This is a genomic window from Pseudovibrio sp. FO-BEG1, assembly GCF_000236645.1.
Classification (GTDB): Bacteria; Pseudomonadota; Alphaproteobacteria; order Rhizobiales; family Stappiaceae; genus Pseudovibrio.
In genome coordinates this window covers 2,587,144-2,702,486 of record NC_016642.1, presented here as the reverse complement: position 1 = coordinate 2,702,486, position 115,343 = coordinate 2,587,144, and the positions used below count along the sequence as shown (strand labels likewise).

Genomic DNA, 115,343 nt, shown 5'->3' with positions numbered 1-115,343 from the left:
GAGGAGGAGGGAATTTATGTCTGATCAAGTCTTGACGCCAGAAGGTGCTTTGCAGGGTGTGACGCTTGTGGGGGAAGGCATTAATGACAACACCAGCTGGAATGTTGTTGGCCATACATACACACCTAAAGTGCTGACTGAAAACGTGTTTATCTGGCATGCGGCCATACCGGACGGGACATTTGTGCCGCCGCATATTCATCCGACACAGGATGAATGGATCACGGTGCTGACGGGTGAGCTTGAGGTGGAGTTTGGAGAGGCCTGCCATAAAGCCAGCCCGGGAGATACGATCAGAATGCCGCGTGGAATTGCGCATGGGATCTTCAACCGTTCCGGCGACGAAGCGACCTGCGTGTTCGGTGTGGCCCCTTCCCGCAAGCTCTATGATCTGTTTGAGGCTTTGGACGGCGTGACAGATCCGGAAGAGCTTGTGCGCATCTCTGCCCTTCATGAAGTCGACTTCCTTCCGCCACCTGCTGAATAAGGGTGGCTGACATGGTGAAGAAGAAGAAAGTTGCTGTCATTGGCGGCGGCGTGAGCGGTCTTGCGGCTGCGAAAGCCTTTGACGAGCGTGGGCACCGGGTGTTCGGGTATGAGCGCACGCATGATTTCGGTGGGGTCTGGGAGCTTTCCAGATCCTATCCGGGGGTGCAGACGCAGTCTCCAAAAGATCTGTATTGCTATACGGATCTGCCCATGCCCGATGAGTATCCGGAATGGCCTAAAGGGCCGCAGGTGCATGCCTACCTGCATTCCTACGCCCTCAAACATAAGCTGCATCGGCTGTTTCAGCTGAACACCTCGGTGCTTTCCATGGACCGGCGGGAGGACGGACAGCCGGGATGGACACTGACACTGGATGCAGCGGGCAAGGTTCGCAAGGAAGACTTTGACTTTGTTGTTATTTCAACGGGCCAGTTTTCTGAGAAGAACATCATTAGTCATCCCGGACAGGAGGCGTTTGAGGCGCAGGGCGGTGCTGTTATGCACTCCTCCGACTACACTGATCCTTCCCGTGCCCAAGGCAAACGGGTGGTGGTGCTGGGCGGTTCTAAATCAGCGACTGATGTGGCGGTGAACGCGGCGCAAAATGGAGCGTCACAAGTAACATTGGTGTATCGTGAGCCCGTGTGGCGGGTGCCTTACTTTGTGGGCGGCATCAACTTCAAGCGGTTGCTTTACATGCGGGCACAGGAGCTGCAGTTCAACAGCTGGGGCCGAAACCCATTGCAAAAGGCGATGGCTACGCTGGCCAAGCCGTTCATCTGGGCGAACTTCCGCGGGCTTGAGACGCTGTTGAAGCTTCAGTTGGGGCTGAAGAAGTGGGATATGGTGCCGAAGGTGCCTATTGAGAAGGACATCTCCTGCTCTATTCCCATCGTTACACCCGGTCTGTTTGAGGGGTTCAAGAGCGGCAAGATCAAGCCGGTTCAGGGCACCATTGATCATTATGAAGGTGATCAGGCCGTGTTGACGACGGGTGATAAGGTTGGCTGCGACGTGTCCGTGTTGGCCGTTGGCTGGAAGCTGGGCATTCCATACTTGGCAGAGGAGTATCGTAACAAGCTGATTGAAGATGACGGGCAATATCGCACTTACCGTCTTTCTGTGAACCCTGACCTGCCAGAGATGGGATTTGTGGGCTTCAACTCCAGCTTCTGTACGGTGCTTTCAGCCGAGATGATCGCCAACTGGCTGGTGCGGTATGCAGATGGGCAGTTGGCCAACCAGCCATCCGACACGCAGATGCGTCAGAACATTGACGAGATGCTGGATTGGCGACGGGATGACCGGCCTGCGGCGCAGGTTTATGGCGGGCTGTGTTCTGCTCCGTTCCACTTCAAGCACTTTGATGAGTTGCTGCAGGACATTGGAGCTGCCAAGCGCAAGCGCAGTAATCCGCTGGCTGAGCAGTTCTCCTACCCCAATGCGCAGGCCTATGGGTCTTACCTAAAGTCAGCTCCGCAGTATTTTGCGCAATAACAAGATCGTGAGAGACCGTCATCCGTTAAGCCTGCAGCGGCAAATGGCTGTTTCTCACGGCTAAAGCCTAAATGGTTCTCTTGCGCCTTGTGCTTCGCGGAAGGTGCTGGAGAACCTCTTATAAACGGTGGTGGGCCGAGTTTTAATCAAACCGGTGTCAACATGACAATGCTGGCATAACCATCGTGAACTTTGTGAACACGCCACGAGACATTTTATCGATTATTTTAAAGCCCATGCAATGCGCCCCCGACATTGTTCAGAGATGAAGTCGTATGGTCATCTTTCTGAGGAGTGTGTCTATGCTGGGTGGAGCACAACAACAACCTGAGGGATCAGGAAATCAAGACGAGCTGAGCTGGGCGAAACGCGTTTTTCAGGAGCTGAGCATCAAATTTCCTGATGATGTGCAGCAGGCTGCGCAGATTCTAGCCAGCGTCCCCAAAGACGACAAGCTCACCGTTGCCGACAACAAGGCCGTTGAAGCGTCGATCGCACAGATCGCCTCTGAAAGTAAGGCCGCTCACAAGACAGCTGACAGCCTGATCAAGAGCATCGTGACCGTGTTCACGCGCCTTGAGGGAGATGACGAGCTGAAAGGCACGTTGGATGCCATGAACGCTTATACGGGTGATAACCCGAAATATGGTGTTGTGGGACAGCTGGGTGCCGGTGGTTTCACCAAGATTGTCGACAGTGCCAAGAAGGGCAAGGAAGACAACGATATTACGATCCGTGAAAAAGGCACCGCTTACTTCGATCTGTCCAACTCCCCTGCTTTCCGGCAGGCCATGGAGAAAATCTACAACTCTCCTGAACTTCAGGAGAAGATGAAGGACATCATCGATATTGAGTACTTGAAGAGCTTCAAGTTCGGTCGCCCGCGCAATGCGAGATCCGACGCTGATCCAGATGAGCTGAAGCTTTACACTTACCGAAACGAGAACAAGCAGAACGCTTCTGAGCATCCAGAGCTTTACGGCGAAGTGCCCGGTTCCGAGCAAGTTGATGGACCGGTTCCGCAAAACGACGCGCTTGCCGGACAAAGCCTGACGGCCAACCAGCGAAAGTATCGTGAACGCAGTAAAAAAGGCGGTGACGGTGCCTGGGCATCAGCTGCTGATTTGAAGGCGAACAAGCGCCTGACAGAGCGCGAGGAGAACTTCGCAAGAACCAATCCGCGCAACCGTCATGACCGTGAGGATTATCAGTTCAAGGAAGGCAAGCCTGTCAAAGGCGGCGATATGCCTGACGACAAGGTGATTGTTGAGCATCAGCCCGGCTTCTCTGTCTGGGATGTGAAAGACGGCACTGGCTTTGCCAAGGATGCCGAGATGCACAACAAGCCAACGGTGGCAGGTCCGTCCGGTACAACAGACCGCTTCCTCACCGGCATTCGCCTACTTGGCAAAGGTGTGATGAAAGAGCTGGGTCTGGAAGGTCCGAATGCTGATAACCAGGTGAAGGAACTTGGGCGCTGGCTGGCCACCGGATATCTGGTTGGCGATGAGCACCACTCTGCCGTTGAGGTTAATCTGGGTGCTGCCAACCACGGCCTGAAGCCGCAGTGGGGTTCTGATCTTTATACAGAACCATTCTCTGAGCCTATCAAAGGTAAAGGCTTTGAGATTTCCAGCGAAACGGTTGTCGACCAGCTTGAGACCAAGCTGGAAACTGCGGAAGACGATGCGGTGAACAGAGACGCTTATCGCTTCGATCTGGAAGGTGGCTCGAAGGGTAAAGTGATGCCGGATGGCAAGGTGCAAGCACCGAAGCCTTCCAGATAGAGGCATCTGCATCCAGAGGCTTTGTTCTATAAAACAGGCCGTTTGAGAACAGAAAAATTCATGAAAATTGGGCAGCCCAAACCGCGTGTTTGGGCTGTTTCTGCGTGGTTGTAGGGCCAATCCTTAACATCCGTTAGGAGAATTTTAATGGAATCATTTCACAATGAGAACATAGGAAGAACATCGGGTGCTAAATTACTATGTCCAAGAAGTTTCAGTGGCGTCAGCTTTGGAGAAATGTCCCTGATCACAGCGTGGGTACGGGCGTTCTTAGTACTGAAATGAGCATGCGCGTGCATCGCGAAGACGGCGATACGCACCGCAAGCCATGGCGGTGGGAACTGCACCACAACGGTGTTGTGTGCAAAGGTGACGTCAATGACAAGGTTGAGGCCATGCAAAAAGCGCAGGACGCTTACATCGCTTACCTGCGCTAATCCTTTCTTCTTTACGTTGATACGTCTTCTTTCCCGAAAACCGAATCCGAATTTCGGGAAAACGCTTTAGAGCATGTTGCGCTCATTTGCATTCACGCCTCATACTCTAACTTCTTTATTTTGAGCGAATTCTTGTCGTTTGATTGAATTCAATCAAACGGAACGCACTCTAGCTGGTTGCCGCCGCATCTTTCGTTTGTGTTGCAACTTTCGCCGCGCTTGGAGTCTTCAGGGCGTAGACGATACTTCCCAGCACGATGACAATGCCAGTCCACTGGCGCCAGCCAAACTCCTCGCCTACCAACAACTGACCGCAAAGCACTGCTGAGACAGGGTTGACCAGTGACAGGAAGCCGATGGTTGTGGGATTGAGTTGGACGATGCCGTTAAGCCAGTTCACAGAAGCCCAGCCCATTCCCAAAATACCGATCCAGAAGAATGCCAGCGCCATGTTCAGGTCTGGTACTGGGGCAGCCCCTTCCAGCATAAGGGCGATTGGTACGGCGTAGAGACCGCCGAGGGTCACGTGCCAGCCGGTGTACGTCACCATGCTGACATCCGGTCTGCCCCACTTCCCGCTCAAATACACGCCGGTGAAGGTGCTCAAACAGGCCGCGAGTGCAGCGCCGATGCCGATCCAGTCCAGTTCCACTGCTCCCAGCAGCAACATGCCGACGCCAAACAGGCCAATGAGCGAGGCAAACATCTGGCGTGCGACCGGCGTTTTGCCGTCCAGTATCCAGATGTAGAAGATGATCTGTAGCGGCAGCGTTGCCATGAGTGTTCCGGCCATGCCACTTGGGAGGCGGAAGGCGGCGATGAATACGAAGAAGATCATGGAAAGGTTGGTCAAACCAATGATCATGGCCCGCTTCACCCATTGGCCTTTCAGCACTCCGGGTGCAAAGGCAAGAAGCAGCAGGCCGGCGGGTAGCAAGCGGTAGACGACCATCCAGACCGGATCTTCTGATGGCAGAAGCAGCGTGGTGACAGCGTAGGTGGTGCCCCAGATGGCGGGGGTGAGCGCTGTGCGCAGCTGAACGAGCATAATATCTCGACCTCAATTATTTTGATTTCAAACTAATTTACATGATGCTTAGGATATATACGCAGAACCGTCAAGTATCTTGATATCAAGTAATTCCTCTGCAATATACCTTTGTATTGCTGCAAGCCAGATTATTGAGAGTGACCATGAGTGATCACGTTGCACGCGTCGTGCGCCAGTGGAAGAGCGAGTATCCTGAGGTTGATGCCAGCCCGATGTATGTGCTGGCGCGGATGATGCGGATCAACATGCAGACCAACAAGGATCTTTCGGCCAACTTTGCCAAGTTTGGTCTGGCGACGGGTGACTTTGATGTTTTGGCAACCTTGCGCCGGAGCGGCGAGCCCTACGCGCTGCGCCCGACCGAACTCACCAAATCCAGCATGCTGACATCAGGCACCATGACCAGCCGGTTAGACAAGCTGGAGAAGCTGGGGCTGGTGTGCCGCAATCCTAATCCAGAAGACCGCCGTGCGCTGATGATCCACCTGACAGATAAGGGCCGCGCGCTGGTGGAAGAAGCTGCCGCCAAGCATTTTGCGTTAGAAGCGGAGATGCTGAAGGTGCTGAACCCGCAAGACCGAGAGGCGCTGGAAGGCATTTTGGAAAGATGGAGCCACAGGCTGGAAGAAGAAGGTGCGATGTAATCCCCCACAGGGAGATCACACCCGTCTATGCACCTGATCTTCTCGCAGGCCCTTCATGAAAACTGGTAGAAGATTTTCAGGAGTGCGTTTGCAGCCCATGGCCCCAGTTTGGGGGTGAGCGAAACAGGCAGCCCATATTGTTTTGGAGCCGCCTGTCTGCCTGTTGTTCTTGTTATTTCAAAACCTATGAGTTGCCAGAGAGGCAGGTGTTGAACGCGGAGCCCATCTGCTTCAGCAGCTCTGTGTAAAGCTGCGGACCGGAGTCCAGAGTGGATCCCAGAGGATCAAGCTCAGCAGAGCTTACGCCAGTTCCCTCTTTCAGTACTGCAACCATTCTTGGGTTGAACTGAGCTTCAGAGAAGACGCAGCTCACGCCCAGATTTTCCAGCTTTGCGCGCACTTCAGTCAGGCGCTTTGCACCTGGCAGCACTTCCGGGCTGACAGTCACGGAGCCAACTGCGTTGAGGTTGTATTCCTCTTCGAAGTAACGGTACGCGTCGTGGAACACCACGAACGGTTTGCTCTGATAACCTTTGAGATCCGCTTTCAGAGCATCAGAAACCTTGGAAATCTCTTCAGCTTCCGCCTTTGCATTGGCTGCATACTTGGCAGCGTTTGCAGGGTCGGCCTTGGAGAGAGTTTCTTCAATCTCATGCAGCATGGCGATTGCATTGGTTGGAGACAGCCAGATATGCATGTCGAAAGCTTCTGCGCCGTGGTCATGACCTGCATGTTCAGCATGTTCCTCATGCTTTTCATGATCAGCATGTTCTTCGTGCTTCTCGTGGTCATGCTCAGCATGCTCTTCGTGCTTCTCATGGTCATGATCGGCATGGTCCTCATGCTTCTCATGATCGTGATCAGCGTGCTCTTCATGCGCTTCGTCGGCGTGTTCTGCATGCTCTTCAGCAGTTTCGCCCGCATGGTCATCGTGATCGTGACCTTCGAAGTTGCCACCTTCACGGAAGTTCAGAAGCGTCAGACCGTGGGAATCTTTCAGCGTTACGATGGTTGCATCGTTTGCAAGGTTCTCAAGCGGGGTTTCAAGGAAACTTTCCATCTGCGGGCCGACCCAGAACACGACGTCGGCATTTGCAATCTTGCGTGCTGTTGACGGACGCAAGCTGTACGTGTGCGGAGACCCTGCCCCTTCGACGACCAGATCAGGCGTGCCCACGCCTTTCATCACGCTTGCCACAAGAGAGTGGATCGGCTTGATGGACGCCACCACTTTGACCTCGGCCTGTGCCAACGCCGGGAAGGATACGCTTCCAGCAAGAAGGCCGAGAATGCTCATTGAACTCAGGAGATGCTTCATACGTGCCACAACCATCCGTTATAGTATTACACTCAAATTTGTTACTTTATAACGTCACATATTTTCGAGCGCAACGGGCTTTTTGGGATTTCTGCAGCCTTGGGAAAACCTGAAGATCGGATATGAGTTTATCCTTTGATCTCAAAGGTTTTGTCGGCAGATCGCATTGTTAGCTGTTAGTTTTACCTGATCACACTGCCAAATTGACGATATTACTGTTATATTGCCGCAAAAATTTGAAGGACATTGTATGGCCGAGATTAAGGATGAGCTGGACCGCAAGCTGATTGCCATTTTACAGGGTAATGCCCGGGAACCGGTTTCTTCAATTGCGCGGCGTCTGGACGTTGCCCGCTCCACCGTTCAGGAGCGTATTGCCCGCCTTGAGCGCAAAGGGATCATTATCGGCTACACAGCCATCCTTGGAGATGAGCAGGATCAGAAGCGCGTTCAGGCCCTTGTGATGCTTTCTGTGGCTCAGCAGCGCTCCCGCGAGTTGATTGCCCAGCTGGAGTCCTATCCTGAAATTCGCAGCTGCCTGACCATCTCCGGCGAGTTTGATCTCTGCCTGATTGTGGAACCGGATCGTCTGGAAGAGCTGGATGCGGTGCTGGATGAGATTGCTGCTATCCCGGGTGTGGAACGCACACGTTCTTCTATCGTGCTGACGAAAAAGTTTGAACGACAGCGCCCTTTCATGCCTCAAAACACCTATAGCATTGAGAAGTAAGAGCTCTTGCGCATTCGTATATTTTGCCCAGGTGATTTAAATGGCCTCAGCTGCGTATTTTCACCGAGGCGAATCGTGTGCGCCTTACACGCCTGGATCGTCATTTTTACTTTTTTAATGTCAATATGACATAATCACCGTCACTTCAACGAGATAAAGCGTCATTTCGGCAAGTTGCCCCGTAAACTCCGGCAGTGTTTTCACGTAGACTTATCGTCAATCGAAACAAGCTTGGAGGGGTTTATGAGCCGACATCATGTTGCTGTTGTGGGTGCAGGTAAGATCGGTGGGATGATCGCTGCACTGTTGCAAGGTTCAGGTGACTATCAGGTCAAAATGCTGGACCAGAGTGTGGAAGCGCTGGGAGCGTTGGACGTGCCGCATGTGACAACAGAAGCACTGGACGTGAGTGATCTGGGAAAACTCACGGAAGCTCTTAAAGGATGCAAGGCAGTCATTTCCGCTGCACCGTTTTTCCTGACACCGGTGATCGCGCAGGCCGCGAAAGATGCAGACTGTCATTATCTTGACCTGACCGAAGATGTGGCCAGCACTGCAGAAGTGGAGAAAATTGCGGAAGGCGTCAATAAGGCGTTTGCTCCGCAATGCGGCCTCGCACCCGGTTTCGTTTCCATTGCCGGTTATGATCTGGCAAAGCAGTTTGACAGTCTTGAAGACCTGCATCTGCGCGTGGGCGCCCTGCCCCGTTATCCAACCAACAAGCTGAAGTATAATCTGACTTGGTCCACCGATGGTCTGATCAATGAGTACTGCAACCCATGTCTTGCTATTGAAAATGGCGAACTGACCAAGGTGCCAGCTCTGGCTGGATTGCAGCACTTCTCGCTGGACGGCGTTGATTATGAGGCGTTCAACACGTCCGGCGGCCTGGGCTCATTGTCTGAGACGCTGAAGGGCAAAGTGCAGAGCCTGCGTTACCTTTCCATCCGCTACCCAGGTCATCGTGACATCATGGAGTTGCTGCTGAAGGATCTGGGCTTCATCAACAAGCGCGAGCTGCTGAAAGAAGTGATGGAAGATTCCATTCCGGTGACCATGCAGGATCGCGTTCTCATCTTCATCACTGCCACCGGTATGAAGGATGGCCGTTTCCAGCAGAAGTCCTACTCTCACGTGGTCAACGACCGTGAGATCATGGGCAAGCACTGGAGCGGTATTCAGATCACGACCGCTGCCAGCATCTGCGCTACGCTGGATCTGATGATGGAAGGCAAGCTGAACGCGAAGGGCTTCGTGAAACAGGAAAGCATCAATCTGCATGACTTCCTCTCCAACCGCTTCGGTAGTCTGTACAACAACGGTGACACCGATCATGAAACACCGGGCAATCAGATGGCCGCCTAAGGCTGATTGATCCTCGTGATCCATAAGAGAACTCAAGCGCGGCCTCAGATCTGGGGCTGCGCTTTTTTACAGGTATCGATGCAAGGCGTGACGCGCCCTGTATTATGCATAGATTTTAAAAGGCACGTTTCAACTTCCGTCGCCCTTCTTAGTTTCACCATGGGCGATCTTCATACTCAGCTCACTTCAGATGGCCCCGGGGACCAGACGTCATGCGTGATCTTGCAATTCTGACCTTCCAAAGCGTTGATGGTGTCATGCAGGCGCCGAGCCATCCTGATGAGGATCGCTCTGACGGCTTTGATCTTGGTGGGTGGGCTCAGCCCTATTGGTTGGAGGTGATGGAGCTCGTAAAAGCTGAAGCCATGTCCCTGCCCTACGACTTTCTTTATGGGCGCAAAACTTACGATCTGTTTGCAGCCTTCTGGCAAACGGCAGACCCTGATGATCCCGCCACACAAGCGATCAACTCAGCCCAGAAGTATGTGGTGACGTCTCAGCAGGATGATCTGGGGTGGGTCAACACACAGCGTGTCCATGGAGATCTGCCTGAGGTGATTGGCACATTGAAAGCGATGGATGGGCCACTTTTGCAAGTGCATGGGAGCTGGAGGCTTATTCAGCAGCTGCTGGAGCATGATCTGATTGATGAGTTCCGGCTTCTGACCTTCCCGGTGATCCTGGGCAAGGGCAAGAAGTTGTTTGAGGATGGCGCACCGGTACGCGCGCTCAAGCACATCAAGTCAGGGCATACGGCAGGTGGTGTGAAGATGGATTTTTATCGGCGCACTGCTTCGTGAATGCGGCGGCAAAGCACTGGCAACGTCAGGCGTCACCAGTGCGTTTGTTTTAATCGTCGCGGAGGCGACCTTTGATTTCGTCAGAGAGAGGCAACTCAACTTCCATCAGTTTGCCTTCATCCAGCATCAGCACGCGATCTGCGCCTTCCAGCTCACTGGCGCGGTGGGAGACCATAAGAACGGTCTTGCCACGTGTCATGGCGCGGAAGGAAGCCAGCACTTTATCAGCTGTCGCATGGTCGAGGCCTTCAGTGAGCTCGTCTGCAATCCAGATCTCAGGATTGCGCAGGTAGGCACGGGCGAGCGCCAGACGGCGCCCTTCACCACCAGACAGGCCAAGACCACCTTCACCCAGGCGGGTTTCCAGTTTTTCCTGACGGCCTTCTACCAGCTCTTTCAAACCAGCGTGGGCCAGAGCTTCCCAGAGCTCGGCATCTGATGCGTCTTCGCGAGCCACACGCAGGTTTTCTGCGATGGTGCTGTGGAAGATCTGCGTGCGCTGGCCGACGACAGTAAGGGTTGCGCGGAGTTTATCTTCAGCAAGACAGCTCAGTTCAACACCGCCAATCTGGATGGAGCCATTCTGCGGAGTTTGCAGGCGCGCCACGATGGCTGCCAGAGTGGATTTGCCAGCACCACTTGGGCCAATGACCACGGTACGGCTGCCGGTTGACAGAGCCAGGTCAACATTGTCCAGAATAGCAGCAGCCTTTGAGGTGTAGGCAAACTGGATATCCTTGAGGCTCAGTGCATCTTTACCCGCTTCAAACACAGGTGTCTCAGAGTTGCTGCGTGCCGTTTGCAGAACTTCGCTGTCCTGCCCCACTGTGAGCAGAGAACGGACGCGGTCAGCTGCACCGGACATCTTACTCCAGCTGCCAGCGCTGTTGGCGATGGAGATAAGCAGTTCCGGCAGAGCGAGTGCCACGAAGGCAAACAGAGCGATGTGTTTCAGCTCCATCTGGCCTTGCTGGTAGGAGTAGGCCGCGAACAGGAAGGTCACAGCCACCATTACCTGGCTCATAGTGCTGACAACGGCCTGATTGCGCATGTCGGTCAGTTCGGTCTGCTCTTGCGCATCATCCAGCTGGTTGACGGCTTTCAGAGCTGCCTGACGCTGTTGTTCCAGACCACCGAAAACAGAAAGATCACGGCGACCACGCACCAGATCAGAGACACGAACCCGAAGGGCATCTCGGGCTGCATTGAGCCGGCGTGCATGGGCTTTCTGGCGATGTCCACCGGACTTTGCAAGAACTGTCAGCCCGGCTGCCTGTACCGCACCCAGAGCGATGGACGCCATTGGGGAATACTGCCAGAGGATGACGAGGGTCAGGCCAGTGATAATGGTTGCAGAAGCAAGCGGAACCACAAGACGCAGGAACAGGCCATCGAGCTGGTCCACATCACTCACCACGCGGGAGAGCGCGGTTGCAGAACGTTGGCTTAAAGTGCCGTTGCTTTCGCGGGCAACAAGACCACGGAACACGCCGGAGCGTAGGTTTGCCAAAAAGCGGAAGGTCGCATCGTGGGTAATCACCCGTTCCAGATAGCGGCCGAAGATACGAATGGCGGCATACCAGCGAATATGACTTGCAGCAGCGCTGTTAAACGCAATAGCACCAGCAGACAGGCCTGCGATGGCGGTTGCTGTGATGAAGTAGCCGGAAACAGCGAGCAGTGCGATACCAGCAGCAGCTGGAAGGAAGGCCAGAAACAGGCCACCCCAGAATGCTAAAGGCTCTTCCTTTTGCAGGAGCCAGATGATGCGAAGGGACGATCTCATTGCTCTTCTCCTTCACGCTCATTCACTTCAACCAGCACGCCTTCTTTCAAGGTCAGCACACGGTCAGCAGACCCGAAGACACGTGGGTCATGGGTTGCGACCAGAACAGGCTTGTTGTGTGCCAGCTTCTTCAGCGCTGCGACAACTTTCTGTGCGGTTGCACCGTCTAGATCAGCGGTTGGCTCATCTGCGATGATCAGTCTTGCGTCTTTACGTAGAGCTGCGCGGGCCAGTGCGAAACGGCGGCGCTCGCCCAGAGACAGGCCTTTGCCGTCTTCACCGATCTGACCGGACAGACCATCCGGGATCTTGGTGAGCAGCTCATCAACGGCTGCCAGCTTCAGAGCTTCGGTCAGCGTTGCATCATCGGCGGACTTATCCGCGCGACGCAGGTTAGCCCGCAGGGAGCCATGGAACAGCTCAGGATTTTGGGAAAGGACAGAGATGGCTTGTTGCCAGTTGGTCAGGCCGTATGAGGTCAGTGGCAGGCCGCCATATGCGATCTGGCCCTGATCTGCTGGCAGGAAGCCAAGGATGCAGTCCATCAGAGTGGATTTGCCGGTACCGCTTGGGCCTTTGACAACGACCAGTTCCGGCTCTCCCAAAGACAGGTTTACGTCCTCAAGGATCGTACGGTGGCCGCGGGAGACACTGAGGCTTCTGACTGTCAGCGCGCCGGTTTCCGGCAGCGGCACGACATCGATACCTGTTCCGATGATATCTTCCAGACCGTCCTTCTCCAGCTGCTTTTGCAGTTCAACAATATGATCCGCTGCTGCGAGGCCAGCCGCGCGGTCATGATAGGCTGCAGCAAATGCGCGGAGCGGTGCAAAGTACTCAGGGACGATCATCAGCACGAACAGGCCACCCGCCAGTGTCAGCGGAGAACCATAGGTGCCGAAGCTCCAGTCGCCCAGCAGAGAGTAACCAACGTAGATCGCAGTGATCGCGATGGCTGCAGCGCTGAACAGCTCCAGCGCCGTGCTGGAGAGAAAGGCGATGCGCAGAACGCGCATGGTGGACGTGCGGAAGTCGCCACCCAGTTTACGGATGTCGTCTTCGGAGCGCTTAACAGCACCGAACAGGCGCAGGGTTTCCATGCCTCTGAGGCGGTCAAGAAGGAGGCCGCCCATATCGGCGAGAACGCCAAGTTGCTGATCGCTGGCTTTCTTCGCGCGGATACCAACAATTGCCATGAAGACCGGGACCAGAGGCCCAAACACCAACAGGCAAAGCGCTGCAAACCAGCTGACATAGGCAACTGAGGCGACCAAAAGTAGCGGAACAAGTGATAAGCGTGCCTGAATAGGGAGGAACCGACCAAGGTAAGGCCCAATGGCCTGAATATGGTCGACAGCAATGGAAGCCACCTTCCCGCTTGCTGGAAGTTCTGTCGCCGGGGACAGGTTGGTCAGATTGCTCAGCAGACTGGTTTCTAGTCTGTGGCGCGCCTTGGAGGCTGCGCGAACAGCAATCTCGCCGCCCTTCACCTTCAGCACATGGCGGATGGCGGACAGAATAAGAATGGAGGCTGTTGCATAAAATGGATCGAGGCCTGGTCCGTGTGGATCAATCAGGCCAGCAATTGCCAGAGCCAGAAGTGCAGCCTGCGGAATCCAAAGGAGTTCCGAGAGGCCTTGCAACAACGCGCCGCGCTTCACCAGTTTCATTTCCGGGCGAACCGCTTCCTGAAGCCAGATCTGACCCGCGGACTTTTTGCGTCCACGTTTCTTGGCGGTGGCGTTAACCTCCGCAACTTCAGCATCGGATAGCTCTGTTACATCTGCTAGGTTTTCAGTCATTCCGCTTGTCCGGTTCCCTCTTAGCCGGGGCATCTGCCTGTAACTCTAATCAGCAATTTCCGAAAAAACTCTTCAATTGCCTAGACTTGCTTGTGCAAAGGAATCGACCCGTCCGGTGTTCCACTGCAACATGCTCGTTAGAATTACTCCAGTTTTTTAATAAATCGCAATAAACTCAGAGGTGAAGACCCCCCATTTAGTATGGGACATAAGCGCACAGGTGCGCGCATGGAGAGATCTACGGTGCCTCAGAGCGCCTTGCTTTTGCCGAGGTTTACGGGGTTTTACCGAAGAGCTGCCACGATAAAAATCAAAATGGCTCATGGATTCCCGAATTTTCGGGAATATTAACTGCTTTCCGCTAGGGTCCCCGGGTTCTCTTGTACATCTCAGCCTACATCGAACTAACGAATTGATATTGCTGAATAACAACAAAAAGGAGAGAACCTGCCATGTTTCGCTCTTTTAGCCGTCTTTTCCTGACGGCAATTTGGGGCCTGGGCCTTACCTCCGCATCCATTGCCTCCGAGAAGCAAGGTTTTACCGCCGAGCGCAGTGATGTGATTCCGCCGCTGGAGATTTTCCAGACAATGGCGGAGGACCTGCAACCACAGGGCTGGATCACGTTTCAGACGCTGGATGGCAAGCAGATTGTCAACTTCGCACCGATCATGTCGCTGCGCTGCAGGCTGAAGGAAATTAAGTATTCCATCGATTCCAAAGATCTCAATGAGAGCTTCCCTATTCCTGATTGCGATCCGGAGTATCCCTTCCGTGTGGAAGCTCAGAGCATTCATCAGCCTTACATCATCGAGTTTCCAGGTGGGACTGTGCAAGCCCTTGCAGTTCAGTTGACCTGGGATGATGGCAGTACAAGCAAGATTGCTTATTACGAGCCCTGCCGGGCTGTGGGAGCTGCGCCCTGCGCTTATCCTCTTGGCAGTCATGAATGAAAAAAGGCGCTCCGAAGAGCGCCTTTTCCAAATCTATGTCCCGAAGGCTTAACCCATTGTTGGGATAGAGAATTCTGCACCTTCTTTAACACCTGAAGGCCAGCGGGATGTCACTGTCTTGGTGCGGGTGTAGAACTTGAAGCCGTCTGGGCCGTGCTGGTTCAGATCACCGAAGCCAGAACGCTTCCAACCGCCGAAGGTGTGGTAAGCGAGCGGCACAGGGATTGGCACGTTGATGCCGACCATGCCGATATTGATGCGGCTTGCGAAGTCACGTGCAGTGTCACCGTCACGGGTGAAGATCGCAGTGCCGTTGCCGTACTCGTGATCCATTGGCAGGCTCAGAGCTTCTTCGTAGTTTTCTGCGCGCACAACAGTCAGAACAGGACCAAAGATTTCTTCTTTGTAGATGTCCATGTCTTTGGTTGCGTTATCGAACAGGCAAGGACCAACGAAGTTACCGTTTTCATAGCCCTGCAGTTTGAAGTCACGTCCGTCTACAACAAGCTTTGCGCCCTGCTCTACGCCGGAGTTTACCAGACCGAGGATGCGGTCACGTGCCTGTGGGGTGATGACTGGACCGAAGTCTACGTCGTCGCCAGCGGTATAAGGGCCAACCTTGAGTGCTTCAACGCGTGGGATGAGCTTCTCGATGAGACGGTCTGCAGTTTCCTGACCAACAGGAACAGCAACGGAGATCGCCATGCAGCGTTCGCCAGCAGCACCGAAGCCTGCACCAACCAGAGCGTCAGCAGCCTGATCCAGATCAGCATCCGGCATGATGAGCATGTGGTTTTTCGCGCCGCCGAAGCACTGTACGCGCTTACCAGAAGCTGTACCGCGGGTGTAAACGTACTCAGCAATCGCGGTGGAACCAACGAAGCCAACAGCCTGGATGATTGGATCATCAAGGATTGCGTCTACAGCTTCTTTGTCGCCGTTTACAACGTTCAGAACGCCGTCTGGCAGACCAGCTTCCTGCATCAGCTCAGCGAGCATCATAGGCACGGAAGGGTTACGCTCGGATGGCTTGAGGATGAAGGAGTTACCAGCTGCGATCGCAACACAGAACTTCCACATCGGGATCATTGCAGGGAAGTTGAATGGAGTGATGCCCGCAACAACGCCTAGTGGCTGACGCATGGAGTACATGTCGATGCCAGGACCAGCGCCTTCGGTGAACTCACCCTTCATCATGTGCGGTGCGCCGATGCAGAACTCTGCAACTTCGAGACCACGGATCACGTCGCCCTTCGCATCTGGGAAGGTTTTGCCGTGTTCTGCGGACAGCTTGGATGCCAGCTTGTCCATGTCGCGATGAAGCAGAGATACGAACTTCATCATTACGCGAGCGCGGCGCTGTGGGTTGGTTTTTGCCCAGCCTACCTGCGCTTTTTCAGCGATCGCTACTGCTTCCTGCAGTTCAGCTGTGGTTGCCAGAGCAACTTTTGCTGTAACTTCACCGGTTGCTGGGTTGAAAACGTCAGCTGCGCGGCCAGACTTGCCTGCAACGCGCTGTCCATTGATGAAATGACCGATCTCTTCCATGAGGTCCTCCCTCTCCAGGTCTATTCTAGCGGCCCGCAAACGCATGCGTTTTACAGGTCTGCGAGCGAATTTCTTTATGCCCCTAGCATGAACTATATTTTTCGCATATCAATGAGATAATATTCGAAACCGTTGTGCGAAAATTAAAGAACAAACTGCACAGCACTTGGAATGGGAGCAATCAAAAATCATGAACTGGGATGATGCAAGAGTGTTTCTTGCCGTGGCACGCTCCGGGCAGATTTTGGGAGCTGCTCAAAGGCTGGGCCTCAACCATGCAACTGTTGCCCGCCGCCTCTCCGCGCTTGAGGCTGCATTGCAGGCTAAGTTGATTGATCGCCGAACCACAGGCTGCGCTCTGACCAGCGAAGGCGAGCGGTTCTTTGAGTTTGCTGAGAGCATGGAAACGGAGATGCTTTCCGCTCGCGCTGAAATCGGCGGGACGGATGTGGAGCTATCCGGTGCCGTTCGCATTGGTGCTCCTGATGGCTTTGGCGTTGCATTTCTGGCGCCACGCCTTGGGGCTCTCAATGAACGTTATCCCGATCTGACACTGCAGTTGGTTCCACTCCACCGCGCTTTCTCCCTTTCAAAGCGCGAGGCTGATCTGGCAGTGACAGTGGGCCAACCGGAACATGGGCGGTTGGTGAGCCGTAAACTGACAGACTATTCGCTGGGTCTTTATGCCTCCCGAACCTATGCTGATCGCTATGGCCTGCCGCAGACCGAAGAAGAGCTGAAGCAGCATCGCCTGATTGGATATGTGGACGACCTGATCTTTGCCTCCTCCCTCAACTACTCAGCTGAGTTCTCCAAGGAGTGGCAGTCGCGTCTGGAGTGCGCCAGTGCTCTTGGGCAGACGGAAGCCGTACGTGCAGGCAGTGGGATTGGCATCCTTCACGGGTTTATCGCGGACGGTAATGATGACTTCGTGCCTGTGTTGCCTGAACGACGTATCTCGCGCAGTTACTATCTTGTGACCCATGAAAGCGCACGACACCTGCGCCGTATCAAAGCTGTCTCGGATTTCATCAGTGATCTGGTAAAGCAAGAGAAAGATCTCTTTAGAAACCACCTGTAACACACTGATTTAGAATCGGTTTCAAGCCTTTAAAATTATAAATTGTCATTTTTGATAATTTATAATATACAGTCGGCATACCCTCCGGACTGTAACTTGAAGGCAAAATGAGATGATTGGTAAGCTTGCGGAATACGTTGGCGTTCCTTTGGTTGTTGTCACTATCGTGGCAACCTTGCTTTATTTTGATTTTGGCGGATATCTGACGCGGGAAAGCCAGGCTGCCGATGGTAAGGACCAGCCCAAAGTGCTGGATACGCTTATCGCGGACATTCCCTCTCTGCCCGTGATCAAGGGAGATTTTCCGAGTCTTTACAAAGACCTGCAGAGTCAAATTGAGAAAGAGATTCAATCAGGCTCTGATGAGCGGGTGTTGGCCAAGAGTTTGCATGACTTGCTCTATCGTGCCCTGCAGGTGTATCGGCCACTTCTGAAGTATGCTGATGACGATAAAATCATCGAGGTCCTGAAAGCCAAGCGTGCCCTCACCTTGAAGCTGAACAAAAGCAAGGGTGAGCTGATTTGTGCGCAGGTCTTTTCCGGGTCGACTGGCGCGTTTCTGGACAGCTACACAGAGGTGGAAAGCGAAAGCACCAAAGAAGGGCTGGTTCTCTTCCGCCTACTTGCAGATGCGCAAGTGAAAGCCAAGGATGACGGGCTTGTCATTCATTACCCGGCAGAGCCATTGAAGAAGAAAATCCGTGTGATTGGGCAGGCAACAGATAAGCCCACCGATACGGACTTGTATCTTCCGGTGAACGCAGCTTTTGACGCGCTTGTGAAAGTGTATCCGATGGAGTCACTGAGCCGTATTTTTGCTGCGGACCCAACAGATAAGCAACTCTGTGACAGTGAGATCCGCCTTTATGATGCGATCATTGGATTGCCGAAACCGCATGGCCCAGCGGTGCGCAAGTACATTGTCGATCTGCTTTACTTTGCAGGCTACTAGCCATCTCCCACCCCTTGTGCAAGTAGTCCCATAACAAAAACGCCGGCCCCATAAGGCCGGCGTTTTTAGCGTCTTTATTCTGTTTAGGCGTTAGGCCAGTTCAGCAAGTGTCTGGTTGTAGTCACCAACCTCTGGATTTTCGCGCAGGACTGAATCCATTGCTTTGAACATCTCGTGCAGGCGCTCTTCAGAAACTGGGCTTTCCACCACAACAACCAGTTCAGGTTTGTTGGAGGATGCGCGAACAAGGCCCCAGGTGCCGTCATCACAAACAACACGAACGCCGTTTACGGTGATGAGGTCATCAATGTCATGACCGGATACTTTCGCGCCTTCCGCCTTCATAGACTTGAAGCGCTCAACAACACGATCAACCACATCGTACTTGATCTCATCTGCGCATTTTGCTGCCATGGTTGGGGAGCCCCAGGTCTTTGGCAGGTCACGGCGCAGATCAGCCATGGTCTTATCCGGGTTGCGGTCCATCATGTCCAGAACAGCAACTGCAGAGACAACACCATCATCATACCCACGGCCAATTGGTGGGTTGAAGAAATAGTGGCCGGACTTTTCGAAGCCAGCGATCGCACCAAGCTCAGTCACGCGGCGTTTGATGTAAGAGTGACCGGTTTTGAAGTAGTCAGTCTTCGCACCATTGGCCTTGAGGACCGGGTCCGTGTGGTAGAGACCGGTTGACTTCACATCCACAACGAACTGAGTTTCCGGATGTAACGCGGAGATATCGCGGGCGAGCATGACGCCGACTTTATCTGCGAAGATCTCTTCACCTTCGTTATCAACCACACCGCAGCGGTCACCATCACCGTCAAAGCCCAGACCAACTTCAGCGCCGGTTTCCAGCACCTTGTCGCGGATCGCATGAAGCATCTTCATATCTTCCGGATTCGGGTTGTAGTTCGGGAAGGTATGATCCAGCTCGCAGTCCAGTGGAATAACATCCACACCCAGCGCTTCAAGAATACGAGGTGCGAATGCACCTGCTGTGCCGTTACCACATGCCACGACCGCTTTGATCGGGCGTTTCAGCTTCTCGCGTTCCGTCAGATCCGCAATGTAGCGGTCTGCCAGATCCGGGTGATACTCATAGGAACCACCACCACGCAGATCACTTTTGCCTTCCAGAACGATCTCCTTCAGGCGACCCATTTCTTCCGGACCAAAGGTCAGCGGACGGTTTGCGCCCATTTTTACGCCGGTCCAGCCGTTGTCGTTGTGGGAGGCTGTGACCATCGCCACGCATGGGACATCCAGATCAAACTGAGCGTAGTAAGCCATTGGAGACATGGCGAGGCCAATGTCATGCACCTTGATGCCAGCTGACATGAGACCAGTGATCAAGGCCATTTTGATTGAGGCAGAGTAACCGCGAAAGTCATGACCGGTTACGATCTCAGGGCGAACACCAAGTTCATGAATGAGAGTTCCGAGCCCCTCGCCCAGCGCCTGAATGCCCTTCAGGTTGATCTCTTCTTCAAAGAGCCAGCGCGCATCGTACTCGCGAAAACCGGTTGGCTTGACCAACGGTGTCGTTTCATAGGCCAAGGTGTTCGGCGTTAGCTTTGAAACCGGTTTAACTGACATATTTTCTCCTAGGTAAGCATCAGATCACTGGTAGTGCAGAGACGTGACGCTTTTATCAAACTCCGTTTGAATGTGTTTCGTTACCCACCAAACGGTTTTCAAATTCACGTTATACTCGCAGGATATCATCCTCGGCGATGTATGCGCCGGACTGGACTTCGATCATGCGAACCGGGATTTTTCCCGGATTTTGTAGTTTGTGCCTTGCTCCAAGCGGGACAAAGACAGACTGATTTTCTGAAATCAGCTCATCTTTCCCATCAATGGTCACTTCCAGCGTTCCACTCACAACAACCCAGTGCTCTGCACGGTGGATGTGGCGCTGCAGTGTCAGGCCTTTGCCAGGTTCGATCATCATGGACTGCACACGAAAGCGCTCGCCTTCTGAGATACGCTCGCTCCATCCCCATGGGCGATAAACGCGGCGGTGTTGAACAGTTTCAGGCCGGTTTGCCTTGTCCAATTGTTCCACCACCTTCTTCACGTCCTGCGCCTTATCTTTTGCGGCGACGAGGAGTGCGTCCTTGGTGTTGACGACCATGACATCTTCCAAGCCGACAACGCTGACGAGGGCATCTTCAGAATAAACGAGGCAATTTTTGGACTGTTCGAAGATCGCGTCGCCCAAAGCGGAGTTACCCTCATCATTCTTTGCCATGGACTCCCAGATTGCAGGCCATGAGCCCAGATCGCTCCACCCCGGATCAGTGGGAACGCAGGCAACATTCTCTTCATTTTCCATGATCGCATAGTCAAAGGAGATATTGCGTACTTGCGCGAAGGCTTCTTCTTCCAGTCTCAGGAAGTCTAGATCGTGCCTTGCATTCTCAGAGGCCTTGGCCACCTGCTCCCAGATATCGGGTGCATGCTTTTGGAAAGCATCGCGCATGGCAGCAGCTGAGTACATGAAGATGCCGGCGTTCCAAAGGTAGTTGCCGTCATTGAGGAACTCCTCTGCGGTTGCCAGGTCCGGCTTTTCGACAAAGGCATCGACCTTGCGGACAGACTCACTGCCCTCGCATAGCTTGATGTAGCCGTAGCCGGTGTTGGGTTCGCTTGGTTCAATACCAAAGGTCACGATCTGCCCGGCATCAGCGGCAGTATGCGCAGCTCCTACAGCGCATAGAAACTCTTTATCATCTGCGACCAGATGGTCTGACGGCAGCAACAATACGATAGCGTTTTCATCTGTCTGTAGCGCCATAAGAGCTGCAAGAGCCGCTGGTGCTGCGGTGTTGCGGCCGCATGGCTCCAGCACGATGGCCTGAGGCTCAATGCCAAGTTCGGCCATTTGCTCACCGATCAGAAAGCGATGATCTTGATTGGAAATAACCAAAGGGGCGCGGAACTGCTCGAAACTGACGCGTTCACAAGTCTTTTGAAAGAGGCTTTGACCTGAAAAGATTGGCAAGAATTGTTTTGGCCTTTCTCTACGGGACAGAGGCCAGAGGCGAGATCCAAACCCACCCGACAGAATCACAGGTGTGATTTTGCTCATGCTATTGCCAGTCATATTTTCAGGATCACTTTCAAACAAACGAGTAGACTATTCGTAAACTCAGAAGGTGCAGGCAAAAACCCTCAAAACACGTGGAGTTTCAGTGTTCCACACATTCTCTCGAAAATAATTAAGGCATTTTACCAGTCTCTTTATCGTCAACTTACCTAGTACTTTTCAGGGGTATTCAGTCGATTTGGGACGGGTCACGATATTCGTTAATTCATTTAAGCATTTGATTGGGGGGACAATGCGGGATGAACTCAGGCAATCTGTCGAGAGCAAAGTAGAGGAGCTTGTGGCTCTGACACGAGATCTGATTGCGTTTCCAACTATCAATCCTCCCGGAGAGGCTTATCGGCCTTGCGCCGAGTTCATTGGGGAACGCTTGAGGCGCAAAGGCTTCCAGGTTGAGTATGTCAGAGGTGAAAGCACCCCTGGCGACTCTGATCGTTATCCACGCATCAATGTCATCTGTCGGTATGAGGGACGAGGCCCTGGGCCTTGCGTTCATTTCAACTCACACATTGATGTGGTTGAAGTTGGATATGGCTGGACGGTTGATCCGTTTGCCGGGGTTGTCAAAGACGGTAAGGTCTTTGGGCGCGGGGCCTGCGATATGAAGGGCGGTTTGGCTTCTTCCATTATCGCAGCAGAAACCCTGATTGAGTGTTTTCCTGAGTTTTGCGGTGCTATTGAGATCTCAGGCACCGTTGATGAAGAGTCAGGTGGGCTTGGCGGCGTGGCTTACCTTGCCAGACATGGATATTTCTCCAAGCCTCGCGTTGATCATGTGATCATCCCTGAACCGCTGCATAAAGATCAGGTTTGCCTCGGGCACAGAGGTGTGTGGTGGAGTGAGATCGAGACTCGCGGCTCCATTGCCCACGGCTCAATGCCGTTCTTGGGAGACAGCGCAATTCGTCACATGGGGGCATTTTTGAATGTGCTTGAAGACGAGCTTTACCCTGCGCTCAGCAAAAAACAAACACAAATGCCGGTTATTCCTCCCGGCGCCCGATCATCTACTTTAAATATCAACTCGTTACATGGCGGGCAGGATGAAGGACATGACGGTCTTCCCTCCCCTTGCGTTGCGGATAGCTGCCGCATCGTACTGGATCGTCGCTTTCTGATTGAAGAGCCTTTGGAGGACGTGAAACAAGAGATAGTTGAAATATTAGAAAATCTGCGTAAAACACGTAGAAATTTCGAATATGAACTTAAGGATCTCCTTGAAGTTCTGCCTGTGATGGCCGACAAAGACTCCCCAGTCGCGCGCGCGGTCGCAGACGGAATTAAAGACGTGCTTCAAAAGGATGCGTCATATGTGGTCTCTCCGGGGACATATGATCAGAAGCACATAACACGGCTTGGCCACTTGCACGATTGTATTGCGTATGGTCCAGGCAAACTTGAGATGGCGCACAGGCCGGACGAATTTGTTGGAATTGAGGATCTCGTAGACAGCGCAAAAGTAATGGCACTGGCGGCGTACTCTCTTCTTACAGAGCCTGATGCAAGCCCAATAACAAGAACACAGTCTGATCACGTGCACTCTTAAAGTATAAGGGACGGAATGGAATGCATGCAAAGTCATTAAAAAGTCGGCTGCTTTGCCTTGCTGGAGGCGCAGCCCTCGTCCTTGCAGCACTTACAGGTGCGCACGGTTCTGCTGAAGCCAAATCATCCCTGTCTTTGGGAATGGTACTTGAACCTCCTCATCTTGATGCGACTGCAGGCGCAGCTGCTGCAATTGATGAAGTGGTTTATCAAAACATCTTTCAGGGTCTGACACGTATCGGCCCTGATGGAAGCGTTCAGCCTTCTCTCGCCAAATCCTGGGATGTGAGCGAAGATGGAATGACCTATCGCTTCCACCTAGAAAAGGATGTTGTCTTCCACGACGGAACACCGTTTTCAGCTGAGGACGTCAAATTTTCCATTGATCGCGCACGGGCGGAAGGCAGTGTGAATGCCCAGAAGCCTTTGTTTGCAGCGATTGATGAAGTGGTGGTGATTGATCCGGAAACCGTTGATGTCAAACTCACCACGCCAAGTGGCAATCTTGCTTATAATCTGGCTTGGGGTGACGCCGTTATTGTTTCTCCTAAATCAGCTGAGAGCAACAAAACGAAACCGATTGGCACCGGACCATTCAAGTTCGATCGCTGGATGAAGGGGCAGGAAATCCGCATTTCCCGCTTTGATGGCTATTGGGGTGATCAGCCTCAGCTGGATAAGGCGTCGTTCCGCTTTATCTCTGATCCAAATGCTGCTTTTGCAGCCATGATCTCCGGCGATCTGGATGCGTTCCCAACTTTCTCTGCTCCAGAAACTATTGCTCAGTTTGAAGCTGATCCACGCTTTGAAGTTGCGATTGGGACCACAGAGGGTGAAACCATTCTTGCGATGAACAACACTCGTGGCCCGCTTAAGAACAAGCTGGTCCGTCAGGCTATTTCTCATGCGATTAACAAGCAGGCGCTGATTGATGGAGCGATGTTTGGTCTGGGTACTCCGATCGGCACGCACTTTGCGCCGCACCATCCTGCCTATAACGATCTGACAGGGTTGTATCCTTACGATCCAGCAAAAGCGAAAGAGCTGCTTGCCAAGGCCGGTTACGCTGATGGCTTCAGGGCGACACTGAAACTGCCTCCGCCAACTTATGCGCGCCGTGGCGGTGAACTGATTGCTTCAGATCTGAAGAAAGTTGGCATTGACCTGAAGATCATTCCGGTTGAATGGGCACAATGGCTTTCTGAGGTGTTTAAAGAGACGAACTACGACTTCACCATCGTCTCTCATGTTGAGCCAATGGATATTGGTATCTATGCACGGGAGAAGTACTACTTCAACTACAACAGTGACGCCTTCAAGAACGTGATTGAAGAGCTGAATGTGATAGTTGATGAAGAGAAGCGTTATGAGCTTTTGAAACAGGCTCAGCAGATCATCTCTGACGACGCGGTGAATGTGTATCTGTTCCAGCTGGCCAAGTCAGGTGTTTGGAATGCCAATGTGAAGGGGCTTTGGCGCAACTCTCCGACACCGGGCAATGACCTGTCGCAGGTTCACTGGGCAAATAACTAAAATCACCTAGCAAATACACGTAGATATTTGCACAGGGCTGCGGTTGCAACCGTAATCGCAGCCCTTCTCAATTGCTATTCCAGACCAATTGGTTTAAGCGATTTCAAACCGATAGTTACTCTAGGGGTAACCCTTTTCTCTCATTGTACAATTTGCTTGTGCGACGCAAGTTTGATTGGTTTTGCGGATTTGTCGAATGCTCTGGTTCGCGTTCCTTCGCCTCATAGGCTTACTGACAACTCTATTGGCCGCAAGCCTCGTAATCTTCGTTGTGCTTGAGGTTATTCCCGGTGATCCGGCAGAAGTGATGCTTGGGCTGAACGCACAGCCCGACACGCTGGCAGCGCTGCGTGCCGAACTGGGTCTGAACGCACCTGTCACCACCCGCTATATCAATTGGGTGCTTGGCATGCTGCAGGGAGATTTCGGGATCAGCTATACATACTCCGTTCCAGTTGCAGAACTCATCGGTGAGCGCATTCAGATTAGCCTTCCGCTGGCCACCGGTGCTCTGATCCTCTCTACCATCATCGCAATCCCAATCGGCGTTTATTCAGCCCGGTATCATGGCAAGGTCATTGATACGGGCATCATGTCTGTAGCGCAGATTGGTATTGCGATCCCGAACTTCTGGATCGCTATTCTTTTAGTTTACGTATTCGCGATTGTGCTTCGTGTGTTGCCATCGGGCGGCTTCCCCGGTTGGGAGGTGAGCTTCTTTGGCTCATTACAAGCGCTGATCCTGCCTGTTGTGGCTTTGGCCTTGCCGCAGGCCAGCATTCTGGCTCGTGTGATGCGTTCTGCTTTGCTGGATGTGCTCCATGAGGATTATATCCGCACCGCACGCGCTAAAGGCCTTTCCAACAAAGCAACGCTTTGGCGCCATGGTGTGCGAAATGCTCTTATTCCGGTACTGACCATTCTCGGCCTTCAATTCTCTTTCCTGATTGCAGGTACTGTCATCATTGAGAACTTGTTCTATCTACCGGGACTTGGACGTCTGATTTTCCAAGGCATCACTCAGCGTGATCTCATTGTTGTGAAAAGCAGTGTGATGCTGCTTGTTGCTCTTACCATTTTTGTGACGTTTCTCGTCGACATCGCCTATGCAGCCATTGATCCAAGATTGAGGCGACGAGTATGAATCAGGAACTTCCAAGCTACCCGTCGCTTGCTACCTATGATGAAACCTCCATCTGGAGGAAGGCCCTGCATAGCCGCTCCTTCCTGATTGGTGCCTTCCTTGCCATCGTTATATTGATAGCTGGCGTGCTCTCCATCTTCTGGACGCCTTATGCGATCGATGTTCTGAACATCGCCAATCGCTTGAAGCCAATGAGCTCTGAGTTCTGGTTCGGAACGGATCAATATGGCCGCGATATCTTTTCGATGCTGATGGTGGGCGCGCGTACCTCCATCATTGTGGCGTTGATTGCCGTTGGTATTGGCATGCTGATTGGGGTGCCGTTAGGACTGCTTGCAGCCGCACGCAAAGGTTTGTTGGAAGAACTGGTTATGCGCACCAATGACCTGATCTTTGCGTTCCCTTCCCTGCTTTCCGCCGTACTAATCACCTCCATTTTTGGACCAGGTACAATCAACGCTGTGATCGCAATTGGCATCTTCAATATTCCGGTGTTTGCACGTGTGGCCAGAGGTGGTGCTCTATCCCTTTCAGGCCGTGAGTTTTTGCTTGCCGCCCGGCTTTCCGGCAAGAACTCCTTTTTGATCACGCTGGAGCACGTTATTCCGAATATCGCTAATCTGCTGATTGTGCAGGCGACCATTCAGCTGTCGCTCGCGATTTTGTCGGAAGCTGGACTTTCTTATCTTGGTCTGGGCACACAGCCGCCGATGGCGAGTTGGGGTCGTATGCTCTATGAGGCGCAGACCATGGTCGCGTTTGCACCACAACTGGCACTTTATCCGGGCTTTGCAATTATCTTTTCTGTACTTGGCTTCAACCTGTTGGGTGACGGCCTGCGTGATCTACTTGATCCCAAAATGCGGAGGAGAGTGGCATGACCTCTGTCTTTTCCGCGACGGACCTTTGTGTTTCCATTGGTGATAAGGCGATCCTGCGCAATGTGAGCTTCTCACTTGAGCAGGGTAAAATTCTTGGCCTTGTGGGAGAAAGCGGTTCTGGCAAATCCATGAGTGCGCTGTCGGCTATGCAGTTACTGCCAGAAGGTGCCAATCAGATCGGTGAGCTGATGTTTGAGGGTAAGAACCTCACGCGCGCGACCGATACTGAGATGACCCACATTCGTGGCAAAGACATCTCAATGGTGTTTCAGGAGCCGCTGACAGCCCTCAATCCAACACGCACTATTGGTGAACAGGTGTCAGAAGGGTTGCGCTGGCACCTTGGTCTTTCCCGCAAAGAAGCGATGGAACAGACCATTGACGTTCTGGAACGTGTTGGTCTTGGCCTCGAGTACGGATTGATTGATCGCTTCCCGCATCAGCTCTCCGGTGGTCAGCGCCAGCGTGTGGTCATTGCAATCGCGATTGCTTGTAAGCCAAAAGTTCTTATCGCCGATGAGCCGACAACTGCACTGGACGTGACCGTTCAGGCACAGATCCTGACATTGCTGAAGGACATCGTGAAGAAAGAGCAGATGGCAATGCTGCTCATCTCACATGATCTGGCTGTTGTTGCGGATATGGCGGACAATGTAGCGATCATGAAGGATGGTGTGATTGTTGAACGTGGCCCAACCTGCGAGCTGTTCGACAATCTCTCCCATCCGTACTCCAAGAAGCTGTTTGAGGCCTCTAACCACGTGCCGGTTCCAAGACAAGAGCCGGTTGATGAAGTAACACAGCCGCTCTTAAAGGTGAGCAATGTGCTGCGCGAGTATCCGCTTCCGCGCGCGAGCTTCTTCACTCGTCGGCAATGGCACCGTGCTGTCCAACATGTGTCCTTCCATGTGGCTCCGCGTCAGAGCATGGGGCTGGTGGGCGAGAGTGGCTGCGGCAAGTCCACATTAGCTCGTACCATCTTGGGCCTGACGCCACCTGATGGCGGACACATTCAGTTTCTGGGACAAGACCCCTACTCTGTTTCTCGCAAGGACCGACAAGATCTTCAGCTTGGTATTCAAGCAGTCTTTCAGGATCCATATGGCAGCTTTGATCCACGCCATACCGTTGAACGTACGGTGGGCGAGCCATTGCACTTGATGCGTAAGGAGCTGTCTCGAACGCAGCGCCGGAAACGGGTCCACGAAGTGTTGGAGAGCGTTGGGCTTACATCCGCTGATGCAAACAAGTATCCACATGAGTTTTCAGGCGGACAGCGCCAGCGTATTGCTATCGCGCGGGCGTTGGTGACCAATCCAAGCCTTATTGTGGCTGATGAGCCAGTCTCTGCGTTGGATGTTTCAATCCGCGCACAGATCCTCGATCTGTTTGCTGATCTTCGTGACCGTCTCGGGATGGCGTATCTGTTCATCTCGCACGATCTTTCCGTCGTGCAGGCGATTACGGACCGCGTAATTGTGATGAATGCCGGCCGGATCGTTGAGGAAGGACCAACTGGAGAGGTCTTCTCCAACCCAAAGCATCCGTATACACGTATCCTTGTTTCTGCTGCCCCTGACCTCAATGAGGCTTTGCGCAGGCGTAGAGAAGAAGAGAGCAAAGATACGCATTGAGCGCTATTGCCTGAGATGAACCGTTGCCACTAGCCTTGCTCACGTTTTGGCCGCAGCACACTGGAGAGGTGTTATGACAACAGCTGAAAACCAGCTTCGCCGAGAAATCATTGAGACGGCGCGTGCTTTACAAAGCACTGGTCTGACACATGGCACCTCTGGCAATGTCAGTGCACGCTGCAACAATGGCATGCTGATTACCCCTTCAGGTGTTCCCTATGAGGATCTGGAGATAGAGAAGATCGTCTTTATGGATCTGGAAGGCGGTTATTACGGAGACTTTCTGCCTTCTTCCGAATGGCGCATGCATTTGGATATCTACCGTACTTATGAAGCTGCGGAGGCGGTGGTGCATAGCCATTCACCGCGTGCGACTGCACTTTCAACCCACAACCGAGGCATCCCGGCGTTTCATTATATGGTCGCTGTGGCGGGTGGAGATGAAATCAAGTGCGCGGACTACGCTACCTTTGGCACGAAAGCACTCTCAGACGCTATGATTGTAGCTTTGGAAGATCGCCGAGCCTGTTTGCTGGCCCATCACGGACAGATCGCTTATGGCCCATCACTGAACAAGGCATTTGGGCTTGCAGGTGAAGTGGAAGCATTGGCTGATCAATATCTTTCTGCGCTGGTTCTAGGAGAACCTGCGCCTCTTTCTCCAACCGAGATGAAAGAGATACTGCGAAAATTTAAGAGCTACGGCAAACAACTGGATGCTCTGGATGGGGATGACGCGGGCGCATTTGAAATGCCCCAGCGACGCGACTAAATCAGAGAACAACAATAAATGCAGAGGCCATGGCCTCATATGCATGTAACGGGGGAATGATTGGAACATGCGAATTGGACTTGACTGGGGTGGCACCAAAATTGAAGCGCTGGCACTTTCTAACGAAGGTGAAGAACTGTTTCGCAAGCGTGTTCCAACACCCAAGAATGATTACCAAGGCTGTGTAGAGGCTGTTGTCGGACTTGTTGCAGATGTCGAAGCAGCTACCGGAGAGACCGGCACTGTCGGCATCGGCATTCCAGGCTCCATCTCTCCAAGCACAGGGCTGGTCAAAAACGCCAACTCCACATGGATGAATGGAAAGCCGCTCGACAAAGATCTGTGTGAAGCTCTTGGTCGTGAAGTCCGCATTCAGAACGATGCCAACTGCATGGCTGTTTCCGAAGCCATTGATGGTGCTGGTGCTGGTTGCGGTGTTGTCCATGGCGTGATCATCGGCACCGGCTGCGGATCTGGCATTGCCATCAATGGCCGCCCACATAAAGGGGCCAACGGTATTGGCGGCGAATGGGGCAACGTGACTGTTCCATGGATGCAGGAAGGGGAGTTTCCGGGACCGCTGAACTGGACCGGACACCACGGTACGATCGACCTGCTTTGCTCTGGCACAGGCTTTCAATGGGATTATGAAAACGCGACAGGCAAGGCTTTAAAAGGTCTCGAGATCATTGAGCTCATGCGCTCTGGTGATGAAGCTGCCATGGGTACTTATCAGCGTTATGTGAGCCGTTTGGGCCGCGCCCTGGCGATGGCTGCTAACATACTGGATCCAGATTGCTTTGTGCTGGCTGGCGGTATGTCCAATGTAGATGAGATCTACAAGGATCTTCCAGCTGCAATGCGTCCTTACATTTTCTCCGACGGGTATGATTTCGATATCCGCAAGGCCAAACACGGTGACAGTTCTGGTGTTCGCGGAGCCGCTTGGCTGTGGGGTAAAGGCGAAACAACGCAAGGGCAGATCAACGAAAGCTCGTAAACGTACTTTTCCTAATGGATTTCTCTTTCTATAGTCGGTTTTCACGATTCTGATTTCCCGAAAGAAATTTCCATGACAATGACAAGCCAAGAAGTCCTTGCAAAGCTGGTTAGCTTTGACACGGTCAGCGCAAAAACAAATCTCCCCCTGATTAAGTGGATCGAAGAGTATCTGACTGATCTGGGGGTCTCTTCCTTCACTCTGCCAGACGAGACTGGTGAGAAGGCGAGCTTGTTTGCGACGATTGGTGGTGATGGGCCAGATGGTTATGTTCTTTCAGGCCATACAGACGTTGTGCCGGTCGCAGGTCAGGACTGGACTACCGACCCATTCACCCTTCGTGAGCAGGACGGTTTGCTTTATGGCCGTGGCTCCTGTGACATGAAGGGCTTTGTTGCCTGCTCTCTGGCTAAAGTGCCGGAAATGCTAAAAGCACCTCTGAAGAAGCCATTCCATCTGATGTTCTCTTATGATGAAGAAGTTGGATGTATTGGTGTTCAGCCTATTTTGCATAAACTGGCCGGTGATGACTTCAAGGCTGAGGCTTGCTTTGTTGGTGAGCCAACTGAAATGCAGGTGGTTGTCGCGCACAAATCCAAATCTTCATATCGCGCAGTATTTACTGGTCTGTCCTGTCACTCTTCCCTCGCCCCGCACGGCGTGAATGCAGTGCACTACGGTGCCCGTCTGGTGACAAAACTGGAAGAGATGGCTCGCAAGTTGGCTGCTGGTCCAAGCGATGCGCTTTATGACCTGCCCTTCTCTACCGCCCACACTGGTGTGATCAAAGGCGGCACTGCTCTCAACATTGTGCCTGAGCATTGTGAAGTGATCTTTGAGTTCCGCATGCTGCCTTCTGAAAGCACCAAGACCTGTATGGACGAAGTTGAGCGCTATGCATTTGAAGAGCTTCTGCCTGAAATGCGCAAAGTTTATCCTGAGGCCAACATCGAGTTCGTTCCATTTTCTGAGATTCCAGGATTGGACACTGAAGTGGAAGCAGACGTTACCGTTCTAGCGAAGAAACTGGCAGGCCGTAACGACCATGCCAAAGTTGCTTATGGAACCGAAGCTGGTCTGATCCAGAACATTCTTGATATTCCTACCGTCGTTTGCGGCCCAGGCAACATCGAACAGGCGCATAAACCAGACGAGTTCATCAAAAAATCCGAACTCGACAAGTGCGACGCCTTCCTCGATCGCCTAATCAAACACGCTTGTGCGTAGCGATTAAACGAGGCTACTTCACGAAGGGGTGAAGTAGTCTTTCGCTTATTGGTGGGTGCAATTTTGTTTCAGGAGTTGCACCTATTCGCTCCTTAGGTTATGAAAATCGCATGATGACTATGCAAGCTCAAAACATGCTGTGGTGGTGGCGCCGGTGACGGTGGCTGATCACGCATGTCTTGAAGACCTGTAATTTCCAAGCCGCCGCATTCCCTGCAGGCGGCTTTGTTGTATCTACCGCCTCGCAAACATCGGAAACTGGTGTGCACGACCCGGAGGATTGACCATGCCGATCACGGCAGAACGGACTTATAAGAGCAAAGGCGGCGTTATCATCCGCCGCAAAAGCCGCAATGCTGATTATTCCGCTGGTACAAGCGAATGGATGGACAGACTGGATCGGCAGCGCGGTGCTGTTCTCTCCTCTTCCTACGAATATCCGGGCCGCTACACGCGCTGGGATATGGCTCTGGCCAATCCACCGCTGCTGATCGAATCCAATGACCGCAAGATCACCATTCAGGCCCTGAACGAGCGTGGCTGTGTGCTTATGCCAGCTGTTACAGGTGCTCTGGAAGGCCATGAAGATATCGCAGAGTTTTCTGCCGATGATTACCGTATCGATCTGACTGTGAAGACACCGGACCGCGCATTTTCTGAGGAAGAGCGTTCCCGTCAGCCGTCGACCTTTTCAGTTGTTCGTACGCTGGTTGATCTGTTTTCTTGTGATGATGATCAGCTCGGCCTTTATGGTGCGTTCGGCTATGATCTGACGTTCCAGTTTGAGCCGATAAACCAGAAACTGCAGCGTCCTGATGACCAGCGGGATATGGTGCTGTTTCTCCCGGATGAAATCCTGATCGTTGACCACTATGGCCGCAAAGCTCACGTGCTGGAATACGATTTTGAGTTCAACGCCAAGACCACAGATGGTCTGCCGCGTGATGGCGAAGAAACTCCGTATAAGCCAGCGACTGAAACACCGGGCCGTGGTGATCATGAGCCGGGTGAGTACGCTGATCTGGTGCGTTCTGCCGTTGATTACTTCAAGCGCGGAGATTTGTTCGAAACGGTTCCGGGTCAGGTTTTCTACGAGCCGTGTACCAATCCGCCATCGGCTGTTTCCCGACGTTTGCAGCAGATCAATCCATCTCCGTACTCGTTCTTCATCAACTTAGGTAGTGCTGAATACCTCGTTGGTGCATCACCCGAGATGTATGTGCGTGTAACTGGTGGTCGCCGTGTTGAGACCTGTCCGATTTCCGGCACCATCCGCCGTGGCAAGAACGCGATTGAGGATGAAGCGCAGATCCGTAAACTGCTGAACTCCACCAAGGATGAAGCAGAGCTGACCATGTGCTCAGACGTGGATCGCAACGATAAGAGCCGTATCTGTGTGCCTGAGTCCGTTCGTGTCATCGGGCGTCGTCAGATTGAGATGTACTCCCGTCTGATCCATACGGTGGACCACATTGAAGGTACTCTGCTTGACGGCAAGGATGCGCTGGATGCCTTCCTTTCCCACACATGGGCTGTGACTGTGACTGGTGCGCCCAAGCGATGGGCTATGCAGTTTATCGAAGATCATGAGAAGAGCCCGCGCGCATGGTATGGCGGCGCCATTGGTGCTGTGCTGTTTAACGGTGATATGAACACCGGCCTGACCTTGCGCACTGTTCGCATTAAAGAGGGTGTCGCTCAGATCCGCGCAGGTGCAACACTTCTCTATGATAGCATTCCTGAGGATGAAGAGGCCGAGACCGAGCTGAAGGCATCCGCAATGATTGCTGCGGTTCGTGAAGCTGGTCTCGCCTTGAAATCTGAAGAGGAAGTGGTCAAAGCCAAGCCTGGTAAGGGCAAGAAGGTCCTGCTCGTGGATCATGAAGACAGCTTCGTTCATACGCTTGCGAACTACTTCCGTCAGACTGGCGCTGAGGTTGTGACCTATCGTAGCCCGGTGCTGGATGAGGTGTTTGATCGGGTTAATCCAGATCTGGTGGTTCTCTCCCCTGGTCCGGGCTCACCAAAGGACTTTGATTGCACGGCAACCATTGAACGGGCACGTGCTCGTAAGCTGCCAATCTTTGGTGTTTGTCTTGGCCTGCAAGCGCTGACAGAAGCATTTGGTGGTGAGCTTGATCAACTTGATGTGCCGGTCCATGGAAAGCCATCTCTTATCTCCTTCACGCACAACTCCGTGCTGTTTGATGGCCTAAGTTCTCCTGTGACGGTTGGCCGTTACCACTCACTGTTTGCTAAGCGTGATGAGCTGCCGGAGTGTTTTGAGGTGACCTCAGAGACCAAAGACGGTGTGATTATGGCGATAGAGCATAAGAGCGAGCCAATTGGTGCCGTTCAGTTCCACCCGGAATCCATTATGTCGCTGGATCAGGATGGCGGCCATCAGATCATCGAGAATGTGATGACCAAGCTTCTTACAAAGGGCTGAAGCTGATTACAGATCAAACTGAGTTCATCAATTGGACTCGTTATGAGGCCGGAGATGAGCAATCACTTCCGGCCTTTTTTCTAGAGTTTTGTGCAGATGATTTATCGGAAAGAAACCTAGAAGCATCTTTGGCTAAGTCTTCTCGAATTTGCGGCATATAAATGCGCAGACTAGCGAGAGCGAACCTATTCAGATTGAGAATATTGCAAGTCTCAGGTGTGCCGGGTTGCGTTATATGATTAATCTATGCACGATTGAACTAGTTGACGCGGTTGTCTTTTGTAAAGATCGGGCAACTGCATTTGATTTATTCCTGCGTGTTACTTCCCGAAAACAGATTGCCACTTTTCGGGAAACGCTTTGATTGACGAGAGTTTGCTCTCACCGTTCACTTAAGAGGATAGAGATGAAAGTACGCGGTATTTTAAGCGGCGTTTTGATGGGCGCAGCAGTTCTGACCGGAACGTTTGCGACCACAGCATCAGCAGAAGAGAAAATCACCGTTGGCGCCCTGCGCTTTACTTCTCATGCCGCAAATTTTGTTGCGTTTGAAAGAGGTTACTTCAAAGACGCTGGTCTAGACGTAGAATTCAAGTTCTTCCAGGCCGCGCAGCCAATGGCGCTTGCGATTGCATCTGGCGACGTTGATTTTGGTCTTACCGCGATTTCCGGTGGTCTTATCAGCCTTGCAGACAAGGGTGCTGTGAAGGTGATTGGTGGGGCGCTGCAGGAAGAAGATGGCATTGATGGCCAGATGATCCTTGCTTCCAAAGCTGCGTATGATGCTGGCCTGAAAACACCTGCAGGCCTGAAGGGCAAAAGCTTTGGTGTGACCACTGCCGGTTCTTCCTTCCACTACATGGCGCACAAGATTGCTGACAAGGAAGGATTTGACCGCAAAGACATCAAAATCCGCCCTCTACAGAAGGTTGGGGCTGTGATTGGTGCGCTAAAGAGCGGTCAGATCGATGCATGGTCCATCGTTCCGCACATTGCCAAAGGCTTGGCAAAGTCTCCTCAGGTGGAAGTGATCGGTAAGGTGTCTGACTATGTGCCGAACTACCAGGTGACCACAGTTTTCACCTCCACGAAAAACACCAGTAACAATCCTGAGCTGGTTAAAACCTTCCTTGGCGCTTACTCCAAGGGCGCGGCAGATTTCAATGCGGCTCTGGTTGATAAATCCGCAGGTGATGCTGCTGCAGAGGACATGGTGAAACTTATTCACAAGTACGTTTATGCAGATCGCCCCTATGAGAAAGCTGCACCTTCCATTCGCAACGGCGCAATGCGTCTGAATGAAGGTGCTGCCCTGAACATGGCGAGTGTTGAAGATCAGCTCAACTGGTTCAAGAGTGAAAAGCTCGTGCCAGCTGGCGTAACACTCGACAAGCTGGTTGACGCAAAGTTCGTCGAAACCTTCTAATCCAACACGGGTATTGGCCGTTATCGGGCAATACCCCTTCCCCATAATCCGGTTGGATTACATGCAAATTTCCATCGAAAATCTTAGGCACTCCTACGGTTCTGTTGAGGTGCTCCAAGACATCAATCTGACTTTTGAGCCCGGTGAGATTGCCGTGATCATTGGTCCTTCGGGCTGTGGTAAATCGACCTTACTGCGTTTGATGGGTGGGCTTGAAGAACCGAGCCAAGGCGCTGCCTACATTGCCGGGCAAGTGCCTGAGGGTTCCCTCAATCCTCTCACCTACATATTCCAGGACTTCGCATTACTGCCCTGGCGTTCCGTTGCTGGGAACATCTCTCTTGTGCTTGAGGATCACAAGCTACCTAAGAAAGAGCGTGAAGCTATCATCGCAGATGTGCTTGCACGCACCAACCTTTCTGAGTTTCATGATGCCCTTCCTCGTCAACTCTCTGGCGGGATGAAGCAGCGTGTGGCCATTGCACGAGCCCTTGCCGTACGCCCGGCATTTTTGCTGATGGACGAGCCACTGTCAGCTCTGGATAGTCAGACACGAGAGTTGCTGATGGATGATCTGGTAGATTTGTGGGCACGGGAGAAGTTCTCAGCTTGTTATGTGACACACAATCTAGCTGAAGCTGTGCGTCTCGGACACAAGGTGATCATACTCTCGCGCCGCCCCGGAAAGGTGCGGGAGGTGGTTCAGATTGACATGCCACTAGAACAACGGCGAGAACGGGCAGCAGAGCTGGAAGATGTTCAGCAGCAACTCTGGCACATGATGCGCGAAGAAGCTCTGGCAGCAGACAGGGAGCTTGCTGATGTCTGATCAGATCAATCGCAGAAAAGTTCCGTTTCGCGGAGGTGGTTTCAAGCCACGTCCCATCCGCTTTGTTGCGCCCTTCGTGTTTCTTGCACTGGTGCTGTTCTGGGAGTTTGGTTCCCGCACTGGTTTGATCAGTAATCTTGTGTTGCCAGCACCTTCTGAAGCCTTTCAGGCGTTTATGGACCTCTATAACTCGGGCCTGCTTTGGAAGCATGTGAGCACCAGCCTTTACCGTCTGGTCTTTGGGTGGAGCATCGGAACAGCGCTCGGCATTCTGGTCGGCTTGCTGATTGGGTTGTTTTCACTGGCACGAGCCAGCTTACTGCCTCTTACATCAGCTTTCTTTCCTATTCCGAAGATCGCCTTACTGCCGCTCTTCATCATCTGGTTCGGCATTGGCGAGGGCTCTAAGGTCGCAACGATCTTGTTTGGCACCTTCTTCCCCACTGTTATCGCGACCTATGGCGGCGTTGATAATGTGGAGCGTGGGTTGATCCGTATGGGGCAGTCTTTCGGGATGAGCTGGCTTTCTATTGTCAGAAAGATCATCTTGCCGGGAGCCTTGCCCGCGATCCTTTCGGGCGCGCGCATTTCAGCCAGCATCGCCATCATCCTGTTGGTAGCAGCAGAAATGATCGGTGCCGAGTACGGCATTGGTGCCTATGTGCTGATGGCAGGATCTTTGTTTGCGACCGACCAGCTGATCGTCGGTGTGGCTATGCTTTCCGTTCTGGGGCTCTGCGTGAGCTGGTTGATCGGGAAAGCTGAAAAAGCATTGTTGAGCTGGCGGGGATAGTCACTAGTAAGAAACCTCGCTGGAGCTGACAGCGAGGTTTTACATGCTACTCAGCGCTTGCATCGCACGCGTCTTTGAAGTGATGCTCGAACACACTTACCCAGCCGTTGTTGTAGCTCTCACGCATTGTCGAGCCGATTTCGCCGAGCTTCTCCCAGTCATGGTGGCTCAAGACCACTTTTGTCCCTTCACCATCCTTCTCAAAAGTTATGTCAACACAGGTCGCCATACTCTCAGGATTGTTGATGTGCCATAGGATTGAGAGTGCTTTAGATGGTTGAAAGAGCTTGATGGTGCCCCAGTCATGACGTGTACCATCTCGGGCAATTTCATAGAGCTTACCGCCTTCTTTCTGCTCGCAGAAAACATCCGGCAGTTCTCCACCGCTCATTGCTGTGACTGAATGGGTTTGTGTCGGCCACCATTTGCTAAAGTCACCAGTGAAAACCTCAAATGCCTTTTCCGGGCTGCAGTTTACTTTGATCATTTTCACCACTGGCGTGATCATTCTCATCTCCTGTTAAGCGGCGATTTCATTGGTTTAGCCGATCCAATGCCTTTGCAAGCCATAGACTGCCTTAGATTTTCATCCGCAAGTTGTCAAATCAGTTGGTCTTCTGCCAAAACTCAATGATGGCCTGTCCTTGTAGTTTGCCTCTATTGTTTCGCGGAAAACTAATCTGAAGGAAGATAATGGCGGGCCGAAAAAAGGCATATTGCAGTCTTATCTCAGTCCTGATGCCATATCAGAAGAGGACAAGTCATGGTTTTGCGCATAAACGATACGATCCCTAATTTGACCGTTCCTACTGATCATGGAGAGATCAATCTGCACGATTGGGTCGGTGACAGCTGGGCAATCATTTTCTCTCATCCCAAGGATTTCACTCCGGTTTGTACCACTGAGTTTGGTGCAGTAGCTCAATTGGGTGACGAATGGGCCAAACGTAACACCAAGGTTCTCGGGGTTTCTGTTGACGGTGTTGAGGACCACAAGAAGTGGAAAGTCGACATTGAGGCCGTTGGTGGCAGCAAGCCTGATTTTGCGATCGTGGCGGATGCAGGGCTTGAGATGGCAAAGGCCTTCGACATGCTGCCTGCAGAATACGTTCTACCCGATGGCCGTACACCTGCAGATTCAGCCACTGTACGCTCTGTTTTCATCATCGGGCCAGACAAACAGGTCAAGCTGATGATGACCTATCCGATGACCGTTGGTCGCAACTTCGCAGAAATCCTTCGCGCTTTGGATGGGCTTCAGATGTCCACCAAAGGCGTTGCAACACCTGCTGACTGGACCGTTGGTGAAGATGTCATCGTACCACCAGCCGTCACCACAGAAGATGCTCAGAGCAAGTTTGGCACCGTCAAAACCGTTCTACCTTACCTGCGGTATGTGAACGCACCGAACTAAGCGCTCGAATTTTGAGCTTAAAGAAAAAGCCCCGTGGAGCAGAACTCCACAGGGCTTTGATAATTCAGATCTGCTTTACACTTAGTCGACCTTGCGGACCGCGCCTTTTGCTGCGCTGGTTGTCATAGCAGCGTATGCTTTCAGCGCGGTAGAGACCTTACGGGTACGCTTTTCAGCTGGCTTCCAAGCGTCTTTGCCTTTGGCTTCCATTGCTGTACGGCGAGATGCAAGTTCTTCATCAGAAACACGCATTTCGATCTTGCGGTTTGGAATGTCGATATCGATCATATCGCCTTCTTCCAGCAGACCGATGTTGCCGCCTTCTGCCGCTTCCGGAGATACGTGGCCGATGGACAGGCCTGAAGAACCACCAGAGAAGCGACCGTCAGTGACCAGCGCACACGCTTTGCCGAGGCCTTTGGACTTGAGGTAACTGGTTGGGTACAGCATTTCCTGCATACCCGGACCACCGCGTGGACCTTCGTAGCGAATGAGAACGATGTCGCCCTCTTTCACCTTGCCGGTCAGGATTGCGCTTACGGCTGTATCCTGAGATTCAAAGATGCGAGCCGGACCGGAAAATTTGAGAATGCTCTCGTCAACGCCTGCGGTTTTAACGATACAGCCGTCTTCAGCGAGGTTACCGAAGAGAACAGCTAGGCCGCCGTCCTGAGAATAAGCGTGTTCTTTGGAGCGGATGACGCCGTTTTCGCGATCATCATCAACGCCTTCTTCATAGCGAGAGCTTTGAGAGAATGCGACCTGAGTTGGAACCCCGCCCGGCGCTGCGGAGAAGAACTCGCGAACACTTGCGCTGTCCGTGCGCTTGATGTCCCAGCGTTCCAGTGCTTCTGCCATATCTTTCGCGTGAACGGATTTCACGGAGGTATCGATCAGGCCTGCGCGGTCGAGTTCGCCCAGAATGCCAAGGATACCACCGGCGCGGTGGACGTCTTCCATATGAACGTTTTCAACGGAAGGAGCGACTTTACAGAGGACTGGCACCTGACGGGAGAGGCGATCGATGTCGTCCATGGTGAAGTCAATTTCACCTTCCTGGGCAGCAGCAAGCAGGTGCAGAACCGTGTTGGTGGAGCCGCCCATGGCAATGTCCATTGTCATTGCGTTTTCAAAGGCTTTGAAGTTTGCAATGTTGCGCGGCAGAGCGTTCTCGTCGTTCTGTTCGTAATAGCGCTTGGCCAGATCCACGATCAGATGACCTGCTTCGATGAACAAGCGCTTACGGTCTGCGTGTGTTGCAAGCGTGGACCCATTGCCCGGCAGCGACAAGCCTAGAGCTTCAGTCAGACAGTTCATGGAGTTCGCGGTGAACATGCCAGAACAGGAGCCACAGGTCGGGCATGCGCTGCGCTCGATGCTCTGAACATCGCTGTCAGAAACACTGTCATCGGCTGCGGCGATCATTGCGTCGACAAGGTCAACTTTGCGTTTTTCACCGTTTGCGAGCGTTACTTTGCCCGCTTCCATAGGTCCACCGGACACAAACACGGTTGGGATGTTAAGGCGCAAAGACGCCATCAGCATGCCCGGAGTGATCTTGTCACAGTTGGAGATACAGACCATGGCATCAGCGCAGTGTGCGTTGACCATGTACTCCACGGAGTCGGCGATCAGTTCACGAGATGGCAGCGAGTAGAGCATACCATCGTGGCCCATTGCAATGCCATCATCGACTGCAATGGTGTTGAACTCTTTTGCGATGCCGCCGGCCTGTTCGATTTCACGAGCGACAAGCTGACCGAGGTCTTTCAAATGCACGTGGCCAGGCACGAACTGCGTGAAGGAGTTTACGACAGCAATAATCGGCTTGCCGAAGTCACCTTCCTTAACACCGGTTGCACGCCACAGACCTCTGGCGCCTGCCATGTTGCGGCCGTGTGTGGATGTGCGTGAACGATAGTTTGGCATTGAAAACCCCAATCTGGCGAAATGTTATCTACGCGTTGCGGTATAGTTAGTTTTATCGGACTAATTTGGCAACTTTTCTTCAGCTTACACCACTAAAGAGAAAAAGAGTACCCGCCGGTACGCCTCTCCCCTTCTGTTCGCTTGAGCATTTCTCGGGTGTCGTCTGCCGGCGCCTCAAGTCTTCCTGGTTTTAGAAGCGGTTAAAGGCAAAACTGGAGAGATCGTGCCCCGCCAGTTTTCCTGTGAGCACATCTGCCATAAGCCGCCCTATGGATGGACCGATTCCAAATCCGTGACCAGAAAAGCCCGTTACAATGTGCAGGTTTTCCTGAGCAGGTGCCTGATCAATCACAGGCAGGAAGTCGGGCATTGCATCAATGAGGCCGCCCCAAGCTGATTGGAGCTTGGTTCCTTTGAGCTGCGGGAACCGGTCTGCGAGGGCATGTGTCAGCGCCGCGAGTTCCTTTTGATCCGGCATGGAGTTCAGGACACGCATGGCTTCAAATGGTGTTGTATCAGCTCCGTTCCAACGGCGCTTTTGCATCCAGTGGTCCGGATAGTTTTTCGGTGACCATGGTTTGATGCTGGTGCCCTTCAAGTTCTCCGCCATGTTTGGCAGCCACTGTTTCAGAAAGCGGAAGGAATCCAAGCCGATGTGGTGGGTCTGGTTGTTCTTGAGAGCCAGCGTGTAACCGCCATCCTGACGGCGGCGCATGGCGAAGGTGTTGTCAGAAGCATTGGCAGGGAAGACATCCGGCACCGCTTCGGTTGCAGCCACTGTCAGCTCTACAGAGAGCTGTGGCAGCTTAATGCCTGCGTTGGCTGCAAACAGAGAGGACCACGCCCCACCGGCCAATATCACCTGTCCTGCTTTGATCTCGCCTTGCTCTGTTACAGCACCAACAACGTTGCCCCCGGACTTCACCAGCGTGCGGACCGCTGTGTTTTCGCAGATGACAGCTCCGAGGCGTTGCGCGGCTTTGGCGATGCCCAGTGTCGCTTGTCCGGGTTCAGCCCGGCCATCAGTGGCGGTGTGCATTCCACCAATCCAGCGACCTTCTTTGCCTTTGATGTCTTCGTGGACCTGTGCTCTTGAAATCATGCAGGTGTCGAGATCGTACTTCCTGCCTAGCTGGACGAACTTCTCGAAGTTCTCCAGGTCCTCATGCTTTTCAGCAAGGTAGTAGACGCCCGTTGCGCTGTAGCCAAGATCTTCGCCAGTTTCTTTGCTCAGCTCTGCCCAGAGGCGGCGCGCTTCGATGGAAAGAGGAATTTCTGGCTCATCCCGGCCTTGCTGGCGGATCCAGCCCCAGTTGCGGCTGGACTGCTCACCCGCTACGCGGCCCTTTTCGCAGAGGGTAACACTGACGCCTTTCTTTGCGAGATAGTAGGCAGTGCAGACACCAATGATGCCTCCACCGATGATAAGCACGTCTGTTTCCTGCGGCTGCTCATCATGGAACTGCTGCGGTGTCTTTTCTGAATAAATCACGTCACTAACTCAAGAAACTTAGATAAACGGTCCGAGCTCAATCTTGGAGCCATCGGAGAAACGGGAGTAACGGAAGCGGGTCAGGTCATACCCTGCTGGTTTACCCATCAACATATCCGCCATGACGCGGCCTGCTGCAGGTCCGATACCAAAGCCATGGCCGGAGAATCCGGTTGCGATAAAGACACCTTGTTGCGTAGGCACTTCATCCATGATTGGGACAAAGTCTGGCATAGCATCAATCATTCCAGCCCAACTTTCTTCCAGCTGCAGATCTTTAAGCTGCGGGAAGCGATCGACCAGACGCTCCTGAATACGCTTCAAAGCTCTTGGACTAGGATCGGGATTCAGGACACGGCAGGTTTCGAACGGAGTGATTTCATCTCCTGTCCAACGGCGTTTGTGGCTCCAGGCATCCGGATAGTTCTTCGGCGCGTTCATGCCAAAGGTGATGCCTTTGAAAGATGCTTTGATTGCCGGAAGCCATTTGAAGAGGTGGCGGAAGGAATCCTTGCCGATATAGTGATCATGGATGTCACTCACTGCTAGAGTATAGCCGCCATCTACTCTTTTGCGGAACGCGAATGTGCCGTCTGCGGCATCACCATTGAAAAGATCAGGCGCTGCCTTTGTCGCCGCAACGGTTGCGCGTACGCACAGCTGTGGCATGGATACGCCGAGGTTTTGCGCGAAGAGAGATGACCATGCACCTGCTGCGATCAACACGCGGTCCGCTTTGATCGTTCCTTTCTCCGTCACAGCACCGGTTAGCTTACCACCTTCGAACTCGAGTGTTCTGACTGCGCAGTCCTCAACGATAACAGCACCATTGCGCTTAGCAGCTCGCCCGATGGCAGGTACGGCGACCCACGGTTCTGCGCGGCCATCGCTTGGGGTGACCATACCGCCAATCCATTTACCTGGTTTGCCCGGAATTTCAGCGTAGATTTCATCTTTGCTCAGCAACCGCGTATCGAGCTGGTGCTGTTTGGCCAGTTCCAGAAAACTCTCATAGCCTTTAAGGTCTTCTTCTTTCTCAGCCAGATAGTAGACACCATGCTGGCGGAAACCGAGATCCTCACCCGTTTCCTTCATCAATTGCTGCCAGAGCCGATTGCTTTCCATGGAAATTGGAAGCTCAGCAGCATCCCTGCCCTGCTGGCGTACCCAGCCCCAGTTTCGGCTGGACTGCTCGCCAGCAACGCGGCCTTTTTCGCAGAGAGTGACGTTCACACCCTTTTGTGCCAGCCAGTAGGCTGTGCAGGTGCCGATAACGCCGCCGCCAATGATCAGAACATCTGTCTGCTCAGGAAGCTTGCCAAAAAACTGCTGCGGAGTGGAGCTGGTATAGGTCGCCATGAAGGTCTCGAGGAATCAGATCTGTAATTACAATCTGACGAACTTAGCAGGACTAAGATATCACTGCACGAGTGCGTGCCTAAGCACTTAGTCGACCTTTGGATTAGACCTTATAGGTAGGTTTTGTCTTCAAAGACAAAAAGCGGGCCTGAGAGTTGAGCACTCTCAGGCCTTGAAAACTTAACGCGGAGCCATGCGGATCGCGCCATCCAGACGGATGGTTTCGCCGTTCAGCATTGGGTTGGTGCAGATTGCTTCAACCAGCTGTGCGTACTCATCACCACGACCCAGACGGGATGGGAATGGAACCTGCTGACCGAGAGAGTCCTGTACTTCCTGAGAAAGACCGCGCAGCATTGGGGTTTCAAAGATGCCTGGTGCAATGGTCATTACGCGGATGCCGGATTTGGACAGATCACGCGCAACAGGCAGTGTCAAAGCTGCAATGCCGCCTTTAGACGCTGCATAAGCTGCCTGACCAATCTGGCCGTCAAATGCTGCGACAGATGCGGTTGAGATAACCACACCGCGCTCACCGTCTTCTGTGAGCGGGTCAAGGTTTGCCATGCGTGTCGCAGCAAACGATGTACAGCGGAACGTGCCAACAAGGTTTACGTTGATCACCGTCTGGAACATATCCATCGGGTGCGGCTCGCCACGAGACGTGGTTTTGGCAACTGGTGCGATACCTGCGCAGTTGACGAGGATGCGCGTTGGGCCGTGCGCTGCTTCAGCTGCATCCAGACCTGCTTTCACGCTGTCATCGCTGGTGACGTCAACTTTTACGAACTGAGCACCGATTTCCTGTGCAAGCGCATTACCAGCTTCTTCGTTCACGTCAAAAAGAGTTACTTTCACGCCATGGCTGGTCAATTTCCGTGCGGTTGCCGCGCCAAGACCTGATGAGCCGCCAGTTACTACGGCTGCAATTTCATTGTTAAGTTGCATGGAATCCCATCCCGATTCATTTTGTTTGCCCCGCGTCTTTCAAAGCTCCCGCCAAAATTCTTTGAAAGCTGCAAAATGCTGTTATGCGGGCCGGCATGAGAAAATCATTCTCATGCCAAAGCCACAAGGTCTACTTTTCCGGTGATTCCTGCAACACACTCGGACTTTAAATCTAGCATATTTCCCTTATACCCTTGTCGTAGGGCCATGGAATAAGTCGCTCCATCCGTCAGGAACCGGGTGCCCTGCACTTTGTTAGCGGCCTCCAGCTTAGCTGCACGGTTCACGGCATCGCCGATCACTGTGAACTCCAGACGATCGCGTACCCCAACAATTCCGACACTCACTGGGCCTGCTGCCACGCCGACTCCGATCTCAAACTTCATTGGCCAGCCGGCCGCTTCCAGATCAGCGCTTTCCTCTTCCAGAATGTGGGCCAGTTCAACGCCTGCGCGCAACGCATCGGCTGCGTAAGTTTCAGTATCCGAGACAGCGCCAAAGGTGGCGAGGATGCCATCGCCGAGGAACTTATCGATCTTGCCTCCCTCTCCCAAAATCGCTTTGGCAGCCTTCTTTTGGTAGAGGCTGAGCACGCGCATGGTGGTTTCTGGCGGCAACTTTGCAGCAGTCTTGGTGAAGGATCTGATGTCGACCAGCAAGACCGCCACATCTCTGATTTCACCAGTACCAGCTTTGAGTCTGCTTTCAGATTCCACAATGGAACTGGCCACTTCCGGGGTGAAGAAGCGGCTCAAATCTTTCACAGCATTCTTCTGGCGAATTGCGGAGAAGAAGGTTCGGCGGGCTCTGAAGATGGACAGTGCGAGCAGCGCCGTCACCGAGAGGATGATGATCAGCTTATCCAGCTCCGCTCCGATAAGCACAGCTTCGCCCGTGAGATACTCAATGTAATTGCGGGTGATGAGCGTGGAACCGCCTTGATATGTAAGGGCGTAGAACACCAGTCCGAGCCATCCCAGCGCTCCGAAGACACCGGTGAGGATCACGTATCTTGGGTCAAAACGCAGTGCTCTCAAGGCGATAAAGAGGAACAGGTACATCAAGGTTGGGGCCTTGAGGTAGAAGGTCGGGTGCTGGGCGTATTGGATATGGAAGGAGAAAATCAGCCCAACCAGTAGCGCCACGTCTGCCATGATGGAGAGGACCAGATACCAAACCGGCAGAATGGTTTTGAAGGAGACGTAAATTCGGATGAGGGTAAAGACCAGGTAGCAAGAAAAGGCGATGGGGACAAAATTGAAGCCCATTGTGCCTTCTGCGCGCGGGGCGAGCGCATAAAGGATCGCAAAGAAGATGATTACGCCAAGCTGGACGATACCAATGAGGCGTTCAGACGCTGCTTCCTGGCGGGCAACTTCGCGGCGGACACGCAGTGGGAGATCCCCTTCCGGGGCTTTGGGGCCCAAGACGCCGCGTTTGATCTGCTGGTAGAGGGAGGGTTCAGCTTTTTTCTTGTAGGAAATGCCGTGGAATTTCTCGCTCAAGTCCACATTCGTTTTTTTGTCAGATCCGAGTTTTTTTGAGGGATCGGAGTTTTCTGGACCACTTCCAACTGCCACACTTTTCTCCCGTCACGCCATTCAGTTGGCGTTGCTGGTTTGCTCGCAAATTCATCAGATCAACAGCGAGCGACGGGTGCGTGAACTTTATGGTTTGAAGACCATCCCCTCAGAGGCCACGATAGCTCGTGGATGCATCTGTTGAGCAGCCAGACCGATTTCGTCCAGTTCATCATCCGTGCGCCGCGGATCGTGATGAAAGATCACGGGCGTTTTCACGTTGGCGCGCTGGCATATTCCGACCACATGCTCCCATGTGGAATGTCCCCAACCCTTATATTTAGGGTATTCAGCTGAGGTGTACATCCCATCCTGGATCACAACATCAGCATCACGGATAAAATCTAGGACAGCAGCGTCGTGATGAGCGCTCCCCATTTCGTGATCTGTGATGATGCACATGGCCTTACCATTGTACTCCATCCGGTAGCCACAGGCTCCGCCCGGATGGTTTAGCGCAACTGTTTTGATTATCAGGCCATTGTCTTTCTTCAGGGTGTCACCTGCATTGAAACTTTTAAAGGAAACAGCAGATAACGTGTTGGCTCCTACCGGGAAAATAGGGGGGGACATGATCCGGCAGATGATATCCTTCAGGTCACAGGGATCACTGAAATGGCCTGCCGTCAGCCGGATGCGGAAGTTTGGATCGTAAGCAGGCTCGAAGAAAGGCAGACCACAGATATGGTCCAGGTGTGTGTGCGTGAAGAGAAGGTCAATGTCGCGATGAGGGCCTCTCATCATTTCCTTGCCCAGATTGCGTGCGCCAGACCCACAGTCGACCATCAACAGAACGTCCCCCGCTCGTATTTCAAAGCAGGTTGTTTCTCCGCCGTATCTAAGAGTTTCGGGACCAGCAGCAGCTGTTGAACCGCGAACACCCCAAATTTTAAGAGAAAACTCGTTCAAGTAATCTGGCCTTTCAAGTGGACGCAGGCCGAGCCTGCGCTAGTTCTCTGGTCGTCTTTTCCAATCGCAACGCCAACACACGCATGATTTCCAACGAGACTTTCGGGAACTCCGCGATGAGTTTCAGAAAGTCATCCTTAGATATTGCGAGGATATGTGTTGTTCCAACCGACTGCAGCGTGGCAGTTCTTGGTACATCACACAAAATCGCAATCTCACCAATGATGGCATATTGTCCGACCCGCGCAACCTCATTTTCATCAACAAACACAGCAACTTCACCAGAAAGGACAACAAATGCGCTGTCGCCATCATCTCCCTGATGGCACAAATGTTCCCCGTCCTGAAACTCCATGCGATCACTAATGAACGCGAGGAGACGAAGTTTGCTCGGTTCCAGTCCTTCAAAGAGAGGGACGCGGCTCAAAGCTTGGACTTCAGCATCTATAGTCACATTTCCCTCCCAATAACTTGATGAGCATAGCTGAACTCAATCCAGCAATCTGTGTTACAGCTCACACCATCTCGCCTTTGTTTCACCATAGTTCCCAAGACTATCTCTCGATAACCCTCCCATTTTCTAGGTGAACCGCCGTTTCAAACTCCTCAGCGACGGTCTCATTACTTACTCCAAACATGAAAATTTTATCTGACATCAGCTTTTTAAGGTCTGTGCGCAGCTCTTTATCGGTCGCGCTGGCGCTGTTTGCTGTCTCGTCCAAAATATATATATGAGCGTTTTTCAACAATGCGCGGACCAGACATATCAACCTGCGCTGGTGTGAGGACAGCTTCGCACCGGCCACACCCACATGATAATCGAAGGCAGCACGGCGGATCGGGACGATGAGATCACGCTCACGAACCAGTTCCTGCAGAACCTGCTGGATTTTCTGGCGTGCATCGCGGCGGTCCAGCCTTGCATGACCAAAAACCAGATTGTCTTCAATGCTGAGCGTAGTCAGGTACGTTTCTGGATCAAAGAACTCAAAGCGCTCGTTGTCCTTGCCTACACTCTCAATAAACTGGGCACGGGCGGCGACGATCTTGTCCCGCATCTCATCATCCAGAACACCAAGACGGTGCTTGGCAGGGATGAGTTTGAGTGCGAGAGCAATGAGGCGCGCTCTGTCAACATCCTTCAGTCTTCTGCGCTGGCCACCTTTCTGTTCATTCACAATACGACCAAATTCTGGCAGATCTTCGCGGCTGATGAAGGAGTATCTGTTTAACAGGTCACTGTCTGCACTGACATCGGCAAACAGCTCCACCATGGTCGTTGCGATTTTGAGACCGATGTCGCTCAGAAGCACATCAAAACCGGTTTGCTTGAGGAAGGCTGAGATCTGCGGATCGGTTGGTACGTGTTCGATGGTCATGAAGTGTTCTTTGGGGCTGGCAAAGAACAGGTTCTGCGCCAGATTGGCGGACATGTTGAACTTTTCCGGATCCCAGAACTCAACCAGGTTTTGTAGTCGTGCATCGCCCTTAATCTTCTCGCAAAAGGCTTTGCGTGCGGCGAGAAGGTTTGGCACCAGTTCGCAGTTCACTTCCTCGCAGTAACGCTGATCGATGACCGTTTCCACGCCCAGAAGATAGAGATCTCGCGAGAAGCCTGCGACTTTACAGAGTTCCAGAGCTCGCTCCTCCAACTCCTGCATGGAGGTGGCGTTTGCCTGATCAAAGTCTTCCCAGCGCGCCTTGAGATCAAAGAAGGGATTGAGCGTCATCTCCGCTTCCCGCAGCTGACGCTGACGCTTCTTCAAGTCACTGCCTTCGTAGTCGATGGTCTCTTGCGGTCTGTGGCGCAGGCCGTAAAACAGGTTGTCACGAATGGTCCCCGTCCAGACATGAAGATGCCCGCCCACATAGGCGATTTGCCGGCCCAGCGTGGATTCTGACATGTTCTCAAAACTGGTTTGATTGACACTGACCGAGCCAGAGGTTGGACTGAGTAAGCCCGCTGCCATTTGCAGCAGCTCTGCCCGCCCAGAGCCATCTATGCCAGTGACCGCCAGAGGTTTACCCGGTTCAACAATAAGTGAAACGCCATGCACCTCCTGCCCTGTTCCCGCACCCGAAAGGCCAAGTTTATCGAGCGTGAGCGGGCCGGAAAGCGGTAGCGTTTCGTCTTCCAAGAGGCGTTGCTTGTCGTATAGATCTGGTGGATCAAAGTTCTCAACAACGGTCTGGTATTTGACTGAGACATCTGCCGTCATCTGGTAGTACGCCAGCAGCTCTTTCCAGGGACCCGCCAGATCCTTGTAGGCTGCTATAACCGCAATCAGCGCGCCAATGCTGAGTTGGCCTTTGATGACCAGATAACCGCCAATGAAGTAAAAGAAGAACGGCGTCAGCTGATTCATGAAGTTATTGACGAACTTGATGAAATACTTGCGATTATAGATATCGAAGCGAATGCGGAAGTTGCGGTAAAGCCGATCAGAAAGATCTGCAGAATGCCACGCTGAGGTGTCGTTGCTATGGATCTCTGAAATGCCAGAGATGCTCTCGCCAACCTTGTCGGCAATCACGCGCACATTCTTCACACGCTGGCGCGACAGGCGCACGACCTTTTGCTGCAATTTGGGAATGATGTAGCCCTGCACCGGATAGAGCGAAATAGCAGCCAGACCAAGCAGCGGATCCTGCATGAAAATGAAGCCGACTTGCACCACCAACATGCCGCCCTGATAGGCTGGCAGGGCGAAGGCCTCGCCAACAAAACCACCTACATCCTCGACCTCAGCGGTAATCATTGGTATGATCTCGCCGGAGCTGACCTTCTTAAAGTGAGGCAGGCGGAAGCGGAGTACGCGCTGAAACAGCTCAAACCGCAACTGGCGTAGCATCCTCTCGCCCAGTCTACCCTTGTAGATGTTGAGGTAGAGTTTGATGCAGTTGCTAACGACAACAAGAACCAAGAACAAAATACAAAGCACCGCCAGGTACTCGATTTGCCCGAGTTGGACACCCCAAAACTCTACCGGGAAATTGCTACCCTGAATTGCTTCATTGGTAATTGTCTTAGGCAGATCCAGCAGGATGTAACTGACCGGATAGGACAATAAGGTGACTAGAAGAATCGCCACTTGATAGCGGGCCGAGTTCTTCCAGATGAATTGGAAAAGCGATTTTTCCATGTCCACTCCGATTAAGCTCAGGCCAGGCTAACCCAAACTGAGGCGATGCGATTTACACTTCAACTGACGCAAGGGAACTTTACGCTTCAAGATCTTAAAAAAACGGCACAAAACCCTCTTCATCCCTTGGATTTTGGGGTTCTGTTCTGACGCTATCAGCGGATGGACTGGTTTTGCTGTTGTCTGGTGGTCCTCCCCCACTTCTATGATCTGACGCTGAGGTTTGTGCGCAGCAGATGGAATAAGAAGCGCATGACGGTAATGACGCCAAAAATTCTGATTTATAGCCACGACACCTTTGGCCTTGGCCACCTGCGGCGATGCCGGACAATCGCTCAATCTCTGGTTGGTTCCTTTCCGGAAATGTCCGTCCTCATCCTTTCCGGATCCCCTATAATTGGTAGTTTTGAGTTCCGCTCCCGCGTTGATTTCGTCCGCATACCCGGAGTGATCAAACTGCGTAGTGGGGAGTACACCTCGCTGTCGCTGCAGCTGGACATCAACGAGACGATCGCAATCCGTTCATCAATCATCGAGCACACTGCAAAGGTGTTCAAGCCGGATATCTTCATTGTCGACAAAGAGCCTCTTGGGCTACGCAGTGAGGTTCTGCCTACGCTTCAGTACCTGAAAGGGCAGAAGACACGCTTGGTGCTGGGGCTTCGCGATGTGATGGATGATCCGCTGGTGCTGAAGGAAGAATGGCTGCGCAAGCGAGCCTACCCTGCCCTCAATGATCTTTATGACGAGATCTGGGTTTACGGCCCATCCGTGATGAACAACCCGCTGGATGGACTTGGCTTTGACCAGTCTGTGATGCAAAAGACGCTGTTTACCGGCTATCTGCGCCGGTCAATGCCAAGTTCAGCTCAAGACTTCACAGCACCGTTTGATGGTGCGCCGTATGTGCTGGTAACGCCCGGTGGCGGCGGAGATGGCGTTGAGCTGGTGGATTGGGTGATGCGTGCGTATGAAGCCCGGTTGCGCCCTCTTTTCCCGGCTCTCATCGTGCTTGGCCCATTCATGAGTAAAGCGGACGTAGAGGCTTTTACAACTCGTGCTTCGCATCTGCGCGATGTTGAGATTCTGCGCTTTACGCCGGAAATCGAGCCTTATATGGCCAATGCGACGGCTGTGATTGGCATGGGGGGGTACAACACTTTCTGTGAGGTTCTTTCCTTCGACAATCCGGCCTTGCTGGTGCCGCGTGTTGTGCCACGTAGAGAGCAAGCTATTCGTGCGGAGCAGGCCCAGCGGCTTGGCCTTGCGCAGATGCTGCCCATCGACTCCTATCCAAGCGTGGAACTGATGGTAAAGGCGCTCGCCAACCTTCCGTTTATTGCCCCACCGTCTCACGCTCATTCAGAGAATTACCTGGGCGGGCTTGATGTAATCAATCTCAGAACCGCTGAAATTCTTGGCATGAGTGATCAGGCCTTGATGCAAAGATTGAATGTTTCTGCAGATCCTAAACTGACTTGCAAGACGGGGTAGCGATGGAGAGAGGCCGTATTGCAGTCGTGGTCAAAGGGTATCCGCGCCTTTCTGAAACGTTCATTGCGCAAGAGATCTATGGCTTGCAGGAGCGAGGTGTAGAACAACTCATAGTCGCCTTACGTCACCCGTATGATCCTTATGTGCATGACGTGCATAAGAAGATTACGGCAGATGTGCTCTATCTGACGGAGTATCTGAAAGACGACCCTCCACGCGTGAAGCGAGCTTTGGACTGGGCAAAGACGCAGCCGACTTATGCTGCGGCCAGAGCTTGCTTTGAGAACGACCTGAAGCACAAGAGGAATGCCGAGAGGTTTCGCCGTTGGGGGCAAGCTTGCGTGATGGCTCATGAGTTGCCCGCTGACGTCATCTGGATACACACGCATTACCTCCACAGCCCCTGCACAGTCGCCCGCTATGCAGCCATGCTTTCTGGCCGCAAGTGGTCGTTTTCCGCCCATGCGAAGGACATCTGGACCACGGAGCCGTGGGAGCTTAAGACCAAGCTGGCAGATGCCGCTTGGGGGGTGACCTGCACCAAAGCCAACCTTTCGTATCTGCAATCTCTTTGCGCAGAGCCTGACAAGATCAGCCTTGTTTATCATGGTCTAGATTTTTGCGGATTTCCTGAGGCTCCGCGTCCTGCCACCCTGCGAGACGGAACAGGAAAAGACAGTGTTCAGATCATTTCCGTGGGGCGTCTGGTGGACAAGAAGGGCTACGATACCTTGCTGCGTGCATTCAGTGAGTTGCCCAAGGCGTTGAACTGGCACTTCACTCATGTTGGTGGAGGTGAGTTGTCTCAATCTTTAGAGGACCTTGGCAAGCAGCTTGGTCTGGATGACCGGATTTCATGGCTCGGCCCGCAACCACGGGCACGGGTTTTGGACGAGATGAAAAAGGCAGACATTTTTGCTCTGGCTTGCCGTGTCTCCAAATCTGGAGATCGGGACGGATTGCCCAATGTGGTGATGGAAGCACAAGCCATGTCGCTGCCTTGTGTCTCAACTGAGGTCTCAGCGCTGCCTGAAATCATCGAGAGCGGGCAAACTGGCGTGTTGTGCCCTCCAGAAGATGTGTCCTCCCTTTCGGAAGCACTATGCTCATTGATCACACAACCCGCAGAGCGCGAACGCCTTGGCAGTAACGCGTTTCGCAGCGTGCATGATCGTTTCAGTGCCTCGCCCGGTCTGGATTTTCTGGAAGAACAGTTTTCGAGAAGCCTGGAGCCTTGCTCATGAAAGTTGCCTTTACCGCTCCCATGAAACCAATCGACCATCCTGTGCCTTCGGGGGACCGGACCATGGGTCGTCTGATTGTACGGGCATTGCAGCTGGCAGGGCATGAGGTAGGTGTGGCGTCTACTTTCCGCAGTTGGCGGGCAGAGGGCGGCGAAGATGTTACGCGGGAAGTGAAAGAGCTTGCGATCACTGAAGCCAAGGCAATCGCGGAACGCTGGATTGAGCGTGGTGACGTGCCGGATGTGTTTCTCACCTATCATCTCTATCACAAAGCTCCAGACTGGATTGGCCCTTACCTTTGCGCCAAGTTCAACATTCCTTATGTGGTGGTGGAAGCAAGCCGCGCGCCTAAACGGCAGGCCGGCAACTGGGCGCTTGGGTTTAATGCAGCCGATGCTGCCCTAGCGCAGGCTAATCAGGTTGTTGCACTCACCAACGCAGATGCTCAATGTCTGAAAGAGGTGTTGAATGATGATGTTCTGACAGTGCTTCCGCCCTTTCTGGAGACGGCGAAGTTCGAAGTCAGCCACAGCGTTACCAAAGGCTCTGCGGACGGGAAGATACGCTTGCTCTGTGCCGGCATGATGCGTGAGGGGGACAAGCAGTTTTCTTACATGGTGCTTTCGGCTGCGCTGAAACAGATTGCGGATCTGCCATGGCGATTGACAATTGCTGGAGACGGCCCTGCCCGCGGTGAGATTGAGCCACTGTTTGATCCAGAACGGACTGAGTTTGTTGGTTTGATCCCATGGCAGGAAATGCCGCGGCTTTATCGCTCTCACGACGTGTTCGTCTGGCCCGCCATTCGTGAAGCCTTCGGCTTTGTGTTTCTGGAAGCTCAATCTTGCGGGCTGCCTGTTGTTGGTGGTCGTGTATTTGGGGTGCCTGACATTGTTGAGGAAGGCACCAGCGGTCTGCTTTCTGATGAGGGGGATGCCTCGGCATTGGCGCAGAACCTGATGTCGCTTATCAAAAACCCGCATAAACGTGAGAACATGGGCCTTGCCGCCATAGAGAACATTCACAAGAACCACAGTCTGGAAGCTGGTGCCAGAGGGTTAGACAAAGTTCTCTATGCGGCTCTTGAACATCACCAGTTTAAGCGGAGAGTGCACGGAGGCCGATGATGAAAGCCTTCATCCATGTTCAGCATCTACTCGGCTCTGGCCATATTGTGCGGGCTGTTGCTTTGGCGAAAGCGCTGGTCCGGCAGGGCATTGCCGTGACGCTCGCCACTGGTAACCGCATTCCTGCAACACTAGACTGTGGTGGGCTGTCTGTGGTGCAGTTGCCTGCAGTTCGTGCAGCCAGCGCCAAGTTTGATGTGTTGCTGGACGAGCATAACAATCCAATCGATGAAGCTTGGTGGGAGAAGCGTATTGCGGCGACGCTCTCAGCCTTTTCTTCTGAGCACTTCGATCTGCTGATTACCGAGACCTACCCATTTGGCAGGCGTATGTTTGCTGCCGAAATGACCCGGCTTCTGGAATGTGCTGGCACCAAATCGTCTCCGCCGTGGGTGGTCTGTTCAGTGCGCGATATTCTGGTGCGCAAGGATGAGGCCTGGAAGGAAGAGTGGATGGCCTCGCAGGCGACGGCCTTTTACGACCGCATTCTTGTCCACTCCGATCCGCAGCTCATCACACTGGGCGACAGCTTTCCCTTTGCTTATCGGGTCAGCTCACATGTTCGGTACACAGGTTACATCAGCGATGATCGCTCAACAGAGGCGACCTCAGCGGATGGGACTGATGAAGTGATTGTTTCCTGCGGTGGCGGAGCTGTGGGCTCTGCTTTGCTGCGGGCTGCGCTTTCAGCTCCCAACCACATGCCCCCAAACACCACGCCAAAGTGGCGAGTGCTGGTGGGACATGACATTTCTGAAGCAGAGTTTCAGCAGCTTTCGCGACATTCGTCCTCTGAGCTGATCATTGAGCGGGCGCGCAAGGACTTCCCAGCTCTTTTGAAGAACGCCAAACTCTCCATTTCACAAGCTGGCTACAACACGGTGGTCGATATCCTGCGGGCAGGCATTCCGTCTGTGCTGGTTCCCTTTGCACAGGAAGCAGAGACAGAACAGACACAGCGTGCCATCAGCCTGATGAAGCATCGCAGAGCGGTGGCCGTGCCGGAGAAGGTCCTCAGCCCCAACACGCTTGCGCAGGCAGCTCAGAAAGCGCTTGGTCTTCCCGCCCCTGATCTGCATGTGGCGCTGAATGGTGCGGAGATTTCGGCGCAAATACTCGCTGCTGATCTTGGTATGGAGACGGCTTTGGACAGTACAGTTGGGATCATCTGGGAAAGGAACATTTCTCGTGACCTCTAGCCCTGCTGCCGTTGTTGATCCCAAATCCTCAAAGGATAAAGCTACCTACAGGGATCAGGAGGATTTTGAGCAGGCACTCACGCGACATCTGGATTGGTTTGCGGAGCATGAGCGCATTGTCAGGTTCTGGTGGCGTGATGATGATGCTGTTTCGCCTACGCCCCAACTGGACGAGTTGATTGGCTTTTCAGAGCGTTTCACTATTCCGCTTTCGCTTGCAGTTATCCCTAGGTTTGCGACAGAGGCTTTGGCCCAGCGCCTGGCAGATACACACACTGTTCAGGTTCTTCATCATGGATGGCAGCATAAGAACTACCAGGATAAATCTCTCGGCGAGAAAGCCAGTGAGTTTGGTTGGCGGCGGACTGCTTTGGAAATGGAGAAAGAACTTCTGGAAGGCAAAGAGGTCCTACAAGACTTGTTTGCTGAGCGCTTTGTGCCGCTGTTTGTGCCGCCATGGAACAGGATTGCTCCACGCGCCGTGCAACTGTTGCAGCAACAAGGTGATTATGGCCTCTCGGCGTTCACATGGATCAACCATTGCCGATTGCCGCGCCTGCAAAGCCACGTGGACATCATCAAATGGAAAAAGAACAAGCGCTTTATCGGTTGGGACGCAGCACGGAAGCGGTTGGACCTTCAACTCTGCCGGCGGCAAACCAATGCGAGTGAGCCCATCGGGTTGCTGACCCACCATCTGGATCATGGCGAAGGGTGCTCTGAGTTTTTGGAGGTGTTTTTCAAGATCACCTCCGCCCACCCCGCTGCAGCATGGCTCAGTTCTCAGGAGTTACTCGAAGAGGCTAAACGTGACTTTAGTCTGTCGAGCGGACAGGTTTGACGAGGCGGAGCTTCCAGCCAACGTTCTTTGAGCGGGAGTTCAGTTCCAAATCATCCAGCACTTGCCAATGTGTTGCTTTGTCTGTTTCAGCCCAAACCTTTTGGAGAGATTTGTGCGCACCGGATTTCTCTCGAGCGGGTGTGTACATGGAGATTGCGATGACACCATCGGGCTCCAAAAACTCCGCATATCGTTTGAGTTGTTGCTCCGGATCTTCGCAGAAATAGAGCACTTCATTGAAGACAATCGCCGTAAACGTCTGTCCGGTGTTGAGAGAGAAACTCTCCAGATCAGATTGTACCAGCTGTGCCTCATCCGGGTTTACTTCGGCTTTGCTCAATGCAGTTTCAGACAGGTCGACACCGCAATAGTGTTGCAGGCCTGAAGCTTTGAGATAGTGATACAAGATTGCTTCACCGCAGCCCACGTCTAATACGTTTCGGCTCGCCTCAGTCTGGCTCAGCCATGCGGAGAGAATGCCGTAGCGGGCAGCTTCTTTGATGTCATTGAGAAAATGCCAGCGGCCTTCCTTGTACTGGCGGTCCCAGTCCTCTGATTGCTCTTCCATGACACCCGAGGCTCCAATTACTTGTATGGGTCCGCCGCATCGCGCAGCCCATCCCCCATGAAGTTAAATGCAAGCACTACAATGATGATTGGAACAACCGGTGCCATCAACCACGGATATATGGTGACCACTGAGATATTCTGGGCTTCATTGAGCAGAACGCCCCACGAAACCGCAGGTCGCCTGAGGCCCAGATTGAGGAAGGACAGTGCTGTTTCCCCCAATATCATTGCGGGAACGGACAGAGTTGCCGATGCAACCAGGTGGCTGGTGAAGCCTGGGAGCAGGTGTTTGACGATGATGCGGCTTGGGCTAGCGCCCATGAGAGCAGCTGCTTTTGCGTACTCTTCCTCCCGCAAAGAAAGCAGTTTGGACCTGACAGCACGGGCCAGCCCCGGCCAATCCAACAGCCCCAAGATGACCGTCAGGCCGAAGTAGATCCAGACGGGCGACCACGTGATAGGCAAAGCCGCAGATAGAGCCATCCAGAGGGGTAGTTCAGGGAGCGATCGCATGATCTCGATGACGCGTTGGATGGAGCTGTCGATCCAACCACCAAAGAAACCGGCAAGGCCACCCAGCAGCACTCCCAGCACCATAGATATACTTACCCCAACAAGGCCGATGGTGAGAGACAGACGTGCTCCATAGACAAGGCCGGAGTACTGATCCCTTCCTAGTCTGTCTGTACCAGCGATGAAAAGAGTGCCGTCTTTTGCAGGGCAGACAACGTGAAACTTAGCAGGGAAAAGGCCCCAGAATTTGTAAGGCTCTCCCTCACAAAAGAAGCGGAGTTTCTGCACTTTGGTGGTGTCGGTTTCGTAGACCCACTTCAGGTTCTCAAGATCTACAGAAGGGTTGAGCCCATAAACGAAGGGACCAACAAGTTTGCCCTCATGGAACAGATGGATGGCCTGAGGTGGTGCGAAGAGAAAGTCGACGTTTCGTTTGGCGACAGGGTAAGGGGCAATGATTTCAGCAAAAGGCACACATAGATAGAAGAAGAAAAGCACAACGGCTGACGCGACAGCCAGCTTGTGTTTGCGGAACTTCCACCAGATGATTTTCCATTGCGGCGCCTGATAGTACCGTTCCTGCTCTCTGGTCAGAATCTCCACTTCTTTGGGATCGAAGCCCTTAGGATTGACGTAGTGTTCTACCTTGTCTTCTCCGCGATCTCCCTGGTTCATTGTCTCACCCCCTCTTTGCCGAGGCGAATGCGTGGATCGAGGTAGCCGAGCAGGACATCAGAGACCAGCATGCCGATGAGAGTGAGGATGGAGACAAAGAGCAGAATAAACCCAGCAAGGAACTGATCCTGCGATTGCAGAGCACCCAAAAGAACCGGACCAACTGTTGGCAGGTTCAGAACGACGGAAACGATCACAGAGCCTGAGACCAGCGACGGGATCAGATTGCCGATATCTGCGATGAATGGATTGAGGGCTACACGAAGTGGGTACTTAACAAGGAGCTTGCTTTCTCGCATGCCTTTGGAGCGGGCGGTGGTGACATACTGCTTGAAAAGCTCATCCAGAAGATTTGCGCGCAAGCGGCGGATCATCGCTGCTGTGCCAGATGTGCCGATGACGATTACCGGCACGACAAGGTGAGCGACAATGGAGAGGGCTTTGCCGCTGCTCATGGGTTCACCGATGTAACGCTCTTCCATGATACCACCGACAGTCAGGCCAAACCAGCTGTTGGCCAGATACATAAGCACGAGAGCGAGCAGGAAGTTGGGTGTTGCGAGGCCGAGATATCCGACAAGGGTGAAGGTATAGTCGCCAACGGAGTATTGGTGCGTTGCCGAATACATTCCAATTGGAAAAGCCACGCAATAGATGAAGAGGATGGTTGCAAGATTGAGTGCAATTGTGAGCGGTAATGTTGGGCCGACGACCTCTCCCACTGGCTGATCGTACTCAAATGACCAGCCCCAGTTGCCCTGAATGAGCCCGTCAAATCCGTTTGGTCCCGGCCAGAGACCGACCCAGATGCCGTAGCGCTCTACAAAGGGGCGATCTAAGGCGAACTCTTTGCGGAGAAATTCCAGTCTGCCAATGGAGGCGCTCTCTCCGGTTGATCGAAGCATGGAGATTTGGTTGGAGATATAATCTCCTTCTGGCAGCTCGATGATGAAGAAGATGAGGAAACTGATGGCGGCAAGCGTTGGTATCATAACCAAAAGCCGCCGCAGGATGTAATTGAGCACCCACTTCCCTTTCTTCTCTCACACCACTCGTGGGTGAAGTGTAAAGGAGCACTCTTGGCTTTCTCTGAGAAAATCTAATCAGGTTTGAGAAGCCCCATTAGCGGGCGCTTAAGCTTACATCCTGAGTTTGCTTTTTCAGCTGTCTTCATCCGGTAGTAAGTCCTTGAAGAAGAAGAGATCCATGCGATGAATACCGAACTGAGCTCCCGGATCCCAGCCATAGATGCCCATCTCAGGTACATTGAGTAATCCCTTAACAACGACCGGATGCCGGACGCCGTTGACCAGACCGATATGAATGGTTTCGTCTGCATGGATCTGGAGGATCTGCTCCCAGATCATATCCCGCTCTTCAAAGCTGCTGCTGACGAGCCATTGATCAAACAGTTCGATCAGCCGGATGGCTGGCGGCCAGTCTGGTCTGACACCTGCGTGACCATCACTTTCATAGTAATTGCCCCATGGTGCCCAAGAGAGAAAATCCTCTCGCGTCGGTGCGTAGTCTACGGGAGGCATATCAGCCGTCGGAACGCCATTTTCAAATCCCGACCAGACGGACATCATCAGAGCACCTGATAGAGCGCGGGCACGGATTGTGTCGCGTTGGCTGGGGCGGATGAAAGCGGAGACACCAATCTCTTGCCATGTTTCGGCAACCAACTCCAAAGCATCATCCTGCTCGGAACTCTCACCAGTGATCTCGATGATGAGCTGTAATGGGCGCCCATCTTCCAAAAGGCGAACACCGTCTCCTCGCCTGTCGGTCAGGCCGATATCATCGAGCAGTTGGTTTGCAAGGTCTGGATTAAACTCAGCCCATGCAGTCTGGAAGTCCGGTTGGAAGAGCGGAGAAATGTTGAGCACGGTGTCATTGCCAGCACGACCTAAACCGAAATAAAGCACTTTGTTTATGAGTTCACGGTCTATGCCCATAGAGAGCGCATGGCGGAATCTGCGGTCTTGCATGAGTTTGCGCCAGACAGGGTCTTTGACGCTCAGGTTGGGTAGGATTGAAATTTCGGAGCCTTTGGAGTTGAGCCAGAGACGTGTGTCGTAATCCTGAGTTTGCTCACCGCGTTTGAGTACCGAGATATCGGAAAAGCCCAGCCCGCGAGCCTGCAGGTCGCTCTCTCCTGCCAGTGTCTTTGCCGGGATGAGTTTGCCGTCCACCACATCCATGATAATGCGGTTGATGTAGGGCAGTTGCTGGCCAGCATTATCAACACGATGGAAGAAGGGATTGCGCTCCATCACGGCACGGCGTTCACCTGAGGCTGTACGCGGCACCCAAGGCTGCAATGTCGGGATATGTGGATTGGAGGCACCGTACATGTCATCCATGCGATTAAACAGAGGGGCCCAGCCACGGACTTTTTCTATGCGGGCGATCTGGCGGATGAATTCGGGGTTTCCATACTTCTCATGGAACTGCTTCATGTAGGCGGCAGGCCGATAGATGAATGGGGGGCGAGCCTTTGCAAGTTCTTGCAGGAACAGTGGGTTTGGCTCATGCCATTCGAAGCGGACGGCGGTTTCATCGATCACCGTGAACTCCGGCCCCTCCCCATCCACCAGCATAAAACCCGGCAGGCCGATAGGGTTGAGTTCGTCATTGAGGGCCACATCTTCAAACCAGAAGCGGAAATCTTCTGCAGTGAAGGAGCTGCCGTCAGACCATTTGTGGCCTTCCCGCAGGTGCAACGTGAAGACCTTGTCATAGTGATTGTCGACACTTTCCAGAATGTCCGGATTGAGCTCAAGGTTTTCGTTGTAACCGACCAATCGCGCATACCCCCAGACGTTGATCAGGCGAACATCCTTGGGGCGTGAGATCAGCGTATGCAGAGAGCCACCCTGAACGCCGATGACTCGGCCCATGTCTTCGGGATAAGTTACGAGAGGTTCTTTAGGAACTCGGTCGACAACAGGGGGTAAGCCTGGAGGGATGCCGGGCGTTTCTTTCAGAACCAGAGCGAAGGAAGCAGATGGGAGTGCAAGGGCTGCAAGGACAAGCGCTGCGTTCAGGAATCGTCGGGTGATCATATGTGACTGCCTCCCAATCCCACGATGTCACGCATGGCCTCCATACCGGGAGCACACACCCAATGATCTGTCTCCATCTCCACCAGATATGGCACCGTTGTGTAGCGCATACGATAAGGAGCTGGCCATTGGGTTGGATCGGAGCTGCTTGTTCCTTCCAGTGATCCGAAGTCCAGTTTGTGATCCAGAGAAGGTTCCGGCACGGCTTTAAGGAGCGCCTTTGTATAGGGGTGGATTGGGTTGTCTATGATTTGGCGTGTCGGACCGACTTCTACTACTTTGCCTTTACACATAACGGCCACGCGATCCGAGATGTAGTCAACCACTGCGAGGTTATGGCTCACGAACACGTAAGTGAGGCCGAGTTCGTCCTTCAGATCCTTGAGGAGGTTCAGAATTTGCGCCTGAACGGACACGTCGAGTGCGGAGGTTGGTTCATCACAGATCAGGAACTCCGGGTTCAGGGCCAACGCTCTGGCGATGCCAATGCGTTGTCGCTGTCCGCCAGAGAACGAGTGCGGGTAGCGGCGAAGGTATCTGGGAGACAGGCCCACCAGATCAATCAGTTCCCGAATACGGGCTGCCTGACTGAGGCTATCGCCCATGCGGTGGATGACAAGAGGCTCCTGCAGGATTTCGTTGAGGGTGCGCCTCGGATTGAGGGAAGAGAACGGATCCTGAAAGATGATTTGCGCGCGTTTGCGGTATTGAAAGAGTTCTTTCTCATTAAACCCCTGAATGTCACGCGGACCCTCTTCCGTTGTGTAGGTGATTTTGCCTCGTGTAAGTGGAAATGCACGCAGCATGGCCAGCGATGCAGTTGTTTTTCCTGAGCCGGACTCACCGACGATGCCAAGGCATTCTCCTCTGCGTACGGTTAGCGAGACATTGTCGAGCGCGGTGGTCATGCCTCTGCGTTTTTTGCCGCGCAGGTTCTTGAAAGTGAAGGTTTTGCTGACGCCTTCCAACTCAATCAGAGAGGTTCCACGGAAAGCATGCGCTTTGCCGACAGGATGTGGGTGCAGATCTGAGGTGTGCGTTCTAGGCTTGATTGGCCGGATGGGGACAAGGCGCTCTTCGGGCTCCATGGAAAGAGACGGAACGGCGTTTAGGAGCGCTTTCAGATATGGGTGCTGGGGAGTGAGGAACAGGTCTTCGACACTGCCCTTTTCCATGATCTCGCCGTTGTAAACTACGACCACTTCGTCTGCCATGTTGGTGACCACACCAAAGTCATGGGTGATCATGAGCAGTGTCATGTTCAGCTCGGCTTGCACCTCTTTGATCAGTTTCAGGATCTCTGCCTGAATGGTGACGTCCAGAGCTGTGGTTGGTTCGTCAGCGATGAGAAGTGATGGGCGGCATATGAGGGCCATGGCGATCAGAGCGCGTTGCCGCAAGCCACCGGACAATTCAAAAGGGTATGTACGGATCGCACGTTCTGGTTCCGGGAAGTGCACCAATCGCAACATATCTTTGGTCAGTTCAAGCGCTTCTTTGCTGCCCACAAAGCGATGCAGTTTGGCTGCTTCTGCGATCTGATCTCCGATGGTGTGCAGCGGGGAGAGCGAGACCATGGGTTCCTGAAAGATCATTGCAATCTGGTCGCCGCGGATAGCACGCATGGCAGGCCCAGCGGGTGGGAGCTTTGCAATGTCTACGAAGTCGCCATTTTTGCGGTTATCGCGAAAGAGGATCTGGCCTGCTGTAATGCGAGACTTGGCTGGGAGGATGCCCATAACAGCTCTGGAGATGACGGTTTTGCCAGAACCAGACTCGCCTACAAGAGCAACGCATTTGTTTTCCGGAACGCTGAAGGACACATCGCGGACAACATCGTGACGCCCCTCGTCTCCACGAAACTCTACTGACAACCCTTTGACGTCAAGCAGGTTCACGTGCGTCCCTTCCTCATTGACCAGCTGCTGCGTGCGCGAGAAAGATCTTTCCCGGCTCTCACACTAGAACAGGGCTTTCTTTCAATGAGGTTGGGTTTCGGAGCACACTTAAATTAAACTAGAAGACAATGCCGGAATTATTGTTCGTCGCATATGGTGGAGTTGAGCTGCCAGACTTCGACTTTGCCTTTGCGGCCCCGAACTTCGTGACTGCCGCGATAGGTCACATTGTCCGGATGCCCCGCCTTTTCAACGGTCTCTCCGCTCAGAACGACACATGCCCCCTTCACCGTAGAGATGGTGCCGCCGAGGCTTTGCAGTCGGCTACAGACGTTCACTGCATCGCCAACGATTGTGTAGTTCCAGCGTTCAACGGCGCCCACATTGCCCACGATGACTGGCCCTGTGTGTATCGCAATGCGAACGTGGATTTCGTTTTCCGGAGCAGCTTCATTAGCCTGCTGGATGGCGCGGGCCATATCTTCTGCTGCTGCAATGGCACGCTGAGCATGGTCTTCCATCTCATTTGGAGCACCCCAGAATGCAAGCATGCCATCGCCGACAAACTTATCAACGGTGCCTTGATGAGCTTCGACGGCAGAAACAAGCAGCTTGAAGTGGTTGTTGAGCAAGCTTGCCACTTCACCTGCGCTTCTGTGTTCGGAAATGGAGGTGAAGCCCTCAATATCCGTAAACAGGATTGTCAGTTCAGCTTCTTTCGCCTTCGCGGCGCGGTCAATGCCAAGCGCCATCAGTTTGGCGTAGAGTGATTTGGGTATGTACCGGCTCATGGCCTGCAAGCCGCTGGTGCTTGCGTTCATTGCAGAGGTGATCTGGTCCACTTCGCGGATGTGGCTGCGTGGCAGTGGATCCAGATGCTCGAACTCCAGAGCCCCAAACTTTTGCGCACGTGCAGCAATGCCTTTCAGTGGAGATGCAAGGCGGCGGGCAAAGAAGATTGCAACGAGCGCAGATAAAAACACAACTGCAACGCCTGCAAAGACCGAATTGATCAGGCGAGTGAACTCATCATAACGAGAGTTGGCCAGCTGATACTCGCCCACATAATAAACTTCTCCATCAGGAGAGATCAGTTTCTGCATGACGAGGACGTACATATCCTCACCATCGTAGATAAGGTGGAGCTCCACACCACGTTGACGTGCGCGCTGACTGAACGGCTGTTTTTTGCTGGTTTCCAGTTTTGCTAGCACCGGATCGCCGAACTCTGAGGTCAAAGCCAACAAATTATGTTGCTGCAGCTCGTTGGTCGGAGAGGAGTAAGCCAGTACGCGGTTCTTGTCTGTCAGAATAAACCGGGTGACATCTTCTTCATCTATATCATTGCCCACACCATCTTCATCGCGTGAAGCAAGAACAGAGCCGACCCCTTTCATCGTTATGATCGCCGAAACATACCCAATAGTCTCGCCATTAAACCTAATTGCACTTGTCGCAGTCGCAAATGGGTCTTCTCCCGATGCATAAAAATCCCCCCAGAACGGATCTTCATCAGTTTCCGCGTCGATGGCCTGCATTCTGGAAAATTCAAAGAGAGACTGTTCTGGATGAAACGAAACCAGGTCTTGTCGGTTTTTGGCGTGCTTCAAACCCCAAACAGTTTCGTTCGGAAGCGAAAGCACCAAGCCTTCAACACTCTTTACCCCAAACAGCACACCCCGAAAGGTTTGGCGGGCGCGAAAAATCGCACTCTGCGCGGTTGGTTGCTCTTCAGCATATGTCTTGATTGCATAAACCGAGGAGAACGCAGGCGTCATGTAAGCAGCCAGAGCGTTGTTGATCGACTCGGTCGACATAATCGACGCTTTTTCGATGAGGCTTCTGGTGTTCTTGAGGTTGGTGTGAACGGACATGTACAGCACGATACCGCCGCACAGCGTTACCACGGTCACAAATGTGAGACTGACCAACCACGTCAATGACAGCTTGTAATAGCATCGCCGAATGCCGATTGCTTTACGCCTGATCCTATTCCAAAGCTTCAAACCGCGACCCACCTGTGTGAGGAATGTCAGCCCGTTAAACCACTCCCCGGACCGAGGGTCAAACTGCCTTCCTGCACATGGTGTAGCTAGTCTTTATTCTACTGCTTCTTTGCCTAATTCTCTCAATATCTCATTTCTATGCTCATCGAGAGCTGGTGCGCCCTTCTCCAGTTTCAGCTTAGAATTAGTAAACTGAATTGGTGTGCGCACATAGGTTTGCTCGCCCTGATCCTTAGAGGATGTTGGTAGTTTGACCTTCATCTGGCGGTGTTCAATTTGCTGATCTTGTAAAACATCAGCAACTGTATTGATCGGGCCAGCCGGAACGCCAAGTTCTTCCATTTTAGACAGGAGATCATCTCGGCTGAAGGTCAGCACCAGTGCCTGAAGCTTTTCTGTTAATTCTTCACGATGCTTCACACGAGACGGGTTTGTGGCGTAACGCTCATCCTCCGCCAAAGCAGGCGCTCCGAGAATCTTGCAGAAGTTGGCAAATTGAGAGTCGTTGCCGACAGCCACGATAAGGTGACCATCCTTCACTTCAAAAACTTGATAGGGAACGATGTTTGGATGGGCATTGCCCATGCGGGTCGGAATATTGCCGCTGCTCAGGTAGTTCATGGCCTGATTTGCAAGAACACCCACTTGCGCATCCAGCAGAGCCATGTCGATCCATTCACCTTCTCCGGTCAGGTCCCGGCGGCGTAAGGCTGCCTGAATGCCAATGACGCCATAAAGACCAGTGAAGATATCGGCAAAAGCCACGCCAACTTTTTGGGGCTCGCCGCCTTTTGAACCGGTCAGATCCATAATGCCGCCCATGCCCTGGATCATGAAGTCATATCCTGCACGATGAGCATAGGGACCATCCTGACCAAAGCCGGTCACGGAGCAATAGATCAGTTTCGGATTGATCTTCTTTAGACTGGCATAATCGAGACCATATTTGGCGAGGCCTCCGACCTTGAAGTTTTCGATCAGCACATCACTCTGGCGCACCAGATCATAAATCAGCTCAAGATCTTCTGATTTGGAGAAGTCTGCCGTGATGGAGCGCTTGCCGCGGTTGCAAGCATGAAAGTAGGCTGCGCTCTTTGTGCCGCCCTTTTCCTCAATGAACGGAGGGCCCCATGTGCGGGTATCGTCGCCGCGCGGGCTTTCTACCTTAATGACATCTGCCCCCAGATCAGAGAGCGTCTGCCCTATCCATGGGCCTGCCAAGATGCGCGCCAGTTCCAATACTCTTATGTTTTCCAGGGGAGCCGTCACGGAAGCAACCTCAGTCTTTTTGTGCAGATCTGTTTCTGGAGCACAGTGCTACCTGTTTTTTTGGGATAGTGCTTACGAGGATCTGTCATGAACTCGTTCCAGTCCTTCCACTTGCTTGCCTATTTGATTTTTGGGTGCAAAAGTGATGTGGTTTTCATTTCCTGCATTTGACCGGAACCGTTTTCAAAGGTACCGCCGATCTACATAAAAATTTGGAAGCGCTGCGCCAAGAGGCGAAGAAGCTGCTTCAACACCTCTTGGGAGAACAGGCATGCGATCTGAGACTGCTCAGCTCATCAAACTGGAAGACTACAAAGAGACACCCTACGTCATTGAGAATGTTTCTCTGGTCTTCAAGCTTCAGCCAGAAGCGACTGAAGTTATCTCCACACTGACCCTTTCCAGACGCGAAGGCACTGAGACTGGTGCTCCACTTGAACTGGATGGTGATGACCTCACACTTGTTTCTATCGCGATTGATGGAGCGGCTCTGGCAGAGGAGGCTTATGAAGCTTCTCCGAAGAAGCTGGTGGTTCACACCCCACCAGCAGACACTTTCAAGCTGGAAGTGGTGACCAAGGTCAATCCAACAACGAACACCAAGCTGGAAGGTCTTTATCTTTCTCAGGGCATCTACTGCACCCAGTGTGAGGCCGAAGGCTTTCGCCGGATCACCTACTATTATGATCGCCCAGACGTTCTTTCCGTCTTCACCACACGCATTGAAGCTGACAAGGCGTCCAACCCAATTCTGTTGGGTAACGGCAATCCGCAGGACGCTGGAGATATTGAAGGGACAGATCGTCACTTTGCTGTTTGGCATGACCCGCATCCAAAACCAGCTTATCTGTTTGCTCTTGTCGCGGGTGATTTGGCCTGTACTTCAGAAAAGTACACCACGGCATCTGGCAAGCCTGTTGACCTGAACATCTATGTTGAGAAGGGCAACGAGGATCGTACAGACTGGTCGATGGACAGCTTGATCCGCTCCATGCGTTGGGACGAGAAGGTATTTGGCCGCGAGTACGATCTGGATGTGTTCAACATCGTGGCTGTTTCTGCGTTCAACATGGGGGCGATGGAGAACAAGGGCCTTAACATCTTCAACGACAAGTTCATTCTGGCGGACAGCGACACAGCAACTGACACAGATTACGAAGGAATCGAGACTGTTGTTGCGCACGAGTATTTCCATAACTGGACCGGTAATCGCATCACCTGCCGTGAATGGTTCCAGCTATGTCTGAAAGAAGGCCTGACAGTATTCCGTGATCAGGAATTTTCTTCTGATGAGCGCTCTCGTCCGGTGAAGCGAATTGCTGATGTGATCCGCCTGAAATCCCGTCAGTTCCCTGAGGATCAGGGTCCGCTTTCACACCCTGTTCGCCCGACAGAGTATAAAGAGATCAACAACTTCTATACAGCGACCGTTTATGACAAGGGCGCTGAGCTGGTTCGTATGATTAAGACTATTCTGGGGGCGGATGGCTTCAGAAAGGGCATGGATCTTTACTTCGAGCGTCATGATGGAGATGCGTCCACCATCGAAGACTTCCTCAAGTGTTTCGAAGATGCAAACAAGCTGGATCTGTCTCACTTCAGCCTTTGGTATCACCAGTCCGGCACCCCGTTTGTGAAGGCGAGCGGCTCTTATGATGAAGCTGCAAAGACCTTTACTCTGGAGTTGGAACAGAACACCGCAGCAACTCCGGGTCAGGATGAGAAGAAACCATTCTTCATTCCGATCCGCTTTGGTCTTGTTGGGCCAAATGGGGATGACCTTGCCTACACCAATGTTGAAGGTGCGAAGGTTGATGGTGATCTGTTGCATCTGATAGAAGACAAACAAACCGTTGTCTTCCATGGCATCGGCAGCAAGCCTATTCCATCTTTGCTGCGTGAGTTTTCAGCGCCTGTGAAGCTGGAAAGCACCCTCTCCCGCGAAGATCAGATCTTCCTGATGCGTCACGACATTGATCCATTCAATCGTTGGCAGGCTACTCAGACACTGATGACAGAGCTGCTGATCGAGCTGACTATTGGTGAAGAGCCTGCGGGTAAAGATGCCTTCATTGAAGCTCTGGGCCACATGGCTGAGGATGAAAATCTCGATTACGCCTTCCGTGGCTTTGGCCTAATGCTGCCAAGTGAGCAGGATATTGCACTGGAAATCGGCAAGGAAGTCGACACTGACGCGATTGGCAAAGCACGTGACGCCTTCTCTAAAGAGATTGGTGTGACGCTCTACGGCACCTTCAAACGCATTTATGATGCAATGGAGATGCCTGCCACATTCAGCCCGGATGCGCAGTCTGCTGGTAAGCGTGCTCTGAAGCTGCGTTGCTTGTCGTATCTTGGCGCAGCACAGACTGAGGAAAGTGCAGTACTGACGAAAGCTCATTTCGATAACGCAGATAACATGACAGACCGCATGGGTGCGTTGACCGTTCTCGTCATTTGGCAGCTTGCAGGAGCTCAGGATGCTCTGAAGGCATTTGAAGCGCGCCACAAAGACACTGCGCTGGCAATGGACAAATGGCTGAGCATAGCTGCTCGTGCGCCAAGCGAAGACGCGATTGCAGCGATACGTACTCTTACCGAACATCCTGCATTTTCTTGGGATAATCCAAACCGCATCTACTCGCTAATTGGTGGCTTCCTGGGTGGTAATACCAGAGGTTTCCACGCTGCGGATGGTTCAGGATATGACTATCTTGCTGAAATCACGTTGCAATTGGATAAGACTAACCCTCAGGTTGCTTCCAGAATGGCCAAAAGCTTTGGCACCTGGAAGAATATGAATGCAGAACGCAAAGTAAAAGCAGAAGCCGCATTGAAGCGAATTCTTGCAGCAGACCAGCAACTCTCTACTGATGTGAAAGAAATAGTTGAGCTCTGCCTAGACTAAAACAGTCTACTTTGCATCTCGCGAAGTCTCTGAGAGTCCTATGAAAATTAACGGCAGCAAAAAGTGCTGCCGTTAACCATTTTTTTGTGTTGAGACTCTGGACAAGTTGATTCGGATAGATTCAAATGAATGTGATTCGGGTGAATTGCAACCCGGATTATTTGCGGCGGAATCTGACACATGGGGGCATTCATGGCACGAGCCTTTGCGGGGGGCGCGACCGCTCGACGACTCTTGAATTCGACCAAACGGACTGGCAAAAAAGATGCTCTGACCGGGCATATCAAGTTGCTTGCCCAACCGGCCTACCAACGTCTCCTGACAACTGAACCGATGATGCGCAGAATTATTCCTGCGCTCTGTATCGTGTTCATTGCATGTACCGCCATTTTCCGCGGACTTGAGATTGCATACAATTATGAGAGCGTGAGCCAGAAGGCTCAGGACGATCTCACCCTTATTGCAACTGCCCTGACCGCCAGCATTGATGTTTCCGAGCAAGAGAAAGGCAGCGTCGGCCTTACCTCTGCTTTACAGCGTGCCCTTTCTGAAGCCCTGCCCCCTCGGGCCACCAGTCAGAGCCGCCAAATTCTTTTGACAGATCCGAACGGCACCATTGTTGCCAGCGCCCCTACCCGTCCGGATATGGAAGGCCTGAAGATCACCAGTTTCCTTGGTGACACTCAGCCAATGACCTTCTTCGGCAAACGCGCCGGTGTTTTAACGATCAACGAGGGCACCAAGGACGCCACCCGCGCGACTGTCCATCATCTACCAAACAAGCTTGGTATGGTTGCGATCATGCAGCCGGAAGACGCGATTTTCTCTTCCTGGCGCGCTGAGCTATCAGCCAATGTAACGATCTTCGTAGCCACCTCCATGGTACTGCTGGTGATTATCTATGCCTACTTTGCGCAGGCGACCCGTGCGCAGCAGGCTGATGGCATTTATGCAGCCACCCGATCCCGCATAGATGCAGCGCTGAACCGTGGTCGTTGTGGCTTGTTCGACTGGGATCTTTCCCGTGGCCGTGTGTTCTGGTCTGCCTCGCTCTATGAGATGCTGGGCATGGATCCTCGTAATGACATTATGGGCTTTGCTGAGATCCAGTCTCTGACGCATCCTGACGATGTGGATCTCTATGACCTTGCCAAGAGCCTACTGGACACAGGTAAGAGCAATGTGGACCGCCAATGGCGTATGCGCCACATCGATGGCTCCTGGGTCTGGTTGCGTGTGCGTGCCGAAGTCCAGACTGATGCCGGTACCAATGAACCACACCTGATCGGCATCTGCATGGATGTGACTGAGCAGAAGATGCTTGCAGAACAGAGCCGCACCGCTGATTTGCGTCTGCGTGATGCGATTGAAAACATCTCTGAGGCATTTGTTCTGTGGGATGCGGACAATCATCTGGTGATGTGCAACTCCAACTATCGCAAGCTGCACCAACTGCCAGATCATGTTGTTCAGGCAGGCACGCCTTATGCAACTGTGATGTCCTCTGCGAGCCAGCCAATCATCTCCGAGCCTGAGGAAGGTGACCACATCGATAGCGATATGGAGAGCTCTTACAAGGTTGAAATGGAAGGTGGCCGTTGGCTTCAGGTCTCTGAACGTCGCACCAAAGACGGTGGCTTTGTTTCCGTCGGAACCGATATTACCGAACTGAAGCGTAAGGAAGAAAAACTGCTGGAGTCTGAGCGCGGTCACATGGCAACTATTGCTGATCTGCGCCAGTCACGTCAGAAACTTGAACTTCAGGCACAGCAGCTTGTGGAGCTGACCGAGAAGTACGCGGATGAGAAGACCCGCGCGGAAGATGCAAACCAGGCGAAATCTGAGTTCCTTGCCAATATCTCCCACGAACTGCGCACGCCTTTGAACGCGATCATCGGTTTCTCCGAGATTATGGATCAGGGCATGTTCGGTGATCTGGGTTCTGACAAGTACAAGGAATACTGCAAGGACATTCACTCCTCAGGTAACTACCTGCTGAACGTGATCAATGACATTCTGGATATGTCTAAGATTGAAGCAGGCCGGATTGAGCTTTCCGTTGAAGATGTTCAGATCCAGCAGATTGTTCAGGATGCAGCACGGATCATTTCTGCAACCGCTGCAGAGAAGAACATCAAGGTTGTGAACGAGAACCTGCCGCACATGCATCTGCAGGCTGACCGCCGCGCTGTGAAGCAGATCCTCCTCAACCTGCTTGCTAACTCTGTGAAGTTTACGCCTGAGAATGGTGAGGTTCGCGTCTCTGCCCGCAAAGTGGGTGCATTCGCTGAACTCAAAATCACCGACAACGGTATCGGCATTGCGAAGAAGGATATCGATCGCCTCGCCAAGCCATTTGTTCAAGTTGAGAACCAGTTCACCAAGACCCACAAAGGATCTGGCCTTGGCCTCGCGATCGCCCGCTCCCTCAGCGAGTTGCATGGCGGGTACATGGAGATCGACTCTGAGGTTGGCAAAGGCACTGAGGTCACCATCAAGTTGCCTCTGAAAGCCAAGGGCCGCGACAAGGGCCGTCTCACCGGCATCAGCAAACTGAACGCAGCTTAAGAGTTCATTCTACAGATCAAAGAAAAGGCCGCTCATGAAGCGGCCTTTTTTGTTGCTTGTTGCAGGAGGATCAGCTGGTCTTCTCAGCTTCTTCGACTTTGCCGATCAGGTGTTCGAATGTTCTGCGGACCATAATCTGTTGTTCCTGCATGTAGATGGTCAGGCGCTCGAAGTCTGGTTCGCCGCCCGCATTCACCAGAAGATCAAGCAATCCGCCCGGCGCTGTTTTGGGGTCGAAGTGACCTGTCTGCGCCAGCTTGAGGATTTGTGTCAGATCCCCATAGTTACGCAGTGCCGGAATGAGCGTGTCGGCATCTTCTTCATGGAGCACACCAAAGTCGCGCGCTTTAAGCAGAGCGTCTTCCGTTCGCGTCTGAAGGATCTCTGGATGGTCGACACCATGAGCCAGCTGGAGGAACTGGGCGATGAACTCAATGTCGATAAGACCACCTGGAATACCTTTGATCTGCCAAGGGCTCTTGGCAGGCTTTTCCTTTTGGATACGCGCGCGCATATCACAAACATCGGTGGCCAGCTTTTTCAGATCTCGCTTCTCCTGCAACAGCTGGGAGACTGCACAGTCGATCTGCATCGCAAACTCAGGGCTGGAGCTGGTGATGACACGTGCGCGCGTGAGCGCCATGTGTTCCCACGTCCAGGCATCGTTGGACTGATAGTCCTTGAAGGACACAAAACGCGTTGCAAGCGGCCCTGAGTTGCCTGATGGGCGCAATCGGAAGTCTACCTCATAGAGGACACCTTCTGCCGTTGGCGCCGTCAGAGCGGAGACAAGGCGCTGTGTGAGGCGGCTGTAGTATTGACTTGGTGCCAGAGGACGTTTGCCATCGCTTTGCACCACATCCTCAGGGAAGTCGTAGAGCAGGATTAGATCAAGATCCGAGGCACAGGTGATCTCCTGACCGCCCAGCTTGCCCATAGCAACCAGAGCCAGTTCTGCACCCGGAATTTTGCCGTGAGCCTCTTCCAGCTCTTGCTGGACACGTGGCAGCAGTTGACACAAGACCGCATCTGCCAGTGTCGACAGTCCCTGCCCCAACTCTGCAGCTGTGATTGTGCCTGTGATCAGACGCAGGCCGAGCAAGAACTGCTGCTCTTGCACGAAAATACGGGCCCGATCCAGTGCCTCTTCATAGTAGCCAGCCTGATCAAGCGTAACAGCCAATGCACTTTCGATCTGTTCAGCCGTTGGCGCCCCTCCAAAGAAGGCAGGATCCAGAAGTGCGTCCAGAACGTGGACGCGTTTGGAGACGATCTCCGCCATGCGTGGTGCATTGCCCATGACCATGGTGAGCAGGTTGAACAGATGCGGATTGGACTTGAGCAAACCAAAGAGCTGAACACCCATGGGCAGCTTGGAAAGGAAGGCATCAAACGTGAGCAATGCCTGATCTGCATTCTCCGTGCGCGCCAACGCATCCAGCAGGATGGGTGTGAACTCAGTTAGGCGCTCACGAGCCTTTGGCGCTCGCACAGCCGGATATCTGCCGTAGTGCCATTGACGTATAGTACGGATTGCATCGACCGGACGCTGGAAGCCAAGCTGCATCAGAGTTTCTAGCGTGTTCGGATCTTCGTCATCTCCGGTAAAGACCAGATTGCCGAGGTTGAGTGCGAGATCTGGCTCGTGCTCAAACAGACCTGAGTAATGCTTTTGCACCAACTCGAACTTACTGCGTATCTCATCTGCAAACTCTGAGCGGCCACGAATACCCATCAGATGATAGACGCGTGCCAGAGCCTCATCATCTTTTGGCAAGATATGGGTTTGCTCGTCGTTGATCATCTGAATGCGGTGTTCAACTTCGCGCAGATAGCGATAGGCCGCTTCCATATCTTCAGCTGCGGATTGATCAATCCAGCCGCAGTCGGCCAATCGTTCCAATGTGATGAGCGTGCGACGGTCCCGGAGCTGTGGGTTTCGACCACCTGCAATGAGCTGCTGGGTCTGGGCGAAGAACTCAACCTCACGGATACCACCACGGCCCAGTTTCACGTTGTGACCGGCAACAGTGATCTTGCTGAACCCTTTGTGGGCGTGGATCTGGCGTTTGATGGAATGCACGTCTGAAATGGCGGCATAGTCCAGATATTTGCGCCAGACAAATGGGCGGATTTCTTCAAGGAAGATTTCGCCTGCCTCGATATCACCCGCACATGGCCGTGCCTTGATGAGCGCTGCGCGTTCCCAGTTCTGGCCGAGGCTTTCGTAATAGACCAGTGCAGCTGGGACAGAAATCGCCAGCGGTGTGGCACCCGGATCGGGACGCAGACGAAGATCGGTGCGGAACACATAACCATCGCCGGTACGCTCGTTCATAAGCTTTACAATGCGACGGGTGATGCGCACGAACTCAACAGGTGCTTCTGCTCCACCAATGAGACGACTGCGCTCTGGGTCATACAGAACGATCAGATCGATATCAGAGGAGTAGTTCAGCTCGCCAGCACCGTGCTTGCCCATAGCAAGGATGAAGTAGCCAGCGTCTTTTTCCGGCTCTTCATGGTCAACCGGAATGAACTTTCCGCGCGTTTCCAGCTCCCGCAGGCAGAAGCGCAAGCAGGCTGTGAGAGACGCATCAGCAAACTTGGTGAGAGCGCCGGTGACGTTCTCCAACGGCCAGGCGCCTGCGATATCGGCGAGCGCAACAGTTAGAGCCAGTTCCTGCTTAGCCAGCCGTAAGGACTGCATGAGCTCAGCTTCACTCTCAGGTCTTGCGTTCAAGCAATCCTGCAGGAGAATAGCGATGGTCTCTTCCGGTGGCGTATTGAGTATGCGCAGGAAGCGCTGTACATCACGCAGCATGGTTTCGCGCAGGAAAGGCGCGTTGACCATGAAGCCCTTGATGAAACTGCGCAGGTGTGGTGCGCCCTGACAGAGCTGTTCAAACTCAGAAATGAGATCCTTGCGTTCCAGCTTCTCAATCAAATCTTTCAAATGCCGGTTGCCCAGATCATCATCTGCGCAAATGGGCTGGCGTTCCAAGCGCTCAAACAGAGGGGCTAGTGCACCTTCTCTATGTTCGCGCTTCAGAATGCTGCTTTTTAGCTGGTGGCGTTCTTCTTCTGAGCCTTGTCCCATGCTTCGTTGCCCTCTCCCTCACCTCTTTGCCCCTTTGTCAGAGGCAGAACAATCCGGGCGCACAGGCCTGATTGCTCATCACTTCCAGAATCATCTACTGAACCAGCCGATGTTAACTGCAATTCTCCATGATGGAGAATTACCACCGCCTTGATAAGTGACAATCCAAGCCCAGATCCCGGTGCATGACGAGAGCTGTCGAGCCGGACGAACCGATTACACACCCGCTCGCGATCAGCTTTCGCGATCCCTGCACCGTTGTCTTCCACGCTGAGTATAGCTTGCTCATCGTTCGCAGACAGTACGACTTTGATTGCGGGTTTAACATTCTCTTCGGTTGGGCGACCGTATTTGAGGGCATTTTCAATCAGGTTGGCCAAAGCCTGAGCCAGAAGTTCGCGGTCGCCTTCGATGGTTGGTTCAGCTTCTGTTGAAACTGAGAAGGCAACACCATCATCTTCGGCAACAGGCTCATACAGCTCACAGACATCATTGACGATGGTGTTCAGCTGCAATGGTTCCAGTTGGGCGCCAGTAGAGCCAGCTTCAACACGAGCGATACGCAAAAGGGCGTTGAAGGTGTTGATCAGCTCGTCAGTCTCAACAAGTGTATCCTCGAGACACTCACGCCCCTCTTTTGCATTGAGATCACGGCGTAGGGCAGCCTCAACGCGGCCACGCATGCGAGTGAGAGGGGTTTTGAGATCATGGGCGATGTTATCGGAAACTTCTTTCAGGCCCTTCATGAGCTCTTCAATGCGGTCCAGCATCACATTGAGGTTGCTTGCCAGACGGTCGAACTCATCGCCATTGCCAGTTACATCCAGACGACCAGCGAGGTCACCCTCCATAATCTGGCGGGAGCTCATGGACAGGTTGTCGATGCGTTTCAGGATACGGCGGTTGAGGAAGAACCATGTGATACCAGCCAGCACCACCATGCCGACGAGCCAGAGAGTTAGGGCGTCTCCCAGCAAGCTTTTCAGGTGAACCTGATCCTCCAGATCCCGCCCAACCAAAAGCTTGAAATTGCCTGGCAGCTCAAAAATGCGCACAATCGCCTTGGCTTTGTTTTCATCCGTTTCAGGAAGACCAAGTGGCGTATAACTGACAAACTGAATTCTGCCGTCGGACTCCGACAGCACCTTTTCAGGCAGGTAGGCGATGTTTCCGGTGATGACATTCCCGGAGTAATCCAGAATGAGGTAAAGATTGGAGTTGGGGCTTCTGACGCGACGCTCTACGCCAACCACAAGGCCATTGATACCGTTTTGGGCGTATTGCTCAGCAAGGCCCTGAATCTCAGCATCAACGGTTTGCACGACCTGTTTGTTCATCAGATCATCTGTGTTCTGCGAGATGAAGATGAACAGGAACACGGAGAGCGCCGTAAACGACGTCAGATAAATGGCTGCCAGCTTGAAGGCTGTGGTTGAGAGGATCCTAGTTAGAGCTGTCACGGATGGAATATCCTGCACCACGAACAGTATGAAGCAACGGGAAATCGAAGCCTTTGTCGATTTTGGACCGCAGCCTCGAGATGTGAACATCAATCACATTGGTCTGCGGATCAAAGTGATAGTCCCAGACGTTCTCAAGCAGCATGGTGCGGGTCACCACCTGTCCGGCATGCTTCATAAGGTATTCGAGCAGGCGGAACTCGCGAGGCTGCAGCACGATCTCCTGCCCTGCGCGGGTGACGGAGTGTGCGAGACGGTCCAGCACCAGATCGGAGACCTGCAATTTGGTTTCCACCTGAGGACCAGCTTTGCGGCGGCTGAGCACTTCAACGCGGGCGAGCAGCTCAGAAAAAGCGTAGGGTTTTGGAAGGTAATCGTCACCTCCGGCACGCAGTCCGGTGACGCGGTCGTCTACCTGTGACAATGCTGAGAGGATCAAAACCGGGGTTTCATCGCCAGAGGCGCGAAGTGTTTCGATGATGGATAGGCCATCGCGTTTTGGCAGCATGCGGTCGACGACAAGCACATCCCATGTGTTGGAGATTGCCAGCTCAAGTCCATCTTCGCCATTGTCTGCGTGATCAGGTGAGTGCCCTGCTTCTTTCAGTGCTTTGAGCAGATAATCTGCTGCTTCCCGATCATCTTCAATAATCAAGATTCTCATTTTTTCATTTCCCAGAGCAAGGCATTGGTCGTTTTCCTCACAATGAAGGGAAACGATAAAAAAATGCAAATGCTGTTGGGGGCAACCATCAGCATTTGCATAAGTTTTATAGGTGAAGTTGGCAGATGGTCAGGTCTCTGCCTTTTCTTCCAGCATTGGTTTTGGGGGCTGACATCAAGTTGAGGGCTTTTCTTGCTATCAGCCCCTCAAACAATCGAGGCACGTGTGAGAGTTTTCAGTGCTTCGATAAGGGATCACGAGAGGGGGCGTTTCCCGTGATCCACATTCTTATCGATGACTTATTCGTCACCTTTCTCCAGTGGGATCGCAACGAACAGAGTGTTCTCGCCGCGGGTCACACGAAGCAGGACTGCTTTGCGGCCTTGCTCACGAGCTTTTTCAACCTGCTCAGCAACATCCGCTGGTGACTGAACTTTTACGTTGGCAACTTCGGTGATGATTGCGCCTGGCGCGAGGCCTTTGTCAGCTGCTGGTCCATCCGGATCAACCTTAGTGACAACCACGCCTTCTTCATCAACACCAGCTTCTTCAGCTGTTGCCAGTTCCAGACCAAGGCTGTCTACCAGCGCGGTGTTGGCATCTTCGCTCTGCTTGGCAGAAGCCTGCTGCTTTTCTTCCGGAATGGTGCCGAGCTTTACAGTCGCGGTGTTGATTTCACCGTCGCGCCAGTACTCAATCTCAACTTCAGTGTTTGGTGAGTAGCCTGCAATGACTTTTGCCAGTTCACGTGGGCCATTCACTTCTTCGCCATCTACTTTCAGGATGATGTCGCCAGCCTGGAAGCCTGCTGCTTTTGCAGGTGTATCCCCCTGCACTTCAGCGACCAGCGTTCCGTTTTCGTTATCGAGGCCGAGAGATTCAGCAATGTCCTTGGTGACTGGCTGGATCTGAACACCAAGCCAACCGCGGGTCACTGCACCATCTTCCTTCAGATCAGAAATGATCTTCTTGGCGGTCTGTGCTGGGATCGCAAATGCGATACCTACGTTACCACCGCTTGGAGAGACAATCGCTGAGTTCACACCAACGACCTCACCCTTCACGTTGAATGCAGGGCCACCGGAGTTACCGCGGTTCACAGATGCATCAATCTGGAGGAAGTCATCGTAGATGCCTGCGCCGATGTCACGGCCACGAGCAGATACGATACCAGCAGTCACAGTGCCGCCCAAGCCGAACGGGTTACCAACTGCAACAACCCATGAACCAACCAATGGCGCATCATCAGCAAAAGCGACGTATTCGAATTTTTCTTCGCTTTCCACTTTCAGGAGAGCCAGATCTGAGCGTTTGTCGGCACCGACCAGAGTTGCTTCCAACTCATCACCTTCACTGGTGACGATGGTGAACTCAGTACCGCCTTCAACCACGTGCTCGTTGGTTACAACATAGCCATCATCAGAGATGAAGAAGCCGGAGCCCTGAGACTGGTCGAAGCGCTTGCGTGGTGGAGCTTTTTTCTTTTGCTCACCACCTTTACCGCCGAACTCACGGAAGAATTTCTGCAGTGGGTGGTCATCCGGCATATCGCGGAACATTGGAGGAATGCCGCTCAGACGGTCGTGTTCTTTTACTTCGGAGCGAACCCGAACAGATACAACGGTTGGCTGCACTGCTTCTACCAGACCAACAAAGTTTGGCATGGCAGGCACGTCAACACGTACAGGTTCAGCCTGAGAGGTTGCCGGGACGAGTGTCAGGGGAGCAACCATTGCACCAGCAATTGCGAGTGCCATTGTACCATTGAGAAGACGGGAACGACGTTTGGAAGTAGTTTTTGCAGCAGACAGGGAAACAACGTTGGAACTTGCGTTCTTGGTCAACTTCATTTGGCTCAACTCCATTTAGTCAATCTCAGCCCAACTGGGGGAAACGGGGCTTTTGCATTTCGTTGAGGATGACTATGACAGAGCGAACCTTACAAACACCTATCTGCTACATTAATCTTCTGTAATGATGGGAAAACTTCATAGGCCTTCCCATCTGGACATTCTTAGTCCTTCATATAACGGCTGGCCCAAGCCGCAATCACGCGCGCTGCGTAATCTGCATCTTTGTATTTGAAGAGCAGATGGTCAGCATCATCCAAAGAGATGAATGATTTTGGGTGCTTAGCCGCTTCAAAGATCTGCGCTGCATTTTCAATACCAACGGTGGCATCGATTGGGGAATGGAGAACAAGTACCGCTTTCTTCAGGACAGCAACGCGCGAGCGGACATCCTGAGCTTCAAGATCTTCGATAAACTGGCGTTTAATCTTAAACGGGCGTTCACCAAGCTGTACGGTTGCTTCGCCCTTCTCTTTAATCTCATCAAGAGACGCGCCGAAGTTATGAATGACGTGATCTGCAGAGGCTGGTGCACCGATGGTCGCAACAGCTTTGACCTCAGGAACTTCAGAGGCAGCGGCAAGCACTGCCGCACCACCCAAAGAGTGGCCAACAAGCAGTTTGGGCGCTTCAAAATGATCACGCAGATAATTGGCTGCGAGGATGAGATCTTGAAGGTTCGACGAGAAGTTAGTGGAAGCAAAGTCACCACCACTGTTGCCGAGGCCAGTGAAATCGAAGCGCAGGACAGCGATGCCGTCTTTGGTCAGAGCAGATGCGATGCGGCGGGCAGCTGAAAGATCTTTGGAACACGTAAAGCAGTGAGCGAACAGAGCATACGCCTTGGGCTCTCCCTCTGGTTTATCCAGACGCGCAGCGAGATGCGCTCCTTGAGAGCCTTCAAATTCCAATTTAATGGGATCGTTTGCCATTTGAACTGTTCCTGTCGTTTCTGCGCAGCTGGCACATTCAGAATATATATTAAAAGACAGGTATCTAGTGCGCGCTTACACGCGTCTTTACAATTCAACTGGTTGCAAGAAGATGTGATTAAGCGTGAGCCCCACAAACGAGGTTTGCGGGGCTTTGCCTGAAATGTCTTATTTGGAGGACATGAGCTTATCAAGCTCTGCCTGCTCTTCGTCCGACAGCGGCTTGACACCGGCTGTCTCGGTTTTGAGTGGTGCGTACTTTTTCTTTTTGGCTGCACGCCACAGGAAGAAGCCGCCAATCAGAAGTGCAAGAGGTCCACCACCCCACAGGAATATGGTGTGGAATGCAAAGCGTGGCTTGAGGAGCACGAACTCACCGTAGCGCGCTACGAGGTAGTCCATGACTTCCTTATTGGTATCCCCTTCCACCAGACGCTCACGCACCAACAGGCGCAGATCTTTTGCAAGCTGAGCGTTGGAGTCGTCGATGGACTGGTTCTGACAGACCACACAACGCACTTCCTTGGAAATCTCGCGGGCACGTTCTTCCAGAACGGGATCCTTGAGAACTTCGTCCGGGTTTACGGCGAACGCAGCCGGTGTGCCCAAAAGAATGGACGAGATTAAAACCAGTATGAACTTCATCTTCATGGTCATTACTCCGCCGGTGCTGCAGCTGTTGCAACGCCGCCAGCTTTGCCCTTGCGTTTGCGGGCAGATACCGGAGCACCAACACGCAAGCGACGATCAAAGAGTGCGATACAGCCACCAAGCGACATGATCAGAGTGCCGATCCAGATCAGCGTGATCAGAGGCTTGAAGTAGATACGTGTCACAATACCACCGTTCTCGTCAGAGTCACCTGTTGCGAAGTAAACCTGAGAGAAGCCGAAGGTTGCGATAGAGGTTTCACTCATTGGCATACCGCTGGCAACATAAGCGCGCTTGGATGGTTCCATCACGCCGACAACGGTATCACCATTACGGAGCGTGTAGCGGGACACGAGTTCCTGATAGTTTGGTCCGTCCTGGGTCCAGCTCTTTTCATAGGTGATATGGTAGCCATTTTGCTCCAGCGTTTCACCTGGATGCATCACTTCTACGTGCTCAGATTCAAAGGCCAATGTTGTGACGATACCAAGGACAGTAACGCCAAGACCAGCATGACCCAGAACTGTAGACCAGACGGTTGGCGTGAAGCCCTTGATACGGGACATGGCACGACCAAGGCCGATTTTGAACAGCTGCGAACGGTCAACGATTTCCCAGAGCGAGCCGAAGATTGCCCAGAACGCAAGACCGAAGCCAAAGGCTGTCATGATGCTTGTTGTGCTGGCACCCATGAACCAGACCAGACCGACAGTCGCAAGTATGGACAATACAAACGCGGTGGTCAGGCGCTGAGATACCCCCCATGCATCACCGCGCTTCCAAGCCAGAAGCTGACCGAAAGGCATCAGGATCAGGACCGGGATCATGATCGGGCCGAATGTCAGGTTGAAGAATGGTGCACCTACGGAGATCTTGTCGCCGGAGAACGCTTCCAGAACGAGTGGGTAGAGTGTACCCACAAAGACTGCCGCACATGCTGTGGTGAGGAACAGGTTGTTCAGGACCAGAGAGCCTTCTCGGCTAATTGGTGCAAACAGGCCGCCCTGACGCAGCAGTGGTGCGCGCCATGCGAACAGAGTGAGAGACCCACCCACAAAGATCAGCAGGATCGCGAGGATGAACAGGCCACGCGCCGGATCAACTGCGAATGCGTGTACAGAGGTGAGAACTCCGGAACGCACGAGGAAGGTGCCGAGCAGCGACAAAGAGAATGTCAGCAGAGCGAGGAACACAGTCCAGACCTTCAGTGCATCGCGGCGTTCCATCACGATTGCGGAGTGCAGAAGTGCGGTACCGGTGAGCCAAGGCATGAAGGATGCGTTTTCGACCGGATCCCAGAACCACCAGCCACCCCAGCCGAGTTCGTAGTAAGCCCAGTAGGAGCCCATGGCGATGCCGAGGGTCAGGAAGATCCAGCTTACAAGGATCCAAGGACGAACCCAGCGCGCCCAAGCGGCATCAAGCTTGCCAAGGATAAGGGCAGCTGCTGCGAACGCAAAGACAATGGAGAAGCCCACATACCCCACGTACAGGATTGGCGGGTGGATCGCCAGACCAACGTCCTGCAGCATTGGGTTCAGGCCGGAGCCCTGCATCGGGGCCGGGCTGATGCGCTGGAACGGGTTGGAGGCGACGATAACGAATAGCAGGAATGCGAAGGATACCCAGCCCTGCGCGCCGAGCGTTGCTGCTCGCAGGCGCTGCGGGATGTTGCTAGAGAACACTGCAACCAATGCGCCGAACAGCACCAGAATAAGCACCCAGAGAAGGATGGAACCTTCGTGGTTGCCCCATACGCCAGAGATCTTATAGATCAGTGGCTTATCGCTGTGGGAGTTCTGATAGGTGTTCAGAAGCGAGAAGTCGGAGGTCAGGTACGCCCAAGTCAATGCGCCAAAGGAAACGCAAGTCAAAAGGAACATAATTACGGCTAGGCCGGGTGCCATACCCATCAGACGGTGGTCTGATTTAACTGCACCCCACACCGGAAAGACCGACTGAACAGCCGCGACGACCAATGCCAGGATGAGCGCATAGTGGCCAAGTTCAATTATCATTAGGTTATCCTAGTATCCATTTGGCGCTGGATAACCGGCTCTTTCGGCAGAGCCGGTTTCTCGTAGTTTTTTAGTTTACTTTGGAAGTCTGCTCAGCCGCAGCCTGCTCTTCTTCCATCCAGTGGCCGTCTTCCTTCAGGGTCTCGTAGACCTCTTTCGGCATGTAGCTTTCATCGTGCTTGGCCAGAACGGTATCAGCAATAAAGACACCCTTCTCGTCCATGTAGCCTTCTGCGATGATGCCCTGCCCTTCGCGGAACAAGTCTGGCAGAATGCCTTTGTAAGCAACCGGAATAGCTTCGGCCTGGTCAGTTACGCGGAAATGGACGACTGAACCCCGGCTCTTGTCAACGGAGTCATCTTCCACCAGACCGCCAAGACGGATGCGTTGCCCAACTGCAACTTGCTGTTCAGCGATGTCACTTGGACTCTGGAAATAGGTCACGCTGCTGGAAAGTCCATAAAGAACCAAGCCGACTGCCGACCCCAGCACCAATCCTGCAAGACCAATAAGCCCGAGTCTCTTCTGTTTACGTGTCATACTCGCAGTTCCGTAGATACGTTGCCAACGATACGTATTCTTTTTCCGAAAACCGGTTCCCACTTTTCGGGAATACGCTGTAGTGCCTTTCGGCAGTTCATGTTTTGCAGCTCGTCAGAGCATCTTTCGATGCGCTGACTATTTGTTTCAGCATATCATTTTCCAAAAACCGGTAGCCGTTTTTCGGCGATATGCTGTAGCCGCCTGCCTTATTCGGCAGGGCTCAAGTTCAGGCTCGCGGCCAACTGGTCGATCTGTTCCAGAGCTTTCGCATCATCCTTAAGGTTCTCTTTGGCACGAGCTACCGCTTTTGTAGCTTCAGCCTGTTCACCCAGGATAATGCGGGCCTGTATCAGCCGTCCCCATTCGGAGACAGAACCGCCCTCTTCGTTCAGGCGTTCGTCCAGCTGTATAACCATCTGGCTGATCATCTCATTGCGATCTTCTGCACTCATCTGCGCAGCCGCTTCAACTTCTTCAGCAGAAGGTCCTGCTGGCTGCTCAAGTGCCGGGATCGCTTCTGCTTCACCAGATACCACGGCACCTCTTGCGATCAGTTCGTCACGCTGTGCCTTTGCAGCGTCCACCCAAGGAGCATTTGAATCTGCTGTCTTGAGCAGTGCATTCCAGGCGGCCAGCGCTTCGTTTATCTGACCCTTCTGACCCATAGCCATTGCCAGATAGTAGTAGGGTTGCAACATTTCAGGCTTGGCGAGATTGATCCGGCGCAAAACCTTTTCAACTTCTTCTGAAACCTGGCCTTCATTTGCAAAGATGCTTGCTTCAGCCCAACCTACCATCAGGTCGAGGTTCTCAGGGAACTGACTCAGTGCCTGCGCAAAGGCGCGGCGTGCTTTATCAAACTGGCCGGTACGCATATAAACAGGTGCAATAACTGCCCAGCCCTGTCCGTCTGTTGGGTTTTCTTTGAGGTGATCTTCTGTTCTTGCGATCAGAACTTCAAGGTCTGCCTCGCCGGTTGTCGCGGCCAAACGCTCAGCCCGTGGCTGGTCTGGGATTTCCGGAGAACCGTATTGTAAATACATACCTAGCGCAGCCAGAGGCAGCAGAACAACGGCTGTTAGCTGCACGGCGCGCAGGCGCATTTTGGAGGGAGCCTCCTGGTCGTCACCCTCGTTTTGCTTGTGTGCGGCCAACAGGCGGCGCGACACTTCAATTTTGGCGGCTTCGGCCATGTCCGGCGCGATGACACCGCGCTCGAGATCTTTTTGTATTTCTTCGAGCTGGGCGCGAAACACAGCTTCATCATTGCGCTCATCAGGATGAACCTTAGGAGAGCGAGCCAATGGAACGAGTACGGTCAATGCGACCGCCGCCGTCAAAATTGCGAGAACTAACCAGAATGTCATAGTGGCTTAAATAGACAGGTTCTAAATGTGAAAGGCAACAGTTCCCCCCCTGCGACGGGCAGTCGCACAAGCCATATACCCACAAAATACCTATGAAGTTGCACTTATTTTCTAAAAGACGCAGGCGCTACTAAGGGGTTAGGCCGCATCTTTCATATATGTCCGCTGCCTGCGAATGAGGTTCGCAGTGTCTTCCGGCTCCAATGAGATCTCGCTCATTGATATCAAACGGCTCAATTTTCTCGAAATTTCGCCATAATTCGGAAGGTTTTCGGTCTCGTTTTGCTCTTCTTTAGGAGCTGCCAATAGCTTCTCGGAATTGCGATCGATGAAGCGTTCGACATGATCTCTGGTTGAGCTCTGCAACTCGTTCAACCCAAGCACACCTGCATATTGTGAGGCTAACTTGGCGAGTTTTAATCCCCTCAAACATTTGTGATATGAGCGTTGAATCTGCTCAAAACGGAAACCACCTAGCAAATCGGCCAGATCAGGCTTGGTTTCGGAGGCGATTGCCTCTTCCAATAGAGACGGCAAGTTACGGATTTCATCACGTAGCAATCGGCATAAACGATTCTTTAGCTGAACCGCGCGCTGTTGCCACTGATCGCAAGCGTCAAAGCCTTTCAGTTCTTCCAGCTCTTCAAAATGCAGCAGACAGGCATTGGCAGCCTCTGGCAGGCCAACGATGGCCTCTTCTTCCAAGCGCCAGCCCTCAACAACTGACACGCTCTGCTCCAGTGATGACAATGCAAACTCGACAAAGGCGGCGTAGGGCGTGCCCATGACGTCTCGCAGTGTTGGTACTGCGGCCAGTGCCTGGGCAAGTTTCATCAGTTCAACAGGGGCTTCATCGAGACGAAGGAACGCCAATGCGGCAAGGTAGTTTACCTCGCTGCGGTTCTCTTCGATATGGATGCGCATGTTCTTCAGGTCGCTTCCCGAAGACATGGTCAGGATATCTTCAGCAAATGGCGGCGTGCGGACCATCACCTTTTCCCAGGCAGGCGCACGTTCAAGGATCACCAGCGCATCCCGGAAGAAGTCAAAGTTGACGTGGCCGCCGACCTTCCGGCGCAGCTTGGTTTTGATCTGGATATCCTGATCCGCTGTTTCCAGCTCTTTCTTAGCAGCAGCCACCAGCCTTAAGCGCAAACCTTCTGCGCAGGTGGAGATTGCCTTTTGGATGGTCTCGTGCGTGGCTGGCAGATCCTGATGCTGGCACAGCTCTTCCAGAGCGGAGACGGCCTCATTGAACTCACTGGAGAGCAACTCCTGCCTCATGTAAGCCCAGAGCGTATCCATCACAGAGGCATCAATGCGGCCCGGTTGAGGCGTGGTGAGCGGTGTTACGATCAGGAACGGCTGCAATGGGCTTAGGATTGCGCGCTTGAGCGGCGTATCAAGAGACAGCTTTTGCTCAGGGATATAAGAGGCTTCGCCCAGCAATCGGCGAATGGTGAGCAGCATGAGGTCGGAGTTGGGAACAGATTTACCGCATTGAAGCGAGTCTTCGACAGACCGTTCCAACATCCGCAGAGCAGGCTGAGACAAGGCGCTCAACACCTTCTCCATTTGCAATGCTTTATGGTTGACCTCGTGCATCCAAATCTCTCTGGTACTCAGCTTTACTCTGACCGGACAAACACACGCCCGGCTCTCAGTTCCTCAAAGCTCACTAGATCCGCTTAACGAGCTCTGGTTTCTTGTTTGAGCGCCTCTTCTTCCAAAAACGAACTTGCTTTTCGGAAACGCGCTCTGGCAGACAACAACCGCTAAAATTGTATTAGTTGATCAAAACTATCGGCGGAATTGCTTAATCAAATCTTGATAAGCGCGACTTTCCGCATGCGAAAGATGCGTTTCCTTCAGCTAAAAGCATATGGTTTGGGAAGTTGGATTAGTTCAGCGCAGCCCAGCGTTCGCCATCTTTACACGCAGCGCCTTTGATTACCTGCGTTTTTTCATCATAAGCGATGGTGTGCTGGAAATCGCGGCAGCGACGATCGTTGACGTAATATACTGGACCGGACTTCACAGTGCCCTGCGCGCCAGAGAATCGGTTGCGCCAGACAACCTTGTTGCCTGCATCGGATGCGTTGAGGGCTTTGCTTTGTGCTTTGTAGACGGTGTCCAGATCACCGCTTCTGAGCAGCTGTTTCAGCTGACCTTCAGTCGCACTGTCAATCGCAGCATGGGCCGCTGCGTTCTGCTCACTGTCAGAAGACCAGAAACCGAAGATAGATGAGGAGGAATCATCGGCACTCGCGCTGGTGACATGGTCAGATGTAGCGCAGCCAGCTAAACCGCCAACGACTACAGGCAAGACCATCAGTTTTTTCCAGTTTCGCACCAACATGCATCCTCATTGTCGCTTCTGCGACTTATCAGTTTTGCAGAAAGGAACTTTTGTCCTTTCCAAGGTCTCTCGGCAGAGGCCTCAAACCAAAGCAGCGCCATTAGCTTGAAAACACTTACTTCGAGCAACCCCTTAAAACACAGTTACACTTACTATCAGTACTGTTTGAAACAGATGCAACCCCTGCCCCAAATCAGTTCAGATTGTCAGAGACGGCAAGATCACAATTGCTTTCAAGCCGCCTAAATCACTATCGCCCAGTTCAAACGAACCACCGTAAATCCCTGCAATGTCAACAATTATGGACAAACCCAAACCTGTTCCCGGTACGGTCTCATCCAGCCTTTGACCTCTGCGCAGCGCACGTTTTTTCTCTTCAGCACCCAGTCCCGGCCCGTCGTCTTCTACGATCAGACTGATAAGTGACGCAGAGGAATTGTTGTTTTTCAGCGTCACTGACACTTTTTTATCACACCACTTGCAGGCGTTATCCAACAAATTCCCAAGGATTTCTTCCAGATCTTGCTGCTCACCGCGGAACAACAGAGTCTCATCCATATCGACCGTGATTTCTGGCTGTTTGTCACGATGGATTTTCTCCATCGCCCGTGCCATGCGTGTCACCACAGGAGCGGCTTCACAGGACACACCAATCACACGGCGCTGTGCCGCCATACGTGCCTTTTCCAGATAGTGCTGAACTTGGCCCCTCATTATATCTGCCTGCTCGGAAACCTTCAGAGCGAGTGGTTCATCTGAGCTTCGGGCTTCGTTGGTAATGACAGACAGAGGCGTTTTCAGGGCATGAGCAAGATTTCCAACCTGAGTTCTGGAATGTTCCACGACTTCTCGATTGGAATGGATTAAAGCGTTGAGTTCAACGGCAAGCGGTTTCAGCTCTTTTGGCAGATCTTCCTGAACTTCCTCTTCTTTTCCCTGACGGACGCGGCCCAGACTTTCCTGAAGTTCTGTCAGAGGACGCAGGCCGAAGCGGACCTGCAGGAAGATAGCAGCAACGAGGCCAAGGCCCAGAACGCCAAGGGTGATCGCAGCCTGCCAAGCAAAGGACGCCGTGCTCTCACCCAGTTCTTTCGTGCTGCCTGCCACCGCAATTGTGACAGGTTGAAGTCCACCAAACTGGATACGCTTTTGCAGCACACGTAACTCACGGCCAGCGGGACCGATAATGTTACGTGTCAACGCCAGCTCACCGTTCATGGGTTTTAAGCTGAGCGTGTCACCAAAGAGCGAGTCGCTTTCGTAAAGGACTTTGCCGTTGCGCTGGACCGTCCAGTACCAACCGGAAAGCGGCATAGAGAAGCGTGGGTCGCCGATGCGGCGCAGGGCGGAGTATTTCTGTGCCTCGTCAGCAGCAAGCGCACTGACGATTGCTGTCATATGCACTTCAAGGCGTTCATCGAGCGCCTTTTCACCTGCTTCACGGAACAGAGCAACGAGGATGGCACCCGCAACAACCAAGCTGACCAGCGCCCACAAGCCAGCAACAAAAATCAGACGCCATGCTAATGACGCCTGCTGCTTCTTGCGGATGTAACCGATCACGTTCCAACTTAAGGAAGCTTGCGACTGGTTGCTGTCTGGGCTGGTCTTATCAGGCATCTTCTTCCTGTAACCTGTAGCCCAGACCACGCACGGTCTCGATCAACGAACTGCCAAACTTCTTGCGCAGGCGGCCTACAAACACTTCGATGGTGTTAGAGTCGCGATCAAAGTCCTGATCATAGAGGTGCTCGACCAGTTCGGTTCTGGAGATCACTCTGCCTTTGTGGTGCATGAGGTAGGACAGCAGGCGGAACTCGTGAGAGGTGAGCTTCACGGACATGCCGTTTTTCGTCACCTTGCCTGCTTTGGTATCCAGAACAATGTCACCGATTGAAATCTCGTTGGAAGCCAGACCGGCAGCACGGCGGACCAGTGCCCTCACCCGCGCCAGCACTTCTTCCATATGGAACGGCTTGGCAACGTAATCATCAGCGCCTGCATCAATGCCCGCGACCTTATCACTCCAGCGGTCACGGGCTGTGAGGATGAGGACTGGCATGGAGTGACCGTCCCGACGCCAGCGTTCCAGTACACTGAGGCCATCCATCTGCGGCAGGCCAAGATCCAGAATGACAGCGTCATAAGGTTCGGTATCGCCGAGGAAATGACCTTCCTCGCCGTCATATGCTTTGTCGACAACGTAGCCAGCGTCTTCCAACGCTTCGCATAGCTGTCTGTTCAAATCGCGATCATCTTCAACGATCAACATTCGCATAAGAGGTACCCCGCACCAGCATTCAGGCTTATATCGCCGTTTAAATTCGTTCAAATTCGGGCAGAAAAATCTCTATCCAGAGTTCTTCGCGGCGCAGTTACAACCGGCGCCCTGTTCGTGCATCCAATGTCACTTGTGAGACATTGCCGTTGTTGAGCACGGAGAGCACATAGACCAACCCACCGCCTCGCTCACACAGCTTGGCTGAAAGGATCTGCCCGTTGACCCGCAAGGAGCCGAGCGGGCGCGCCTGACCGCTGGCGACGGCTTGCCGGGTCTGGCTGGAGGACAAACACGCTGCCTGCGCAGGTGCAGACCAGGTGAAGACCGCTGTCGCCAAAGCCAATGCCATCAATGAGCGAGATAAGAGGTTGTGGAGTTGGTGTCTCATAAGGCGTCTTCTAACCGGCACTGGCTGAACCTCACATGAACGAGGTGTTATTTATTTCAAAACAAAGACCTAGCAGATTCTCTAGGGTCTGTGATGTTTCTTGGCTTGCTTTGCAAATAATCCGGTAAAAGCACTTGTTAAAGTGTTACGCTTGCCAAGCAATCTGCAGTTGTCCCCAATCCGAATTTGGTCGATTTTTGAACAACTTCGCAGGTCAAAACATGTGTTCCGGCCCCCAACATCTGCAACAGATCTGCTTTCGGAATAACGAGCTGTTCTGTTGAGGTTTCGTAGGTTTGCAGAAGGACTTGGTCCGTTTCACCCGCAGGTTTGTGCGAGATCTTGAGGGAAAACGCTAGTTTATCTTCCTGCACCGGGATATCTGACGTGGCCCAACTGTCCCCTTCCCACCTTGTTCTGCGTATCCAATTGAGAGCGAGATCGTCGTTCTCCTGAGCGGTTGCTTTGAAGTGAACGGAGGCGAAGGGCTTCAGTGCGGTTTGCCCTCCTTCATGGCTCAGGTTCACCGCCCATTTGAAGCCCAATGGCTTCCCGGCTGGGACTATACGATATGAGAGCGCCACGCCTGCCTTGTCACTGGTCCATGGCAGCTTGGGCAGGGATTGATTGAGCAGGATGAACTCAGCATTTGTGGGAGCAGAGATCCCGACAAGGTGCTCGGTGCCCAGCTGGCCTCTGAGCAACTTGCTGAGTTTGTAGGTCATGGGTGCGACCAGCTCTGCATTACAGAACTGTATCACCTCCCATTGATCACCTTTGCGAACTGCACAGGCATTTGCTCCTGCCAGCACATCCAGCAGTTTGCGGCTTTGCATTTGCCCGCCATAGAGGTTCACGATGATTTCGGAGGCCGTATCCCAACGCCAACATGGGCCGCTTTCAAGTGGTGCCTGCAATGTGCCCATGACAGCGGGTTCTGAGACTTGCATCAGAGGCGTGAACTCTTCTCCTGAACTGGAAGCATAGACTTGGTAAGCGCTGGGCCAGTTGCCGTTGTAAATAGCGATGATAGGGCTGCCGTCATCAGGGCCTTCGCTGTGGAACCGGGGTAAGTCTAGAACGCGGACAATCGGCGGGCCTGAGGTGGTGTCGTTAAAGGATGGCTGTGCAGTGTTGTCCGGACTGGAAGCGATGGTGACTGCTGGTTCCCCAAGGAGCCGGATGGCTTGCACATCCATATAAGCACCTGAAGAGACCTCGGTGATGCGGCATTGGATTGCCGTGTTGCCTTCCTTCAACAGCTCACCCGGCAACTCGATAATATCGCCCGGTTTCAGATCAATGTTGTTCATGGCAAGTTTGAACTGGAGGGTTTCGCGATCCAGCCAGAGTGACTGGTGCATCTTGTCGACGAGTTTTCGGGCCATCGTCAAGGATGTAGTGATGGGGAGCTGAAGGGTTGAGGTGCGGCGGTCCATGCCTTCCAATCGGCGGGATGTCACCACAAGGGCTTCGAAGTCGTTGTTGGGGTCCATTCCCCGCAAGCGCAGCTCTGCGGGTAAGTCGCTGCCATCGTTGCGGTTTATGGAGTTGTATCCCTCCTCTCCTTCGTCAGCCTCCAAAAGATCGCCAAGGCCTAGTTTGCCGTTTTGTGCGGTCGCCGCGTATTTGGGGAGAACCGCCAGATGGGTGCCGCGATCAACGGCAATGCCGCCAGTCAATTGCAGGATGGGTGTGAGAGCAGATCGCAGTGAAGTTGGGCCGGAGACGGTCAGGCCTTCAATGGTTTCTCCCAGTTCTGCGATTTCAGTGAGGTCTTGTGTATGGCCGAAGTCATCACGCATGGCGCGGATGAGACCAGAAGCAGACAATGCTCCCAGTCGTCCTGTGAGCCAGTGGCCGAGCTGCCAATTTTGACCGTCTGCCCAGATATCGGCATAGGTTGGGAACTCGGGATACGGACGAGCGTCCCATGTCCAGAGGAAGGTGTTGTCAGCCTCTACCATGTTCCCCGCATACAGGCTTGAAGTTGGGTTGTCGCCCTGAGGCCAGTCGGGGTGATCCTTGCCCCAATAGCTGAGGCTTGCTTCCAAAGCGCGGCGCTGGACAAGGTCGTCCTGCTGTCCATTGGAGAAGTGCGGCAAAGCACTTTCTGCGGACTTGGGATCTACAAAGACATTGGGCTGATTGGTGCCTTTATCGACAGCAGGAAAGCCGAGCTCTGTGAACCAGATGGGTTTGGACTGCGGTGTCCATGGGGTTGGCGTTGCTTGTTCGCTGTTCCCAACACGTTCGAAGTGCTGGTTTTGCCACCAGTTTTTCAGGTCTTTCTGTCGGAACACCCACGGTTTGTTGTGGGCGCCATCCGTGATGGGGCTGCGGGTTTTGGAAGTACGGTCTTCATCGCTTGCGTAGTACCAATCGTAATATTCGCCTGAAGCTACTCCTGCTCTCACCTCACTCAGCTCGTAGCTGGACTGGGTGCTATCTTCCTCTCGTAAGTCCGTGAGTGGCAGATAGTTGTCGATGCCGACGAAATCTATATCTGCATGTCCCCACAATGGGTCGAGCGGGAAACGCAGGTCGCCGGATTGTGGGCTATAGCTAGCGTACTCGCTCCAGTCTGCGGCATAGGAGAGTTTGGTTTCAGCACCGATGATCTGCCGGACTTCAGCTGCCAATGCTTGTAGGTGATCCACGAAAGGGAATGAGCCGCCCCCTGCCCAACATTGGGTGAGGCCGCGCAGTTCTGACCCGATAAGGAAGGCTTCCACACCGCCTGCCGCTTTAACCAGATTGGCATAGTGCAGGATGAAACGGCGAATGCGCCAGTCGTTGCCAGTGCCGACAAAGGCATCTATCTGCGGGGTGACAGCGCTCGTGCCCTGAGGCGTTCCAGACTGGCCTGCTGCGATATCTGAGGTGATACGTCCGCGCCATGGGTAGCTGGATTGCTTGGCGGCACCGTAGGGGTCAGGCAGCTGGTTATCTTCAGGGATGTCCATCATGATGAATGGATAGAACATGACCTTGAGGCCCCGGCGCTTCAGTTCCTTGATAGCTTCTGTGACGGAAGCGTCTGAGGGTGTACCACCGTAAGCTGGTCTATCGTTGATGCGGGAGACCTCCGGCACCTCGGAGCGGTTCAGGCCTGCAACACTCCAGTTTTCGGGCAGGTGCTGGGTGGTCTGGTAGGTCACTTTGGGCTGAATGGCGCAATGAGAGGCGCGCAGGTCATCACCAAACCATGAGACAACCAGCGCCACGCTTTTCAGGTTGGGGCACAGGGCCTGCAGCTCATCCAGAGAGCGGACCAGATCGGTTTCCTCACCCTTACCGTGTCGGTTCACACTGCGGGTGTTGCCGGGGGAAATTTCTTCAATGATCTCCTGCGGATGATAGGCAAACTCTCCTGCGCCGGGGATGAGCGTGACAGCTTTGATTTGTTGTTCCAGTGGCTCAATGGAGCGGAGCACCTCGAAGGAAAGTTGCGGGATGCGATTGCCAAACTCAGCCAGCGGCAGGCGTTCAAACACAACATAGGCGGTTCCTTTATAAGCTGGTGCTGTGCCCTGCTTGGCCTCAATGAGCGGATCGGGCTGTTGGTCTTCAGCTCCCAGATAAACGCGCATGTTGATTGAAGAGGTGTCCAGCTGCTTGCCATTGGCCCACACGCGGCGAACAGTGGTGATGGGGCCTTCGCACAGGGCAACGGCGAAGTTGGCAAAGTAGCTGTGGCTGGTCACGGTGGTGGAAGAGCCTGTTGACTTGCCGCCCTGCTTTTCTTCGGAGACCACTTCTTCCAGACGCGTTGCCCAGATGATGTTTCCGGTTACACGGACGCGGCCATAGACAAAGGGCAGCGAGGCGCCTTCGGCGGCGGTTTGCAGTTGCAGATCGCCCAGTTTGCCGACGGAGACCTCCCGGTCTTGTCCGAATATCTGCTGATCGATCCATGCGCCGCCCAACGCGCCCAGTGCTTGTCCGGCTATGGCTCCAATGGGGCCTCCGATTGCACTGCCAACAGCTGCGCCAACATTTGAGAGCACCATTGTTGCCATGGCTTTGTCCTTTCCAGATCAATCAGTTGGGAAAAATGAGAAATGCCCTGCAATCTTATTGCGCCACATGGGTACCAGAGGGCTTTCAACCACGCCGACCGCTTCATAGGCGTGCAGGAAGTGTTTTTTGTCGCTCATGAGGCCGAGGTGTTTGCATGGGCTTTGAGGCGCCCAGCGGAACACGATAACCTCTGTGGGTTTTGGCTGATGCAGCGGGCCTTTCACCTGGTGGAGATATCGGTGCGCAGCTTTGAGCAGCAGGTCTTCTCCCTTCAGCTCCGCCCATTCCGGGGCATAATCAGCGGGGACAGATGGCTCTGAGCCATGCAGGAAGCGGTAGAGGCCGCGGATGAAGCCGAGACAGTCGCACCCTGCTCCTTTCCGGGAGGCCTGATGTTGGTATGGGGTGCCGATCCAGCAGCGGGCTTCTCGCAGGAGTGCTTGCGGATTTTGCTGCATGTTCACCCCACCAGCTTTTCGCCGTTGTTGGCGGCGGATTGAGTTTCAGGGCCTTTGAGGATGAAGTCATTGCCGGGCATGTGCGGGAAGCCGCGGAAGCTGTTGGCGTTTTGGAACTTTGCCTGACACGTGCCCCAGCCTTTGTCGCAACCAGCAGAGATGTTTGCTGTGATGGGATAAGTTTGCTCAAGCACCAGCGGCGCCCAAAGTGTCAGCTTATGTTTGCTCTGCTCAATGGTGTGGCTGGCTATGCGTAAAGGATGATTGGCGTAAGCGCCGGTTTGGAACACGAGTTTACCGAAAGACCACCAGCCTGTGGCGATGTCGGCATTTCCTTCGATGATCAGCCGATTGGCAGTGTCCTTGCCGATGATATTGACTTGTCTCGTATAGGTGGCAGTGTTCAGATCAATCCCGCATTTGAGATCTCCCAGATCTGCGTGACATTGATGGGAGAGTTGTCGGCCTTTGGGCTCAGAGAGTTTGGCGGCCAGTGAACGGAACTCGGCGCGGAAAACGTTGGTATCTCGCGTGACTTCGCCCAGCGTGCCACGACGCAGAAGCTCGTGTTGCTCCGGGTTCTGCCAATTAACCAGATAGACCTCGACCTCTGCACTGTCCCAGAGGCCTGCACCTAGATCTTTTTCGCTCAGGCTTTCTGAAGAGAGGACGCCCAGTGCTTCTTCCTGTCCGGCCTGAAAATCTGACTGGGCCATGGCCTGCGACCCATCCAGCCCGAACCCTGGCTCATATGTTTTACCGAGCAGCATGATGGGTTGATCATGCGTGGTAAAGCCAAGGCTGAGGCCGGAAGACGCTGTTAGTCGCCAGCAGTAGGCCACAGTGGTGCGTTCACCGTTCAGGTGTTCTTTCAAAGCAGCGTTGAACATGAGGATACTCGCGAGATTGAGTTAGCTGAAGAGTTCGACAAGCGGGATGGATGGCACCTGCCCGGCCTCAAAATGCAGGAGGTTGATTTCCAATTGGTCGCTCTCAAAACGGGCTGGCGTATCGAACAGGAAGCCTGCGGTAACCACCTGATGGTTGGTGGGAATGTGGCCAGCCTGAAACTGAAGAATGCCTGTCAGCGGATTGAGCAGGACGTCACTGCCGACAGTTTTCAGTTGACCATCAACGGCGACTGAGAGGGTTCCGGCCACTGGCTTGGTGATCTTGCGCTGCCATTCCACACCAGCTGCACCTACCTGTTTGATCAACTGGAACGCTGCGGTGGTGCCATCTCCGGTGCCGAGGGTGACGTCGGTTGCAGAGGGTGTTCCATCAAATGCACAGGATTTATGGTCCATGGGGTCACGGAATCTGAATCCACACAGGCGACCGCCTACTTTTTCGAAGAAGGAGAGGACGCGGTGCAGGTCTGCTGCGCTTCGCAAGCCGGTGCCTACATCAAAATGCCGTTGCGTTCCCTTCCAGATGGCGTTCCGCGTTTCGGCGCCATTGAGTAACCGTGTGACCTGACTGCGTTTTTCTACTCTGACAGAAGCCCCTAGGGAAATTCCAAGTGGGAATGATTCATCAACAAAACTTGGTGGCATTTCCCCCTCCTGTTTGACTTGGCTCAAGGCTGCCCCCCAACGAAGCATCTAATAGGTTTGACATGGGAAAGTTGTTTGCGTGATTTGCGCAGGCCCGTTGTTCATGCTCCTCCCTCTTTGCAAAGCAACGGTTTTTTCCAAAAAGTTTGCTACCACCGTCCGGTAGCAAAACAACGTCGGTCCTTGAGTCCCTCCTCTTCAATGCCGACGTCATAGCCCGCGTCGCCCCCGTCCGGTGGCGCGGGCCATTATCATCGCAATCTGTCCCTGAGATCTTTCAAAGCTGCGCACATCCTGTGTTGCCACGTTTATGGTGACGCTGGGTTGATTGCTGCCTGCGTTCATGGCAACGCCAAGGCGGCCATCGCTGCCTCGCTGTAAAGGCAGGATTGCCTCTGCGCCTGCCTCCCCCATCAGGCCCAATCCGGTGCTGCCTGCTGCAAACATGGTGGGACTGGAGACCACCCCGCCTTTTGCAAAGGGCGTGATGCCAGTTGCACCGCCGGTAGCTGATGAAATGCCGGCAGAAAGCAGGCTTTCCAGTGGCTTTAAAGCACTATTCAGGGCAGAGCTGGAGAGGTTGAGCGCGACTTGTGACAGGATGGATTGCAGATCCTTGCCAGAGGTGACAGCGGTTTGCAGGCCTTTGCTGAGTTCGGAGGAGAACTCTTTGGCCAGTGCGTTGACCTCCTGCATGGTTGCTTCCAGCTCGCGGGCATCTTCCACGTTCAGCGGTTCGTTGAAACTATCAGTCATGAGGGTATGGTTCCTGTTCATCGGGGAACTGGTGGAGCAGGTCCTCCAGCGTGCTACGCGAAAGGGTGCGCGCTGCCTGATTGCCCGGTGGGTTTAAGGCCATTTCCAGCTCTTTTGGTGTCGCCTGCCAGAATGTGTGTGGCGACCAGCCCAGCTCACGGCAGGCTTTATGCAACAGCTCATGCCACGGCAGCAGGGTGTTGGTGGTACTCTGCTGTTTCACGATTGAGCTTGCTTTGATGTGGCCTCTGCCTGCTGCGGGGAGAACGTGGCAACGAGCAGTTCGCCTGCCAGTTTAGCTAGGGCTGCTACACCGCCTTCGTGCGAGAGTTCAGCGACTTCCTCATTCTCTATTATGAGGCCACCTCCGCGCAGGCCTGCCCCCAGCACTTTGATGATGTCAGCGGCTTTTAACTGAGTTGATGTGAAGCGCTCTGTCAGCTGCTGTAGGGAGGTGCAGTTGAGTGTGTCTTCCAGCTCTGCCAGTGCGCCGAGTGTGAGCACCAGAATGTGCTTTTGGCCGCCAAGTTCTGCGAGGATTTCGCCGCGTCTGTGGTTGGCGCCCCGGCTATAGGTTTTCGATGACATTGTGTTCCTCAGGTCAGCGGTGTGAAGGTGAGTTCTCCGGCAGATTCCAGCGAAATCTCGAAGGTGACTTCGGAGCGGTAGTCGCCGGAATACTCCAGTGCGGAGAGGTGGAACGGGCCTTCCAGGGTGCCAAAACCGGGCAGGATGATCTGCCAGTTCCGCAGCTCTGCGGCAAAAAAGGCGGTGCGGACTTTTTCTGCCGAGGCTTTATCGCGAAACAAGCCACTCCCAGAGAGCGATGCATGGCGGGTGGAAGCGCCTGCCAGAAGCTCTCGCCAGCGGCCTGTGCTTTCCGCATCGGTGATATCGATAGGGTTTGCGTTGAGGGCGAGGCGCCGCGAGCGCAGGCCCGCCACGCTTTCAAAGGTGCCTGTGCCTGCTGTATCCAGTTTCAACAGCAGGTCTTTTCCGGCCTGTGCGACCATCTGTTTTCCTTTCAGGTGTTGGCTTTAATCTGAGTGCTGCAGCAGGACGGAGAATTTGATACGCCCGTACCATGTGCGGCCATCACTCAGACGGCGGCAGCTGGTTTCGGTCATGGTCAGGCCTGCTGCATCCGTACCTGCTGCTGGTGTGATCCCTGTCTCTAACAGCTCGTTGAAGATCTGCAGGATTTCCTGAGTCTGGGCACGGTCCGGATGGCGGGAGTAGATGCCGATGGAACAGGTGAGCCTGCTGCCCTCGTCCAGATGACCTGTCAGCAGCTGTGTGGTGACGGCTTCCAACGTGGCGTAGGGCAACGTTGCGCCTCGTGGTACGCCGTCAAACACACGTAGAGGATCGCCCAGATAAGGTTTGAGCGATGCTTTGGCGTGGATGGCCTGAAACAGGGCTTTGCGGAACTCAAGCTCCCCCATCATCGCCCTCCTCCTGCTCACAGAGGATCTGCATGAAGGCATCTTGCTCTGAGTTTGGAAGGATCGCTTTGACCCTCAGGCTCAGCCCGTCCCGCTCAACGCGCCAGCCCTCTGCCACATCTGTGCGGCGGCGGAGGGTGATGGTGAGTGGGTAGGAACTGGCGATGCGGCCTGCTGTTGTGGCCTCTGAGCTGGTGGAAGCTTCCACCTGCCCCCAGACCATGGCGACTTGCTGATAGCTTCGGGTGACGGAGCCGTCTGTGCCGTTGGTGGTTTCAGGGCGGAGTAACAGCAGCGGCTCGTTGAGTGTGCCTGCTGCTCTCATATTCTGAGGACCTTGTAGGGGGACAGAGCAGCCTCAAAACCGTGGGGCATGAGGCCTGTGAGGCGGGTTTCTTCCAGCATGGTGCGGCGCTCATACCAGAAGCCGACCAGCATCAGGATCGCGGTTTGCAGACCCGCAGGAACAGACGTTGCCGCTGATCCGTAGCCAGCCTTGAAGTCGATCTCGATGCCGTTGAGATCCCTCAATGGCCCAACCGCTCCTGCCTTGAAGCGCAGGCGGGCGGGGTTTCCTGCCAAGTCCACCTGATAATCCGAGGCAGGCACCTGATTTTGGCTGCCTTCCTTGTCATAGGTGTAGACCTGCAGGATTTCCGCGACCGGGGCGACTGGCAGGCGGATCAGGCGGTCTGGTGGCAAGTCATCCAGCAGCAGCCGCCATTCCTGTTCAATGAGAGCCCGCCGTGTGAGTGTCTCCACCTGTTCCCGCGCAGCTTTGATCAGACGCCCGATCAAATTATCCTCGTGGGTATGTGACACCCTGAGCTGTGCATGCGCCTGGGCGAGCGAAACCGGCTCCAGAGCCGGTGGCACTGTGAGTATAGCCGTCACGGCGGCCCCTCCTCTTTTGTGATGAAAGCTGGTTAGGCGCTGAAGTTCAGCAGTTTGTAGGCATCGAAATCCATGATGCCGCCGCCGACGCGTTTGGTGATGTAAAACAGCACGTTCGGCTTACTGGTGTATGGATCGCGCAGCACAGAGATGCCGACACGGTCCACCACCATGTAGCCGCGGTGGAAATCACCAAATGCGATGGCGTAAGGGTCAGAGCCAGCTGTCATATCCGGCATATGCTCTGCTTCTGTGACCGGAAAGCCCATGAGGCTTGGATCGGCGCCGGCGGATGCAGGTGGTTGCCAGAGGTAGTTGCCCTGCCCGTCTTTCAGCTTGCGGATGGCGGCCTGCGTTCTGCGGTTGAAGAGGAAGCGGGCGTTGCGGCGGATGGCGGTTTTGACGCCGTAGATCAGCGAGATCAGCAGATCTCCGCCATTAGAGGAGGGAAACGCACCTGCCTCACCGGTCTTGATGGAGCCAATGGAAAGGCCTGTATCATCCAATGAGCCGTGGATGGTGCCTTTGAGCAGGCCTTGGGGCTGGCTGGTGCCATTGCCGTTGATGAAGGCGGCAGACTCTTTCTCCGCAAAGACGGTTTCCACTTCTTCTGCCAGAATTTCACCGATGTTGACGGCAGCATCATCCAGCAGGGTCTGGGTGACCGCTGGCAGAGCCGACAGCTCGAAGATCTTCACTTCCCGCATTTCGAACTTCATGGCGTTGGTTGGCGTGCTGCGGGCATCGGTTTCGCCTTCCCAGTCTGCATCCGGATTGGCGGAGACGATGGGGCGGCGATAAGAAGAACCGGAGATTTTGCGGTTGGAGGCGATTGAGCGGATGGGCGATAGAGCCGTGATGCGGCGCAGGATGTCTGTTTCCAGCTGCTCCGGCACCAGATACCCGCCATCAGCGGCTGTGCCAGAGGACATGGCTTTCTGTTCCAGCGTTTTCAGGCGGCTTTCCTGCCCCTCGCGCATATAAGTTTCAAAGGCAGATTTGTGTTCTACCTCCGCCGTTGGGCTACTGGCTACACCCGGCACAGATCGCGGCAGGCGCTGGGATTTGAGCTGAAGTTCGTTGAGATGGCGCAGCTGACCATCGATGATCTCGTCCAGTCGGGCCAGTTTTTCGTCCAGCAGGACGTCTGATCCTGATTTCTGCTCCAGCTCGGCCAGACGCATATCATTTGTCTGGGTGTACTCAGAATAAGCGTGGTTGAGCTGGTCGAAGCTGTCAGAACGCTCCATGGAAGAAGCAAACTGTCCTGTTGCAGAGCCTGAGATTATGGGCTCAGCTGATTTTCCTGCAGCTTCTCGGGCGAAGTCTTTGGTTTCCAATGCTGGATTGCATGTGTTTTTCATAGGATTATTTTCCTTGAGCTGGATAATAAAAAACTGCAGTGCCAAACGGACACCACAGTTCGTCGGTTCAGAATAAAAGGATCGTCAGGAGACGACGGTCAGCCGGGCTGATGGCAGTAGAGGGAATGTGACCAGTGAGATCTCCCAGAGATCGACTGCCAGCACATCCCGTCTGCCGGTTTTGCTGTTGCGCTGGGCTCGGCGGGTTTTGAAGCCAATGGACAGCCCATCCAAAATGCCCGCCTGCACCATGGCGATGGCTTGTCGCCCTTGTGCGATACCTGGATAGAGCAGCCCTTTGACAAAGAGGCCGATGCTGTCTTCCTGTATGTGCAGCCACTTGCCGATGGGGTGCGCTGGGTCATGCTGCCAGAGCATTTTCACATCTGAGAGCTTTTGCTTTTGCAAGGTGGTGTGAAATGCACCTTTGCGCATAACATCCCCGCCCTGATCGCTCAGCTCGAACCGGCTGGCATAACCCTCAATGGCGATGGGGTGATCTGTGTTCAAATTGCTTGCCTCCTTTAGTGCACTATCAGTTGTTGTTTTTATTGGTCCTGTTGATGCCTTCTGCCTTCGCCGCACGACGCTCTGCCAGTGCACCGGCAAGGGCCTGCGTGAAGGTGGCAAAGGTCTGCACTGGCGGCTCTGTGCGCCGCTCGGTGAGCTGTTGTTTTCGCTCCTCCGGCGCTGCGGCTGCTTTGTCATTTTGAGTCAAGAGCTTCCCTCAAACCGTTTATGTCAGCTCAATAATTACTGCGCGTATGATTCAGACATCCATGCGCAGGAGTTGGTTGAGTTTTTCCAGTTCGCACATGAACTCCTCAAAGCGGCGATTGAACCGGATGACCTGTTTCAGTGCCCATAGAAGCATGGAGGTAGAGGTACCTGCCCAAGCGCCGAGCACCACGTGGGCAAGATCGCCTTTTGCGGCGAGCGCTGTCATCAACTCACTCATCCGCGCCCTCCACGCCGTAACCCACGGCCATGCGTTTTTCATCGCGGCTGAGGAAGTCAGCGGTGGTGATACGATCCCACAGCGCTTTGCGTTCCTGTGCCAACGCTTCGACAGCATCCAAATCTAACTCCAAGGTGATCTGCTCACCGTAAGCACCGGAAAGCCAGTTGGAGAGTTCAGAGAGAACCCGAGCGGCGAGCGGCACCACTGTCAGCCGCCAGAACGCACGGTTGGCCTCCTGATAGTTGGCGTATGTGTTGTCTCCCGGAATACCGAGCAGCATGGGCGGTACGCCGAAGGCCAGCGCAATTTCTCGGGCGGCAACGTTTTTCAGCTCGATGAAGTCCATGTCCTTTGGCGACATGCCCATCTGCTTCCAATCCAACCCACCTTCCAGAAGCATGGGACGGCCTGCATTGCGGGCACCCTGATAAGAGCTTTCCAGCTCTTCCTTGAGGCGGTGGAACTGATCGTCCGTCATGTTCATGGCATCGCTTGCGCCATAGACCAGCGCGCCTGTTGGACAAGCGGCGTTGTCCAGCAGAGATTTGTTCCAATCACCAGCAGCATTATGGATATCAAGCGCCACCTGCGCCGCCTCGATGGGGGCAAAGCCGTAGTGATCGTTGAGCGGGTTGAAGAGCTTGATGTGCAGGACGGGCTCGATCTTATCGCCCGTCCCCTTGCGCAGTTCCACTTTGCGACCGGCCACCTGATACTCGTAGGCCTCTACCCAGCCTGCGTCATCCACCAGCACCTTCATGCGATCTGGCCGCAGAGCATGCAGCTCACGCGGTTCGCCCTCCAGCGACACGGCCTCCACATAAGCATTGCCGGAGACCAGCAGGAAGCCGTAGAGCTCCTCCAGGAACGAGCGCCGTGTTTGAGTGGGTGTGGGCTGATTCAGCAGATCCATCAGGGGATGCGTTTCCAGCTCTGCATCGCCGACCTTAATGGTCAGGGAGATGTTTGCTGCACTTTCCGAAATAAGGCGGACGCATCTGTAGGCGATAGTATTTCGTAAATATCCTTGATTTATAAGTGATTCATAGTTGCGTGGGGTCCAGACGGCCCCTTCACCAAACCGCATGAAGGCCACGGATTTTGCCCGTGATGCTTTCTGCTCCGCTGCTGGTGAAAAAACTGATTCAAGAAGTCTGCGTAACCCCATGAGATCAGAGTCCTTTTTGCTCTAACTTAATGTTTTGATTCAAGTAATCAGATCGCTTAAGCAGCTGGCTGCTCAGCCTGTCTTGAGAAACTGCTTTAGCTTTGCGTCTCGTGGATCTTTGTCCCGAAAATCGGCGCCCGCATTTCAGCAGCACGCGCAGGCTTAATCCTCACAAACAGATTCAAGTTTGCGAGCTAACCTTTGATGCTATTGATGTTTTTAAAGATTGCGCAGGCGTGGTTTGCCTGTAGGGCGGCGGTTCAGTTCTGTGATCGCCCAGACCAGCGCATCGAGCCTGTCCGGTGATTTCCCGTTGCTCAACCCACCAGCACCAAAGTCAGCCAGCTCATCTTCCAGTTCCGGAAACACACCGCAGTGATGGACGCGGCCCTGCTCATAAAGCAGGGCTACGGGTTCCGCTCTGCGGCGTTTGCTTCTTGTGGCGTGGACGGACTTAACGGGCACGCTGGCATCCACGCCTTCAATCACCTCATGTACCATGTCCCCGCCCTGATTGACCTCCGCCAGCAGGCAGTCAGCCTCCAGTTCATGATAAAGCCGGATGGCCTGGTCGGCCCATGCCGCAGGGCGCAAGCCCTGGGCGGTTCTGTCTCGCAAGACGAACAACTCGGCTGCTTCCGTTATGCCTGCTGCGATGATGCCGCAGGCGTCTGCCGACTTGCCTGATGTGGCGGGCGGGTCGATGGCAACGACGATACGCTTCAGTTCTGGCACGTGGCGGACGCGGTTCATCTCGAACCATTTGCGGGCGAACAAGGCGTCTTCGCGATCTTCGATCAGTTCACCATCCAGCTCCTGCCTGCCGAGCCGAGTTCCACCGTAGCGCTCTGCCATTTGCCGCAGGAAGGCTTCGGCCAGAAAGGCGGCGTTGGTCTTGGTGCTCGCTTTTGTCACAACCACTCGCTGATCCTGCAGCAGCATTTTCAGCAGCGGGGTAGACTTGGGCGTTGTGGTCACCAGTTGTTGTGGCTGCATGCCAAGGCGCAGGCCGAACTGGAGCATGTCGAACGTCTCCGTTGCATTGCTCCATTTACCCGCTTCATCACACCAGGCTGCATCGAACTGCGGACCGCGCAGGGCCTCTGGATCCTCAGAGGAGAAGGCTCTTGCAATAGCGCCGTTAGGCCACTCCAGACGGCGGCGTGATGGGTTCCACTGAGGTTTTTGATTGGGTGGATGCACGGCGAGCAGACCGGAAATGCCTTCGATCATCACCTCCCGCACATCTGCATAGGTTTGCCCCACAAGTGCGATGTTGCCCGCTGACGGACCTGCCCATGGCTCGCCCGCTGCCTTGCCTCGCACCCATTCTGCCCCTGCTCTGGTTTTGCCTGCGCCGCGGCCTCCCATGAGCAGCCATGTGGCCCAGTGGCCTTCTGGCGGGCGTTGGTGAGCGTGGGCGAAGACCTGCCAGTTATATTGAAGAAAGCTCAGTTCATCTTTGCTCAAAGACGCGATGAACTCATGAAGTTTGCCCTGCGCCACACAAGCTTGCAATGCGCTGCGAAAGCTGTTGTCGCATCTGGTCATCACTCACCTCTTCTGTGTTGTCCGCGCCATGGGCCTCTTGCAAATCAATCAGCATATCCAGCGTTTTGGCGAGGCTGGTGATTGCCTTTGCGGTGGCATCCATCTCACCCGCTGCGGATTGCGGATCGCCGCTGAGCCTTTTCAGTTTGGCTTCCAGCGCGCTCACTTGTTTCTCAAAGGCAGCATAGAGACGGGCGATCAGGCGTTTGCGCTCTTCTGTTCCTGAGCTGGCCAGTTGCTGGGCCAGCTCCCACTTGCGCAACCACCCTTCCCGTCTGATCTTGGTGGTGATGGTGCTGCTTGGCAGGCCGGTCTTGCGGGCGATATCAGCAATGGAAATCGCCTCCTCTTCCACCATGCGGCGAACCACCTGCCAGACCTCTAAAGGCACGCGCAACCGCGCTGCCTGTTCTTCATCCTCTTGGGGTTCCTGTTCCTCTGCCATCTCCCCCTCCTATAAAAATCAGGCACAAAAAAAGCCGCCCGTTGAAACAAGGAGCAGCTGGTCAGAACTTTAAAGTGTCGTGCGATCAGAAAGCTGTAAGAGGCCTCGTCGGCGTCACTCACACTTTCTCTAGCATGCCAAAACACTATCAAAACAGCGGTGCGCTGTCAAGATTATATTCCTAAGAGAAGCCACCCAAAGAGGCATGGACACTTATCCCCGTTTCACGTTAGGATCGAATTTGTTCAACTTTGAATAAAGAAAGCTGTAAGGCTTTGATGGGACACTTAAAAAAGCGCAGAGCAATGTGGCCCTGCGCTGGCTTTACAGTTTTTGAATTTCGACTTATTCCCGCTTCTCCCCTGTGGAGAAGTAATTGAAAATAAACGTATTTTGCAGGATCAGTCTCTGGTATATTCCTCATCAGGCCAGTCGACGAGATAATTTTCGAACTCTTCTGGCTCCATTCCATCTTCGCTGATGGTTTTGTCTTTTACGGAGATTCCGGCGTCATGCACGCTCTGCGGATCTTTGGAGACAAGCGGATGCCACCAGTACAGGTCCCTGCCCTCACGGATTAGACGATACGCGCATGTTGGCGGTAACCATTTCAAAGTTCTTACAGTTTCCGGCGAAAGCTGAACGCAGTCTGGCACGGTGTCGAAGCGCCGTTCATAGTTTTTGCACCTACATGTGGTTCCATCAAGCAGAGTGCACGCGACGTTTGTCCAGTAGATTGCGCCAGTGTCCCAATCTTCCAGCTTGTTCAGGCAGCAGCGTCCACATCCATCACAGAGGCTTTCCCACTCTTCATGGGTCATCTCATCAAGGGTTTTGGTCTGCCAGAAAGGGCGGTGACTCTCAGAGTTTACGGATACCATTTATGTCGTTCTCATTGCAAAATTCCGATGGGAATATCGCGAGTAGGTCATTTTGAAGCGTCTTCTTTTCCGAAATTTCGGAAATACGCTGCGCTTAGTTCTTCGGTTTGGTTCATTGTCCCCCTTGCGTATTCAGGGGTGTGACCGGTACTACGGGTAATCAGTTTGGAAGAGAACTCTGATAACAGCGAAAAGCAGAATGTCACGGAAAATTCTGCTGAAAAGGTGAAAAAAAAGGGTAAGGAGCGCTCTTTTACCCTTCAGGATCTATCCCAGCGCATGCTTGCAACCGATGCCTGGCTGGATTCTGCTTTGTGGCACACCTCCCAGTTTCTGGGCGTTTTCTTTCGCGAGTACTCCGGTTTCATGCGCCGCTTTTCGCTGCGCGGACCAGCCAAATACATCGCCGGCCTTGCTTCTGAAGGCCTGACCTACTGCGCCTTTGGTTTCCTCATTGTACTCACCTTCGCTCAACCGGCCTTCAAGGCGACCGAGCGCTCCGACTGGAGAACCACCTCCGATTTCTCCGTGAGCTTTTTTGATCGGTTCGGAAACCCGCTCGGCAAACGCGGCATCTTACTGAACGACAAAATTCCGCTGGACGAAATTCCCGATCACGTGATCCAGGCCACCCTTGCTACCGAGGACAGACGGTTTTTTGATCACTTGGGAATTGACTTCGTTGGTACCTTCCGAGCCATGGTTGCCAACGTGAAAGCCCGCTCTGTTGTGCAGGGTGGTTCGTCAATTACACAGCAGCTCGCAAAAAACCTGTTCCTTTCAAACGAACGCACATTACAACGCAAAATCAAAGAGGCTTATCTCGCCCTGTGGCTTGAGATGAACCTGACGAAGCGAGAAATCCTCAAACTTTATCTGGACCGCGCTTACATGGGCGCGGGGACATTTGGTGTGGCAGCGGCTTCCGAATTTTACTTCGGCAAGGACGTACGCGAGATTTCTCTGGCAGAAGCTGCAATGCTTGCAGGGCTTTACAAGGCGCCGTCCAAATACGCTCCGCATAAAAACCTGCCGTCTGCCCGTGCCCGTGCCAATGAGGTACTGACGAATATCGTGCAGGCTGGCTTCATGACCGAGGGACAAGTTATTGGCGCTCGCCGCAACCCGGCAGAGCCTGTTGACCGGACAAAGAGCCAGGCACCGGACCATTTCCTCGACTGGGCGTTTGAAGAGGTGAAAGACCTTGCTGCGCAGTACCCAGAGCTCAGTAATGACAGGGTTATTTCCGTTCGCACCACTCTTGATCCGGGCTTCCAGCGCGAAGCCGTCAGCCAGATCGAGAGCATTTTGCGACAGTACAGCGATCGTTACGGCGTGGAAGAAGCGGCACTGGCAGCTATCACCACTGAAGGTGCAGTTCGCGCCATGGTGGGTGGCCGTGATTATGATGAAAGCCAGTTCAACCGTGCAACGGATGCGCTGCGCCAGCCGGGCTCTTCGTTCAAGCCGTTCGTTTACATGGCAGCGTTCCTGAACGGGTATGAGAGCGAGAGTGTTGTCCCCGATCGTCCGATCAGTATTGGCGGCTGGAGTCCGCGCAATTACACCCGCGGTTACGCTGGCCCAGTGACGCTGAAAACGGCATTGACCAAGTCGATCAACACCATTCCGGTTCGTCTGGCACAGGCCATCGGGCGCGATAAAATCGCGACCACTGCTTACATGATGGGCATCAACAGCGAGCTGAAAATTACCCGTGCGATGCCGCTTGGCGTTTCTGAAGTGACGGTTCTGGACATGGCGAGCTCATATGCGTCCTTCGGAGCTGGCGGGAAGAAGGTTGACCCCTACGCTGTGCTGGAGCTGCGCAACTCCAAGGGCGAACTGCTTTACAACCATGACCGCGATGCAGGCCCTGCCTTACGAATTCTGCCATTTGAGAAGGTGGCCATGATGAATGATGTGCTGGTCAACGTGGTGGAACGCGGCACAGGCCGCCGTGCACAGCTGGAGGGGATTACGGCTGCGGGCAAGACCGGCACCACTCAGGCTTATCGTGATGCGTGGTTTGTGGGGTACACGGGCAATCTGGCCGCCGCAGTCTGGTTTGGCAACGACGACTTCTCCTCCACCCGCCGCATGACCGGTGGTAGCCTTCCGGCCATGACCTGGGGCAACTTTATGAAGTATGCGCATCAGGGGCTGGAGCTGAAAGCTATGCCCGGTGTGGAGCCGCCTGAGGGCAAGGACGTTATTGCTGCTAATGGCCTTAGTGATGTGGAAGTGACCGGCCCACCGGAGCTGCTCAACAGAACCTCTCAGCAGGTTCTGGAAGCGCTGGGTGAACGGCTGCGTTCGCTTCCATTCAATAGTATTTCTCAGTCAAACGTGCAGGCTCAGCTGGGGTCTGGCGCTCAGGCGGATGTGACTTATACCCGATGACACACACCCCTCACATGCCTTTGGTGGCGGTTCCTGAACCGGAAACCACCCAGATTTATGATGCTGAAACCTCCTGGCAAAAGCCTTGGCCTCACATCTCGCCATTACTTTATAAAGCGCCGTTCTTCTCGTTCGGGCCGTTCTTGTTCTCGATCCTCATCGCTCTGGTTGTGGGGATAGGCAGCGCGTATCTTTCGCTGAACCGTGGCTCTCCGTTCAGCGCGTTGGAAAGTGGCGTATGGGTGGCTCATCCGCATGCGGGCACGGTGGACAGCGATCCTTACAGTACGGCGATCTTTGCGCGGACGGGCCGTGTTCCGCTTGGCAGCGGTGAAGGCATTGCGTTTTACGCAGCTTTTGATGACAGCGGACGGGCGCTAGATCCCCAGTGTAACTACAGAATCGCTGGCAGAGTGCCTGCCACACGGCTCTGGACTATCACCGCGCTGAACAATGCTCTGGAGCTGCTTGCAACAGATGCGGGTCGTGCTTCCCTGCACAGTCATGGCATCCTGACGGATCATACAGGTGCGTTTGCTATTCAGGTTTCTCCTGAAGCGCGTCCGGGCAACTGGCTGCCAACGGGGGGGAGTAACGGACTGGTGTTTGCCATGCGGCTTTATGATATCCCCTATACGACGGGTGCTGGTTTGAGCGCTCCGGTGATGCCTGCTGTTGAACTGGTGAGCTGCAAATGAATGACCTCCTGAAAAAACTGCAGGACCTTTACATCTCCCCACGCTGGATTCTATGGGGCTTTGGCGGTTTGCTCGTTGCGGGGATAATTCATGTGGCGATCGTTCTGAGCGTGCCCGCTTATGTTCCTCATTCCCCTTATGAACGTGTTGGTGATTTTGGTGCGGATCGCAGCTTCCAGATGTTGCCGCCGATCCTGCCACGCAGTGAGCCGCTGCCGGATCTTGATCCATCTATGCGCCATGCGATCTGCCGTTATTCCCTTGAAAATGGCCCGCTGATCATTCGGACCTATGCCCCCTCTCCGTTCTGGTCTCTCGGCCTGTTTAACGAAAAGGGACAGGTGACTTACAGCCTCAACGACAAGACCTCTGAGGGCGAGGCTGTGCGCATGCTGGTGCTGACACCGCAGCAGCTCTCTATCCTGCGTGAGAACCCGCCTGAGGATCTTGAGGAGATGATTGTGGTTGAGACGAATGAACTGAAGGGCTTTGCCCTGTTCCGCGCGTTTGTGCCGTCCAACGCGTATCTGCCGCAGATCTCGGAGGCATTACGCTCTGCGACCTGTTCAGACTTGCCGAGGGTTTAGCCGCAGGGCTACTTCTGCGGTGCAGCTCGTTCCAGTCCCCAGCCGGAAAAGATGCGGGAGGGACGCTCGACCTCCTCCTGCTTGCCTTTGACTTCCGCGTAGCATTTGGACGGTAACTCTTCGTAAGTACGGCGGAGCTGCTCGTAGCCTTTGCTGGCGTCCCAAATCTGCTGAGCTGATGGGGTTTCCACTTCCAGTGCGTTGATGGCGATCTGGTAGGCTTGCAGTCGTCGTCCGGTGGCGCGCAGGACCCAGTCCACGAAAGACTTGTTCTCCCGCACCCGGGCCTTTACGCCCGTTGCAAACTCCGGATTGACGTCTTGCTGGCGGTTCAGAGCTTCCAGACGTTCATGGTCGCTGACAAGAACCTGCCGCGCAATCTGGCAGAACGGCAGCAAGAGCTTTTGATCGGACTTCATGTCATCGATCAAGCGGGTATAACGTGTCTCGCTGGAACGGTATTTATCTGAGCGCAGGTAGACGTAGTAGTTGGATGGATTGACCGCAGCATATGGATCATTCAAGAACCCCTGCCGTTGCAACTGCGCTTTATTGGCTCCGATCCAATCCTCAGAAGCCGGTGGTACCACGAGTGTCCAACCACGGTCCCGCAGTTCTTTTTCTTGATCAGTCAGATTGAGGTTGGAGACGTCCTGCTTTTGGGAGTAGCGGTAGAGCATGCCCAAATCTTCAGCAACACGATCATGCAGGATGTTTGGTTTGGCCCGGCCAAAATCACCAGTAGGTTTGGCACATGCGCCCAGCAGCAGACTGGTTGAGGACAGGACCAGAAGAGTAGTCGCCAGGGCACGTTTGGGGCGCATTGGTGTTGCATAGCGAACTGCATCACGAATTAGATATGCAAAGTTATCCCCCTTGCCCATCAATTCTGATTTCCCGATTTCGCCCATGACTCATTTCCCACTGCCAACAGCAATGGAGATACAGGCAAAAAACGTGAGAAGCTAGTCCCTCTCGTATTCCGAGTGCTCTTCTACAACACGAATAGTGCCCACCCGCTTGCGGCAGGCTAGCCCGGACGGCATCTGGTAGACACCGGGAAAGATATGGATCTGAGCAGATGAAGCCTGTCGGTCATAAGCGCGGCGTATCTGCAAAGGCTGCCTTCGTGAGCGCTCGGTGACTAGATCATGAAGTGTACCCATCGTTTGTCCTCTGGCACATTTACCGGTCAATCTCTTGGTTCTTCCAGCCTCCAGTTAAGCGGAGTTTCAGTTAATGAGCTGTAAAGCATTTGCCCCTAAATTTAGCTAGTAATTCTGTTCGATGTCATATGCGCCGCCCCGTATTTCTGGCGGAAGCGAAAAACATCGATGAATCAATTGTTTTGCGTATACAGGTTACTTCACTCATGGAAGACAGGTCTCAACTCTTAATTGCAGCAACAGAGGCTTTTGCTCAAACCGGCCATTCTCATGCAAGCTCTCATATGTATGAAGAGTTAGCGCTGCAGCACCTGTCATCGGTCTCTGCGGCCAGTCGACTGAAGGTAGCGCACCTGTTGTGCCCGATCTCTCATGCTCCGGAGGCCGTGATGAAAGCACTTGCAAATGACCATGACCAGATGATCGGAGAGTACGTTGCTCTCAATTCCAAGAGCAAAGTTACTCCTCTGCACCCTGCAACACCTGCAGATGAAGCTCAGGATGATCTGGTAGACCTCTTTCTGGAAAGGGCACCGATTTCCTCCTTCGCGGATCTGAAAGAGAGCCTGACAGATCCTGACGCTTCAACAGACGTTATTGGGCCCCTCTCAGAAGAAGAGTGCTTTGAGTTGTGTCTGCGCGGTTTGAAGTACGGGCACACCAGCATGGTTGGCCAACTTGCCCATGCTTGTCGACTCACACCGGATCAGGTGCACCAGTGCTGTACGCATACGAACCCTGACGGATTTATAGTTATGCTCGTCGGGCTTGGGTTTTCTTCCCGTATGCTGGATCAGCTGCTTGTGCGTTTTTGGGGAACACTCGTTGACACTGATCGCATGAGAGATCTGCAGAAAGCCGCCATTGGTGTAAACAAAAAGCTTGCACGACAGCTGATCAGCAGTTGGAGTGGAGCCGTTGGTCAGCCACGCTATCACAGCATCTTCGAAGCAACTGAGACCGTTGTTCGCGAGCTTAAAGCGCAAGGCACATCCTTGACGCGGCCTTCTCATTATCATGCTGAGCTTGCAACACTAAAAGCCTGAGAACAGATCCTCAGGCCCCGGCTCTTTCGGTAGTGACAGGAAACTGCGTGCTTCCTTATCTTCCACTTCAACGACCCAGAAGTCAGGATCCATGCGTTCTTCGCGTGTGAGCTTGGATTCAATATCCTCTCGGGATACCTTTTCCATCAGGCATTCGAATTCCCGATCCAGTGGCTTTTCTTCATCAAAGAAAGACTGCGGCGCAGGACCGTAGAAGTCATATGTGGAATCCAAGCGATCAACAATGATGAAGATGGCCCCAGCTTCCTGCGCACCTTTGCGGCGAATACCAGCGAACGCACCTTCTGCAAAACAACGGCGCGTGTAGGCTGCGACCCAGAACTCAGAGGTTACTCGCATCAGATTGTCTTTCTTCTTGAAACTGCTGCTTAAATTCGCGTGCCACTGACTGCAGCGAGCTTGGAGAACAAGGCTTCACTCATCTGGCCATCCACTTTCAACGCATTATCACGCTGAAAAGCTGCGATTGCGGAGGAGGTCTGTCCGCCAGGAATACCGTCAATCGTGAGCGGACCATATCCTAAGTCAGCCAGAGTTTGCTGAAGCTTTTTGATGCGCTCTGTCATCACATCGGTCTGGCCTGACACTTGAGTCAGATTAGAGCCGCCTTGCGTTAAGGCCTGGATCTGCTCGGGACTTGCACGCGGAATAGGGATTTCAGCACCTTCAGCAGCGGACAAATTGGGGGACGGCGTGAAGGCATCAAAGTCCATGGTCAAGCGCGCAAGCAGAGCTTCCGTTACTTGACCGGTCTCATTCATGGCGCGTTGTCTTTGGTAGGCACGCACGGCGCGTTCCGTCGCCGGACCGAACTGACCATCCAGACTGCCGGGATATACACCGAGACGGCGGAGTTCTTTTTGAACTTCAGCCACAAGCTCTTGTTGCTTCAACCTTTGCGTCGCTCTGACGAGCTCTGAACTGTCCAGCTGACTTTCGGAGACGCGCGTTGCAACGAATGGAGATGGGTGCTTAGTGTCTTGCAGGAATGCAGCATTGACTGCAATGAGTGATGCCATACCAACAAACGCCATCAGGATGAGTGTCGATAGCTTGCTCATGCCTGCCGACTTTTTAGAGGCAGCATTCGCGACGGCAGCATGGTCAACTTCGCCATTCTCATAAAAAACGCCGTCTTCATCGTAGTGCACGTGCATCTGGTACTCACCATCTGGCTGAGCTTGTGCAGCACCCGCAGGAACTACAGCTTTTCTCGCTTTTTTGCCGTTTGGCTTTCGCCCCACCATTAAGCACTACCTCTTTCAACGCTTTTTTGTGTTACCCGAGTTGTCAGCAACTACCAATTCTAGCTGGTGTATTCCTGAGGAGTTAGAGATATCGCCCTCCTCTTTACAAGTCCACTTTGAATAGGTCGCTGCCCACCGAGAACCATCATAAAACCTTGGGTTAAATTAGGCTGAGTTTCGGTTTTCCAGTCCTTCTGTTCCTATCAAGTTTTGCTTAAAGAAACGCTTATTAGCCGCGCAAGTTGAACTTCAAATGACATATCCCGCTGTCTTTGCGTGAACTGAGCTGCCCCAGCGGGAAATTTTATTTACTGCCTGTTAATTATATCTCAGCTTCCCCGAAGTCTGTGTAGACGAGAAATACGCATAAAACTCAGTAGGTTCTCAATTTAAATAAAATTTGATTCAATTTTATCGAGAACAATATATGTTATATTTGAGAGTAAACCCTATGGTTTCAATAAGTTAAGCGACTATGTAAAAGTTGCCGGCCTTTTCGGCGTGATTGAAACCTTTGGGCGAAGCCAATGTTCTTTTTGCTTAGAACTACATTTTGGATTGGACTTGTTCTCCTTCTGCTCCCTATTGGGACCGGAAGTGACGAGGATGCGCCTTCCATCGGGATCGTTCAGGTCTACCTAGCTGCGCAGTCTACTGTGCAGGATCTGGGTGGCTTTTGTGATCGCAACCCGAACGCCTGTGAGATGGGAAGTTCAGTCATCACCCTCGTTGGATTGAAAGCCAAGGAGGCAGCCCGGCTGACCTACAACTATCTCAGCGACAGTGACGCTGAAGGCCTTCAGCCAACCCAGTATGCAGCTCTGCCTTCCGCTCAGGACGCCATTGAAGCGATTCCGTTTGATGAAGTTGCTGCAGGTCAACTTCTACCAAGCCTGAACAGTGCTGCAGATGAACCTGTCCACTCTGGTGCGCTCACCTCTGAGGATCTTGATATTCCCTGGCAGTTAAGCCAAGGACAGACAGGCAATGCAACACCACAGCTAAGTGCTGAAGAGCAGAGTTTGTTTGCAGGCAGTCAGCCAACTTATGCGACACCTGCACATGCGGTGCCGCTACCGAGGCCTAATCCGCTTTATTACGGTCGGAATTAGAGGTTTCTGCCATTTTCTTGAGAAAATTGAGGCCCATACTCTGGTTTGGAGTGTGGGCTGTTTTATATTTTGAATCTAATCGTATTGCCCAAGAGAGACTGGCGCGGTAGAAACGCCTGCAAAACCCTGAGTGAAAGAATAGTACTATGACCACTGCGATTGCTGAGATTCTAGAAGGCTTTGAATTCCTCGAAGACTGGGAAGACCGCTATCGCTATGTCATCGAGCTTGGCCGTGAACTTGAGCCATTGAGCGATGATGAACGCAGTGAGGAAAACCGCGTTCATGGTTGTGTCTCTCAGGTGTGGCTTTCCAAGCGCATTCAGGAAGACGGAGATAACGGCCCGATCCTGTTTTACAAAGGCGATAGCGATGCGCATATCGTTCGTGGTTTGGTTGCCATCGTTCTTGCGCAATACTCCGGTGTACCCGCAAAAGAGATCCTTGAGACCGACATTGAGAATGTCTTCAGCAAAATCGGCCTCAAAGAGCATCTTACACCACAGCGCTCAAATGGCCTGAGCTCCATGGTTCAGCGTATCAAGGATGATGCGTCTGCTGCACTTGCTCTGAACTAAGAGCTGACCAACTTGCTATTTGGGAGCTTTCAGGACCGACCGCGCGTTGGCGTGAGGGGCCATAGTGCTTAGATAGTCGGTCCAGAGCTAATCCCAATACCACCTTTGCTGTACGTTGTGGCCATTGCCGCTCACTTTCGACGTGTTTGAGTGCTTTGAGAAAGCAACAAACATCCATGAGAATGCCTGACAGCTCCGGCCCCACTGCTACCAGTGCTTTCTGGACACGTTCTCTGGCATCATAAACACTGTCGCTGACGTCATCGACTTTGCAGGTTGATTTGGGCACTCGTTCACTTCGCCAGTTGGACTTAACAGTTCCCCAGTACTGGGCATAGGTAAAGTCTTCTCTCAGCCGCTCACCAGCCTCATATTGCAGCTCTGTAATGTGTGCCCTCCCCGCTTTGTCTTTTCGGCTTTTAAGCCAGGCGAGAGGGCTATCAGCACACCTCACTTGCACTGGAGCAGATTGTGTTTCGAGCCCACCATTGCTGAGTGTCTTCTTGAGCCATTGCTTCCCGTGTTTGGTTAGCCTTGGTCCACCTTCTTGGTTGATTACAAGATTTAGGGCAATTGCATGATTTAGCGTGGGTTTGGCAACAGCCGCCTTTAGGGAGCTTCTATTGGGCCCAGAGAGCCGTCTGCACAGGTTTATCAGCTCTTTCTCAGGGATTTCAGTTTCAGGCTGTGAAGACATCCGACGGGCCTCCTGCGTTTATGGCCGGGTGCATACGAGCACTGGCGACAGATGCGGATAGTTGCCCTTCAATTTCAGAGAGAACCGCGTCGAATCTGGGATCTTCACGCAAATCTTCAACAACCTTGCAGGCGTGGGCTGCTGTTGTTCTGTCTCGGCCAAAGGCTGCTGCAGCCTGAGACAACGTCATGCCCATACAGACATGGAGGATGTACATGGAGACTTGCCGGGCTCTTGCTGCTTTTGCATAACCACGAGATGCGGAATGGAGTTCTTCGGGCTTTAATCCAAATGCAAGCGCGACGCGTCCTGTTGCCATCCAGTCCACCGCTGATAAAGGTTTGTTCAGCAGGGCGGAATGAACCGGAGATCCCAAACGCGGACTTCTGGACATTTCGTCTTTCTCCCCCTCAGAAATTCTTGGCATTTAATTACTCCAATGAACTGATTGGTTATCGTCAAAGAACAATTGATTGTTGCCCTAGCGATACTCGGGGGGGATAAGATTGAGACTGAGCGCCCTCAAAACATAAATTTTTCTAAACAACTGGTAAAATCAGGTGGGTTCAGCGTGCTGCCTGGGCACAACAATCGTGCTGCCTAAAACCTTATCAAATTATATTTTTGAATTAACTCTTGAGACTTGCAGGTATTTTGAAATCACAACTGTGGCAAGCGCAGTAAAATTAGAACTTAAGCTCTAGTGTTCGATGAGCCAATTTTACCTTTACGGAAAGCAGCATTCAGCAACCTAGGGCGATATACACAATGCACGCACCCTTAGGGGAATTCATCGATAACGAGGGGATAAAAAATGAAGGAAGGGGAATAAAAAAAACCAGCCCCGAATGAGGCTGGTTTTCGTTCAGGATATATCCCGAAATTACTTAGCCCGTTTACGCTGCTGGCCGAGACCCATTTTCTTAGCAAGCTCAGAACGAGCTGCTGCGTAATGAGGAGCAACCATTGGGTAGTCAGAAGGAAGACCCCATTTCTCACGATATTCCTCAGGGGTCATATCGTAATGAGTACGCAGGTGGCGCTTCAGGGACTTAAACTTCTTACCATCTTCAAGGCAGATGATGTAGTCGTTCGTGACAGACTTCTTAACCGGCACAGCTGGCTTCAGTGGCTCTGGCTCAGGCTCAGAAAGATCACCGCTGGTTTTCTGCAGAGCGACGTAAACGTCGTTGATCAGCACAGGCAAATCAGCGGAGGCCACAGTGTTATTACCAACATAGGCTGACACGATATCAGCAGTCAGTTCCATCAAATTGTTATCTGCAGGGATCTCGCTCATCTCAAACCTGTCATCTTGTGGATCTAAATTTCATACGTGTGCTTGTTTACTATTGAACCAATACTTCGACCCGAAGATCAAAGATAAGATCCATACTTACCACAGCCGAAATTCGACTCTAAACAAGCAAAAACCATAGGGGGCTGTTATAGAGACAGGAAATAAGGATAACAAGTTAAATCCGGTCAAAAAAATCAGATTTACTATGGTTTTTTGTGCATTGTGATTTAGAAGGACCTTACAGACTTCTAACAAACTTGAGAAATTATAGAAGTGAGCTAGATAAACTGCGGGTTCTAATGTACAGACAAAAGAATGTGACTGTACTGTGTAATCGGCTTTTAGAAAGGCGAAGCAGTTGAAACTTCAACTCCTAGTTTTTCGCCTTCCTACTGGTCATTGTCGATTATATTGTATCTTCGCTCAGCACTAAAACGCAAAAAGCTTGGCTGAGGCTGACACATTATTGCGGAGCATCTGGCTCTGCTGTCTTCTTCGTCACACTCAGCTCATCAATTGTGGTCTCTTTACACGGCTTATAGCCAACCACATAAGCTGCCCGCGCGATGAGGTGCGCGGACACTGGTGCGGTTAGCAGGAAGAAGCAGACCGTTGCCACAGCGCGCA

General features: G+C 53.3%; 100 protein-coding genes and 1 pseudogene (1 of these 101 running past the window's edge). 37 read left to right on the top strand and 64 right to left on the bottom strand.

The window, feature by feature from the left end:
* Positions 1-16 precede the first annotated feature (16 nt).
* The 4 genes from PSE_RS12395 (at position 17) to PSE_RS12380 (ending at position 4,210) form a co-directional block, all read left to right on the top strand.
* Positions 17-487: a cupin domain-containing protein gene (locus PSE_RS12395; protein WP_014285182.1), complete on the top strand. Its 471-nt coding sequence runs from the start codon at positions 17-19 to the stop codon at positions 485-487.
* 11 nt (positions 488-498) lie between these two features.
* Positions 499-1,986 (top strand): NAD(P)/FAD-dependent oxidoreductase, encoded by a 1,488-nt coding sequence (locus tag PSE_RS12390; protein WP_041768985.1) that lies wholly within the window; start codon positions 499-501, stop codon positions 1,984-1,986.
* A 302-nt stretch (positions 1,987-2,288) separates the two neighbouring features.
* Positions 2,289-3,773, top strand: a complete 1,485-nt coding sequence (locus PSE_RS12385; protein WP_008550081.1) for a hypothetical protein — start codon at positions 2,289-2,291, stop codon at positions 3,771-3,773.
* A gap of 200 nt (positions 3,774-3,973) precedes the next feature.
* A complete protein-coding gene (locus tag PSE_RS12380; protein WP_008549615.1) occupies positions 3,974-4,210 on the top strand; it encodes a hypothetical protein in 237 nt (78 codons plus the stop codon).
* 169 nt (positions 4,211-4,379) lie between these two features.
* Here the strand turns inward: PSE_RS12380 and PSE_RS12375 are convergent, their stop codons facing one another.
* Positions 4,380-5,258 (bottom strand): DMT family transporter, encoded by an 879-nt coding sequence (locus tag PSE_RS12375; protein ID WP_014285180.1) that lies wholly within the window; start codon positions 5,256-5,258, stop codon positions 4,380-4,382.
* A gap of 146 nt (positions 5,259-5,404) precedes the next feature.
* On the opposite strand from PSE_RS12375, the gene PSE_RS12370 reads away from it, so the two are divergent.
* Entirely contained in the window at positions 5,405-5,905 is a 501-nt protein-coding gene (locus PSE_RS12370; RefSeq protein ID WP_041768405.1) for a MarR family winged helix-turn-helix transcriptional regulator, read from the top strand.
* Positions 5,906-6,089: 184 nt separating this feature from the next.
* Here the strand turns inward: PSE_RS12370 and PSE_RS12365 are convergent, their stop codons facing one another.
* Positions 6,090-7,223, bottom strand: coding sequence for a zinc ABC transporter substrate-binding protein (locus PSE_RS12365; protein ID WP_041768984.1), 1,134 nt, complete (start codon positions 7,221-7,223; stop codon positions 6,090-6,092).
* A gap of 250 nt (positions 7,224-7,473) precedes the next feature.
* Here PSE_RS12365 and PSE_RS12360 point away from each other — a divergent pair, with 250 nt between their 5' ends.
* From PSE_RS12360 to PSE_RS12350, 3 genes are all read left to right on the top strand, one after another.
* On the top strand, positions 7,474-7,953 hold the full coding sequence (locus PSE_RS12360; RefSeq protein ID WP_008549632.1) for an Lrp/AsnC family transcriptional regulator: 480 nt from the start codon (positions 7,474-7,476) through the stop codon (positions 7,951-7,953).
* Between the two features lie 243 nt (positions 7,954-8,196).
* Positions 8,197-9,318: a saccharopine dehydrogenase family protein gene (locus PSE_RS12355; RefSeq protein WP_014285177.1), complete on the top strand. Its 1,122-nt coding sequence runs from the start codon at positions 8,197-8,199 to the stop codon at positions 9,316-9,318.
* 212 nt (positions 9,319-9,530) lie between these two features.
* Positions 9,531-10,118 carry a dihydrofolate reductase family protein gene (locus PSE_RS12350; RefSeq protein ID WP_014285176.1) on the top strand — a complete coding sequence of 196 codons (588 nt, stop codon included), beginning with the start codon at positions 9,531-9,533 and terminating at the stop codon, positions 10,116-10,118.
* A 49-nt stretch (positions 10,119-10,167) separates the two neighbouring features.
* Here the strand turns inward: PSE_RS12350 and cydC are convergent, their stop codons facing one another.
* Complete coding sequence (cydC, locus tag PSE_RS12345; protein ID WP_014285175.1) at positions 10,168-11,904, bottom strand: thiol reductant ABC exporter subunit CydC; 1,737 nt, start codon at positions 11,902-11,904, stop codon at positions 10,168-10,170.
* Positions 11,901-13,706, bottom strand: coding sequence for a thiol reductant ABC exporter subunit CydD (gene cydD, locus PSE_RS12340; RefSeq protein ID WP_014285174.1), 1,806 nt, complete (start codon positions 13,704-13,706; stop codon positions 11,901-11,903). Before cydD ends, cydC begins: the two co-directional genes overlap by 4 nt.
* Before the next feature lie 452 nt (positions 13,707-14,158).
* Here cydD and PSE_RS12335 point away from each other — a divergent pair, with 452 nt between their 5' ends.
* Positions 14,159-14,659 carry a hypothetical protein gene (locus PSE_RS12335; RefSeq protein ID WP_041768403.1) on the top strand — a complete coding sequence of 167 codons (501 nt, stop codon included), beginning with the start codon at positions 14,159-14,161 and terminating at the stop codon, positions 14,657-14,659.
* 48 nt (positions 14,660-14,707) lie between these two features.
* Here the strand turns inward: PSE_RS12335 and PSE_RS12330 are convergent, their stop codons facing one another.
* Positions 14,708-16,207: a CoA-acylating methylmalonate-semialdehyde dehydrogenase gene (locus PSE_RS12330; RefSeq protein WP_014285172.1), complete on the bottom strand. Its 1,500-nt coding sequence runs from the start codon at positions 16,205-16,207 to the stop codon at positions 14,708-14,710.
* A 190-nt stretch (positions 16,208-16,397) separates the two neighbouring features.
* On the opposite strand from PSE_RS12330, the gene PSE_RS12325 reads away from it, so the two are divergent.
* Positions 16,398-17,288, top strand: coding sequence for a LysR family transcriptional regulator (locus PSE_RS12325; RefSeq protein ID WP_008550093.1), 891 nt, complete (start codon positions 16,398-16,400; stop codon positions 17,286-17,288).
* A gap of 112 nt (positions 17,289-17,400) precedes the next feature.
* Positions 17,401-18,240 (top strand): hypothetical protein, encoded by an 840-nt coding sequence (locus PSE_RS12320; RefSeq protein WP_014285170.1) that lies wholly within the window; start codon positions 17,401-17,403, stop codon positions 18,238-18,240.
* 90 nt (positions 18,241-18,330) lie between these two features.
* On the opposite strand, the gene PSE_RS12315 is transcribed toward PSE_RS12320, so the two are convergent.
* Both PSE_RS12315 and PSE_RS12310 read right to left on the bottom strand, forming a co-directional pair.
* Complete coding sequence (locus tag PSE_RS12315) at positions 18,331-19,842, bottom strand: phosphomannomutase/phosphoglucomutase (protein ID WP_008549646.1); 1,512 nt, start codon at positions 19,840-19,842, stop codon at positions 18,331-18,333.
* A gap of 109 nt (positions 19,843-19,951) precedes the next feature.
* Entirely contained in the window at positions 19,952-21,340 is a 1,389-nt protein-coding gene (locus PSE_RS12310; RefSeq protein WP_041768982.1) for a mannose-1-phosphate guanylyltransferase/mannose-6-phosphate isomerase, read from the bottom strand.
* A 250-nt stretch (positions 21,341-21,590) separates the two neighbouring features.
* Here PSE_RS12310 and PSE_RS12305 point away from each other — a divergent pair, with 250 nt between their 5' ends.
* The 12 genes from PSE_RS12305 (at position 21,591) to PSE_RS12250 (ending at position 36,591) form a co-directional block, all read left to right on the top strand.
* Positions 21,591-22,904 carry an acetylornithine deacetylase/succinyl-diaminopimelate desuccinylase family protein gene (locus PSE_RS12305; RefSeq protein WP_008549953.1) on the top strand — a complete coding sequence of 438 codons (1,314 nt, stop codon included), beginning with the start codon at positions 21,591-21,593 and terminating at the stop codon, positions 22,902-22,904.
* A gap of 20 nt (positions 22,905-22,924) precedes the next feature.
* A complete protein-coding gene (locus tag PSE_RS12300; RefSeq protein WP_014285168.1) occupies positions 22,925-24,436 on the top strand; it encodes an ABC transporter substrate-binding protein in 1,512 nt (503 codons plus the stop codon).
* Positions 24,437-24,632: 196 nt separating this feature from the next.
* Positions 24,633-25,580, top strand: coding sequence for an ABC transporter permease (locus PSE_RS12295; protein ID WP_014285167.1), 948 nt, complete (start codon positions 24,633-24,635; stop codon positions 25,578-25,580).
* On the top strand, positions 25,577-26,461 hold the full coding sequence (locus PSE_RS12290; RefSeq protein ID WP_014285166.1) for an ABC transporter permease: 885 nt from the start codon (positions 25,577-25,579) through the stop codon (positions 26,459-26,461). Before PSE_RS12295 ends, PSE_RS12290 begins: the two co-directional genes overlap by 4 nt.
* A complete protein-coding gene (locus PSE_RS12285; protein ID WP_014285165.1) occupies positions 26,458-28,095 on the top strand; it encodes an ABC transporter ATP-binding protein in 1,638 nt (545 codons plus the stop codon). Before PSE_RS12290 ends, PSE_RS12285 begins: the two co-directional genes overlap by 4 nt.
* 73 nt (positions 28,096-28,168) lie before the next feature.
* The gene (locus PSE_RS12280) at positions 28,169-28,867 is read left to right on the top strand and encodes a class II aldolase/adducin family protein (RefSeq protein ID WP_014285164.1); all 699 of its coding nucleotides are present in this window, start codon (positions 28,169-28,171) and stop codon (positions 28,865-28,867) included.
* Positions 28,868-28,934: 67 nt separating this feature from the next.
* Positions 28,935-29,867 (top strand): ROK family protein, encoded by a 933-nt coding sequence (locus tag PSE_RS12275; protein ID WP_014285163.1) that lies wholly within the window; start codon positions 28,935-28,937, stop codon positions 29,865-29,867.
* 72 nt (positions 29,868-29,939) lie between these two features.
* Positions 29,940-31,094: an acetylornithine deacetylase gene (gene argE, locus PSE_RS12270; protein ID WP_014285162.1), complete on the top strand. Its 1,155-nt coding sequence runs from the start codon at positions 29,940-29,942 to the stop codon at positions 31,092-31,094.
* Between the two features lie 286 nt (positions 31,095-31,380).
* The gene (locus PSE_RS12265) at positions 31,381-33,543 is read left to right on the top strand and encodes an anthranilate synthase (protein WP_014285161.1); all 2,163 of its coding nucleotides are present in this window, start codon (positions 31,381-31,383) and stop codon (positions 33,541-33,543) included.
* Positions 33,544-33,949: 406 nt separating this feature from the next.
* A complete protein-coding gene (locus PSE_RS12260) occupies positions 33,950-34,969 on the top strand; it encodes an ABC transporter substrate-binding protein (protein WP_014285160.1) in 1,020 nt (339 codons plus the stop codon).
* A gap of 61 nt (positions 34,970-35,030) precedes the next feature.
* A complete protein-coding gene (locus PSE_RS12255) occupies positions 35,031-35,798 on the top strand; it encodes an ABC transporter ATP-binding protein (protein ID WP_014285159.1) in 768 nt (255 codons plus the stop codon).
* Positions 35,791-36,591, top strand: a complete 801-nt coding sequence (locus tag PSE_RS12250) for an ABC transporter permease (protein WP_014285158.1) — start codon at positions 35,791-35,793, stop codon at positions 36,589-36,591. Before PSE_RS12255 ends, PSE_RS12250 begins: the two co-directional genes overlap by 8 nt.
* 46 nt (positions 36,592-36,637) lie before the next feature.
* Here PSE_RS12250 and PSE_RS12245 read toward each other — a convergent pair whose 3' ends face one another.
* Positions 36,638-37,099, bottom strand: a complete 462-nt coding sequence (locus PSE_RS12245) for an SRPBCC family protein (RefSeq protein WP_014285157.1) — start codon at positions 37,097-37,099, stop codon at positions 36,638-36,640.
* 255 nt (positions 37,100-37,354) lie between these two features.
* Between PSE_RS12245 and PSE_RS12240 the strand changes: the two genes are divergently transcribed.
* Positions 37,355-38,005, top strand: coding sequence for a peroxiredoxin (locus tag PSE_RS12240; RefSeq protein ID WP_041768400.1), 651 nt, complete (start codon positions 37,355-37,357; stop codon positions 38,003-38,005).
* Between the two features lie 81 nt (positions 38,006-38,086).
* On the opposite strand, the gene ilvD is transcribed toward PSE_RS12240, so the two are convergent.
* The 8 genes from ilvD to PSE_RS12200 all read right to left on the bottom strand — a co-directional run bounded on the left by ilvD (position 38,087) and on the right by PSE_RS12200 (position 49,365).
* Positions 38,087-39,934, bottom strand: a complete 1,848-nt coding sequence (gene ilvD / locus PSE_RS12235; protein WP_041768398.1) for a dihydroxy-acid dehydratase — start codon at positions 39,932-39,934, stop codon at positions 38,087-38,089.
* Between the two features lie 190 nt (positions 39,935-40,124).
* The gene (locus tag PSE_RS12230; RefSeq protein ID WP_014285154.1) at positions 40,125-41,426 is read right to left on the bottom strand and encodes an FAD-binding oxidoreductase; all 1,302 of its coding nucleotides are present in this window, start codon (positions 41,424-41,426) and stop codon (positions 40,125-40,127) included.
* Between the two features lie 18 nt (positions 41,427-41,444).
* Positions 41,445-42,785, bottom strand: a complete 1,341-nt coding sequence (locus PSE_RS12225; protein WP_014285153.1) for an FAD-binding oxidoreductase — start codon at positions 42,783-42,785, stop codon at positions 41,445-41,447.
* Positions 42,786-42,965: 180 nt separating this feature from the next.
* On the bottom strand, positions 42,966-43,733 hold the full coding sequence (locus tag PSE_RS12220) for an SDR family NAD(P)-dependent oxidoreductase (RefSeq protein ID WP_014285152.1): 768 nt from the start codon (positions 43,731-43,733) through the stop codon (positions 42,966-42,968).
* Between the two features lie 110 nt (positions 43,734-43,843).
* On the bottom strand, positions 43,844-45,313 hold the full coding sequence (locus PSE_RS12215) for an adenylate/guanylate cyclase domain-containing protein (protein ID WP_014285151.1): 1,470 nt from the start codon (positions 45,311-45,313) through the stop codon (positions 43,844-43,846).
* 87 nt (positions 45,314-45,400) lie between these two features.
* Positions 45,401-46,222 carry an MBL fold metallo-hydrolase gene (locus PSE_RS12210; protein WP_008550062.1) on the bottom strand — a complete coding sequence of 274 codons (822 nt, stop codon included), beginning with the start codon at positions 46,220-46,222 and terminating at the stop codon, positions 45,401-45,403.
* Between the two features lie 13 nt (positions 46,223-46,235).
* On the bottom strand, positions 46,236-46,676 hold the full coding sequence (locus PSE_RS12205) for a cyclic nucleotide-binding domain-containing protein (RefSeq protein WP_174519203.1): 441 nt from the start codon (positions 46,674-46,676) through the stop codon (positions 46,236-46,238).
* Positions 46,677-46,776: 100 nt separating this feature from the next.
* Entirely contained in the window at positions 46,777-49,365 is a 2,589-nt protein-coding gene (locus tag PSE_RS12200; RefSeq protein WP_041768397.1) for an ABC transporter ATP-binding protein/permease, read from the bottom strand.
* Between the two features lie 252 nt (positions 49,366-49,617).
* Here PSE_RS12200 and PSE_RS12195 point away from each other — a divergent pair, with 252 nt between their 5' ends.
* From PSE_RS12195 to PSE_RS12175, 5 genes are read left to right on the top strand one after another with little or no spacing between them, the layout of a single operon-like run.
* Positions 49,618-50,859 carry a glycosyltransferase family protein gene (locus tag PSE_RS12195; RefSeq protein WP_050773912.1) on the top strand — a complete coding sequence of 414 codons (1,242 nt, stop codon included), beginning with the start codon at positions 49,618-49,620 and terminating at the stop codon, positions 50,857-50,859.
* Positions 50,860-50,861: 2 nt separating this feature from the next.
* Entirely contained in the window at positions 50,862-52,103 is a 1,242-nt protein-coding gene (locus tag PSE_RS12190) for a glycosyltransferase family 4 protein (RefSeq protein WP_014285147.1), read from the top strand.
* The gene (locus PSE_RS12185; RefSeq protein WP_014285146.1) at positions 52,100-53,230 is read left to right on the top strand and encodes a glycosyltransferase family 4 protein; all 1,131 of its coding nucleotides are present in this window, start codon (positions 52,100-52,102) and stop codon (positions 53,228-53,230) included. The genes PSE_RS12190 and PSE_RS12185 overlap by 4 nt, the downstream gene beginning before the upstream one ends.
* A complete protein-coding gene (locus PSE_RS12180; RefSeq protein WP_014285145.1) occupies positions 53,227-54,429 on the top strand; it encodes a glycosyltransferase family protein in 1,203 nt (400 codons plus the stop codon). The genes PSE_RS12185 and PSE_RS12180 overlap by 4 nt, the downstream gene beginning before the upstream one ends.
* Positions 54,419-55,270, top strand: a complete 852-nt coding sequence (locus tag PSE_RS12175) for a polysaccharide deacetylase family protein (RefSeq protein WP_014285144.1) — start codon at positions 54,419-54,421, stop codon at positions 55,268-55,270. The genes PSE_RS12180 and PSE_RS12175 overlap by 11 nt, the downstream gene beginning before the upstream one ends.
* Here PSE_RS12175 and PSE_RS12170 read toward each other — a convergent pair.
* The 7 genes from PSE_RS12170 to PSE_RS12140 form a co-directional block, all read right to left on the bottom strand.
* Positions 55,245-55,838, bottom strand: coding sequence for a trans-aconitate 2-methyltransferase (locus tag PSE_RS12170; protein ID WP_014285143.1), 594 nt, complete (start codon positions 55,836-55,838; stop codon positions 55,245-55,247). The genes PSE_RS12175 and PSE_RS12170 overlap by 26 nt on opposite strands.
* A 17-nt stretch (positions 55,839-55,855) precedes the next feature.
* Positions 55,856-57,028, bottom strand: coding sequence for an ABC transporter permease (locus PSE_RS12165; RefSeq protein ID WP_014285142.1), 1,173 nt, complete (start codon positions 57,026-57,028; stop codon positions 55,856-55,858).
* Complete coding sequence (locus PSE_RS12160) at positions 57,025-58,053, bottom strand: ABC transporter permease (protein ID WP_014285141.1); 1,029 nt, start codon at positions 58,051-58,053, stop codon at positions 57,025-57,027. The genes PSE_RS12165 and PSE_RS12160 overlap by 4 nt, the downstream gene beginning before the upstream one ends.
* Before the next feature lie 135 nt (positions 58,054-58,188).
* Entirely contained in the window at positions 58,189-60,096 is a 1,908-nt protein-coding gene (locus PSE_RS12155) for an ABC transporter substrate-binding protein (protein WP_014285140.1), read from the bottom strand.
* Complete coding sequence (locus tag PSE_RS12150) at positions 60,093-61,994, bottom strand: ABC transporter ATP-binding protein (RefSeq protein ID WP_014285139.1); 1,902 nt, start codon at positions 61,992-61,994, stop codon at positions 60,093-60,095. Before PSE_RS12150 ends, PSE_RS12155 begins: the two co-directional genes overlap by 4 nt.
* Positions 61,995-62,131: 137 nt before the next feature.
* Positions 62,132-64,000, bottom strand: coding sequence for an adenylate/guanylate cyclase domain-containing protein (locus PSE_RS12145; RefSeq protein WP_208998163.1), 1,869 nt, complete (start codon positions 63,998-64,000; stop codon positions 62,132-62,134).
* Positions 64,001-64,093: 93 nt separating this feature from the next.
* Positions 64,094-65,269 carry a CaiB/BaiF CoA-transferase family protein gene (locus PSE_RS12140; RefSeq protein WP_041768395.1) on the bottom strand — a complete coding sequence of 392 codons (1,176 nt, stop codon included), beginning with the start codon at positions 65,267-65,269 and terminating at the stop codon, positions 64,094-64,096.
* A 271-nt stretch (positions 65,270-65,540) separates the two neighbouring features.
* Here PSE_RS12140 and pepN point away from each other — a divergent pair, with 271 nt between their 5' ends.
* Complete coding sequence (gene pepN, locus PSE_RS12135; RefSeq protein WP_014285136.1) at positions 65,541-68,177, top strand: aminopeptidase N; 2,637 nt, start codon at positions 65,541-65,543, stop codon at positions 68,175-68,177.
* A 192-nt stretch (positions 68,178-68,369) separates the two neighbouring features.
* Positions 68,370-70,745, top strand: a complete 2,376-nt coding sequence (locus PSE_RS12130) for a PAS domain-containing sensor histidine kinase (RefSeq protein WP_051125910.1) — start codon at positions 68,370-68,372, stop codon at positions 70,743-70,745.
* Positions 70,746-70,815: 70 nt separating this feature from the next.
* Here the strand turns inward: PSE_RS12130 and PSE_RS12125 are convergent, their stop codons facing one another.
* The 33 genes and pseudogenes from PSE_RS12125 to PSE_RS11965 all read right to left on the bottom strand — a co-directional run bounded on the left by PSE_RS12125 (position 70,816) and on the right by PSE_RS11965 (position 103,861).
* A complete protein-coding gene (locus PSE_RS12125) occupies positions 70,816-73,845 on the bottom strand; it encodes a bifunctional [glutamine synthetase] adenylyltransferase/[glutamine synthetase]-adenylyl-L-tyrosine phosphorylase (RefSeq protein WP_041768393.1) in 3,030 nt (1,009 codons plus the stop codon).
* Entirely contained in the window at positions 73,809-75,305 is a 1,497-nt protein-coding gene (locus PSE_RS12120; RefSeq protein ID WP_014285133.1) for a HAMP domain-containing sensor histidine kinase, read from the bottom strand. The genes PSE_RS12125 and PSE_RS12120 overlap by 37 nt, the downstream gene beginning before the upstream one ends.
* Positions 75,289-75,969, bottom strand: a complete 681-nt coding sequence (locus PSE_RS12115) for a response regulator transcription factor (protein WP_050773914.1) — start codon at positions 75,967-75,969, stop codon at positions 75,289-75,291. The genes PSE_RS12120 and PSE_RS12115 overlap by 17 nt, the downstream gene beginning before the upstream one ends.
* Before the next feature lie 299 nt (positions 75,970-76,268).
* Complete coding sequence (locus PSE_RS12110; RefSeq protein ID WP_008550000.1) at positions 76,269-77,819, bottom strand: Do family serine endopeptidase; 1,551 nt, start codon at positions 77,817-77,819, stop codon at positions 76,269-76,271.
* A 173-nt stretch (positions 77,820-77,992) separates the two neighbouring features.
* Positions 77,993-78,751 (bottom strand): annotated as a pseudogene (locus PSE_RS12105) (alpha/beta hydrolase family protein); the annotation flags it as partial.
* A gap of 168 nt (positions 78,752-78,919) precedes the next feature.
* Entirely contained in the window at positions 78,920-79,402 is a 483-nt protein-coding gene (locus PSE_RS12100) for a cytochrome c-type biogenesis protein (protein ID WP_008549674.1), read from the bottom strand.
* Between the two features lie 5 nt (positions 79,403-79,407).
* Positions 79,408-81,420 (bottom strand): heme lyase CcmF/NrfE family subunit, encoded by a 2,013-nt coding sequence (locus PSE_RS12095; protein ID WP_008549659.1) that lies wholly within the window; start codon positions 81,418-81,420, stop codon positions 79,408-79,410.
* A 70-nt stretch (positions 81,421-81,490) separates the two neighbouring features.
* Complete coding sequence (gene ccmE / locus PSE_RS12090; protein ID WP_083416531.1) at positions 81,491-81,961, bottom strand: cytochrome c maturation protein CcmE; 471 nt, start codon at positions 81,959-81,961, stop codon at positions 81,491-81,493.
* 209 nt (positions 81,962-82,170) lie between these two features.
* A complete protein-coding gene (gene ccmI, locus PSE_RS12085; protein ID WP_014285130.1) occupies positions 82,171-83,331 on the bottom strand; it encodes a c-type cytochrome biogenesis protein CcmI in 1,161 nt (386 codons plus the stop codon).
* Positions 83,332-83,469: 138 nt separating this feature from the next.
* Complete coding sequence (locus PSE_RS12080) at positions 83,470-84,936, bottom strand: hypothetical protein (protein ID WP_041768391.1); 1,467 nt, start codon at positions 84,934-84,936, stop codon at positions 83,470-83,472.
* A gap of 295 nt (positions 84,937-85,231) precedes the next feature.
* Entirely contained in the window at positions 85,232-85,663 is a 432-nt protein-coding gene (locus PSE_RS12075; RefSeq protein ID WP_208989937.1) for an RT0821/Lpp0805 family surface protein, read from the bottom strand.
* Positions 85,664-85,888: 225 nt separating this feature from the next.
* A complete protein-coding gene (locus PSE_RS12070; RefSeq protein WP_208998162.1) occupies positions 85,889-87,310 on the bottom strand; it encodes an ATP-binding protein in 1,422 nt (473 codons plus the stop codon).
* Positions 87,303-87,968, bottom strand: a complete 666-nt coding sequence (locus PSE_RS12065) for a response regulator transcription factor (protein WP_037036840.1) — start codon at positions 87,966-87,968, stop codon at positions 87,303-87,305. The genes PSE_RS12070 and PSE_RS12065 overlap by 8 nt, the downstream gene beginning before the upstream one ends.
* Positions 87,969-88,065: 97 nt before the next feature.
* Positions 88,066-88,359 (bottom strand): PepSY domain-containing protein, encoded by a 294-nt coding sequence (locus tag PSE_RS12060; RefSeq protein WP_208608714.1) that lies wholly within the window; start codon positions 88,357-88,359, stop codon positions 88,066-88,068.
* Positions 88,360-88,496: 137 nt separating this feature from the next.
* On the bottom strand, positions 88,497-92,381 hold the full coding sequence (locus PSE_RS12055; RefSeq protein ID WP_014285125.1) for a glycoside hydrolase TIM-barrel-like domain-containing protein: 3,885 nt from the start codon (positions 92,379-92,381) through the stop codon (positions 88,497-88,499).
* A gap of 18 nt (positions 92,382-92,399) precedes the next feature.
* Positions 92,400-92,840: an NlpC/P60 family protein gene (locus PSE_RS12050; protein WP_014285124.1), complete on the bottom strand. Its 441-nt coding sequence runs from the start codon at positions 92,838-92,840 to the stop codon at positions 92,400-92,402.
* Positions 92,841-92,842: 2 nt separating this feature from the next.
* Complete coding sequence (locus tag PSE_RS12045; RefSeq protein ID WP_014285123.1) at positions 92,843-93,730, bottom strand: DUF2163 domain-containing protein; 888 nt, start codon at positions 93,728-93,730, stop codon at positions 92,843-92,845.
* A 21-nt stretch (positions 93,731-93,751) separates the two neighbouring features.
* Positions 93,752-94,396, bottom strand: coding sequence for a DUF2460 domain-containing protein (locus PSE_RS12040; protein WP_041768389.1), 645 nt, complete (start codon positions 94,394-94,396; stop codon positions 93,752-93,754).
* Between the two features lie 210 nt (positions 94,397-94,606).
* Positions 94,607-95,152 carry a phage tail tape measure protein gene (locus tag PSE_RS12035; RefSeq protein ID WP_014285121.1) on the bottom strand — a complete coding sequence of 182 codons (546 nt, stop codon included), beginning with the start codon at positions 95,150-95,152 and terminating at the stop codon, positions 94,607-94,609.
* On the bottom strand, positions 95,145-95,375 hold the full coding sequence (locus tag PSE_RS12030) for a phage tail assembly chaperone (protein WP_014285120.1): 231 nt from the start codon (positions 95,373-95,375) through the stop codon (positions 95,145-95,147). The genes PSE_RS12035 and PSE_RS12030 overlap by 8 nt, the downstream gene beginning before the upstream one ends.
* The gene (locus PSE_RS12025; RefSeq protein ID WP_014285119.1) at positions 95,372-95,740 is read right to left on the bottom strand and encodes a gene transfer agent family protein; all 369 of its coding nucleotides are present in this window, start codon (positions 95,738-95,740) and stop codon (positions 95,372-95,374) included. Before PSE_RS12025 ends, PSE_RS12030 begins: the two co-directional genes overlap by 4 nt.
* Before the next feature lie 8 nt (positions 95,741-95,748).
* Entirely contained in the window at positions 95,749-96,165 is a 417-nt protein-coding gene (locus tag PSE_RS12020; RefSeq protein ID WP_014285118.1) for a phage major tail protein, TP901-1 family, read from the bottom strand.
* A gap of 24 nt (positions 96,166-96,189) precedes the next feature.
* Entirely contained in the window at positions 96,190-96,600 is a 411-nt protein-coding gene (locus PSE_RS12015) for a DUF3168 domain-containing protein (protein ID WP_014285117.1), read from the bottom strand.
* The gene (locus PSE_RS12010) at positions 96,584-96,922 is read right to left on the bottom strand and encodes a phage head closure protein (RefSeq protein ID WP_014285116.1); all 339 of its coding nucleotides are present in this window, start codon (positions 96,920-96,922) and stop codon (positions 96,584-96,586) included. Before PSE_RS12010 ends, PSE_RS12015 begins: the two co-directional genes overlap by 17 nt.
* The gene (locus tag PSE_RS12005; protein WP_041768381.1) at positions 96,919-97,491 is read right to left on the bottom strand and encodes a head-tail connector protein; all 573 of its coding nucleotides are present in this window, start codon (positions 97,489-97,491) and stop codon (positions 96,919-96,921) included. The genes PSE_RS12010 and PSE_RS12005 overlap by 4 nt, the downstream gene beginning before the upstream one ends.
* 32 nt (positions 97,492-97,523) lie before the next feature.
* Positions 97,524-98,855 (bottom strand): phage major capsid protein, encoded by a 1,332-nt coding sequence (locus tag PSE_RS12000; protein WP_014285114.1) that lies wholly within the window; start codon positions 98,853-98,855, stop codon positions 97,524-97,526.
* Positions 98,856-98,939: 84 nt separating this feature from the next.
* A complete protein-coding gene (locus tag PSE_RS11995) occupies positions 98,940-99,365 on the bottom strand; it encodes an HK97 family phage prohead protease (protein WP_014285113.1) in 426 nt (141 codons plus the stop codon).
* A 25-nt stretch (positions 99,366-99,390) separates the two neighbouring features.
* Complete coding sequence (locus PSE_RS11990) at positions 99,391-99,573, bottom strand: hypothetical protein (RefSeq protein WP_014285112.1); 183 nt, start codon at positions 99,571-99,573, stop codon at positions 99,391-99,393.
* A gap of 51 nt (positions 99,574-99,624) precedes the next feature.
* Positions 99,625-99,813: a hypothetical protein gene (locus tag PSE_RS11985; RefSeq protein ID WP_008549698.1), complete on the bottom strand. Its 189-nt coding sequence runs from the start codon at positions 99,811-99,813 to the stop codon at positions 99,625-99,627.
* Positions 99,806-100,984, bottom strand: a complete 1,179-nt coding sequence (locus tag PSE_RS11980; protein WP_014285111.1) for a phage portal protein — start codon at positions 100,982-100,984, stop codon at positions 99,806-99,808. Before PSE_RS11980 ends, PSE_RS11985 begins: the two co-directional genes overlap by 8 nt.
* 219 nt (positions 100,985-101,203) lie before the next feature.
* A complete protein-coding gene (locus tag PSE_RS11975; protein ID WP_014285110.1) occupies positions 101,204-102,490 on the bottom strand; it encodes a DNA-packaging protein in 1,287 nt (428 codons plus the stop codon).
* On the bottom strand, positions 102,468-102,980 hold the full coding sequence (locus PSE_RS11970) for a hypothetical protein (RefSeq protein ID WP_014285109.1): 513 nt from the start codon (positions 102,978-102,980) through the stop codon (positions 102,468-102,470). Before PSE_RS11970 ends, PSE_RS11975 begins: the two co-directional genes overlap by 23 nt.
* A gap of 401 nt (positions 102,981-103,381) precedes the next feature.
* Positions 103,382-103,861 (bottom strand): YcgN family cysteine cluster protein, encoded by a 480-nt coding sequence (locus tag PSE_RS11965; RefSeq protein WP_008549935.1) that lies wholly within the window; start codon positions 103,859-103,861, stop codon positions 103,382-103,384.
* Positions 103,862-104,026: 165 nt separating this feature from the next.
* Here PSE_RS11965 and PSE_RS11960 point away from each other — a divergent pair, with 165 nt between their 5' ends.
* From PSE_RS11960 to PSE_RS11950, 3 genes are read left to right on the top strand one after another with little or no spacing between them, the layout of a single operon-like run.
* Entirely contained in the window at positions 104,027-106,264 is a 2,238-nt protein-coding gene (locus tag PSE_RS11960; protein ID WP_014285107.1) for a transglycosylase domain-containing protein, read from the top strand.
* Positions 106,261-106,962, top strand: coding sequence for a DUF1214 domain-containing protein (locus tag PSE_RS11955; RefSeq protein ID WP_041768379.1), 702 nt, complete (start codon positions 106,261-106,263; stop codon positions 106,960-106,962). Before PSE_RS11960 ends, PSE_RS11955 begins: the two co-directional genes overlap by 4 nt.
* Positions 106,959-107,549 carry an N- anchored protein gene (locus PSE_RS11950; RefSeq protein ID WP_014285105.1) on the top strand — a complete coding sequence of 197 codons (591 nt, stop codon included), beginning with the start codon at positions 106,959-106,961 and terminating at the stop codon, positions 107,547-107,549. The genes PSE_RS11955 and PSE_RS11950 overlap by 4 nt, the downstream gene beginning before the upstream one ends.
* 8 nt (positions 107,550-107,557) lie before the next feature.
* On the opposite strand, the gene PSE_RS11945 is transcribed toward PSE_RS11950, so the two are convergent.
* Positions 107,558-108,460 (bottom strand): hypothetical protein, encoded by a 903-nt coding sequence (locus tag PSE_RS11945; RefSeq protein ID WP_014285104.1) that lies wholly within the window; start codon positions 108,458-108,460, stop codon positions 107,558-107,560.
* Positions 108,461-108,514: 54 nt separating this feature from the next.
* The gene (locus PSE_RS27185; RefSeq protein ID WP_128647346.1) at positions 108,515-108,715 is read right to left on the bottom strand and encodes a hypothetical protein; all 201 of its coding nucleotides are present in this window, start codon (positions 108,713-108,715) and stop codon (positions 108,515-108,517) included.
* Between the two features lie 389 nt (positions 108,716-109,104).
* Here PSE_RS27185 and PSE_RS11940 point away from each other — a divergent pair, with 389 nt between their 5' ends.
* On the top strand, positions 109,105-109,761 hold the full coding sequence (locus PSE_RS11940; RefSeq protein ID WP_208998160.1) for a hypothetical protein: 657 nt from the start codon (positions 109,105-109,107) through the stop codon (positions 109,759-109,761).
* Here the strand turns inward: PSE_RS11940 and PSE_RS11935 are convergent.
* Together PSE_RS11935 and PSE_RS11930 are read right to left on the bottom strand one after the other, a co-directional pair.
* Positions 109,750-110,121: a DUF1491 family protein gene (locus tag PSE_RS11935; protein WP_014285102.1), complete on the bottom strand. Its 372-nt coding sequence runs from the start codon at positions 110,119-110,121 to the stop codon at positions 109,750-109,752. The two genes, PSE_RS11940 and PSE_RS11935, sit on opposite strands and share 12 nt — an antisense overlap.
* A gap of 29 nt (positions 110,122-110,150) precedes the next feature.
* Positions 110,151-111,029 carry a peptidoglycan-binding protein gene (locus tag PSE_RS11930; protein WP_014285101.1) on the bottom strand — a complete coding sequence of 293 codons (879 nt, stop codon included), beginning with the start codon at positions 111,027-111,029 and terminating at the stop codon, positions 110,151-110,153.
* Between the two features lie 527 nt (positions 111,030-111,556).
* On the opposite strand from PSE_RS11930, the gene PSE_RS26700 reads away from it, so the two are divergent.
* Both PSE_RS26700 and PSE_RS11920 read left to right on the top strand, forming a co-directional pair.
* Positions 111,557-112,141, top strand: a complete 585-nt coding sequence (locus PSE_RS26700) for a DUF5330 domain-containing protein (protein WP_051125908.1) — start codon at positions 111,557-111,559, stop codon at positions 112,139-112,141.
* A 146-nt stretch (positions 112,142-112,287) separates the two neighbouring features.
* The gene (locus PSE_RS11920; RefSeq protein ID WP_014285099.1) at positions 112,288-112,719 is read left to right on the top strand and encodes a SufE family protein; all 432 of its coding nucleotides are present in this window, start codon (positions 112,288-112,290) and stop codon (positions 112,717-112,719) included.
* Here the strand turns inward: PSE_RS11920 and PSE_RS11915 are convergent.
* The 4 genes from PSE_RS11915 to mnhG form a co-directional block, all read right to left on the bottom strand.
* Entirely contained in the window at positions 112,682-113,416 is a 735-nt protein-coding gene (locus PSE_RS11915) for a DUF6456 domain-containing protein (protein ID WP_051125907.1), read from the bottom strand. The genes PSE_RS11920 and PSE_RS11915 overlap by 38 nt on opposite strands.
* The gene (locus tag PSE_RS11910; RefSeq protein WP_014285098.1) at positions 113,400-113,843 is read right to left on the bottom strand and encodes a helix-turn-helix domain-containing protein; all 444 of its coding nucleotides are present in this window, start codon (positions 113,841-113,843) and stop codon (positions 113,400-113,402) included. The genes PSE_RS11915 and PSE_RS11910 overlap by 17 nt, the downstream gene beginning before the upstream one ends.
* A gap of 456 nt (positions 113,844-114,299) precedes the next feature.
* Entirely contained in the window at positions 114,300-114,716 is a 417-nt protein-coding gene (locus tag PSE_RS11905) for a MucR family transcriptional regulator (protein ID WP_008549808.1), read from the bottom strand.
* A gap of 463 nt (positions 114,717-115,179) precedes the next feature.
* Positions 115,180-115,343, bottom strand: the 3' end of a protein-coding gene (mnhG, locus tag PSE_RS11900) for a monovalent cation/H(+) antiporter subunit G (protein ID WP_014285097.1). Its footprint extends 199 nt past the window's final position; 164 of the gene's 363 nt are visible here — the last part of the coding sequence; its start codon lies off the right edge, out of view; its stop codon occupies positions 115,180-115,182.

Bases quoted from the DNA above. Each gene is read 5' to 3' on its own strand.
- PSE_RS12395 (WP_014285182.1), top strand. From the start codon at position 17: ATGTCTGATCAAGTCTTGACGCCAGAAGGTGCTTTGCAGGGTGTGACG.
- PSE_RS12390 (WP_041768985.1), top strand. From the start codon at position 499: ATGGTGAAGAAGAAGAAAGTTGCTGTCATTGGCGGCGGCGTGAGCGGT.
- PSE_RS12385 (WP_008550081.1), top strand. From the start codon at position 2,289: ATGCTGGGTGGAGCACAACAACAACCTGAGGGATCAGGAAATCAAGAC.
- PSE_RS12380 (WP_008549615.1), top strand. From the start codon at position 3,974: ATGTCCAAGAAGTTTCAGTGGCGTCAGCTTTGGAGAAATGTCCCTGAT.
- PSE_RS12375 (WP_014285180.1), bottom strand. From the start codon at position 5,258: ATGCTCGTTCAGCTGCGCACAGCGCTCACCCCCGCCATCTGGGGCACC.
- PSE_RS12370 (WP_041768405.1), top strand. From the start codon at position 5,405: ATGAGTGATCACGTTGCACGCGTCGTGCGCCAGTGGAAGAGCGAGTAT.
- PSE_RS12365 (WP_041768984.1), bottom strand. From the start codon at position 7,223: ATGAAGCATCTCCTGAGTTCAATGAGCATTCTCGGCCTTCTTGCTGGA.
- PSE_RS12360 (WP_008549632.1), top strand. From the start codon at position 7,474: ATGGCCGAGATTAAGGATGAGCTGGACCGCAAGCTGATTGCCATTTTA.
- PSE_RS12355 (WP_014285177.1), top strand. From the start codon at position 8,197: ATGAGCCGACATCATGTTGCTGTTGTGGGTGCAGGTAAGATCGGTGGG.
- PSE_RS12350 (WP_014285176.1), top strand. From the start codon at position 9,531: ATGCGTGATCTTGCAATTCTGACCTTCCAAAGCGTTGATGGTGTCATG.
- cydC (WP_014285175.1), bottom strand. From the start codon at position 11,904: ATGAGATCGTCCCTTCGCATCATCTGGCTCCTGCAAAAGGAAGAGCCT.
- cydD (WP_014285174.1), bottom strand. From the start codon at position 13,706: ATGACTGAAAACCTAGCAGATGTAACAGAGCTATCCGATGCTGAAGTT.
- PSE_RS12335 (WP_041768403.1), top strand. From the start codon at position 14,159: ATGTTTCGCTCTTTTAGCCGTCTTTTCCTGACGGCAATTTGGGGCCTG.
- PSE_RS12330 (WP_014285172.1), bottom strand. From the start codon at position 16,207: ATGGAAGAGATCGGTCATTTCATCAATGGACAGCGCGTTGCAGGCAAG.
- PSE_RS12325 (WP_008550093.1), top strand. From the start codon at position 16,398: ATGAACTGGGATGATGCAAGAGTGTTTCTTGCCGTGGCACGCTCCGGG.
- PSE_RS12320 (WP_014285170.1), top strand. From the start codon at position 17,401: ATGATTGGTAAGCTTGCGGAATACGTTGGCGTTCCTTTGGTTGTTGTC.
- PSE_RS12315 (WP_008549646.1), bottom strand. From the start codon at position 19,842: ATGTCAGTTAAACCGGTTTCAAAGCTAACGCCGAACACCTTGGCCTAT.
- PSE_RS12310 (WP_041768982.1), bottom strand. From the start codon at position 21,340: ATGAGCAAAATCACACCTGTGATTCTGTCGGGTGGGTTTGGATCTCGC.
- PSE_RS12305 (WP_008549953.1), top strand. From the start codon at position 21,591: ATGCGGGATGAACTCAGGCAATCTGTCGAGAGCAAAGTAGAGGAGCTT.
- PSE_RS12300 (WP_014285168.1), top strand. From the start codon at position 22,925: ATGCATGCAAAGTCATTAAAAAGTCGGCTGCTTTGCCTTGCTGGAGGC.
- PSE_RS12295 (WP_014285167.1), top strand. From the start codon at position 24,633: ATGCTCTGGTTCGCGTTCCTTCGCCTCATAGGCTTACTGACAACTCTA.
- PSE_RS12290 (WP_014285166.1), top strand. From the start codon at position 25,577: ATGAATCAGGAACTTCCAAGCTACCCGTCGCTTGCTACCTATGATGAA.
- PSE_RS12285 (WP_014285165.1), top strand. From the start codon at position 26,458: ATGACCTCTGTCTTTTCCGCGACGGACCTTTGTGTTTCCATTGGTGAT.
- PSE_RS12280 (WP_014285164.1), top strand. From the start codon at position 28,169: ATGACAACAGCTGAAAACCAGCTTCGCCGAGAAATCATTGAGACGGCG.
- PSE_RS12275 (WP_014285163.1), top strand. From the start codon at position 28,935: ATGCGAATTGGACTTGACTGGGGTGGCACCAAAATTGAAGCGCTGGCA.
- argE (WP_014285162.1), top strand. From the start codon at position 29,940: ATGACAATGACAAGCCAAGAAGTCCTTGCAAAGCTGGTTAGCTTTGAC.
- PSE_RS12265 (WP_014285161.1), top strand. From the start codon at position 31,381: ATGCCGATCACGGCAGAACGGACTTATAAGAGCAAAGGCGGCGTTATC.
- PSE_RS12260 (WP_014285160.1), top strand. From the start codon at position 33,950: ATGAAAGTACGCGGTATTTTAAGCGGCGTTTTGATGGGCGCAGCAGTT.
- PSE_RS12255 (WP_014285159.1), top strand. From the start codon at position 35,031: ATGCAAATTTCCATCGAAAATCTTAGGCACTCCTACGGTTCTGTTGAG.
- PSE_RS12250 (WP_014285158.1), top strand. From the start codon at position 35,791: ATGTCTGATCAGATCAATCGCAGAAAAGTTCCGTTTCGCGGAGGTGGT.
- PSE_RS12245 (WP_014285157.1), bottom strand. From the start codon at position 37,099: ATGATCACGCCAGTGGTGAAAATGATCAAAGTAAACTGCAGCCCGGAA.
- PSE_RS12240 (WP_041768400.1), top strand. From the start codon at position 37,355: ATGGTTTTGCGCATAAACGATACGATCCCTAATTTGACCGTTCCTACT.
- ilvD (WP_041768398.1), bottom strand. From the start codon at position 39,934: ATGCCAAACTATCGTTCACGCACATCCACACACGGCCGCAACATGGCA.
- PSE_RS12225 (WP_014285153.1), bottom strand. From the start codon at position 42,785: ATGGCGACCTATACCAGCTCCACTCCGCAGCAGTTTTTTGGCAAGCTT.
- PSE_RS12220 (WP_014285152.1), bottom strand. From the start codon at position 43,733: ATGCAACTTAACAATGAAATTGCAGCCGTAGTAACTGGCGGCTCATCA.
- PSE_RS12200 (WP_041768397.1), bottom strand. From the start codon at position 49,365: ATGGAAAAATCGCTTTTCCAATTCATCTGGAAGAACTCGGCCCGCTAT.
- PSE_RS12195 (WP_050773912.1), top strand. From the start codon at position 49,618: ATGACGGTAATGACGCCAAAAATTCTGATTTATAGCCACGACACCTTT.
- PSE_RS12190 (WP_014285147.1), top strand. From the start codon at position 50,862: ATGGAGAGAGGCCGTATTGCAGTCGTGGTCAAAGGGTATCCGCGCCTT.
- PSE_RS12185 (WP_014285146.1), top strand. From the start codon at position 52,100: ATGAAAGTTGCCTTTACCGCTCCCATGAAACCAATCGACCATCCTGTG.
- PSE_RS12180 (WP_014285145.1), top strand. From the start codon at position 53,227: ATGATGAAAGCCTTCATCCATGTTCAGCATCTACTCGGCTCTGGCCAT.
- PSE_RS12170 (WP_014285143.1), bottom strand. From the start codon at position 55,838: ATGGAAGAGCAATCAGAGGACTGGGACCGCCAGTACAAGGAAGGCCGC.
- PSE_RS12165 (WP_014285142.1), bottom strand. From the start codon at position 57,028: ATGAACCAGGGAGATCGCGGAGAAGACAAGGTAGAACACTACGTCAAT.
- PSE_RS12155 (WP_014285140.1), bottom strand. From the start codon at position 60,096: ATGATCACCCGACGATTCCTGAACGCAGCGCTTGTCCTTGCAGCCCTT.
- pepN (WP_014285136.1), top strand. From the start codon at position 65,541: ATGCGATCTGAGACTGCTCAGCTCATCAAACTGGAAGACTACAAAGAG.
- PSE_RS12130 (WP_051125910.1), top strand. From the start codon at position 68,370: ATGGCACGAGCCTTTGCGGGGGGCGCGACCGCTCGACGACTCTTGAAT.
- PSE_RS12125 (WP_041768393.1), bottom strand. From the start codon at position 73,845: ATGGGACAAGGCTCAGAAGAAGAACGCCACCAGCTAAAAAGCAGCATT.
- PSE_RS12115 (WP_050773914.1), bottom strand. From the start codon at position 75,969: ATGAGAATCTTGATTATTGAAGATGATCGGGAAGCAGCAGATTATCTG.
- PSE_RS12110 (WP_008550000.1), bottom strand. From the start codon at position 77,819: ATGAAGTTGACCAAGAACGCAAGTTCCAACGTTGTTTCCCTGTCTGCT.
- PSE_RS12100 (WP_008549674.1), bottom strand. From the start codon at position 79,402: ATGAAGATGAAGTTCATACTGGTTTTAATCTCGTCCATTCTTTTGGGC.
- PSE_RS12095 (WP_008549659.1), bottom strand. From the start codon at position 81,420: ATGATAATTGAACTTGGCCACTATGCGCTCATCCTGGCATTGGTCGTC.
- ccmE (WP_083416531.1), bottom strand. From the start codon at position 81,961: ATGACACGTAAACAGAAGAGACTCGGGCTTATTGGTCTTGCAGGATTG.
- ccmI (WP_014285130.1), bottom strand. From the start codon at position 83,331: ATGACATTCTGGTTAGTTCTCGCAATTTTGACGGCGGCGGTCGCATTG.
- PSE_RS12080 (WP_041768391.1), bottom strand. From the start codon at position 84,936: ATGCACGAGGTCAACCATAAAGCATTGCAAATGGAGAAGGTGTTGAGC.
- PSE_RS12075 (WP_208989937.1), bottom strand. From the start codon at position 85,663: ATGGTCTTGCCTGTAGTCGTTGGCGGTTTAGCTGGCTGCGCTACATCT.
- PSE_RS12070 (WP_208998162.1), bottom strand. From the start codon at position 87,310: ATGCCTGATAAGACCAGCCCAGACAGCAACCAGTCGCAAGCTTCCTTA.
- PSE_RS12065 (WP_037036840.1), bottom strand. From the start codon at position 87,968: ATGCGAATGTTGATCGTTGAAGATGATCGCGATTTGAACAGACAGCTA.
- PSE_RS12060 (WP_208608714.1), bottom strand. From the start codon at position 88,359: ATGAGACACCAACTCCACAACCTCTTATCTCGCTCATTGATGGCATTG.
- PSE_RS12055 (WP_014285125.1), bottom strand. From the start codon at position 92,381: ATGGCAACAATGGTGCTCTCAAATGTTGGCGCAGCTGTTGGCAGTGCA.
- PSE_RS12050 (WP_014285124.1), bottom strand. From the start codon at position 92,840: ATGCAGCAAAATCCGCAAGCACTCCTGCGAGAAGCCCGCTGCTGGATC.
- PSE_RS12045 (WP_014285123.1), bottom strand. From the start codon at position 93,730: ATGTTCAACGCTGCTTTGAAAGAACACCTGAACGGTGAACGCACCACT.
- PSE_RS12040 (WP_041768389.1), bottom strand. From the start codon at position 94,396: ATGCCACCAAGTTTTGTTGATGAATCATTCCCACTTGGAATTTCCCTA.
- PSE_RS12035 (WP_014285121.1), bottom strand. From the start codon at position 95,152: ATGACTGATAGTTTCAACGAACCGCTGAACGTGGAAGATGCCCGCGAG.
- PSE_RS12025 (WP_014285119.1), bottom strand. From the start codon at position 95,740: ATGTCATCGAAAACCTATAGCCGGGGCGCCAACCACAGACGCGGCGAA.
- PSE_RS12020 (WP_014285118.1), bottom strand. From the start codon at position 96,165: ATGGTCGCACAGGCCGGAAAAGACCTGCTGTTGAAACTGGATACAGCA.
- PSE_RS12015 (WP_014285117.1), bottom strand. From the start codon at position 96,600: ATGATGGGGGAGCTTGAGTTCCGCAAAGCCCTGTTTCAGGCCATCCAC.
- PSE_RS12010 (WP_014285116.1), bottom strand. From the start codon at position 96,922: ATGAGAGCAGCAGGCACACTCAACGAGCCGCTGCTGTTACTCCGCCCT.
- PSE_RS12000 (WP_014285114.1), bottom strand. From the start codon at position 98,855: ATGAAAAACACATGCAATCCAGCATTGGAAACCAAAGACTTCGCCCGA.
- PSE_RS11985 (WP_008549698.1), bottom strand. From the start codon at position 99,813: ATGAGTGAGTTGATGACAGCGCTCGCCGCAAAAGGCGATCTTGCCCAC.
- PSE_RS11980 (WP_014285111.1), bottom strand. From the start codon at position 100,984: ATGGGGTTACGCAGACTTCTTGAATCAGTTTTTTCACCAGCAGCGGAG.
- PSE_RS11970 (WP_014285109.1), bottom strand. From the start codon at position 102,980: ATGGCAGAGGAACAGGAACCCCAAGAGGATGAAGAACAGGCAGCGCGG.
- PSE_RS11965 (WP_008549935.1), bottom strand. From the start codon at position 103,861: ATGGTATCCGTAAACTCTGAGAGTCACCGCCCTTTCTGGCAGACCAAA.
- PSE_RS11955 (WP_041768379.1), top strand. From the start codon at position 106,261: ATGACACACACCCCTCACATGCCTTTGGTGGCGGTTCCTGAACCGGAA.
- PSE_RS11950 (WP_014285105.1), top strand. From the start codon at position 106,959: ATGAATGACCTCCTGAAAAAACTGCAGGACCTTTACATCTCCCCACGC.
- PSE_RS11945 (WP_014285104.1), bottom strand. From the start codon at position 108,460: ATGGGCGAAATCGGGAAATCAGAATTGATGGGCAAGGGGGATAACTTT.
- PSE_RS27185 (WP_128647346.1), bottom strand. From the start codon at position 108,715: ATGGGTACACTTCATGATCTAGTCACCGAGCGCTCACGAAGGCAGCCT.
- PSE_RS11940 (WP_208998160.1), top strand. From the start codon at position 109,105: ATGAAAGCACTTGCAAATGACCATGACCAGATGATCGGAGAGTACGTT.
- PSE_RS11935 (WP_014285102.1), bottom strand. From the start codon at position 110,121: ATGCGAGTAACCTCTGAGTTCTGGGTCGCAGCCTACACGCGCCGTTGT.
- PSE_RS11930 (WP_014285101.1), bottom strand. From the start codon at position 111,029: ATGGTGGGGCGAAAGCCAAACGGCAAAAAAGCGAGAAAAGCTGTAGTT.
- PSE_RS26700 (WP_051125908.1), top strand. From the start codon at position 111,557: ATGTTCTTTTTGCTTAGAACTACATTTTGGATTGGACTTGTTCTCCTT.
- PSE_RS11920 (WP_014285099.1), top strand. From the start codon at position 112,288: ATGACCACTGCGATTGCTGAGATTCTAGAAGGCTTTGAATTCCTCGAA.
- PSE_RS11915 (WP_051125907.1), bottom strand. From the start codon at position 113,416: ATGTCTTCACAGCCTGAAACTGAAATCCCTGAGAAAGAGCTGATAAAC.
- PSE_RS11910 (WP_014285098.1), bottom strand. From the start codon at position 113,843: ATGCCAAGAATTTCTGAGGGGGAGAAAGACGAAATGTCCAGAAGTCCG.
- PSE_RS11905 (WP_008549808.1), bottom strand. From the start codon at position 114,716: ATGAGCGAGATCCCTGCAGATAACAATTTGATGGAACTGACTGCTGAT.